General features: G+C 72.6%; 74 protein-coding genes and 3 riboswitches. Of the genes, 39 read left to right on the top strand and 35 right to left on the bottom strand.

What is annotated here, in order from left to right:
• Window positions 1-264 precede the first annotated feature (264 nt).
• Window positions 265-930 carry a hypothetical protein gene (locus D6B71_RS03055; protein WP_121251788.1) on the top strand — a complete coding sequence of 222 codons (666 nt, stop codon included), beginning with the start codon at window positions 265-267 and terminating at the stop codon, window positions 928-930.
• 91 nt (window positions 931-1021) lie between these two features.
• On the opposite strand, the gene murD is transcribed toward D6B71_RS03055, so the two are convergent.
• Together murD and D6B71_RS22590 are read right to left on the bottom strand one after the other, a co-directional pair.
• Complete coding sequence (gene murD / locus D6B71_RS03050; RefSeq protein WP_164519515.1) at window positions 1022-2314, bottom strand: UDP-N-acetylmuramoyl-L-alanine--D-glutamate ligase; 1293 nt, start codon at window positions 2312-2314, stop codon at window positions 1022-1024.
• Window positions 2311-3639 (bottom strand): MurL-like N-terminal domain-containing, encoded by a 1329-nt coding sequence (locus D6B71_RS22590; protein WP_164519514.1) that lies wholly within the window; start codon window positions 3637-3639, stop codon window positions 2311-2313. Before D6B71_RS22590 ends, murD begins: the two co-directional genes overlap by 4 nt.
• Before the next feature lie 284 nt (window positions 3640-3923).
• On the opposite strand from D6B71_RS22590, the gene D6B71_RS03040 reads away from it, so the two are divergent.
• The 8 genes from D6B71_RS03040 (at window position 3924) to D6B71_RS03005 (ending at window position 11214) form a co-directional block, all read left to right on the top strand.
• On the top strand, window positions 3924-6194 hold the full coding sequence (locus D6B71_RS03040) for a response regulator (RefSeq protein WP_164519513.1): 2271 nt from the start codon (window positions 3924-3926) through the stop codon (window positions 6192-6194).
• An 80-nt stretch (window positions 6195-6274) separates the two neighbouring features.
• The gene (locus tag D6B71_RS03035) at window positions 6275-6895 is read left to right on the top strand and encodes an IclR family transcriptional regulator (protein ID WP_121251780.1); all 621 of its coding nucleotides are present in this window, start codon (window positions 6275-6277) and stop codon (window positions 6893-6895) included.
• Between the two features lie 117 nt (window positions 6896-7012).
• Entirely contained in the window at window positions 7013-8467 is a 1455-nt protein-coding gene (locus tag D6B71_RS03030; RefSeq protein ID WP_121251778.1) for an aldehyde dehydrogenase, read from the top strand.
• Window positions 8468-8487: 20 nt separating this feature from the next.
• The gene (locus D6B71_RS03025; RefSeq protein WP_121251945.1) at window positions 8488-8838 is read left to right on the top strand and encodes a 2Fe-2S iron-sulfur cluster-binding protein; all 351 of its coding nucleotides are present in this window, start codon (window positions 8488-8490) and stop codon (window positions 8836-8838) included.
• A 3-nt stretch (window positions 8839-8841) separates the two neighbouring features.
• A complete protein-coding gene (locus D6B71_RS03020; RefSeq protein ID WP_121251776.1) occupies window positions 8842-9771 on the top strand; it encodes a catechol 2,3-dioxygenase in 930 nt (309 codons plus the stop codon).
• Window positions 9768-10226, top strand: a complete 459-nt coding sequence (locus D6B71_RS03015; protein ID WP_240641015.1) for a GlcG/HbpS family heme-binding protein — start codon at window positions 9768-9770, stop codon at window positions 10224-10226. The genes D6B71_RS03020 and D6B71_RS03015 overlap by 4 nt, the downstream gene beginning before the upstream one ends.
• Window positions 10223-11014 (top strand): 2-keto-4-pentenoate hydratase, encoded by a 792-nt coding sequence (locus D6B71_RS03010; RefSeq protein ID WP_121251774.1) that lies wholly within the window; start codon window positions 10223-10225, stop codon window positions 11012-11014. The genes D6B71_RS03015 and D6B71_RS03010 overlap by 4 nt, the downstream gene beginning before the upstream one ends.
• Entirely contained in the window at window positions 11014-11214 is a 201-nt protein-coding gene (locus tag D6B71_RS03005) for a 2-hydroxymuconate tautomerase family protein (protein ID WP_121251773.1), read from the top strand. Before D6B71_RS03010 ends, D6B71_RS03005 begins: the two co-directional genes overlap by 1 nt.
• Window positions 11215-11289: 75 nt before the next feature.
• Here the strand turns inward: D6B71_RS03005 and dmpG are convergent, their stop codons facing one another.
• The 3 genes from dmpG to D6B71_RS02990 are packed head-to-tail and all read right to left on the bottom strand — an operon-like array spanning window position 11290 to window position 14123.
• Window positions 11290-12330: a 4-hydroxy-2-oxovalerate aldolase gene (gene dmpG / locus D6B71_RS03000; RefSeq protein WP_121251771.1), complete on the bottom strand. Its 1041-nt coding sequence runs from the start codon at window positions 12328-12330 to the stop codon at window positions 11290-11292.
• Window positions 12327-13307 (bottom strand): acetaldehyde dehydrogenase (acetylating), encoded by a 981-nt coding sequence (locus D6B71_RS02995; protein WP_164519512.1) that lies wholly within the window; start codon window positions 13305-13307, stop codon window positions 12327-12329. Before D6B71_RS02995 ends, dmpG begins: the two co-directional genes overlap by 4 nt.
• Entirely contained in the window at window positions 13308-14123 is an 816-nt protein-coding gene (locus tag D6B71_RS02990) for a 2-keto-4-pentenoate hydratase (RefSeq protein WP_121251769.1), read from the bottom strand.
• A gap of 78 nt (window positions 14124-14201) precedes the next feature.
• On the opposite strand from D6B71_RS02990, the gene D6B71_RS02985 reads away from it, so the two are divergent.
• From D6B71_RS02985 to D6B71_RS02960, 6 genes are all read left to right on the top strand, one after another.
• Complete coding sequence (locus D6B71_RS02985; RefSeq protein WP_121251767.1) at window positions 14202-14972, top strand: IclR family transcriptional regulator; 771 nt, start codon at window positions 14202-14204, stop codon at window positions 14970-14972.
• 180 nt (window positions 14973-15152) lie between these two features.
• Window positions 15153-16436, top strand: coding sequence for an ABC transporter substrate-binding protein (locus D6B71_RS02980; RefSeq protein WP_121251765.1), 1284 nt, complete (start codon window positions 15153-15155; stop codon window positions 16434-16436).
• Window positions 16437-16634: 198 nt separating this feature from the next.
• Window positions 16635-17522, top strand: a complete 888-nt coding sequence (locus D6B71_RS02975; RefSeq protein ID WP_121251763.1) for a carbohydrate ABC transporter permease — start codon at window positions 16635-16637, stop codon at window positions 17520-17522.
• Complete coding sequence (locus D6B71_RS02970) at window positions 17519-18349, top strand: carbohydrate ABC transporter permease (protein ID WP_121251761.1); 831 nt, start codon at window positions 17519-17521, stop codon at window positions 18347-18349. The genes D6B71_RS02975 and D6B71_RS02970 overlap by 4 nt, the downstream gene beginning before the upstream one ends.
• Complete coding sequence (locus D6B71_RS02965; protein WP_121251760.1) at window positions 18346-19785, top strand: glycoside hydrolase family 1 protein; 1440 nt, start codon at window positions 18346-18348, stop codon at window positions 19783-19785. Before D6B71_RS02970 ends, D6B71_RS02965 begins: the two co-directional genes overlap by 4 nt.
• A 5-nt stretch (window positions 19786-19790) precedes the next feature.
• A complete protein-coding gene (locus tag D6B71_RS02960) occupies window positions 19791-20816 on the top strand; it encodes a LacI family DNA-binding transcriptional regulator (RefSeq protein WP_121251758.1) in 1026 nt (341 codons plus the stop codon).
• A gap of 14 nt (window positions 20817-20830) precedes the next feature.
• Here the strand turns inward: D6B71_RS02960 and D6B71_RS02955 are convergent, their stop codons facing one another.
• Together D6B71_RS02955 and D6B71_RS02950 are read right to left on the bottom strand one after the other, a co-directional pair.
• Window positions 20831-22462: an AMP-binding protein gene (locus D6B71_RS02955; RefSeq protein WP_121251756.1), complete on the bottom strand. Its 1632-nt coding sequence runs from the start codon at window positions 22460-22462 to the stop codon at window positions 20831-20833.
• Between the two features lie 190 nt (window positions 22463-22652).
• Entirely contained in the window at window positions 22653-24338 is a 1686-nt protein-coding gene (locus D6B71_RS02950) for a ribonuclease J (protein WP_121251755.1), read from the bottom strand.
• A gap of 37 nt (window positions 24339-24375) precedes the next feature.
• Window positions 24376-24567, top strand: a riboswitch (cobalamin riboswitch).
• A gap of 60 nt (window positions 24568-24627) precedes the next feature.
• Here D6B71_RS02950 and D6B71_RS02945 point away from each other — a divergent pair.
• From D6B71_RS02945 to bluB, 5 genes are read left to right on the top strand one after another with little or no spacing between them, the layout of a single operon-like run.
• Window positions 24628-25473 (top strand): nitrite reductase, encoded by an 846-nt coding sequence (locus D6B71_RS02945; protein ID WP_206051518.1) that lies wholly within the window; start codon window positions 24628-24630, stop codon window positions 25471-25473.
• Window positions 25470-26174, top strand: a complete 705-nt coding sequence (locus D6B71_RS02940) for a precorrin-8X methylmutase (protein WP_121251751.1) — start codon at window positions 25470-25472, stop codon at window positions 26172-26174. Before D6B71_RS02945 ends, D6B71_RS02940 begins: the two co-directional genes overlap by 4 nt.
• Window positions 26171-27697 (top strand): precorrin-2 C(20)-methyltransferase, encoded by a 1527-nt coding sequence (locus tag D6B71_RS02935; RefSeq protein ID WP_121251749.1) that lies wholly within the window; start codon window positions 26171-26173, stop codon window positions 27695-27697. The genes D6B71_RS02940 and D6B71_RS02935 overlap by 4 nt, the downstream gene beginning before the upstream one ends.
• Entirely contained in the window at window positions 27694-28455 is a 762-nt protein-coding gene (locus D6B71_RS02930; RefSeq protein WP_121251748.1) for a cobalt-precorrin-4/precorrin-4 C(11)-methyltransferase, read from the top strand. The genes D6B71_RS02935 and D6B71_RS02930 overlap by 4 nt, the downstream gene beginning before the upstream one ends.
• On the top strand, window positions 28452-29102 hold the full coding sequence (bluB, locus tag D6B71_RS02925; protein ID WP_240641014.1) for a 5,6-dimethylbenzimidazole synthase: 651 nt from the start codon (window positions 28452-28454) through the stop codon (window positions 29100-29102). The genes D6B71_RS02930 and bluB overlap by 4 nt, the downstream gene beginning before the upstream one ends.
• A gap of 17 nt (window positions 29103-29119) precedes the next feature.
• On the opposite strand, the gene cbiE is transcribed toward bluB, so the two are convergent.
• On the bottom strand, window positions 29120-30355 hold the full coding sequence (gene cbiE / locus D6B71_RS02920; protein ID WP_240641013.1) for a precorrin-6y C5,15-methyltransferase (decarboxylating) subunit CbiE: 1236 nt from the start codon (window positions 30353-30355) through the stop codon (window positions 29120-29122).
• A gap of 42 nt (window positions 30356-30397) precedes the next feature.
• Window positions 30398-30545, top strand: a riboswitch (cobalamin riboswitch).
• Window positions 30546-30567: 22 nt separating this feature from the next.
• Between cbiE and D6B71_RS02915 the strand changes: the two genes are divergently transcribed.
• From D6B71_RS02915 to D6B71_RS02890, 6 genes are all read left to right on the top strand, one after another.
• Window positions 30568-32628 (top strand): VWA domain-containing protein, encoded by a 2061-nt coding sequence (locus D6B71_RS02915; protein ID WP_240641012.1) that lies wholly within the window; start codon window positions 30568-30570, stop codon window positions 32626-32628.
• Entirely contained in the window at window positions 32628-33404 is a 777-nt protein-coding gene (gene cobA, locus D6B71_RS02910) for a uroporphyrinogen-III C-methyltransferase (RefSeq protein ID WP_121251746.1), read from the top strand. The genes D6B71_RS02915 and cobA overlap by 1 nt, the downstream gene beginning before the upstream one ends.
• A complete protein-coding gene (gene cobO, locus D6B71_RS02905; RefSeq protein ID WP_121251744.1) occupies window positions 33404-34018 on the top strand; it encodes a cob(I)yrinic acid a,c-diamide adenosyltransferase in 615 nt (204 codons plus the stop codon). The genes cobA and cobO overlap by 1 nt, the downstream gene beginning before the upstream one ends.
• Window positions 34012-36456, top strand: coding sequence for a bifunctional hydrogenobyrinic acid a,c-diamide synthase/histidinol phosphate aminotransferase CobBC (locus D6B71_RS02900; protein WP_206051517.1), 2445 nt, complete (start codon window positions 34012-34014; stop codon window positions 36454-36456). Before cobO ends, D6B71_RS02900 begins: the two co-directional genes overlap by 7 nt.
• Entirely contained in the window at window positions 36453-37379 is a 927-nt protein-coding gene (locus tag D6B71_RS02895) for a cobalamin biosynthesis protein (RefSeq protein ID WP_121251742.1), read from the top strand. The genes D6B71_RS02900 and D6B71_RS02895 overlap by 4 nt, the downstream gene beginning before the upstream one ends.
• 215 nt (window positions 37380-37594) lie before the next feature.
• Entirely contained in the window at window positions 37595-38992 is a 1398-nt protein-coding gene (locus D6B71_RS02890) for a DUF222 domain-containing protein (RefSeq protein ID WP_121251740.1), read from the top strand.
• A gap of 15 nt (window positions 38993-39007) precedes the next feature.
• On the opposite strand, the gene D6B71_RS23715 is transcribed toward D6B71_RS02890, so the two are convergent.
• Entirely contained in the window at window positions 39008-39697 is a 690-nt protein-coding gene (locus D6B71_RS23715; protein WP_121251738.1) for a (2Fe-2S) ferredoxin domain-containing protein, read from the bottom strand.
• Between the two features lie 350 nt (window positions 39698-40047).
• Here D6B71_RS23715 and D6B71_RS02880 point away from each other — a divergent pair, with 350 nt between their 5' ends.
• The gene (locus D6B71_RS02880; protein ID WP_121251736.1) at window positions 40048-40275 is read left to right on the top strand and encodes a CbtB domain-containing protein; all 228 of its coding nucleotides are present in this window, start codon (window positions 40048-40050) and stop codon (window positions 40273-40275) included.
• 13 nt (window positions 40276-40288) lie between these two features.
• Complete coding sequence (locus tag D6B71_RS02875) at window positions 40289-41065, top strand: CbtA family protein (protein ID WP_121251734.1); 777 nt, start codon at window positions 40289-40291, stop codon at window positions 41063-41065.
• Here the strand turns inward: D6B71_RS02875 and D6B71_RS02870 are convergent.
• The 5 genes from D6B71_RS02870 to D6B71_RS02850 form a co-directional block, all read right to left on the bottom strand.
• Window positions 41016-41777 (bottom strand): cobalt-precorrin-6A reductase, encoded by a 762-nt coding sequence (locus D6B71_RS02870; RefSeq protein ID WP_121251732.1) that lies wholly within the window; start codon window positions 41775-41777, stop codon window positions 41016-41018. The genes D6B71_RS02875 and D6B71_RS02870 overlap by 50 nt on opposite strands.
• On the bottom strand, window positions 41774-43255 hold the full coding sequence (locus D6B71_RS02865; protein ID WP_121251730.1) for a cobyric acid synthase: 1482 nt from the start codon (window positions 43253-43255) through the stop codon (window positions 41774-41776). Before D6B71_RS02865 ends, D6B71_RS02870 begins: the two co-directional genes overlap by 4 nt.
• Window positions 43252-44001, bottom strand: coding sequence for a precorrin-6A synthase (deacetylating) (gene cobF / locus D6B71_RS02860; RefSeq protein ID WP_121251728.1), 750 nt, complete (start codon window positions 43999-44001; stop codon window positions 43252-43254). Before cobF ends, D6B71_RS02865 begins: the two co-directional genes overlap by 4 nt.
• Window positions 43998-47618 (bottom strand): cobaltochelatase subunit CobN, encoded by a 3621-nt coding sequence (locus D6B71_RS02855; protein WP_121251726.1) that lies wholly within the window; start codon window positions 47616-47618, stop codon window positions 43998-44000. The genes cobF and D6B71_RS02855 overlap by 4 nt, the downstream gene beginning before the upstream one ends.
• Window positions 47619-47654: 36 nt before the next feature.
• A riboswitch (cobalamin riboswitch) is annotated at window positions 47655-47786 on the bottom strand.
• Window positions 47777-48301 (bottom strand): bifunctional adenosylcobinamide kinase/adenosylcobinamide-phosphate guanylyltransferase, encoded by a 525-nt coding sequence (locus D6B71_RS02850; RefSeq protein WP_121251724.1) that lies wholly within the window; start codon window positions 48299-48301, stop codon window positions 47777-47779. (Overlaps the previous riboswitch by 10 nt.)
• Between D6B71_RS02850 and D6B71_RS02845 the strand changes: the two genes are divergently transcribed.
• Complete coding sequence (locus D6B71_RS02845) at window positions 48254-48862, top strand: GNAT family N-acetyltransferase (RefSeq protein ID WP_121251931.1); 609 nt, start codon at window positions 48254-48256, stop codon at window positions 48860-48862. The two genes, D6B71_RS02850 and D6B71_RS02845, sit on opposite strands and share 48 nt — an antisense overlap.
• On the opposite strand, the gene D6B71_RS02840 is transcribed toward D6B71_RS02845, so the two are convergent.
• The 6 genes from D6B71_RS02840 to D6B71_RS02815 all read right to left on the bottom strand — a co-directional run bounded on the left by D6B71_RS02840 (window position 48843) and on the right by D6B71_RS02815 (window position 55360).
• Window positions 48843-49136 carry a hypothetical protein gene (locus tag D6B71_RS02840; protein ID WP_121251722.1) on the bottom strand — a complete coding sequence of 98 codons (294 nt, stop codon included), beginning with the start codon at window positions 49134-49136 and terminating at the stop codon, window positions 48843-48845. The genes D6B71_RS02845 and D6B71_RS02840 overlap by 20 nt on opposite strands.
• A complete protein-coding gene (locus D6B71_RS02835) occupies window positions 49133-49963 on the bottom strand; it encodes a slipin family protein (RefSeq protein ID WP_121251720.1) in 831 nt (276 codons plus the stop codon). Before D6B71_RS02835 ends, D6B71_RS02840 begins: the two co-directional genes overlap by 4 nt.
• Window positions 49960-50601 (bottom strand): hypothetical protein, encoded by a 642-nt coding sequence (locus D6B71_RS02830; protein ID WP_121251718.1) that lies wholly within the window; start codon window positions 50599-50601, stop codon window positions 49960-49962. The genes D6B71_RS02835 and D6B71_RS02830 overlap by 4 nt, the downstream gene beginning before the upstream one ends.
• A complete protein-coding gene (locus D6B71_RS02825; RefSeq protein WP_121251716.1) occupies window positions 50598-52985 on the bottom strand; it encodes a nitric-oxide reductase large subunit in 2388 nt (795 codons plus the stop codon). Before D6B71_RS02825 ends, D6B71_RS02830 begins: the two co-directional genes overlap by 4 nt.
• A gap of 50 nt (window positions 52986-53035) precedes the next feature.
• Entirely contained in the window at window positions 53036-53947 is a 912-nt protein-coding gene (locus tag D6B71_RS02820) for a tyrosine-type recombinase/integrase (RefSeq protein WP_164519511.1), read from the bottom strand.
• Window positions 53948-54061: 114 nt separating this feature from the next.
• Entirely contained in the window at window positions 54062-55360 is a 1299-nt protein-coding gene (locus D6B71_RS02815; protein WP_121251713.1) for an endo-1,4-beta-xylanase, read from the bottom strand.
• A 161-nt stretch (window positions 55361-55521) separates the two neighbouring features.
• On the opposite strand from D6B71_RS02815, the gene D6B71_RS02810 reads away from it, so the two are divergent.
• From D6B71_RS02810 to D6B71_RS02785, 6 genes are read left to right on the top strand one after another with little or no spacing between them, the layout of a single operon-like run.
• On the top strand, window positions 55522-56823 hold the full coding sequence (locus tag D6B71_RS02810) for an ABC transporter substrate-binding protein (RefSeq protein ID WP_121251712.1): 1302 nt from the start codon (window positions 55522-55524) through the stop codon (window positions 56821-56823).
• Between the two features lie 34 nt (window positions 56824-56857).
• Window positions 56858-57817 carry a carbohydrate ABC transporter permease gene (locus tag D6B71_RS02805; RefSeq protein ID WP_240641011.1) on the top strand — a complete coding sequence of 320 codons (960 nt, stop codon included), beginning with the start codon at window positions 56858-56860 and terminating at the stop codon, window positions 57815-57817.
• Between the two features lie 10 nt (window positions 57818-57827).
• Entirely contained in the window at window positions 57828-58667 is an 840-nt protein-coding gene (locus D6B71_RS02800) for a carbohydrate ABC transporter permease (protein ID WP_121251710.1), read from the top strand.
• Between the two features lie 25 nt (window positions 58668-58692).
• A complete protein-coding gene (locus D6B71_RS02795; RefSeq protein WP_206051515.1) occupies window positions 58693-59751 on the top strand; it encodes a LacI family DNA-binding transcriptional regulator in 1059 nt (352 codons plus the stop codon).
• Window positions 59748-62036, top strand: coding sequence for a beta-glucosidase family protein (locus D6B71_RS02790; protein WP_121251708.1), 2289 nt, complete (start codon window positions 59748-59750; stop codon window positions 62034-62036). Before D6B71_RS02795 ends, D6B71_RS02790 begins: the two co-directional genes overlap by 4 nt.
• Window positions 62036-63004: an acetylxylan esterase gene (locus D6B71_RS02785; protein WP_121251706.1), complete on the top strand. Its 969-nt coding sequence runs from the start codon at window positions 62036-62038 to the stop codon at window positions 63002-63004. The genes D6B71_RS02790 and D6B71_RS02785 overlap by 1 nt, the downstream gene beginning before the upstream one ends.
• 32 nt (window positions 63005-63036) lie before the next feature.
• Here the strand turns inward: D6B71_RS02785 and D6B71_RS02780 are convergent, their stop codons facing one another.
• Genes D6B71_RS02780 through xylA form a run of 3 tightly spaced genes read right to left on the bottom strand, consistent with a single transcriptional unit; the run spans window position 63037 to window position 66531 of the window.
• Window positions 63037-63954: an aldose 1-epimerase family protein gene (locus D6B71_RS02780; RefSeq protein ID WP_240641010.1), complete on the bottom strand. Its 918-nt coding sequence runs from the start codon at window positions 63952-63954 to the stop codon at window positions 63037-63039.
• The gene (gene xylB / locus D6B71_RS02775; RefSeq protein WP_121251704.1) at window positions 63948-65351 is read right to left on the bottom strand and encodes a xylulokinase; all 1404 of its coding nucleotides are present in this window, start codon (window positions 65349-65351) and stop codon (window positions 63948-63950) included. The genes D6B71_RS02780 and xylB overlap by 7 nt, the downstream gene beginning before the upstream one ends.
• 4 nt (window positions 65352-65355) lie before the next feature.
• Entirely contained in the window at window positions 65356-66531 is a 1176-nt protein-coding gene (xylA, locus tag D6B71_RS02770; protein ID WP_121251702.1) for a xylose isomerase, read from the bottom strand.
• Between the two features lie 77 nt (window positions 66532-66608).
• Here xylA and D6B71_RS02765 point away from each other — a divergent pair, with 77 nt between their 5' ends.
• Together D6B71_RS02765 and D6B71_RS23310 are read left to right on the top strand one after the other, a co-directional pair.
• On the top strand, window positions 66609-67808 hold the full coding sequence (locus tag D6B71_RS02765) for an ROK family transcriptional regulator (RefSeq protein WP_121251700.1): 1200 nt from the start codon (window positions 66609-66611) through the stop codon (window positions 67806-67808).
• Between the two features lie 121 nt (window positions 67809-67929).
• Window positions 67930-68862 (top strand): M23 family metallopeptidase, encoded by a 933-nt coding sequence (locus tag D6B71_RS23310; RefSeq protein ID WP_240641009.1) that lies wholly within the window; start codon window positions 67930-67932, stop codon window positions 68860-68862.
• A 403-nt stretch (window positions 68863-69265) separates the two neighbouring features.
• Here the strand turns inward: D6B71_RS23310 and D6B71_RS02755 are convergent, their stop codons facing one another.
• The gene (locus tag D6B71_RS02755) at window positions 69266-70492 is read right to left on the bottom strand and encodes a cytochrome P450 (protein WP_206051514.1); all 1227 of its coding nucleotides are present in this window, start codon (window positions 70490-70492) and stop codon (window positions 69266-69268) included.
• A gap of 182 nt (window positions 70493-70674) precedes the next feature.
• Here D6B71_RS02755 and D6B71_RS02750 point away from each other — a divergent pair, with 182 nt between their 5' ends.
• On the top strand, window positions 70675-71235 hold the full coding sequence (locus D6B71_RS02750; protein WP_164519510.1) for a TetR/AcrR family transcriptional regulator: 561 nt from the start codon (window positions 70675-70677) through the stop codon (window positions 71233-71235).
• Window positions 71236-71482: 247 nt separating this feature from the next.
• Here the strand turns inward: D6B71_RS02750 and D6B71_RS22585 are convergent, their stop codons facing one another.
• The 10 genes from D6B71_RS22585 to D6B71_RS22580 all read right to left on the bottom strand — a co-directional run bounded on the left by D6B71_RS22585 (window position 71483) and on the right by D6B71_RS22580 (window position 81954).
• A complete protein-coding gene (locus D6B71_RS22585) occupies window positions 71483-71632 on the bottom strand; it encodes a hypothetical protein (RefSeq protein ID WP_164519509.1) in 150 nt (49 codons plus the stop codon).
• 37 nt (window positions 71633-71669) lie between these two features.
• Window positions 71670-72947: a hypothetical protein gene (locus D6B71_RS02745; RefSeq protein WP_126688180.1), complete on the bottom strand. Its 1278-nt coding sequence runs from the start codon at window positions 72945-72947 to the stop codon at window positions 71670-71672.
• A gap of 177 nt (window positions 72948-73124) precedes the next feature.
• Complete coding sequence (locus tag D6B71_RS02740) at window positions 73125-74750, bottom strand: NAD(P)-binding protein (RefSeq protein ID WP_206051513.1); 1626 nt, start codon at window positions 74748-74750, stop codon at window positions 73125-73127.
• Complete coding sequence (locus D6B71_RS02735) at window positions 74750-75751, bottom strand: thiamine pyrophosphate-dependent enzyme (RefSeq protein WP_121251693.1); 1002 nt, start codon at window positions 75749-75751, stop codon at window positions 74750-74752. Before D6B71_RS02735 ends, D6B71_RS02740 begins: the two co-directional genes overlap by 1 nt.
• A gap of 8 nt (window positions 75752-75759) precedes the next feature.
• Entirely contained in the window at window positions 75760-77001 is a 1242-nt protein-coding gene (locus D6B71_RS02730; protein WP_121251691.1) for a transketolase C-terminal domain-containing protein, read from the bottom strand.
• Window positions 76994-77584 (bottom strand): 2-oxoacid:acceptor oxidoreductase family protein, encoded by a 591-nt coding sequence (locus D6B71_RS02725; RefSeq protein WP_121251689.1) that lies wholly within the window; start codon window positions 77582-77584, stop codon window positions 76994-76996. Before D6B71_RS02725 ends, D6B71_RS02730 begins: the two co-directional genes overlap by 8 nt.
• A gap of 133 nt (window positions 77585-77717) precedes the next feature.
• Window positions 77718-78542 (bottom strand): polyphosphate kinase 2, encoded by an 825-nt coding sequence (gene ppk2, locus D6B71_RS02720; RefSeq protein WP_121251687.1) that lies wholly within the window; start codon window positions 78540-78542, stop codon window positions 77718-77720.
• On the bottom strand, window positions 78539-80569 hold the full coding sequence (locus D6B71_RS02715; RefSeq protein ID WP_121251685.1) for a dehydrogenase: 2031 nt from the start codon (window positions 80567-80569) through the stop codon (window positions 78539-78541). The genes ppk2 and D6B71_RS02715 overlap by 4 nt, the downstream gene beginning before the upstream one ends.
• Window positions 80570-80606: 37 nt before the next feature.
• Window positions 80607-81683, bottom strand: a complete 1077-nt coding sequence (locus D6B71_RS02710) for an SDR family oxidoreductase (protein WP_206051512.1) — start codon at window positions 81681-81683, stop codon at window positions 80607-80609.
• A 100-nt stretch (window positions 81684-81783) separates the two neighbouring features.
• Window positions 81784-81954, bottom strand: a complete 171-nt coding sequence (locus D6B71_RS22580; RefSeq protein ID WP_164519508.1) for a hypothetical protein — start codon at window positions 81952-81954, stop codon at window positions 81784-81786.
• Between the two features lie 253 nt (window positions 81955-82207).
• Here D6B71_RS22580 and D6B71_RS02705 point away from each other — a divergent pair, with 253 nt between their 5' ends.
• A complete protein-coding gene (locus tag D6B71_RS02705; RefSeq protein ID WP_121251681.1) occupies window positions 82208-84073 on the top strand; it encodes a bifunctional metallophosphatase/5'-nucleotidase in 1866 nt (621 codons plus the stop codon).
• Between the two features lie 70 nt (window positions 84074-84143).
• Here the strand turns inward: D6B71_RS02705 and D6B71_RS02700 are convergent, their stop codons facing one another.
• Window positions 84144-84914, bottom strand: coding sequence for an LppM family (lipo)protein (locus D6B71_RS02700; RefSeq protein ID WP_121251679.1), 771 nt, complete (start codon window positions 84912-84914; stop codon window positions 84144-84146).

Raw genomic sequence — 84914 nt, 5'->3', positions numbered from 1 at the left:
CGCCCGCCGCCCACCCCGTCAACGCCGCCCAGATGGCGCCTTGTTCAGCGGTCTCCTAGGCGTTCGCGTCCACGGTTGGCCAAGGTCGGGTGATCGGTGGTGGTCCTCCGGGTCGTCGACGGCGGCGCGCTCGGCATTGCGCCGAAGACCTGGCTATCGTCGGTTCGTCATCTGCAGCTGGCTATCTCGGCACCGACTGGAAGTTGAGGGATCGACATCGCTGTCGCGGCCGTCTTCGCCATCACGGCAGTCGTATGGCTGGTCATGTCCGTCCGTTCGCCGCGTCTGCGAGCGACGCTGTATGCCATCCCGATCCCGATCACGATCGCGCTCGTCGCCGGGTCGTCGGGTGAGTCGAGTGGGCAGTACCTCGGCGTGATCCTGCTGGTCGGCTTCATGTACGCCGTCGCAGCGTTGCAGCAGGCAGTCGGTCGGATGCTCGCTGTGGCTGGGGCGCTGCTCGGATACCTCGGGATCGCCGCGGCGCTTCACCAATGGGCTGACATGCCGTCCTGGATGGCGTTCAGCCTCGCGGTCGTAGCCCTGGCCGCGCTGCGAGTCTGGAACCGAAGGCACGCCCGGGCGGACGGGGACGCACCCGACCACCGGCCGCCCGGCCTGGTCGAGTACGCGGTCGTCCCGATCGCCACCTCCGGCACCTGGGCGTTGGGCACTGCGCTCGGTCCGTTCCTCGTGACCTTCCCCTACTCGGGCGTGCCGACCGCCCTCTCGATCCGATCGGGACGACTGGAGTTCGCTGTCAGCTTCGCTGGCCGGGCGTGGCTGTTGCTCGGGTTTCTGGGTGCGTTCCATGTCGGCCGAGAACAGATGTCGTTCTGGCCCTCGCTCGGCGTGGCCTGGGTCCTATTTGCAGCTGCCGCGCTGGGCACGCATCGAGGCTGGACCGGCCGCCGTGCGTCGGCACCCTGAGACAGGCCGTGACGCCCGCTGACGGGACGGGTGGTGACGGTGGCGCGAGACTCGTCGGAGTCGAACCGGAGCCCCACCAGCAGGAGAGTGCTCATGCCAGGCCCCTCATCGCCTCGACGAAGACGGCCGCGCGCTCGGCGTAGTCCTTGAAGACCCCGAAGCTCGGCGCCGCCGGGGAGAGCAGCACGACCCCGTCCGGGGCGGCCCAGGCGTACGCCGCTGCGACGGCTGCCTGCAAGTCGGGCATCTCGCGTACGGCGACCCTCGGAGCATGCTGGCGAAGAGTGGCGGCGATGCGGGGGCCGTTGTCAGGCAGCGTCAGCACGAGCACCTCGGGTGCGCGGCCGTCGAGGCCGGCGGCGAGCGGGCGATAGTCGATCCCGCGGTCCTGCCCCCCGACGAGCAGCGCCACCCGGCGGGCCGGGAACGAGTCCACCGCGGCCAGGGTCGGCAGCGTGTTGGTGCTCAGGCTGTCGTCGATGAAGTCGACGCCGGCGACCTGGCCCACTGGGGTCAGCCGGCTCCGGAGCGGTTGATAGGTCGCCGCCGCCCCGGCGAGAGCGGTGTCGTCCTCGGCCCCGGGAACGCCGAGGGCGCGGATCACGGCGCCGGCCAGTGACGCGTTGCGAAGGTTGTGCCGGCCGATCAGGTGCAGCGCCTCGGTCCAGGGGGCCAGCTCTTCAGGCACGTAGCGGACGTGCGGGCCCAGCGCATCGGCGTGCCGTCCGAGCTCGGGGTCGCCGACCGGGGCGAGGACGACTTCGACACCAGGCCGCGTGCACAAGGAGAGCTTGTCGGCGACGTAGTTCGGATAGCCGCGGTGCCAGGTCAGGTGGTCTTGGCTCAGCGAGGTCACCGCGACGACGCGAGGGCCGCTGTGGATCGCCTGGGCCTGGTAGCTCGACGTCTCGATCAGGTACCAGTCGTGCTCGCCGGCCTGGGGGTCCCAGGGCGCGTTGCCCAGGTTCCCGCCCGTGAAGACGTCCGCACCCAGCCCCCGGGCGAGCGCCCCGGCGATCGCGGTCGTGGTCGACTTCCCCTTGGTTCCGGTGATGCACGCGACCCGCTCGCGCGGCGCGGAGTCCAGCCACAGGCTGAGGCCGCTGGTGATCCGGGTGCCGGCGTCGGCCAGGGCGAGAGCCGGTGCGTCGTACGGGCTGATCCCCGGGCTCTTGATGACCACGTCGCAGGCGCGCAGGCGGTCCAGGCCACCGTCGTCCAGGCCGAGGACGGGCTGTCCCTCGACCTCGACGCCGGACTCCCGGTCCACCACGACGCTGGGGACGATGCCGTCGGCCGCGAGCCTGCGCAGGCTCGCTGAGCCCTCCACCCCGACGCCCCAGACGCCGACCCTGACGTGGGCGAGGTCCGACCAAGAGGTCAAGGCTGGAGATCCGGAACGAAATGGTGGCCGATCGGCGCGAGCAGTTCCGTCTCGGTCGGCACGTCCTTGCCCAAGTCGTCGACGTACGCCGTCAGCCGCGCCAGCAGCTCGTTCCCCACGCGATCGGGGCGCCCGGCCGCGAGTCGCAGGGCGGTGCGGCATTCGGCCTCGTCGCCCACGCACTCCAAGGGCTTGTCGAGACCCGGGTGGCCGAGGAGGGACTGGAACACCGGCTCCAGCTCGGGGTTGGCGAGTGGCTCATTGCCCTTGAAGATCGCCTCGAGTCGCTCTCGCTCGAGGTAGGGCGAGAGGATGAGGTCGATGAAGGCACACTTGTCACAGGTTCCGCACCAGGTGCTCAGTCGGCTCGCATCGTCGACGTAGAACGCCCTGTTGCAGCTGCGGAACGCGTGGTGGTAGTCGGGGAGGTCGGCGAAGCGCCGCGCCACCCAGAGCTCGCTGAACGGGCGCAGCTCGGAGTAGTAGTCGATGCCGCGGACGCCCTCGGCGAGCAGGTCGCGGAAGCGGGACTCGAACTCCTCACCCTTGCTCCACTGGTGGTTGACGGACACCCCGTTGGCGCGCAGCCGGGTCGGTTCGCTGGCTGAGTGCTCGTTCGACATCACCACCCGGTCGTGTCCGTGGGCCGCCGCCGTCACCACCGCGGCGGCGGAGATGATCGCGGTGACCGGGACGTGCCCGTTCAGATAGCCGCGCGCCCGCGACTCGAGGACCTTGGGGTCCAGGTGCCTGCGGACGCGGCGTACCGGGAGCTCGGTGATCGCGGCCGTCTTCTCGATCGGCTCGAAGTCGACGTCGGAGGTGTTCGCGATGAACAGCGCGGCGTCGGGGCGCGTCTTGCGGATCTCCTCGACGACCACGACCGAGTCGATGCCGCCACCGAAGGGAACCAGCGGGCCCGAGGTCGGCACGTGAGTCGGGGTGTCGGGCACCGGGCGTTCGGCGGCTTCGATCCGCAGACCTGTGATGTCCGCGCCGCTGTCGCGATAGGAGAACTCCGCGAGGCCGTTGAGGTGGTAGGCCAGGAGGAAGTCCCGTTCCAGGGGGGTCAGGCCGTCGGCAGGCCCGAGGATCAACGGCGGCGCCCCGGTCTTGTAGTACGAGATCCCGGCCAGCAGGAACAGCACGCGGGCGGCGGCCTGGACGGCCGGACTGAGGAAGTCCGCGCCGTCGTCGGTGAACTCGAACCGCTCGGTGAAGCGCTCGTCGTCGAGGGTGTACTCGCAGGTCAGCACACCGTCCGCGGTGATGGAGAAGCCTTGATAGGCAAAGACCTTGCCGCGCGGGCGCCGTGTCGAACTCACCGCCAAAGGATAGCGGTGGGACGAGTGCCCGCTTGGTCCGCGTGAGCCTGCCGGTGGGCCCTCACGCGGGGCGCCTGGCCACCCCACCGATCTGTGACGCGGGCTTCGCCGCGTATCGGTGATTTGGGCTAAGTCGGCCGGCCGGGTGGACGATCATGCTGACGGGGATGGGCCTTGCAGACCCAAGGGCACTGCGCCGGCGAACACCCGACCGGTCCGGGCCGTGGACGGCAGGGGACGGTCGAAGGGAAGACATGCGGATCTGGCCGGCGAGGCGAGACGTCGTGACACCGGCGTCGTCCACGCCCCTGCGCGTCCTGGCGGGACTGTTGACGGCGCTGGCCATCGTGGGCGCGACCTATGCAGGCGTCTCGGCGCTGCGCGGCGACGCGCGCGCGGCGGAGGAGGCCGCGACCCGGTTGGTCGCGCTGCGTCTCGACATGTTCCGGATGCTCGACATCCCGTGGGGAGCCTCACCGGCCGAGACCGACAGGCCACAGCGGGTCGTCAGCGAGCTCCTCGGCGCGGAGCAGACCGTCCGGGCCGAGGTCGACGACCTGACGCGGTCCCCAGGGCTCCCGGAGCGCGAGGAGTTCCTCGAGCACTTCGACCGGTCGGTGGAGACCCTCGAGGTGGTCCTGGCAGCCGTGGCGGCGCAGGACGACGACGCGGGCGGCAACGCCGGCACCGTCGCGGCGCGCCAGATGTACCGGGCCGACGCCGTCCTCCGGCAGGCCGCTCGCCGGTTCCAGGCCGAGGCCGATCGGTCGGCCAGGCAGGAGGCCGTCGGATCGATGGTCCTGATCGGCGTCCTGTTCCTGGCCTTCGCCGCCTACTACGTCCGTTCGGTGCGGTCGCGGGCCGCGCTCGCGGGGGCGGCGACCGAGCTGGCGGAGGCGCGCGACGCCGCCCTCGACGCCGCGTCGTACAAGTCCGCCTTCCTGGCCACGATGAGCCACGAGATCCGCACCCCGCTGGGTGGACTGATCGGGCTCAACGAGCTGCTCCTGCGCACACCCCTTGACCCCTACCAGCAGCAGTTGGCCACCGGCGCCGACGCCTCCGGGCGGACCCTGCTGCGCCTGGTCAACGACGTCTTGGACCTCTCGAAGATCGAGGCCGGGCGGCTGGTGCTCGAGAGCATCGACTTCGACCTGCGCACGGTGCTCGACGAGGTAGCGGTCGTGCTCGGCATCCAGGCGCGGAGCAAGGGCATCGAGCTCGTCGTCTCCTGCGCCCCCGACGTGCCCGAGCGGCTGCGCGGAGACCCCACCCGTCTCGGGCAGGTGGTCTTCAACCTCACCTCGAACGCCCTGAAGTTCACCTCGGCCGGGGAGGTCTCCGTCAGGGCGCTCGCCTACGACCAGGTCACCCGCACGGCGGTGCTGCGGGTCGACGTGAGCGACTCCGGCCCGGGCGTTGCGCCGGACGAGCGCGAGGTCATCTTCGAGCCCTACGCCCAAGGCGATGCGTCCACGACACGCAAGCACGGGGGCACCGGCCTCGGGTTGGCGATCGCCCGGCAGATCGTCGAGGCCATGGGCGGGACGATCGGCGTGGACGACGCGCCGGGCGGGGGAGCGCTGTTCTGGTTCACCGTTCCGCTCGTGCCGGCCGCGGGACCTTCCCCGATGGACGCCGACGAGTCCGGGTCGGGGGCCGGGTCGCTGGCCGGGCGCCGGATCCTCGTGGTCGACGACAATGCGACCAGCCGGATGGTGCTGTGCGAGCAGCTCGAGCAGTGGCAGGCGACCACCGCCGCCGCGCCGGGCGGACCGGAGGCGCTCGCGCTGCTGGCGGCCTCGGCCGAGGCGGGTGAGCCCTTCGACGCCGTCCTGGTCGACCGCGCGATGCCCGAGATGGACGGCCCGGAGCTGATCGGCCGGATCCGGGCCGGCGAGGCGCTGGCCGACCTCTCGATCCTCCTGCTCAGCTCCGCGCCGGACCCCCGAGCGGAGGGAGTCGTTCCCGGCGTGGCGACGATCCTGACCAAGCCCGTCCCCGCACACATGCTGCGGGACGCCGTGTCGAAGCTGTTCGCGCCGCGTGCCGTGGCGCGACCGGCCGCTCCGAACGAGGTCGGGGCGCCAGGAGCCGACCCGCGCGACGCCGTCGGCGGCGAGCCGCGCGTCCTCGTCGTGGACGACGACGAGGTGAACCGACTGGTCGCCGGAGCCCTCCTCACGTCGATGGGCTACCGGCCGGTCGAGGCGGCCGACGGGGAGGAGGCCGTCGAAGCGTTCCAGGGTGCCGCGGCCGGACCGTTCGCGGCTGTGCTGATGGACGTCCACATGCCTCGACTCGACGGCCACGCCGCCACCCGCGCCATCCGCGACCTGGAGGGCGGGCGGTCTCGGGTGCCGATCCTGGCCCTCACGGCCACCGCGGTCGACACCGAGCGAGCGGACTGCCTCGACGTGGGCATGGACGACCTGCTGACCAAGCCGTTGGGCCGTGAGGAGCTCCGGGCAGCCCTCGACACCTGGGTCCGCCGCGACGCTTCGGATTCGTCCGCGCCGCACGGCTCCGGAGAGTCGCGGCACGTGCGAGAGTGACGTCGTGACGGGCACGGTGCACTCGGCCGGCATCGCACTCGACGTGCTCGAGTGCTTCGCCGACGACGAGGAGCCGGGCGTTGACGACCCTGGTGTCCCGCGGCCTCGTCTCGCGCAGCGCAGAGACGGCCCGCTACCGGCTCGGCATGCGGCTCTACGAGCTCGGCCAGCTGGCCATGACCCGCAACCACCTGCGCACGATGGCCCTGCCTACCCTGGTCCAGCTGCGCCACGCCTCCGGGCTCACCGTCCAGCTCGCGATCCCCGACGGCGCGGACGTCGTGTACGCCGAGCGGCTGGAGACCAACCTCGGCGTCGCGCTGCTGCGACGCACCGGCCGCCGGCTGCCCGCCCACACGACCAGCAGCGGCAAGGCCATCGCGGCGTTCAACCCCAGCTTCGCCGAGGCCCGCCGGGCGGCCGGCTTCCCGGCCCGGACCGCGTTCACGCTCACCACCGTCGAGCAGTGGGAGGAGCGGCTCGCCGAGACGCGGCGCCAGCACGGCGCCATCTCGTTCGACGAGGCCACCGTCGGCGTCGGCTCCTGCGCCGCGCCGCTGCACGGACCGTCGGGTGAGGCGATCGCCGGCGTCAGCCTGGTCGGACCCACCGAGAGCTTCCGCGCCCAGGGCGGCCACCTGCTGAGCCTGGTCGTCGCCGCGGCGGCCAAGCTCTCCCGGTCCGCGCCGCCCTCACCCTGACGTTCCGCCCTCGGGAACGTTCGTCGGCGGGCGGGTCGCCGCCTCCTAACGTGCCGCTATGACCACCGTCACATCCGCCGGCGTGATCGTCCGGACCGCCTCGGAGGAGGCACGCGCATGAGCGACCTGCAGTTCTTCGGCCACGTCATCGACGGCGAGGAGGTCGAGTCCCTGTCGGGCAAGCGGTTCGACACCGTCAACCCCTACACCCAGGAGGTCTTCGGCGAGGTGGCCGAGGCCCAGGAGGAGGACGCCCAGCGGGCGATCACCGCGGCCCGCCGGGCCTTCGACGAGGGGCCCTGGCCGCGGATGGGCCGGCGGGAGCGGGCCGCCCACATCCACGCCCTCGCCGACCTGATGGAGGAGCGGACCGACGACCTGGCCACCCTGGACGCCCTCGACATGGGCAAGCCGCTGGTCCAGGCCCGCCACGACGTCGCCCGGTCGGTGCACAACTTCCGCTTCTTCGCCGACCACCAGCGCGACGCGACTGGCGAGACCTACCCGATGGACACCGGCCACCACAGCTACTCGGAGTACGGCCCGGCCGGCGTGGTCGCCGCGATCAGCCCGTGGAACTTCCCGCTGATGATGGCCACCTGGAAGATCGCCCCCGCGATCGCCTGGGGCAACACCGTGGTCGCCAAGCCCTCGGAGGACACCCCGGCCTCGGTGACCATGCTGGGCCGCCTCGCGGTCGAGGCCGGGCTGCCGAACGGGGTGATCAACACGATCAACGGCTTCGGCGTCCCCGCCGGCTCGACGCTGACCGCCGACCCGCGCGTCGACCGGGTCACGTTCACCGGCGACTCGAAGACCGGCAAGGTGATCATGGCCTCCGCTGCCACCCACCTCGCCCCGGTCTCGCTGGAGCTCGGCGGCAAGGGCGCCAACCTCGTCTTCGACGACGCCGACCTCGACAACGCCGTCCACTGGGCCGTCGAGGCGATCTTCCGCAACGCCGGGCAGATCTGCCTCGCCGGGTCGCGGCTGTTCGTGCAGTCGGGCATCTACGACGCGTTCATGGAGCGGTTCCGGGCTGCCGCCGAGGCGCTGGTGATCGGTGACCCGTTCGACCCGCGCACCCAGTTCTCCTCGCTGGCCTCGAGGCGGCACTTCGACAAGGTCAAGGGGTACGTCGACTCGGTCGAGGCCGAGGGCGGCACCGTGCTGACCGGGGGCACCGACCCCGACGGTCGCTGGCTGGTGCGGCCGACGATCATCACCGACCTGCCGCTGACCGCCTCGCACTACTGCCAGGAGATCTTCGGCCCCGTCGTCGTGGTCAACCGCTTCGAGGACGAGGAGGAGGTCGTCCACCTGGCCAACGACACCCGCTACGGCCTCAACGCGATGCTGTTCACCGAGAACCTCTCCCGGGCGCACCGGGTGGCCTCGCGGCTGCGCGCCGGCACCGTCTGGGTGAACTGCTTCTTCATCCGCGACCTGCGCACGCCCTTCGGCGGGGTCGGTGACTCCGGGGTCGGCCGCGAGGGCGGCACGTTCAGCCGCGAGTTCTTCACCGAGCCGAAGGCGATCGTGATGCAGATCGACCGCGGGCCCCGAGGGTGAGCCGGGGCGAGGCGAGCGTCGTGCCGACCGTGCGCATCGAGCCCAGTGGCTTCGTCGCCCGCCTGCAGCCGGGCGAGCCGGTGCTGGCCGGGCTGCACCGGTGCGGCTTCACCGTCCGCCAGGTCGGCTGCCGCCGCGGAGGCTGCGGCATCTGCAAGCTCGAGCTGGTCCAGGGAGAGGTGACCTACGAGAAGGCGGTCGCCGGCACCGTGCTCACCTCCGACGAGCGAGCCTCGGGCACCTGCCTGACCTGCCGCGCCGTACCGGCCGGCGACATCACCCTGCACATCGACATCGAGGACGTGAGCGCCGCGCCCACGGGCCTGCTGAAGTACCTCAACATCGCCGCCACCGGCCCTGACAAGGAGTAAGCAATGGGAGTCATGAGGATGGGCTACGCCCATGTCCGGGTCACGGACATGGCGGAGGCCAAGGACCACTACGCCACGACGATGGGTCTCTACGAGACGCGCTCCGACGTCAGCGCCGACGGCAACCAGCGGGTGTTCTACAAGGGCTGGGACGAGTGGGACCACCACTCGGTCGTGCTCGAGGAGGGCGGGGTCGGCGTCGTCAAGTACGGCTGGAAGGTCGAGTACGAGTCCGACATCGACGACATCGAGCGGAAGGCCCGCGACTTCGGCCTCACCGTCGAGCGGATGAGCGCCGGCGAGAACCCCGAGATCGGCGACGGCATCCGCTTCACCACCCCCTCCGAGCACGTCTTCGAGGTCTACCACCAGGCCACCGCCATCGGCACCGAGGTGGGCACCCACAACCCCGACGCGTTCCCCCGGCACCTGGTCGGCGTCGGCGTCCCGGCGCTGGACCACTCGCTGATCACCTGCGAGGACCCCGCACTGATGCAGTCGATGCTCGAGCGGGTCTTCGGCTTCTACGCCACCGAGCGGGTGCAGACCTCCCTCGACGACGACGCCCACCTGATCGCCACCTGGATGACCAGCAACAACCAGATCCACCAGCTCGCCTGCCTCGAGGGCCCGCAGGCCAAGCTGCACCACTTCGCGTTCCGCCTGGGCGACTGGAACGAGGTGGGCCGCGCCGCCGACCTGATGGCGATGGACGACGTGCCGATCGACGTCGGCCCGACCCGGCACGGCATCACCCGCGGCCAGACGGTCTACTTCTTCGACCCCTCGGGCAGCCGCAACGAGGTCTTCGCCGGCGGCTACCTCGCCTACCGTGACCGGCCGGTCTCGGTGTGGACCCCCGAGCAGCTCGGCAAGGGCATCTTCTACCACGCCCGTGAGCTCAACGACCGCTTCACCACCGTCCTGACGTGAGCCACCTGCGACCGGCCCTCGCCCTGACCCACGTCGGGGCGAGGGCCGCTCTCGACGCCGCCCTCGCGTACGCCGCGTCGCTGGGCGTGCCGGTCAACGTCGCCGTGACCGACGCCGGCGGGGCGCTGCTCGCCTTCGCCCGGATGGACGGCGCCTTCGCGGCCTCGGCCGACATCGCGATCGACAAGGCGCGCACCGTCGCGGGCTTCGGCGGCGCGCCCACCGACGAGCTCTACGCCGCCATCGAGTCCGAGCCCGCGGTGCGGGACGGGATCGCCGGCCGCCCGGGCGTGGCCGCCTTCGGCGGTGGCGTCCCCGTCGTCGTCGACGGCGAGCCGGTCGGCGCGATCGGGGTCTCCGGGGGCAGTGCCGCCCAGGACCGGGCCGTCGCCGAGGCGGGAGCGCGCGCCGTGGCACCCACACCGAACCCGACCCCTCGAGAGGACACCACATGACCACCTGGACCGCCGACGCCGTCGCGACCGAGCTGCTCGCCTGCGAGGCGGAGCGTCGGGACCGCACGAAGTTCACCGACGAGTGGCCCGACCTCGACGTGGCCACCGGCTACCAGATCCAGGCCGAGACGCTGCGTCGCCGCCTGGCCCGAGGCGAGCGGGTCACCGGGGTCAAGCTGGGCCTGACCAGCAAGGCCAAGCAGGAGCGGATGGGCGTGAGCACCCCGCTGGTGGCCTGGTTGACCGACGCCATGGTCCTCGAGGACGGGCAGCCCGTGCCCCAGCAGGCGCTCATCCACCCCCGGATCGAGCCCGAGATCGTCTTCGTCATGCGCGAGCGGCTGGAGGGCCCCGGCGTCACGGCGGCGCAGGCGCTGGCCGCGGTCGGGGAGGTGCGCGCCGGCGCCGAGGTGATCGACAGCCGCTACCGGGAGTTCAGGTTCACCGCCGCCGACGTCGTGGCCGACAACGCCTCCTCGGGGGCCTACCTGCTGGGCGCGGTGGCGCTCGCCCCGGGCGACCTCGACCTCGCCGCCGAGGCAGTGGAGGTGGTGGTCGACGGGCAGGTCGTGCACCGGGCCACCGGGGCCGACGTGCTGGGCCACCCGGCGGAGGCCCTGGCGCTGGCGGTCAACGACCTCGCCGGGCGGGGCATCGCCGTCGAGCCGGGCTGGGTCGTGCTCACCGGCGGCATGTCGGACGCCGTGCCGGCCACGCCGGGCTCGACCGTGACCTGCCGCTTCGCCACGCTGGGCGACGTCACGCTCTCCTGCGGTCCGGCCCACTGATGCCGTTCATCGACGTCACGCTGGTGGAGGGCCGCACCCCCGAGCAGCTGCGGGCGCTGGTCACGGCGCTGACCGAGGCGGCGGCGACCGCGATCGACGCGCCCCGGGAGAGCGTGCGCGTCGTGCTCCGCGAGGTGCCGGCGACCCACTGGGCGGCGGGCGACGTGACGATCGCCGAGCGCCGGGCTCCGGACGCCTGAGGCGCGACCACGGACGGCAACGCCCGGTGACCCCGCGGGGTCACCGGGCGTTCGCGTCGTCCGCGGCGCTGGAGGTCAGGCCGGGGCGGCCTCACGGTCGCGGAGCAGGTCGAGGGCGATGTCGATGATCATGTCCTCCTGGCCGCCGACGAGGCGGCGCTTGCCGACCTCGACGAGCAGGTCGCGGGCCTCGACGCCGTACTCCGCCGCGGCGTTCTCGGCGTGCCGCAGGAACGAGGAGTAGACGCCGGCGTAGCCCAGCGTCAGCGTCTCCCTGTCGACGCGGACCGGTCGGTCCTGCAGGGGGCGGACGAGGTCGTCGGCGGCGTCCTGGAGCTTGAAGACGTCGCAGCCGTGCTGCCAGCCCATCAGGTCGGCCACCGCGATGAACGGCTCGATGGGGGCGTTGCCGGCTCCCGCGCCCTGGCCCGCGAGCGAGGCGTCGACCCGGGTGACGCCCTCCTCGACGGCGACGACCGAGTTCGCCACCGACAGCGAGAGGTTCTCGTGGGCGTGGATGCCGAGCTGGGTCTCCGGCTTCAGCACGTCGCGGTAGGCGCGGAAGCGCTCACGCACCCCGTCCATGGTGAGCCGGCCGCCGGAGTCGGTGACGTAGACGCAGTGGGCGCCGTAGGACTCCATCAGCTTGGCCTGCTGGGCCAGCTCCTTGGGCCCCGACATGTGCGACATCATCAGGAAGCCCGAGACGTCCATGCCGATCTCGCGGGCGGTCTCGATGTGCTGCTTGGCGACGTCGGCCTCGGTGCAGTGGGTGGCGATGCGCACCGAGCGCACGCCCAGGGCGTAGGCCTCCTTGAGGTGCTCCGCGGTGCCGATGCCGGGCACGAGCAGCGAGGTCAGCTTGGCGTTCTTGATGACCGACGCGGCGGCCTCGATCCACTCCCAGTCGGTGTTGGAGCCAGGGCCGTAGTTGATCGACCCGCCGCCGAGACCGTCACCGTGGGTGACCTCGATCGCGTCGACGCCGGCATCGTCGAGCGCGGCGACGATGCGCTTGAGGTCCTCGGGGTCGATCCGGTGCCGGATCGCGTGCATGCCGTCACGGAGCGTGACGTCCTGGATGTAGAGGCGGTCGACGACCTGGGGCTGGCTCATGCGGGGACTCCTTCGGTGCGGGTGGCGGCCAGTTGCTGGGCGATCGCCTCGCCGGTGCGCAGGGCTGCGGAGGTCATGATGTCGAGGTTGCCGGCGTAGGCCGGCAGGTAGTGCGCGGCGCCCTCGACCTCGAGGAACACCGCGACCTTGTGGCTCACGGCGACCTCGCCGACGCCCTTGCCGAGCATCGTGTGCACCGGCTCGCCGTCGGGCACGCGGGTGAACTGCACGGCCTGCTTGAGGCGGTAGCCGGGGACGTACTCGGCGACCCTGGCCACCATGTCCTCGACGGCTCGCCGGATCGCGTCCTGCTGCTGACCCTCGGGGTCGTTGATCAGGCAGAACACGGTGTCGCGCATGATCAGCGGCGGCTCGGCGGGGTTGAGGATGATGATCGCCTTGCCGGTCCAGGCTCCGCCGACGGCCTCGATCGCGTGCGAGGTGGTCTCGGTGAACTCGTCGATGTTGGCTCGGGTGCCCGGGCCGGCCGACTTCGAGGCGATCGAGGCCACGATCTCGGCGTAGGGCACCTCGGTGACGCTCGACACCGCCGCCACGATCGGAATGGTGGCCTGGCCGCCGCAGGTGACCATGTTCAGGTTGTCGAGGCCGATGTGCTGCTCGAGGTTGACGGCCGGCACGACGAAGGGGCCGATCGCGGCGGGCGTGAGGTCGACGAGCTTCTTGCCGTACGCCGAGAGCTTGGCCGCGTTGGCGCGGTGCGCGCCGGCGGAGGTGGCGTCGAAGACGATGTCGATCTCGTCGAAGTGCTCCATCGCGATCAGGCCGTCGACCCCCTCGTGGGTGGTCGGCACCTTGAGCCGGGCGGCGCGGGCGAGCCCGTCGGAGGCGGGGTCGATGCCGACCATCGCCCCCATCTCGAGGGTCTCGGAGGTGCGCAGCACCTTGATCATCAGGTCGGTGCCGATGTTGCCGGACCCGATGATGGCCACCTTGGTCGACGCGTGCTCACTCATTCACTGCTCCTTGGAGAAGGTCGCGGTCACCGAGCCGAGGCCGGTGATGTCGGCGCGCACGACGGCGCCGGGGGACAGGGGGTGCACGGGGCCCAGGGCCCCGGAGAGGATCACCTGGCCGGCGCGCAGCGGCTCGCCGTAGTCCAGGGCGGCGGCGGCGAGCCAGGCGAGCGCGTTCAGCGGGTCGCCGAGGCAGGCGGCACCGGTGCCGGTCGAGACCTCCTCGCCGTCGCAGGTCATCACCATCTCGACGTCGACCGGCTCGAAGTCGTCGAGCGTGCGGCGCTCGGCGCCGAGAACGTAGAGGCCGCTGGAGGCGTTGTCGGCGACCGTGTCACCGAGCCGGATGTCCCAGTCGGTGATGCGCGAGTCGACGATCTCGATGGCGGCGCGCGCGTGGTCCACGGCGCCCCGCACCGACTGTGCGGTGAACGGGCCCTCGGTCAGGTCGGCGGAGAGCACGAAGGCGATCTCGGCCTCGGCACGCGGCTGCAGCAGTCGGCCCATCGGCACGGTGTCGTGCTCGGCGTACTCCATGTCGTCGACGAGCACACCGAAGTCGGGGGTGTCGACGCCGAGCCACTGCTGCACGGCGGGGGAGGTGAGGCCGATCTTGCGGCCCACGACCCGGGCGCCGGAGGCCAGCCGGTCGGCGATGATCAGGGACTGGACGGCGTAGGCCGCGGCGACGTCGTCGCTGCCGATGAGGTCGCGCACTGGCGCGCACGGGACGCCGGAGGCGGCCGCCTGCTGCAGCCGCTCGGCCGCGGCGCGGACGTCGTCGCCGGCGACGGCGTCGGATGGTGTCGTGGTCATGGCACGATCGTGGGGGCGAGTGACCGTGGGTGCGAGGGTTGAGTTCCGGTGAGCGGAACCCTGGAGCAGAATGGCGTCATGACCGAGCCGGCCCTCGACCCCGCCAGCGTGCTGGGCAAGGCGATGCGGGTGCTGGAGGCCTTCGCCCCCGACGACACCGGCGTCGGCTTCGCCGAGCTGCAGCGCCGGACCGGGCTGCCCAAGGCCACCCTGCACCGGGTGGCGGGCGACCTGGTGGCCTCGCGGCTGCTGACCCGCATCGACGGCGACTACCACCTGGGATCGCACCTGTTCGAGCTCGGCATGCGCGCGTCGGTGGAGCGCACCCTGCTCGAGGTGGCCACCCCGTTCCTGGAGGACCTCTACGAGCGCACCCACGAGACCGTCCACCTGGGCCTGCGGGAGGGCGCCGAGGTGGTCTACGTGGCGAAGTTCGGCGGCCACCGCCAGGTCTCCTCGCCGTCGCGCATCGGTGGCCGGATGCCGGTCCACGCCACCGCGATCGGCAAGGCGCTGCTCGCGTGGGCCGATGAGTCGGAGCGGATCGCTGTGCTGTCGGGGCCGCTGCCGCGCCGCACCCCGCGGACCATCACCGCGCCGGGCCGGCTGCGCCAGCAGCTCGACCGGGTCCGGGAACAGGGGGTCGCCTTCGAGCACGAGGAGGGGGCGGCCGGGCTCGTGTGCGTCGCCGCGCCCGTGCTCGACAGCCGGGACCGACCGGTGGCGGCGATCAGCGTGGCCGGTGCGGTCACCCGGTTCCGGCCGGCGGACCACGTCGCCTCGGTGCGGGCCGCCGCGGCCGGGATCGCCGCGACGCTGGCTCGTCGGGAGGCACTAGGACCGGCCTGAGCCGGCTGTCCAGGCACGGTGGCGCCGGCGGTGGAGTGGGAGCGGTTCCAGCCACGAATTGCACAGACTTCTGGACGAAGTCCGCTGGCCGTTGACACGCGATGTGACCCCCGTCATAGTCCTGTGCCCAATAGGAGTGGAAACGGTTCCACCACCGGTCGAGGTCAGGAGCGTCCAACCATGCGCAAGCTCACCATCCGACGAGGAGGGGCGGTCGGGTCCGCGGTGGCCCTCGTGGCCGCGACGGCCGCCGCGTGCGGCGGCGGCGAGTCCGAGGCCACCCAGTCCGAGCTCGGCAAGGACGACGTCCTCACGATCACCACGTTCAGCGACTTCGGCTACGACAAGCTGATCGACGAATGGAACGCCGATCCCGACCGGCCGTTCACCGTCAAGATGACCAAGATCGCCGACTGGGACCCCTGGAAGAAGACGCTGACCCAGGACCTGCAGGCCGGTCACGGGCTCACCGACATCGTCGCGGTCGAGGGCGATGCGATGCCGGCGTTCCTCGCCGACGGGGCCTCCGACCAGTTCGCCGACCTGTCCGACCCCGAGCTCGAGGACCGGTGGGTCGACTACGCCTACCAGGCCGCGCAGACCGCCGACGGCAAGCAGATCGGCTACCCGACCGACGCCGGCCCCGAGGCGTTCTGCTACCGCGCCGACCTGTTCGAGAAGGCCGGGCTGCCCAGCGACCGTGAGGCGGTGAAGCCGATCTTCGAGAGCTGGGACTCCTACTTCGCCGCCGGCGAGGAGTTCGTCGCCAAGGTCCCCGGCAGCAAGTGGTACGACTCCAGCGGCTCGATCGCCCAGGCGATGCTGAACCAGGCCGAGTTCCCGTTCCAGACCGAGGACAACACCGTCGACGTCGAGAACCCCGAGCTCGAAGAGGTGTGGAACACCGTCACCGAGTACTCGGAGACGCTCTCCCCCCAGGTCGTGCAGTGGGGTGAGGACTGGACCGCCAACTTCCGCAACGACGGCTTCGCCACCATGCCGTGCCCCGGATGGATGTTCTCCAACATCAAGTCCTCGGCCCCGAAGGTCGAGGGCTGGGACATCGTCGACGCGTTCCCGGGCGGTGGCGGCAATTGGGGCGGCTCCTACCTCGCCGTCCCGATGCAGTCCGAGCACCAGGAGGAGGCCCAGGAGTTCGCCGCCTGGCTGACCGCCGCCGACCAGGAGGTCGCCGCGTTCGACGCGGCCGGCAACTACCCGGCCAACCTCGAGGCCCAGCAGGTGCTGGCCGACCGCAACGAGACCGACGCGTACTTCAACGACGCGCCGACCGCCGAGATCCTGGCCTCCCGCGCCGCCGCCGTCGAGCCGGGCCGTCCCTACAAGGGGGACAAGTACTCCGACATCCTCGGCCTCTTCCAGACCGCCATCCAGCGCGTCGACGAGGGATCCTCCCCGGACGACTCGTGGGAGACGTTCGTGCAGGCCGTCGGCAGCCTCTGAGCCCGCCCACTCCCTGACCCAGCACCGGCGTCGCCGCCGGGGAGGTCGCAGCGACCTCCCCGGCCCGGCGCCGGCCCGACGACCGAGAGGCGGAGTGCGTTGGCGACCGACCAGGCAGTCAAGACCGCTGACCCCGAGACACCGACCCGCAGGCCACCACCGAGACTCACCTGGCGGCAGCGGCGCGCCCGATGGGACATGCGCCTCTCGCCCTACCTCTACGTCGTTCCGTTCTTCGCGGTGTTCCTCGTCGTCGGGGTCTACCCGATGGTCTACTCGGGCTACCTCTCGTTCTTCTCCTGGCCCCGCTACGGCCCCCATCACGGAGACCCGGTGGGGTTCGCCAACTACGCCCACGTGCTCCAGGACCCGGTCTTCCACAAGGCGTTCTGGAACACCATCGGCATCTTCCTGCTCTCCTCGGTGCCGCAGGTGATCCTCGCGACCGTGATCGCCGCGATGCTCGACACCCAGTTGCGCGGGCGCACCTGGTGGCGGATGAGCGTGCTGCTCCCGTTCGTGGTCTCGCCCGCCGCGACCGCGCTGATCTTCGGCAGCCTGTTCGCCGACAAGACCGGCCTGGTCAACGAGGTGATCCACGCGGTGGGCCTGCCCAAGGTCGGGTGGCACTCCGACCGGCTCGCCAGCTGGACCGCCATCGCGTCGATGGTCAACTACCGCTGGACCGGCTACAACACGCTGATCATCCTCGCCGCCCTCCAGGCGGTCTCCAGCCATCTCTACGAAGCGGCGGCGATCGACGGAGCCGGCCGGGTGAAGCAGTTCTTCCACGTCGCACTGCCGTCGATCCGGCCGACCATGCTCTTCGTCATCGTCACCTCGACGATCGGCGGCCTCCAGATCTTCACCGAGCCCCGCCTGTTCGACACCAACCTGCAGTTCCAAGGCGGTGCCGACTACCAGTACCAGACGCTCACGATGTACGTCTTCAACACCTCCAACAGCGCCACCGACCCGTATCCACGCGCGGCCGCCGCCACCTGGATCATCGTCTTGATCATCATCACGATCGCGCTGCTCAACTTCGCCGTCACCCGGATGATCCAGAGGAGGTCGGAGAGGTGAACCGACGACCCGGATTCCTCGTCTACGGACTGCTGTCGGCCTTCGTGCTCGGCTCGGTCTTCCCCCTCTACTGGTCCTTCGTGATCGGCTCGGTCACCAAGGAGCGCGCGATCCACAGCCCGCCGCCGCTCTACCCCGGCGGCCACTTCTTCGACAACGCGAGGCGCGTCTTCGACCAGATCGACTTCTGGTCCGCGCTCGCCAACTCGATCATCATCTCCGGGGTCTCCGCGGCGTCGGTGGTGTTCTTCTCCACGCTGGCCGGCTACTCCTTCGCCAAGCTGAGGTTCCGCGGCAGCAACGTCGGGATGGCGTTCGTGATCGCGACGATGGCCATCCCGACCCAGCTCGCGCTGATGCCGCTGCTGAAGGAGTTCAGCAACATCGGTCTCGCCGGCACCCGCACCGCCGTGGTGCTGCCCTGGCTGGTCACCGCGTTCGGGGTCTTCTTCATGCGGCAGTTCCTGGTCGACGCGATCCCCGACGAGCTGATCGAGGCGGCCCGGGTCGACGGGTGCTCGCAGATCCGCACGTTCTGGACCGTCGCGGTCCCCGCGGCCCGGCCGGCGATGGCGATCCTCGCCCTGTTCACGTTCATGCACACCTGGACCGACTTCATGTGGCCGCTGCTGATCCTCCAGGGGTCCGACGTGCAGACGCTGCAGACGGCGCTGGAGCAGCTCAAGATCGCGCCGGCCGGTGGGATCGCAGACATCGCGCTGCTCCAGGCCGGAACCCTGCTCGCCACGATCCCGCTGCTCATCCTGTTCATCGCGACCGGCCGCCAGCTCGTGGCCGGCATCATGCAAGGAGCCGTCAAAGGATGACGACCCGAGAGTTCCCGCCCGGCTTCCTCTGGGGGGCGGCCGCGGCGGCCTACCAGATCGAGGGCGCCGTCGACGCCGACGGGCGCACCCCCTCCATCTGGGACACCTTCGTCACCGTGCCCGGCGCGATCCTGCACGGCGACAATGCCGATCAGGCCTGCCAGCACTACGAGCGGATGCCCCAGGACGTCGCGCTGATGAAGCAGCTGGGCCTCCCGGCGTACCGCTTCTCGGTGGCCTGGCCGCGGATCCGCCCCGACGGGGGGCCGGTCAACCGGCGCGGTCTGGACTTCTACGACCGGCTGACCGACGAGCTGCTCGCCGCCGGCATCACCCCGTGGCTGACCCTCTATCACTGGGACCTCCCGCAGGCCCTCGAGGACGCCGGCGGCTGGACCAACCGCGACACCGCGCACCGGTTCCTCGACTACGCGATGACCGTCCACGACGCACTCGGTGACCGCGTCCACGCGTGGACCACCCACAACGAGCCGTGGTGCGCGGCGTTCATGGGCTACACCAACGGCGGTCACGCACCGGGTCGCCAGGAGGGTGTCGCCGGGGTCGTCGCGGCGCACCACCTGCTGCTCGCGCACGGCCTCTTCGTCGACGAGGTACGCCGCCGGGGCGGCACCGCCGAGAACGGCGGGTCCGTGGGCATCACGCTCAACCTGACGGTGGCCGACCCCTTCGACCCGACGCGCGCGGCCGACGTCGAGGCGGCGCGACGCCTCGACGGCTTCCACAACCGGGTGTTTCTCGACCCGCTGTTCCGCGGCCGCTACGCCGACGACCTGGCCGCCGACACCGAGGGCATGCTCTTCGAGGGCCGGCGCTGGCAGGAGTTCGTCCACGACGGCGACCTCGAGCTGATCGGCGCGCCGATCGACTTCCTCGGGGTGAACTTCTACCACGGCGATGTCCCGGCGGCGCTGCCCTTCGACGTCGAGCCCGACCAGCTCCTCGGGAGCCGGATCGAGCACGCGCCGCGGCCGCGCCAGTCGCCGTACCCCGGCGGCGGCTTCGTCTTCCCGCGGACCGGCCTGCCGACGACCGCCCGCGACTGGGAGATCGACCCGGGGGCGCTGACCAGGCTGCTGGTCCGGGTGAAGGAGGAGTACACCGCGCTGCCCGTCTTCATCACCGAGAACGGCGCGATGGCCGACGACGTGGTCGAGGACGGTGCGGTCCACGACGACGGCCGGCGCGACTACATCGAGCAGCACCTGCACGCGGTGCTGGACGCGATCGACAAGGGTGTCGACGTCGCCGGCTACTTCGTGTGGTCGTTCATGGACAACTTCGAGTGGAGCTACGGCCACGCCCACCGCTTCGGCCTGGTCCACGTCGACTTCGACACCCAGACGCGCACCCCCAAGGACAGCGCCCGTTGGTTCTCGAAGTTGTCCGCTCAGAACCGGCTGCCAGTAGTTTGAGGCCGATGACACTGAACGGGGGAGCGCCCACGCTCGACGAGGTGGCCAAGCTGGCCGGGGTCAGCAAGGCGACGGCCTCGCGCGCCATCAACGGCGGCTCGAAGGTGAGCGCCCGCGCGCAGACGGCGGTCGACAACGCGGTGCGCGAGCTCGGCTACACCCCGAACGCGGCGGCCCGGTCCCTGGTCACGAGACGCACTGGCTCGGTCGCGCTGATCGTGCCCGAGTCCGACGAGCGGATCTTCAGCGACCCGTTCTTCGCCCGGATGCTGCACCTGGTCGCCCGCACCCTGCGCGAGCACGACCTGCAGCTGGTGCTGCTGATCGCCCAGCCGGGAGACGAGGCGGAGCGGCTGCTGCGCTACCTGCGCGGCCGCTACGTCGACGGCGCGATCGTCGCCTCGCACCACCGGGAGGACCGGCTCGCCGAGCACCTCTCGGACCTCGGCCTGCCGTGTGTGTTCATCGGACGCCCCTGGATCGGGGCCGAGCGGGTCGCCTACGTCGACAGCGACAATGCCGGCGCCGCAGCGCAGGCGGTGCGGGTGCTGCTCGAGGGCGGCCGGCGCCGGATCGCCACCATCGCGGGCCCGCCCGACATGCGCGCCGGCCACGACCGGCTGCGGGGCTGGCGCGACGAGCTGGCCGCCGCGGGGCTCGAGACCGGCCTGGTTGCCCACGGCGACTTCACCGAGGACAGCGGCGTCCAGGCCTGCGCGGCCCTGCTCGACGCCGCCGGGCCCGGTGGGATCGACGGCATCTTCGCCGCCTCCGACCTGATGGCGCAGGGAGCCATCCGTGAGCTCGCCCGACGTGGCCTCCGGGTGCCCGAGGACGTCGCGCTCGTCGGCTACGACGACCTCGGCGTCGCCGAGCGCACCGACCCGCCGTTGACCACGCTGCGCAACCCGATCGCCTCGATGGTCGTCGAGGCGATCAGGCTGCTCACGGAGTCGATCGACCAGGGTGGCGGGGGCGGCCCCCGCCGGGTGGTCTTCGTGCCCGAGCTGGTGCGGCGCGCGTCCGCCTGACCTGGGCGGCTCGCTCAGCCGACCGGGTCCGGGTGGGGGAGCGAGTGCTCCCGAGCGACCTGCTTGGCCCACTTGTAGTCGGCCTTGCCGGCGGGGGTGCGCTTGACCTCCGGGACGACGACCAGCTCGCGCGGCACCTTGTAGCCGGCGAGGGCGGCCCGGGCGTGGGTCTGGATCTCCTCGAGCGTCGGCTCGCGCCCGTCGCGTGGGGAGACCACCGCCGCGACCTTCTCGCCGAGCCGCTCGTCGGGCACCGCGACGACGAGCACGTCGGCGACGGCCGGGTGTCCGTGCAGCACGTTCTCGACCTCCTCGACGTAGACCTTCTCGCCGCCGGTGTTGATGCACTGCGAGCCGCGCCCGAGGAACACGATCGAGCCGTCGTGGTCGCGGTAGCCCATGTCACCCAGCACCGAGCAGCGGCGACCGTCGGGCAGCGTGCGGAACGTGCGCGCGGTCTTCTCGTCGTCCTTGTAGTAGCCCTGCGGCACCGGCCCGAGCCGGGCGATGAAGCCGACGTTCTCGGGTCCGGCCGGGATCTCGGCGAGCGTGTCGTCGACGACGAGCATCTTGTCGGTCGCCGGCACCCGCAGGTTGCCGGACTCGTCGAGGGTGATCTCGCCGTCGTTGCCGGACTCCGAGGCCCCGAAGTTGTCACGCTGCATGGCGTTCGGTGCCAGGGCGCGGAACCGGTCGCGGCAGGCCTGTGACCAGATCGCCCCGCCGGAGGTGACCATGAACAGCGCCGAGTAGTCGACCTCGTCCTTGCGGCGCTCCATCTCGTCGGCCAGGGGCATGCCCATCGCGTCGCCGACGATCAGCAGGCTCTGCAGCCCGTCGTGGGCGATGCCGTCGACGATCTTCTCCGGGTCGAAGTCGCGGAGCATCACCAGCCGGCCGCCGAAGATGAAGTAGAAGAACATCGCGTAGGACGCGGCGCCGTGCATCAGCGGCGCCGCGATCAGGAACGAGATCGGTGGCATCGCCTGGGCGGCGGCCGCGAGCGACTCGAGGTCGGGGTGCGCGTCCCCGTAGGGGTTGCCGCCGGAGAGCGGCTTGTGGAACAGGTCGTCGTGGGTCCACACCACGCCCTTGGGGTAGCCGGTGGTGCCGCCGGTGTAGAGGATGTAGTGCTCCTCGCCGGTGCGGGGGGCGAAGTCGCGCTCGGTGGACTGGTCCCGCCAGCCTGAGAAGTCGATCAGGGGTAGTCCGCGGTCGGAGGCCGCCGCCCGCAGCTCGGGGTCGACCTCGCCGAGCACGAAGACGGTACGCAGCAGCGGCAGCCGCGCCAGGATCCGCGCCAGCGACCGCTGGTGGGCGGCCTCCTCGACGACGACGGCGATCGAGTCGGAGTTGACGAAGAGGTACTCCAGCTCGGCGTCGGTGTAGCGGTAGTTGACGTTGATCGGCACCGCGCGCACCTTCAGCAGGCCCACCATCGCGGTGACGTGCTCGACGCAGTTCTTCAGGAACAGCGCGACGTGATCGCCGGCCGCGACGCCCGAGGCGGCCAGCAGGTGGCCGACCTGGGTCGCCTCGCGGTCGAACTCGGCGTAGCTGAGGCTGCGACCCTCGTAGGTGAGAGCGACCCGGTCGGGGACGGCGTCGGCGACGGTCTCGAACACGGTGGCGAGGTTGAACTTCACGGCGCGGCTCCTCTGCCCGTGCCCCGGGGCCCCCGATGACCGGCCGTGGCGCGTGCGGGTGTCTGTGGTCCGGACGATCCGACCGTCGGGTGCGGACGGTCGAGTGGTCGGCACAGTAGTGCGCGTCTGTGAGCTACGCCACGTCTCGTCCCACTGAGCTGTGCTGAGTCGCGCCGGCGCTGCCGGACGGTCAGGCGTCGACGACGATCGTGATGATCAGCGGGCTGCGCCGGAACTTCTTGTGCGCCCAGCGTCCGATCTCGCGGGTCAGCATCTGCTCGAGCTGGTGCGCCTCGCCGATGCCCTCGCGCGCGGCCCGGGCCAGGGTCTTCTCGACCACGGGGATCGCCGTCTCGAACGCCGCCTTGTCGTGGACGAAGCCGCGGATGAGGAAGTCCGGCGGCTCGGCCAGCTCCCCGGTGTCGGCGTGCACGATGGCCAGCACCGTCACCACGCCCTCCTGCGCGAGCGTGCGCCGGTCCCGCAGCGAGTTCTCGGTGGCGCCGCCGACGGTCTGCGCGTCGACGTAGACGTTGCCGGCGGGCACCTTGCCGGTGATCTTGGCGCGCCCCTTGACCAGGTCGACCACCACGCCGTCCTCGGCGATCAGGACCCGGTCGGGAGCGACCCCGGTGCGGATGGCCAGGTCGGCGTTGGCCTGCAGGTGGCGCCACTCGCCGTGGATCGGCATCACGTTGGTGGGCTGGACGATGTTGTAGCAGTAGACCAGCTCGCCCGCGCTCGCGTGGCCCGAGACGTGCACCTTCGCGTTGCCCTTGTGCACGACCTTGGCGCCCCACCGGGTGAGCCCGTTGATCACCGAGGAGATCGCGTTCTCGTTGCCGGGGATGACCGAGCTGGCCATCAGCACCGTGTCGCCGGCGCCGATGCGGATCTTGTGGTCGCGGTTGGCCATCCGCGACAGCGCGGCGAGCGGCTCGCCCTGGGAGCCGGTGCACACGATCGCCACCTTGGCCGGCGGCATCCGCTCCAGCTGCTCGAACGGCACCACCAGGCCCTCGGGGTAGCGCAGGTAGCCCAGCTCGCGGGCGACGCCCATGTTGCGCACCATCGACCGCCCGACGAAGGCGACCTTGCGACCGTGTGCCTGGGCGGCGTCGAGCACCTGCTGGATGCGGTGCACGTGGCTGGCGAAGCTGGAGACGATGACGCGCCGCGGGGCGGTGCGGAAGACCGTCTCGATCGCCGGGGTCAGCTCGCGCTCGGAGAGCGTGAACCCCGGGACCTCGGCGTTGGTGGAGTCGGTCAGGAACAGGTCGACGCCCTCCTCGCCGAGCCGGGCGAAGCCGCGCAGGTCGGTGATCCGGTCGTCGAGCGGGAACTGGTCCATCTTGAAGTCGCCGGTGTGCAGCACCAGGCCGGCCTGGGTGCGGATCGCCACCGCGAGACCGTCGGGGATGGAGTGGTTGACCGCGAGGAACTCCAGGTCGAACGGGCCGAAGTCGACCCGGTCGCCCTCCTTGACGTGCCTGGTCCTCGGGACGATGCGGTGCTCCTTGAGCTTCGCCTCGATCAGCGCCAGCGTCAGCGTGGAGCCGACGACCGGGATGTCGGGGCGCTCGCGCAGCAGGTAGGGGACGCCACCGATGTGGTCCTCGTGGCCGTGGGTGAGCACCACCGCCACCACCTGGTCGAGCCGGTCGCGGATCCAGGTGAAGTCGGGCAGGATCACGTCGATGCCCGGCTGGTGCTCCTCGGGGAACAGCACGCCGCAGTCGACGATCAGCAGCTTGCCCTCGTGCTCGAAGACCGTCATGTTGCGGCCGATCTCGCCGAGCCCGCCGAGCCCGACGATCCGCAGGCCCCCTCGCGGCAGCTTGGGGGGAGAGGGCAGCTCGGGATGGGGATGGCTCACTCCCGGACGGTATCGGACGACCTCGCGGCGCCGTGGAGTAGTCTCCGGCGCAGCCAGTCGCACTCCGTGAAGGAGTCAGGGAATCCGGTGTGAATCCGGAGCTGACGCGCAGCGGTGAGGGGACGGGAAGGACACGCCGGCAACGGCAGCCACTGGGGCACCAGCCCTGGGAAGGCGTCCTCTCCCGGATGATCCGAGTCCGAAGACCTGCTGGCCCTGACGACACCCGTCGTCGGGTCGTGGCGGGTCCCGCGTTCGGACCCCGACTCCGAGCAAGGTGACTCTCCCGGTGAACCGGTTTCGACCAGACCGCTGTCCTGGCGCCCTGCGTCCCTGGCCCGCCGCCGACGGCCTCCTCGTCCGGCTCCGGCTGCCCGGCGGCCGGCTCGGCTCCTCCGCCCTGCGCGGACTCCTCGGCGTCGCCGAGCGGTACGGCGACGGGCGGGTGCACGTCACCGGCCGCGCCAACCTCCAGGTGCGGGGGATGCCGGCGGAGCGCGCGGAGCCCCGGTTGCCCGCCGAGGTGCTGGCTGCCCTCGAGGCGACCGGGCTGCTGCCGAGCCGCAGCCACGACGTGAGCCGCAACCTGATGGCCTCGCCGCAGACCGGCCTCGCCGGCGGTCGCGCCGACCTGCGCACGGTGCTCGCCGCGCTCGACCGGGCGCTCCTGGCCGACCCGGTGCTCGCGGGGCTGCCCGGACGGTTCCTGTTCGTGCTCGACGACGGCCGCGGCGACCTGCTCGACCACCGCTGCGACCTCGGGCTCGTCGCGCTCGACCGTGAGGTGGGGCAGCTGCGGGTGGGTGAGGGGTGGGGGGACGTCGTGCCGCTCTCGTCGTCGGCGCAGCGACTGGCCGCTCTGGCCCGTGCCTTCCTCGGGGCCCGCGGCGCCGGTCCCGCCGCCCCCTGGCACGTGCGCGAGCTCGGCCGCGACCTCGCGACCCGGCGCACGCCCGACCCGCGGCTCCCGGAGCCCGCACCGCCCCCGGCGTACGGCGAGATCCCCGGCGGCTGCCACGTGCCGGTCCCTCCCGAGGGCCTGGACCGGACCGCCGTCGAGCGCCTCTGCGCCGCCGCCCCAGAGCTGGTCGTCACGCCCTGGCGTGGCGTGCTGATCCCCGAGGAGACCCGATGACCCCGCCTGCCGCCCCGCCCACCGCCCCGCCCACCGCCCGGGGCCCGCGCCGCCCCGGCCGGCGCTACCCGTACCTCGACCAGGGGGCCGCGATCTACCGCGACTCCTTCGCCACCATCCGCCGCGAGGCCGACCTGTCGCGGGTGCCCGCCGACGCCGAGCGGCTGGCCGTCCGGATGATCCACGGCAGCGGCCAGGTCGACCTCACCCGCGACCTCGACGTGCATCCTGCGCTGGTGGCGACCGCCCGCGCCGCCCTCGAGGCGGGCGCGCCGATCCTCTGCGACGCCACGATGGTGGCCCGCGGCGTCACCCGCAGCCGGCTCCCCGCCGACAACGACGTGGTCTGCACCCTCGACGACCCGCGGGTGCCCGACCTGGCCGAGCAGTGGGGGACCACCCGCACCGCGGCGGCGGTCTCGTTGTGGGAGCCGCAGCTCGAAGGCGCGGTGGTCGCGGTCGGCAACGCCCCGACCGCGCTGTTCCACCTGCTCGAGCTGCTCCTCGACGGTGCGCCGCACCCCGCCGCGATCGTCGGCTGCCCGGTCGGGTTCATCGGCGCCGCGGAGTCCAAGCAGGCGCTGGCCGACCTCTCTCGCGACCACGGGATCGAGATCCCCTACGTCACCGTCCACGGCCGCCGGGGCGGGTCGGCCATGGCGTCGTCCGCGCTCAACGCCCTGGCCCAGGAGGCGGAGTGAGCAGGCCCGGCCGCTTCGCCGGCGTCGGCGTCGGGCCCGGCGACCCCGAGCTGATCACGCTCAAGGCCGCCCGGCTGATCGCCCGGGCCGACGTGGTCGCCTACCACGCCGCCCGCGGCAAGGAGTCCAACGCCCGCCGGATCGCCGCCGAGCTGATCCCCGGGTCCGTGGTCGAGGAGCGGCTGACCTACCCGGTGACGACGGGCACGACCGACCACCCCGGCGGGTACGCCGGCGCGATCGCGGAGTTCTACGAGAAGTCCGCGGGCCGGCTGGCCGCCCACCTCGACGCCGGACGCGACGTCGTCCTGCTCGCCGAGGGCGACCCGCTCTTCTACGGCTCCTACATGTACATGCACGACCGGCTCTCGGCCCGCTACGACACCGAGATCGTCGCCGGCGTGCCCGCGTTCCTCGCGGCCGCCGCCACCGTGGCCAGCCCGTTGGTGCGCCAGACCGACGTGCTCACGGTGCTGCCCGGCACCCTCCCGGAGCCGGAGCTGGCCCGCCGCCTGGCCGACACCGACGGCGCGATCATCATGAAGCTCGGCCGCACCTTCCCGGCGGTACGCCGGGCGCTCGCGGCGGCCGGCCGGCTCGAGCAGGCCCTCTACGTCGAGCGCGCCTCGATGCCCGAGGAGCGCTGGCTGCCGGTCGCCGACGTCGACGAGGCACGGGTTCCCTACTTCTCGCTCGTGGTGGTCACCGGCGACAGCCGCAACGGCCGCCGCTCCCGGGAGCCAGACGAGGGGCCGGTGACCGCGTCGGCGTCGTCGGGCGCCGACCGCCGTGCATCGGCCGAGCTGCTGGTCGTCGGCATCGGCCCCGGTCCCGACGCCTGGCAGACCCCCGAAGTGAGCGCGGCGTTGGCCGAGGTCGACCACGTGGTCGGCTATGCGCCCTACCTCGCCCGGGTGCCGCAGCGCCCGGGGCTGACCCGGCACGCGTCGGGCAACACCGTCGAGGTGGATCGTGCCCGGTGTGCACTGGACCTGGCGCTGAGCGGGGAGCGGGTCGCGGTGGTCTCGGGTGGTGACGCCGGTGTCTTCGGGATGGCCGCCGCGGTCTTCGAGGCGGCCGAGGACCCGGCGTACGCCGACGTCGCGGTGCGGGTGCTGCCCGGCCTCAGCGCCGTCCAGGCTGTCGCCGCCCGGGCGGGGGCGCCGGTCGGCGCGGACTTCGCGGTGCTCAGCCTCTCGGACCGACTCAAGCCGTGGGCGGTGGTCGAGCGGCGGCTGCGGGCCGTGGCCGAGGCGGACCTGGTGCTCGCGGTCTACAACCCCGCCTCGCGCAGTCGCACCGAGCAGGTCGCCGTCGCCCGTGAGGTGCTGCTGGAGCATCGCAGCCCCGAGACCGTGGTCGTGGTCGGCCGCGACGTGGGCCGTGCGGAGGAGTCGCTGACGGTGACCACGCTCGGCGAGCTGGACCCGGACTCCATCGACATGAAGTGCCTGCTGATCGTCGGGGCGTCTGCCACCCGGGTGTCGCCGGCGGGTGTGTGGACCCCGAGGTACGTGCGATGAGCGTGGACTTCGTCGGTGCCGGCCCCGGAGCCGCCGACCTGCTGACCGTGCGTGCGGTCCGGCTGCTGGCCGCGGCCGACGTGGTGCTCTACCCGGGCACCTACCTCGACCCCGAGGTGCTCGCCCACTGCGGCCCGCGGGCCCGGCTGCTCGACACCCAGGACCTCGACCTCGACGCGATCACCGCCCACCTGGTCGACGCGGTCCGGGCCGGTGACCGGGTGGTGCGGCTGACCTCGGGCGACCCCTCGCTCTACTCCGCGCTGCACGAGCAGACCCGGCGGCTCGACGCCGCCGGCGTGGGCTGGCAGGTGACGCCGGGCGTGCCGGCGTACGCCGCCGCGGCCGCCGTCGTGGGCCGGGAGCTGACCGTGCCACGGGTCGCGCAGTCGGTGGTGCTCACCCGCACCCGGGCGCGGTCGACGCCGATGGGCGCGGGGGAGCGGCTGGTCGACTTCGCGGCCACCGGCGCCACGCTCGTGCTGCACCTGGCGATCGCCCGCACCCGCGAGCTGATGGCCGAGCTGACGCCGGTGGTCGGCGGCGACTGCCCGGCGATCGTCGTGCACCTGGCCAGCCAGCCGCGGCAGCTGGTGCTGCGGGGCACCGTGGCCGACCTCGCCGACCGGGTCGAGGCCGCGGGCCTGCGACAGGCTGCGGTGATCCTCGTCGGCCGGGCCCTGACCGACGAGCACGCCGATGCCGGTGCCGACACGGAGTCGTTCCTCTACAGCCCCGACCGACAGCGGAGGAGATGAGCGAGGAGATGAGCGAGGAGATGAGCATGGACCTCTACGACGCGATCGCCCGCCGCCGCGACACCCGCGCGGAGTTCACCGGCCGCCCGCCCGCCGACGAGGTGCTGGAGCGGATCCTGGGCGCCGCCCACCGGGCCCCGAGCGTGGGGATGTCGCAGCCGTGGGTGTTCGTGACGGTGCGCGACCCCGGCACGCTGGCAGCGTTCCGCGACCATGTTCACGCCGAGCGGGAGGTCTTCGCCGCCGGGCTCACCGGCGAGCGGGCCGAGACGTTCTCGCGGATCAAGGTCGAGGGGATCGCCGAGTCCGGCCTCGGCGTGGTTGTCGGCTACGACCCGACCACCGCGGGCGAGCAGGTGCTGGGCCGGCACGCCATCTCCGACACCGGGCTCTACTCGGTGTGCCTGGCGATCCAGAACCTGTGGCTCGCCGCCACCGCCGAAAGGATCGGCGTGGGCTGGGTCAGCTTCTACCGCGAGGAGTTCCTGCGCGACCTGGTCGGACTCCCCGAGCACGTGCGGCCCGTGGCCTGGCTGTGCGTCGGTGAGGTGGCCGGGCTGCCCGACGTACCCGACCTGGAGCGGCTGGGCTGGCGCGGCCGCAGCCCGCTGGCCTCGGTGCTACACCAGGAGCGCTACCGCGGCTGACGGCCCCGGGCCCGGGCTCAGCGCTCCAGGCACCACTGGGTGACGGTGCGCGCTGGTGTCCACCCGGTGAAGCCACCGACGGGGGCGGCGGACTCGACCGCGATTCGGGTCAGCTCGCCGCCGTGGGTGCGGTGTGCCTCGGCGAGGAGCTGCTCGGTCTCCAGGGTCACGCCGTGCACCACCAGCCGCCCGCCGGGGCCGACCGCGGCCAGGCAGGTGTCGAGCACGCCGGGCCGGGTGGCGCCACCACCGACGAAGACCGCATCCGGCGCGGACAGGTGCGCCAGCGCGGCGGGTGCGCGGCCCTCGACGACGGTGAGGTCGGGGACGCCGAGCCGGGCGGCGTTCCGGCGGATCCGGCCGACACGCTCGGGGTCGGCCTCGACGGCCGTGGTGCGGCACGCCGGGTGCGCGCGCATCCACTCGATGCCCACCGAGCCGGCCCCGGCGCCGACGTCCCACAGGTGCTGGCCGGGCGCCGGCCGGAGGCGGGCGAGCGCCGAGGCGCGCAGGTCGCGCTTGGTCAGCTGGCCGTCGTGCTCGAAGGCGTCGTCGGGCAGCCCGGCGGCCCACGAGGTGTGCCACCCGGCGTACGACGCGGGGATCTCGACGGCGAGCACGTGCAGGGCCGGCACCTCCCGCGGCGGCGGGCCGACCCAGTCGCGGGCGGCGCGGCTCACCAGCGTCTCCCGGTCGCTGCCGAGGTCGCCGAGCAGGGTGACCTGCGCGTCCCCGCAGCCAGCGTCGGTGAGCAGATCGGCGACCACGGCGGGCGTCTGCGGACCCGAGGTGAGCAGCAGGATCCGGCGCCCGGGGGCGACCTCGCGCAGCAGCCGTGCCTCGTGCCGTCCGACGAGGGTGACGACGACTGACTCCTCGGCCGACCAGCCCATCCGGGCCCGGGCCAGCGCGATCGACGAGACGGCTGGGACGACTCGCATCGCGTCCGGGCCCAGGGCCCGGACGAGGGTGCCGCCGATGCCCGAGACCAGCGGGTCACCCGATGCGAGGGCGACGACGCGGCGTCCCCGGAGCCGCTCCAGCAACGGGGGCAGGCCTTCGGCCAGCGGAGAGGGCCACGCGATCCGCTCCTGCCCGGCGACGGCCGGCAGCAGCTCGTCGACGGCGGCGAGGTGGCGGCGGCCCCCGAGCAGCACCTCGGCGTCGCGGACCAGCGCGGTGCCGGCCTCGTCGAGGCGACCGTCGGCACCGACGCCGAGCACGGTCAGCCAGGGGTCGGTCGCGGGAGGCACGGCCGGGACGCTATCGTCCGTCGCACGTGAGGTGCCCCTGCGGCCCAACCATCGCCACGCGGTGGGGAAGGTCAACGGGGAGAATCTGGGAAGCCGGTGAGAGTCCGGCACAGGCCCGCTGCGGTGAACCGAGCACTCCGTGAGGAGTGACCCGGCAAGTCCGAAGACCGGCCTCGCGTCGCCATCCATGGCCTAGCGAGCGGGAGCCTCACGTGCCAACGAACTACCCCTTCTCTGCCGTCGTCGGCTGCGGTCTCGGGTCCGAGCCCGACACCGGTCTGGACTCCGGGCTGGATCCGATGGGCCTCGCGCTGGTGCTGACCTCGATCAGCCCGCAGATCGGCGGGGTCCTGGTGCGCGGTCACAAGGGGACCGCGAAGTCCACCGCCGTGCGCGGTCTCGCCGAGGTGCTGCCCTGGATCGAGACCCACGAGGGCGACCGCTACTCCGCCGACCCGCACGACCCCGGGGCCGTCTCGCCCGACGGCCCGTTCGACCCCGCCGCCCCCACGGTGGTACGGCCGGTGCGGCTCGTGGAGCTGCCGGTCGGGGCGTCGGAGGACCGGCTGCTCGGCTCGATCCACTTGGAGCGCGCGCTGACCGCCGGCGCCGTCGAGTTCGAGCCCGGGCTGCTGGCCCGCGCCCACCGCGGGGTGCTCTACGTCGACGAGGTCAACCTGCTCCACGACCACCTCGTCGACCTGCTGCTCGACGCCGCCGCCACCGGCACCGTCACCGTCGAGCGCGACGGCGTCTCGCTCGGCCACGCCGCCCGGTTCGTGCTGATCGGCACGATGAACCCCGAGGAGGGCGAGCTGCGGCCGCAGCTGCTCGACCGGTTCGGGCTGACCGTCGAGGTCGCCGCCCCTCGCGACCCGGCGCTGCGCACCGAGGTGGTCCGACGGCGGCTCGCCTTCGACGAGGACCCCGAGGGGTTCGCGGCCGGGTACGCCGAGCGGCAGCAGGAGCTGACCCGGCGGATCGCCGCGGCCCGCGGGCGGCTCGGGTCGGTCAAGGTCTCCGACGCGGCGCTGCTCAAGATCGCCCAGGTCTGCGCGGGGTTCGAGGTCGAGGGGCTTCGCGCCGACATCGTCACCACCCGCACCGCCGCCGCCCACGCCGCCTGGGTCGGGCGGGATCGGGTCACGCTGGCCGACATCCGTGCTGCGGCCCTGCTCGCCCTGCCGCACCGGCGGCGCCGCGACCCCTTCGACGCCCCCGGCCTCGACGAGGACCTGCTCGACCGGCTGCTTGGCGACGACGAGCTGCCCGAGCCCGACCCCGAGCCTGACCCCGGGCCCGGGCCCGAGCCACCTGGCGGAACGGACGAGGAGCCCGGCGACCACGAGGAGCCCGGCGACGCACCGGAGGGGGAGACGACGTCCGAATGCCCGGAGGCGGCGGAGCCCGACCAGGCGTCCGCCGCCACCGCGGGCGGCGGCGACCCGGAGACGGCGCGCGCCGGCGCGGCGTACCGGCCCCGGCTGTTCACCGTCGACGGCGTCGGTGAGGGCAGCCCCGGTCGGCGCAGCCGCGCACGCGGCGCGACCGGCCGGAGGGTCGGCAGCGGAACCGGCCCCGGGCAGCTACACCTGCTCGGCACGCTGCACGCCGCAGCCGAGCGCGCCGTCCGCGACGCCGCCGGCCATGGCGGTGGGCGGGTGCTGCTGCGGCCCGAGGACCTGCGCAGCGCGGTCCGCGAGGGGCGCGAGTCGAACCTGCTGCTCTTCTGCGTCGACGCGTCCGGGTCGATGGCCGCGCGGCGGCGGATGGCGCACGTGAAGACCGCGGTGCTGTCGCTGCTCACCGACGCCTACCGGCGTCGCGACAAGGTGGCGATGGTCGGCTTCCGCGGCCGGGAGGCCTCCCTGCTGCTGCCCCCGACGGGGTCGGTCGAGGTGGCCGCGGCACTGCTGGACGACCTGCCCTCGGGCGGTCGCACCCCGCTCGCCGAGGGTCTCCTCGAGGCAGGGCGGGTGCTGCGTCGGGAGCGGCTGCGCGACCCGCGGGTGCGCCCGCTGCTGGTCGTGGTCACCGACGGGAGGGCTACTGCCGGCGTCGACCCGGTGGAGCGCTCGAGGCTGGCCGCCGGGCACGTCGCCGCGCTCGGGGTGCCGAGCGTCGTCGTCGACTGTGAGCAGGGACCGCTGCGGTTCGGGCTGGCCCGGGTGCTGGCCGCCCGGCTGCGGGCCGAGCACGTGCCGATGGAGCGGGTCAGCGCCGCCGCCCTGGTCGGTGTCGTGGCCGGCCGCACTCCCGGCCGCGCCGCCTGATGGGCACCCTGCAGCCCCTGCGCCCCGGCACCGTCACGCTGGTCGCGGGAGGACCGGGCGACCCCGGCCTGATGACGGTGGCCGGCCGCGCCGCCGTCGAGCAGGCCGACGTGCTGCTGGTCGACCACCTCGCACCCCAGGGCGCCCTCGCCTGGACCCGTGCCGAGGCCGAGGTGGTCGACGTGGCCAAGTTGCCCCGGGGCAGGACGACGCCGCAGGAGCGGATCAACGAGCTGCTGGTCGGTCACGCCCGGGCCGGCCGACGGGTGGTGCGGCTCAAGGGCGGCGACGGGTTCGTCTTCGGCCGCGGCATGGAGGAGCTGCTCGCCTGCACCGAGGCCGGCGTCGACGTGCGGGTGCTGCCCGGGGTCAGCTCGGCCGTTGCGGTGCCGGCGCTGGCCGGGATCCCGGTGACCCACCGGGGGCTGGTGCACGGGTTCAGCGTGATCTCCGGCCACGTGCCTCCCGGCCACCCCGGCTGCACGCTCGACTACGCGGCGCTGGCCCGCTCGGGCACCACGCTGGTGGTGCTGATGGGGGTGGCCAACCTCGCCGCGATCGCCAACGCCCTGCTCAGCCACGGGCTGGCGTCCGGCACTCCGGCCGCCGTGGTCGCCCGCGGCGGCCACCCCGACCAGCAGGTGCGCACCGCCCCGCTGGCCGGCATCGCGGCGGCCGCGCAAGACCTCGCACCACCGGCGGTGACGGTGATCGGTGAGGTCGCCGCGTTCGCCGGCACAGCCGCACCCCTCGACATACTCCAGGAGACCCGCTGATGCCCCAGGGACAGCCCCTGACCGTGCCCGACGACGGGCTCACCACCCGGCAGCGCCGCAACCGGCCGCTGCTGATGGTGCACACCGGCGACGGCAAGGGGAAGTCGACGGCCGCGTTCGGGCTCGCGCTCCGGGGCTGGAACCAGGGCTGGCGGGTGGGGGTGTTCCAGTTCGTGAAGTCGGCGAAGTGGCGCATCGGTGAGCAGACCGTGCTCGAGCGGCTCGGTGAGCTGCACGAGCAGTCCGGCGAGGGCGGCCCGGTGGAGTGGCACAAGATGGGGTCGGGCTGGTCGTGGTCGAAGAAGCAGGGCGAGGCCGCCGACCACGCCCGGGCGGCCGCCGAGGGCTGGGCCGAGATCAAGCGCCGGCTGGCCGCCGAGGCCCACGACCTCTACGTGCTCGACGAGTTCACCTATCCGATCGCGTGGGGCTGGGTCGACCTGGACGACGTGGTGGCGACGCTGCGCGACCGGCCCGGGCGGCAGCATGTCGTGGTCACCGGCCGCCGCGCCGCACCCGAGCTGCTCGAGGTCGCCGACCTGGTGACCGAGATGACCAAGCAAAAGCACCCGATGGACGCGGGCCAGAAGGGTCAGCGAGGCATCGAATGGTGACCGACCAGTCACGGCTGCCACGGCTCATGGTCGCGGCGCCCGCGACCGGCCAGGGCAAGACCACGATCGCGACCGGGCTGATGGCCGCGCTCCGGGCGCGCGGCGTGGAGGTGTCCGGCCACAAGGTCGGCCCCGACTACATCGACCCGGGCTACCACGCGGTCGCGACCGGGCGCCCGGGGCGCAACCTCGACCCGCACCTGATGGGCGAGGAGCGGGTCGCGCCGCTGCTGCTGCACGGCGCCCGGGGTGCCGACGTCGCCATCGTCGAGGGTGTGATGGGCCTGCACGACGGGCGGATGGGCACGGACGGGTTCGCCTCCACCGCGCACGTCGCCCGGCTCACCCGCACCCCGGTGGTGCTGGTGGTCGACATCTCGCGGATGTCCCGCTCGGTGGGTGCGCTGGTGGCCGGGATGGCGGTCTTCGACCCGGGCGTCGAGGTGGTCGGGGTGGTGCTGAACCGGGCGGGGTCGCCGCGCAACGTCGCGGAGGTACGCCGCTCACTCGACGTACCCGTGCTGGGGGTGGTGCCGCGCGACGACGCGGTCACCACGCCGTCGCGCCACCTCGGGCTGGTGCCGGCCGCGGAGCGCGACGGCGTCGCGGAGCTGGTGTCCCGGCTCGGCGAGCTCGTCGCCCGGCACGTCGACCTGGACGCCGTGCTGGAGGTGGCGCGGTCCGCTCCGGCTCTCCACGCCGAGCCGTGGGACCCGGCCGCCGAGGTGACCGCGGTCGCCGGCGCGCCGGTGGTGGCGGTGGCGGCGGGGCGGGCGTTCACCTTCTCCTACGCCGAGACCGAGGAGCTGCTGCGGGCGGCCGGGTGCCGGGTGGTGCGCTTCGACCCGCTGCGCGACCCGGCGCTGCCCGCGGGCACGCGGGCGCTGTTGCTCGGCGGCGGGTTCCCGGAGGTGCACGTGCACCGGCTGGCCCGCAACGCGCCGCTGCTGGCGCAGGTGCGGACCGCGGTCGACGCGGGGCTGCCGACGGTGGCGGAGTGCGCGGGGCTGCTCTACCTGCTGGAGGCGCTCGACGACGTGCCGATGGTGGGGGTGATCGGAGCCCGGGCGGCGATGACCGAGCGGCTGACGCTGCGCTATCCGGTGGCGAGGGCGGTGGGCGACAGCCTGCTGACCCGGGCGGGGGAGGAGGTGCGCGGTCACGAGTTCCACCGCACCGCGCTGCTGCGGGCGGCGCGGGGCTGGACGCCGGCCTGGGACGTCGACGGTGAGCTGATCGGGGTCGCCTCGGCGACGCTGCACGCGTCGTACCTGCACCTGCACTGGGTGGGTCATCCGGCGATGGCGCAGCGGTTCGCCGAGGCGGCGGCCGGGACGGAGCCGGTGGCGGTGCCTTCGGACGCGAGGTCGGTGGGCTCTGTGGGTTCGGCGGGGTCGGGGGTGGCGGTGGCGGATCCGGAGGTGGTCGACCCGCTGCGGCACCACGGCGACCGGGAGACCGGGCCGGGGCTGTTGGACCTGGCGGTCAACGTGCACCCGGAGCGGCGTCCGGCCTGGCTGGAGCAGGCGCTGGCCGAGGGGCTGCGCGAGTCGGTGAGCTATCCGGACCCGAGCGCGGCCCGGGCGGCGATCGCCGAGCTGCACCGTCGGCGTCCCGACGAGGTGCTGGTGACGGCGGGGGCGGCGGAGGCGTTCGAGCTGGTGGCGCGGTGGAAGCAGTGGCGTCATGTGGTGGTGGTGCACCCGCAGTTCACCGAGCCGCATGCGGCCCTGGCGCGGGCGGGGCACGAGGTGAGCGTGGTGCACTGCCGGCCCGAGGACGGGTTCCGGCTGGACCCGTCGGCGGTGCCGGAGGACGCGGACCTGGTGGTGCTGGGCAACCCGACGAACCCGACGGGGGTGCTGCACCCGGCGGCGGACATCCTGCGACTGCGGCGGCCGAAGCGGATCGTGATGGTCGACGAGGCGTTCATCGACACCGTCGAGGGCGAGCGGGAGACGCTGGCGCGGGACCGTCGGCGGGGGCTGCTGGTGGTGCGCAGCCTGACCAAGCACTGGTCGATCCCGGGGATCCGGGCGGGCTACCTGTTGGGCAGCGAGCGGAGCATCGCGGCGCTGGAGGCGCGCCAGGTGCCGTGGTCGGTGTCGACGCCGGCGGTGCACGCGGCGATCGCCTGCACGGGGCCGGCGGCGCTGGCCGAGGCCGGGCGACGGGCGGCGCGGATCGCGGAGTGGCGGGCGCACCTGGTGGCCTGCCTGGAGGAGCGCGGGGTCGAGGTGGTGCCCTCGCAGGCGTCGTTCGTGTTGGCGCGCCTGGGTTCCGGTGCGCGGTCGGCGCTGCGGGAGCGGGGGGTGGCGGTGCGGCGGGCGGACACGTTCCCGGGGCTGGACGGGGAGTGGGTGCGGATCGCGGTGCGGCCGCCGGCGGTGGTGGCGCGGCTGATGAGGGAGCTGGACGCGTTGTCGGTGCGGGTGTGAGCCGCTCCCGGGCGGTCGGGCTGCTGGTCGGCTTCGCCGCGGACCGGCTGCTGGGGGACCCGCGGCGCGGGCACCCGGTGGCGCTGTTCGGGTCGTTGGCGCACCGGTTGGAGGGGTGGTGGTACGCCGACTCGCGGCGGCGCGGCGCGCTGCATGCGGCGGTGCTGGTGGGCGGGGTCGCCGGTCTCGGGGCGGGGGTGGAGCTGGCGGCGCGCCGCCGGCCGGTGTGGCACGCGGTGGTGACGGCGCTGGCGACGTGGACGGTGCTGGGCGGCCGGACGTTGGAGCGCGAAGCGCTGGCGGTGCATGCGCTGCTGGAGGCGGGGGACCTGCCGGGGGCGCGGCAGCGGCTGACGCACCTGGTCGGGCGTGACCCGTCCGGCTTGTCGGCGGACGAGGTGGCGCGGGCGGTGGTGGAGTCGGTCGCGGAGAACACCTCGGACGCGGTGACCGCGCCGCTGGTGTGGGGTGCCGCCGCCGGGGTGCCGGGGCTGCTCGCCCATCGGGCGGCGAACACGCTGGACGCGATGGTCGGGCACCGCAGCGCGCGCTACGAGCGCTTCGGCTGGGCCTCGGCCCGGTTGGACGACCTGCTGAACCTGCCGGGGTCGCGGTATTCGGGGCTGTGTGTGCTGGCTGCTGCACCGGGGCGTGCTCCTGCAGCGTGGCGGGCCTGGCGCCGGGACGCTCGTCGGCATCCCAGCCCGAACGCCGGGGTGGTCGAAGCGGCTTTCGCCGGGGCGCTGGGGGTGCGGCTGGGTGGGCTCAACCGCTACGGCGACCGGCTCGAGGAGCGGGCGGTGATGGGGGAGGGGCGGGCTGTTGTGGCGGCTGATGTGCCTCGGGCGGTGGTGCTCGCGCGGCGGGTGGGGTGGGTGGCTGTCGGCGGGGTGGTCGCTGCGGTTGCTGTTCGTCGGCGGTGACGGGCGGAGTCGGGACGATGGGCTGAGGCGAGGAGTGGGAGACGCCCAGTTCGCCGCCTATGTGCCCGCGGATGTGGCTCTGCCTTCGCCCCGTGCTCCCAACGGAGGGTGGCTCGGGCGTCGCACGCGATCACTAACGGCATCGAACATGCGCTCTACACAGGCGACCGGCGCACACTGAGACCACTGTCGGTGGCCTCTGTTTCACTAGCTCTATGACCGAGACCACGACTCCGCAGCCCCCCGATCGGGTGCTGGTGGACCCTGCCGATGCGACGTGGGTCTTCGAGGAGTGGACGCTGGCGGGCGACCCGGCGCGGGTCGAGCTGGAGGCGATGCTGGAGCAGCTGGCCAACATGGCCGACGTCCCCGAGCAGACCAAGGCCGCGGACGCGACTCGGGTCGACCAGCTGGCGTTGTTGGAGCGGATCAAGGGCGCCGCCGCGGGCCTGCAGGCGCGGATCACCCGCGGGTTCGAGGCCTCCCAGCTGGCCCAGCAGGAAGCGGCCGGGGTGCCGGCCCGCCGCCTGGGCCGCGGGATCGGCGACCAGGTCGCCCTCGCCCGCGGCTGCCCCACCCGTCAAGGGGGTCGGTGGCTGGGGTTCGCCCACGCCCTGGTCGAGATGCCCCACACCGGCTCTCTGCTCGCCGGTGGGCTGATCAGCGAGTGGACCGCGACCATCCTGGTCCGCGAGACCGCCTGCCTCACCCGCGAGGACCGCGGCATCGTCGACGCCCGCCTCGCTGCCACGACCGTCGACCCCGTCACCGGGGAGATCACCGACCCCTTCATCCTCGGCCTCACGCCCAGGCGGGTCGAGGCCGCCGCGCAGGCGCTGGCCGCCGAGCTCGACGCCGAAGCCGTCGTACGTCGCGCCGCGAAGGCTGCGAGAGACCGCCGGGTGACCACCCGGCCCACGCCGGACACGATGGTCCACGTCACCGGCACCGTCCCGGTGGCTCAAGGGGTGGCGTGCAAGGCCAGCCTGAGCGCCGCCGCGAAGGCCATCAAGGCCGCCGGTGATGAGCGGAGCGTGGCGCAGATCGAGGCCGACGTGTTCGTGCAGCGGCTCACCGGCCAGGCCGCTGCGGACGCGGTGCCGGTCGAGGTGGGGCTGGTGATGACCCCCGAGACCCTCCTCGGCGCTGGTCTCGCACCTGACCGGCCGGCCCGGACCGCCGACGGGAGCGTGGTCCCCGCCCAGACGGTCCGCGATCTCATCCACACCGCCGGCGCGCCGGTGTGGCTGCGGCGGATCTTCACCGACCCCGCCACCGGTGTCGTCACCGCCAGCGACCCCACCCGGCGCTTCTACAACACCGCCGACCTCGGGTTCATCCGGTGGCGCGACCAGCACTGCCGCAGCCCGTTCTGCGACGCCCGGATCGACGAGGGCGACCACGCCGAACGGTTCGCCGACGGCGGCCAAACCACCCGGGAGAACGCCCAAGGAGCCTGCAAGCCCCACAACCTGGTCAAAGAGACCCCCGGCTGGCGAACAAGGGTCACCGACCCCCGCCCCAGCCACCACACCATCGAGACCACCACCCCCACCGGCCACACCTACCGCAGTCAGGCACCACCAGCCCTCCCACCACCCGCCCGCGAGTAGCGGGGGAGCGCAGCCTCACCCGTCCCGTGGTTCCCGACGCAACCGGAGCCGCGCCACCGGAGCGCCCCCCACCAGGTGCTCCGCGACGACCTCCGCGGTCGCGGCCTCGTCCACACGGGAGTACCAGACGTCATCGGGCTGCACCGAGACCACCGGCGCCCGGTTGCACGGGAACAAGCAACCCGTCTGCGTCACCAACACGTCGTCATCACCCAAGCCCGCCGCCATCAACGCCAACACCAGCGCCCGCCACGTCCCGGCCGACCCCGCCGCCGTACACCGCGGCCCCCGGCAGACCAACACCTGATGCCGATGCGCCGGCGGCTCCTCCCACACCGGCGACCTCAACCCCGGCCCACCGTCGGTGATCGGACGGGCCCGCGCCACGAGACCAGCCCACTCCGCCTCGTCCACCAGGAACGACGACGCGGTCGCCACCACCGGTGCCCCCTCACCAAACCCACGCCACCAGTCCGCCGCCACCCGCCGCAACCACGACACCCCCGGCCCCGACACATCACCCACCCCGACCAGCACCACGCGCTCCACGCCGGAAGCAGCCAGCCGGTCCAACACCTCCGACAACCCCGGCGACGCCAGCTGCAGGAACGCCAGCTCCGCCCCCACCCGCCCAGCCAACGCCACCAACTCACCCCGACGCGCCGCATCCGCCGGAGACGTGCCGACCACCACCTGAACCGTCACCACAACAACCGCCCACGGGCTCGCAGAACGCAACCGCCGCAGCCGGATCCTGGCTCACCCCCCGGCGCTCCCTGCAGATCAGCAGGCACCCAGGACGCTCACAGTGGCGACGGCCGCGCCGGCCTCGAACCGGCTTCCCGCTTGCCACGGCGCCGGCAACGTACCAGCCGGCGAGCCACAGATGCGGCCCCGCCGCCCGACCCGTAGGCTGCGGCCAGCGAATGCCAATGGAAGCCGGTGAGAATCCGGCACAGTCGCGCTGCTGTGACACCGCCTCGGCGGTGAAGTCAGACCCGGGCACTCGTTCTCATCCCACCACCAGGGCGCATCACCCTGAGGAGAACACTCACATGTCGCACACTGCTGCGGCGCCGCTCACCGGCGCCCCGACGCTCCCCGACGTCCCCACCGTCGACCTCCGCGAGCTCGCCCCCTGGGCGCTCTTCGTCGGCCTGCTCAGCCTCCTGGTCCTCTTCTTCGTCAGCGCCGACCAAGGCGCGATCTCGATCCCCGCCGGGACCGCGATCCACGAATGGGTCCACGACGGCCGGCACCTGCTCGGCTACCCCTGCCACTGACGGCGGCCGCACCATGACCGCCCGCAGCTTCCTCGTCCGCGGCCTGCTCGCCGGCCTCATCGCCGGCGCCTTCGCCTTCGTCGTCGGCTACACCGTCGGCGAACCACCCATCGACGACGCCATCGCCCTCGAGGCCACCGCGGCACCCGCCGCAGCACCCGACCCAACAGCCGGCCACACGCACGACCACGCCGGCACAGCCCACAGCCACGGCGACGACGCCGGAGGCGGCATCAGCCGCACCACCCAGAAGACCTGGGGGCTGGCCACCGCCACCATCGCCGTCGGCGTCGCCCTCGGCGGCATCGTCGCGCTCGTCGCGGCCGGCGTCGCCGGCCGCCTCGGCCGGCTCTCGCTGGTCGGCTCCACCGCGCTGGTCACCGCACTCGGCTTCGTCGCCTACTCGCTGCTGCCGTTCCTGAAGTACCCCGCCGCCCCACCCGCGGTCGGCAGCGCCAACACCATCGGCTCGCGCACCGCGTCCTACTTCGCCTTCGTGCTGATCTCGGTCGTCGCGATGGTCGCCGTGGTCGCACTCGCCGGAGCCCTCGCCCCGCGCCTCGGCGGCCACCAGGCCGTCGTCGCCGCCGGGACGGCGTACGTCGCCGTGGTCGCCGTCGCCGCCCTCGCGATGCCGACCGTCAACGAGATCGGTGCCTTCCCCGCCGACGTGCTCTGGGAGTTCCGCCTCTCCGCGCTGCTCACCCAGACCGCCCTGTGGGCGGCCCTCGGCGTCGCCCTCACCTGGCTGCTCGGCCGCCTCGAGTCCCGGTCTCGCGCGACTGCCTGAGCACCCACTCCAGGGCCGGGCCCGCGGCGTCGACCACCGACGTCCGCGGGTCCGGCTCCGGCCGCGCCACCACGACCACCGGTACGCCGAGCAGCGCCGCCGCCTCCAGCTTCGGCCGCGTCAGCGCACCGCCCGAGTCCTTCGTCACCAGCACGTCCGCGCCATGCCCGCGCATCACCGCCAGGTCGCCCTCCACCGTGTAGGGCCCCCGGCTCGGCAGCAGCCGCCACGCCGCCGGCACCTCGATCTCCGGTGCGTCGACCACCCGGGCCAGCACCGCCAGCCCACCCAGCTCCGGCACGAACGTCGCCAGCTCCTGCCGGCCCACCGTCAGGAACGGCCGTCGCCCCAGCTCACCGGCCCGCACCGCCGCCTCCGCATGCGACGCCACCCGGTGCCATGCCGGGTCCGGATCCCAGCCCGGCCGCTCCAGCCGCAGCAGCGGCACCGACTCCTCCGCGCACGCCTCGACCGCATGCGCGCTGATCGTCGCCGCGAACGGGTGCGTCGCGTCGACCACCACGTCGTACGCCGCCAGCGCCGCGCGCAGCCCCGGCACGCCCCCGAACCCACCGATCCGCACCGGCCCCACCGGCAGCCGCGGCCGCGCCACCCGCCCCGCCAGCGACGAGGTCACCTCGACCCCCGCCTCGACCAGCAGCGCCGCCAGATCCCGCGCCTCCCCGGTGCCGCCCAGCAGCAGCACCCTCACCGCTGCAGCCCCAGCGTGAGCGTCGGCAGCCCCGCCGGAGCACCCTCGCGCGCCAACGCCAGCAGCGCGCCGACGTCGAGGTGCTCCTCGACCAGGTCGCCCAGCAGGTCCAGCCGCCGCTCCCGCGCCGCCCCGAACCGCACCCCCGACGGCCCCAGCCCGGCCACCTCGGCCAGGAACGCCGCCCGGAACGCGTCGCCCTCCAGGCTGCCGTGCCACATCGTCCCGAACACCAGGCCCGCCCGGGCCCCACCGAGGAACTCCTCGGTCCCGTCCGCCCGCTCCACCCGGCCGTGGTGGATCTCGTAGCCGCCCGCCGGCGCCCCCAGCGCCGCCCCCGACGGCAGCCGCAGCACCTTCTCGGCCGCGAACGTCGTGCGCACGTCCAGCAGGCCCAAACCCGGCGCCGACGCCCCGACCGGCCCCTCCACCCCGTCCGGGTCGCACACCTCGACCCCCAGCATCTGGAAGCCACCGCAGATGCCCAGCAGCGGCCGCCCCGCCCGCACGTGCGCCGCGATCGCGGCGTCCAGGCCCCGCGAGCGCAGCCACTCCAGGTCGGCCAGCGTCGCCCGGGTACCCGGCAGCACCACCAGGTGGGCGTCGGCCAGGTCGCGCGGGCTCGAGGCGAAGACGACGTCCAGCTCCGGCTCCAGACCCAGGGCGTCGACGTCGGTGAAGTTGCTGATCCGCGGCAGCCGCACCACCGCCACCCGCACCGGCGCCCCGGTCCGGCCGCGCCGCCCCTCCAGGTCGAGTGCGTCCTCGGAGTCCAGCCACAGGTCCGGGTGCCACGGCAGCACGCCGTGCACCGGCCGCCCGGTCAGCTCGCCGAGCCGCTCCAGCCCCGGCCGCAGCAGCCCCAGATCGCCGCGGAACCGGTTCACCACGAACCCCGCCACCAGCGCCTGGTCGGCCGGCTCCAGCAGCGCCACCGTGCCGACCAGCGATGCGAACAGCCCGCCCCGGTCGATGTCGCCCACCACCACGACCGGCAGGTCGGCGTGCCGCGCCAGCCCCAGGTTCACGTAGTCGCCGGCCCGCAGGTTGATCTCCGCCGGGCTGCCGGCCCCCTCTGCGACCACCACCTCGAAGCGCGCCGCCAGGTCGTCGTACGCCGCGTGCGCGGCCGCCGCGAGATGTCGCCGGCCGGTCGCGAAGTCGGTCGCCGACACCTCCCCGGCGGGCTGCCCCATGACCACGACGTGGCTGCGACGGTCAGAGCCCGGCTTGAGCAGCACCGGGTTCATCGCCGGCTCCGGCGCCACCCGCGCCGCGAGCGCCTGCACCCACTGGGCGCGCCCGATCTCGCCAGGCTCGTCGCCGGGGGAGTGGCACACCATCGAGTTGTTCGACATGTTCTGCGCCTTGAACGGCGCCACCCGCACACCCCGCCGCGCGAACGCCCGGCACAGGCCGGTGGTCACCACCGACTTACCGGCGTCCGAGGTGGTGCCGGCCACCAGCAGCCCGCTCACGCCACCGCCTCGCCCGCCGAGGGAGCCCGCAGCAGGTAGGCGTCCATCACCCAGCCGGCCGCCGCCCGCGCCGCCGCCCGCGCCGTCCGCACCTCGCCCAGCACCTCGCTGACCCGGCCGGCCACCAGCCGCTCACCGGCCGCCCCGAGGTTCGCCCCCCACCAGATCGACCAGTCCGCCAGCGCCTCGAGCGCCCCCAGGCTGCCCTCGGAGCCGAGCATCACCAGCACGTTCCTCTGCCCGCACGCCAGCGCCTCGGGCAGCCGCCGCGCCGTGGTCAGGTGCACCGGCTGGCCCACCTCGTGCAGCACCACCCGGTGCCGCGCGGCCAGCACCTGCGGCGCACTGATGCCCGGCACCACGTCCCAGGTGAGCGGCACGCGGTCGGCCACCTGCTCCAGCACCCGCAGCGTCGAGTCGTAGAGCGACGGGTCGCCCCACACCAGGAACGCCGCCGTGCCGCCCCGCGCCCCCAGCTCCGCGGCGTACGCAGCCACCCGCGCCGCGTGCCAGTCGCGCACCGCCGCGGGGTAGTCGGCCGCCTGGTCACGGTCCCGCTCGGGGTCGGCCACCTCCACCAGCGTCACGCCGTGGTCGGCGCAGACCGCGCGGCGCACCTCCAGCAGCTCGTCGACGTCGCCCTTGCGGGCCGCCAGCACGTAGTCGGCGGCCCGGAGCGCCGCGGCGCCCTCGACGGTCAGGTGCTGGGGCCCCATGCCGAGGCCCACTACGTGCACGTGCGTCATGCCCCATTCCCAGCGCCGTCCTCGAGGTCGCCCTCGACCTCCAGGTAGACCTTCTGCATCGAGGCGAGCGTCTCGGGGTCCGGTTCGGCCCACAACCCCCGCTCGGCCGCCTCGTGCAGCCGCTCGACGATGCCGCGCAGGGCCCACGGGTTCGAGCGCCTGAGGAACTCCTGGTTGGTCTCGTCGAGCACATAGGAGCCGGCCAGCGACTCATACATCCAGTCGTGCACGACCCCAGCGGTGGCGTCGAACCCGAACAGGTAGTCCACCGTCGCGGCCAGCTCGAACGCGCCCTTGTAGCCGTGCCGCTGCATCGCCGCGATCCAGCGCGGGTTCACCACCCGCGCCCGGAACACCCGGTTCGTCTCCTCCTGGAGCGTCCGGGTGCGCACGGCGTCCGGCGACGTCGAGTCACCGACGTACGCCTTCGGGTCCGCGCCGGTCAGCGCCCGTACCGTCGCGATCATCCCGCCGTGGTACTGGAAGTAGTCGTCGGAGTCGGCGATGTCGTGCTCGGTGCTGTCGACGTTCTTCGCCGCCACCTTGATCCGCCGGTACGCCGCCCGCATGTCGTCCGCGGCCGGCGCACCGTCGAGTCCCCGGCCGTAGGCGAAGCCGCCCCATGCCGTGTAGACCTCGGCGAGGTCGGCGTCGTCGCGCCAGGACCCCGACTCCACCGCCTGCAGGATGCCGGCGCCGTAGGAGCCCGGCTTCGAGCCGAAGATCCGGGTCGTCGCCCGCCGGGCGTCGCCGTGCTCGGTCAGCGCGGCGCGGGCGTGGGCGCGCACGAAGTTCAGCTCGTCGGGCTCGTCGAGGTCGGCGACCAGCCGGACCGCGTCGTCGAGCATCGCCACCACGTGCGGGAACGCGTCGCGGAAGAACCCGGAGATCCGAACCGTCACGTCGATGCGCGGCCGGCCGAGCTCCTCGAGGTCGATCACCGCCAGCTCGCCCACCCGCCGCGACACCTCGTCCCACACCGGCCGGACGCCCAGCAGCGCCAGCACCTCGGCCACGTCGTCGCCGGAGGTGCGCATCGCGCTGGTGCCCCACACCGACAGGCCCACCGACGTGGGGTGCTCGCCGGTCTCGTCGAGGTAGCGCCGCACCAGCGACTCGGCCATCGCCTGCCCGGTCTGCCAGGCCAGCCGCGACGGCACCGCCCGCGGGTCGACGGTGTAGAAGTTGCGACCGGTGGGGAGCACGTTGACCAGGCCGCGCAGCGGCGAACCCGACGGGCCAGCCGGCACGAACCCGCCGTCGAGGGCGTGCAGCAGCCGATCCAGCTCGTCGGTGGTCGCTGCCAGCCGGGGCACCACCTCCGACGCCGCGAACCGCAACGCCGCCCGGACCGCCGGGTCCTCGTGCAGACCGTCCACCGCGGCCGGGTCCCAGCCTGACTCGGCGAGTGCGGTGACCAGCTCCCGCGCCCGGGCCTCGAACGCGTCGACCTCGACGGTGTTCGCTCCCTCGCGTAGACCAAGCGCGGCCCGCAGTCCCGGCACCGCATTGCCGACTCCGCCCCAGACCTGCGCCGCGCGCAGCACTGCGAGCACCAGGTTGACCAGCGCCTCGCCGGTCGGCGGCTGACCCAGCACGTGCAGGCCGTCGCGGATCTGGACGTCCTTGATCTCGCACAGCCAGCCGTCGACGTGCAGCAGGAAGTCGTCGAACTCCTCGTCGTCGGGCCGCTCGTCGAGGCCGAGGTCGCGGTGCATCTCCGCGGCCCGCATCAGCGCCCAGATCTCGCCGCGGATCGCCGGCAGCTTGGCCGGGTCCATCGCCGCGATGTTGCCGTGCTCGTCGAGCAGCTGCTCGAGCCGGGCCACGTCGCCGTAGGTCTCCGCCCGCGCCATCGGCGGCACCAGGTGGTCGACGATCGTGGCGTGGGCCCGCCGCTTGGCCTGCGCCCCCTCGCCGGGGTCGTTCACCAGGAATGGGTAGAACAGCGGCAGGCTGCCCAGCACGGCGTCGGTGCCGCACGCCGCCGACAGCCCGGCGTTCTTGCCGGGCAGCCACTCCAGCGAGCCGTGCTTGCCGACGTGCACGACCGCGTGCGCGCCGAACCCGCCGTCGTCCTCCGGCGCCTCCAGCCAGCGGTACGCCGCGAGGTAGTGGTGGGTGGGCGCCAGGTCGGGGTCGTGGTAGATCGCGACCGGGTTCTCCCCGAACCCGCGCGGCGGCTGGATCATCAGCACCACGTTGCCGGCCACCAGCGTCGCCAGCACGAGCTCGCCGGCGTCGTTGACGAACAGGCTGCCCGGGGCCGCGCCCCACGCCTCCTCCATCGACTCCCGCAGCGCCGCCGGCAGGTCCCCGGTCCACCGGACGTAGCGCTCGGCGGGGATCCGCACGTGCGCGTCGGTGAGCTGCCCGGAGGTCAGCCACTCCTCGTCCTGTCCGCCGGCCGCGATCATCGCGTGGATCAGCGCGTCGCCAGCCTCGGTGTCATCGGCGAGGTACAGCCCGGGCACCGACCTGGGTGCCCCGAGGTCGTAGCCCGCCTCGCGCAGTCGTCGCAGCAGCCGGACCACCGACACCGGGGTGTCGAGGCCGACCGCGTTGCCGATCCGGGCGTGCTTGGTCGGATAGGCCGAGAGCACGATCGCCACTCGCTTCTCGGCGTTCGGCAGGTGCCGCAGCCGGGCGTGGTTGACCGCGATCTCGGCGACCCGGCGGCAGCGCTCGGGGTCGGCGACGTAGCGGGGCAGGCCGTCGTCGCCGGTCTCCTTGAACGAGAACGGCACGGTGATGATCCGGGCGTCGAACTCGGGGATCGCGACCTGGTTGGCGGAGTCGAGCGGGGAGACGCCGTCGTCGCTGGCCTCCCACTCGGCCCGGCTGCTGGTCAGGCAGAGGCCCTGGAGCACGGGGATGTCGAGGGCGGCGATCCGCTCCACGTCCCAGGTCTCGTCGTCGCCGCCGGCGCCCGCCGAGGCGGGCACGCTGCCGCCGGCCGCGAGCACCGTGACCACCAGTGCGTCCAGGTCGCCGAGTGCCTCGAAGAGGTCGTCGGGGGCACTGCGCAGCGAGCCGGCGAAGATAGGCACCGCGACCGCCTCGCCGGTCGCGTCGACGGCGTCGGCCAGGGCGTGGGCGAAGCCGGTGTTCCCGCTGGCCTGGTGGGCCCGGTAGTAGAGGATCCCGACCCGGGGCAGCGAGTCGTCGGCCGGCCCGGGCCGCTCGGCGTACCCCCAGGCCGGGATGGCGAGCGGTGGCTCGAAGCCCTCCCCGGTGAGCAGCACGGTGTCGGAGAGGAAGGCGTGCAGCTGGGCCAGGTTGGCGGGTCCGCCCTCCGCCAGGTAGCGGTGCGCCTGGGCGGCGACCCCGATCGGCACGCTGGACAGCTCCATCAGCTCCGCGCTGGGCTGCTGCTCGCCGCCCAGGACGACCGCGGGGGTGCCCGCGGTGCGGAGCCCGGCGAGGCCGGGCCACAGGTCGTCGGGGGAGCCGAGCTGCCGGACCACGACCAGGTCGGCGTCCGCGACGCAGGCCTCGAGCTCGGCTTCGGTGCTGCGGGCGGGGTTGGCCAGGACGTACGTCGCGCCGCTGGCCCGGGCGGACAGCAGGTCGGTGTCGGACGTCGAGAGCAGGCAGATGCGTGTGGACGCGGCCATCGGCCGGTTCCTCCTCCGGGGTTCTCGCCCCGTGTAGCGGTCGGACCACCCTGGGCGAGTATCTGGCTGCCGGCCGAAGCCGGGTCACAGTGGCGGAACCGCCCCGGAGTCGCACCGGGTTCCTGCACCGAAGGATGTGTGGGCCGAACCCTACGCGGTCACAGCCGCAGCACGCGGCCGGCCACGACCAGGTGGACCTCCTCGACCGCCGCGCCGATGCGCTGGTTCACCAGGCCCAGAAGGTCGCGGAAGAGCCGGCCGGAGCGGTGCGCAGGGACGACGCCGAGGCCTACCTCGTTGGTGACGAGCACGACGTCGTCGCGCCCCTGGATCGCCGCAGCCACCTCCTCGGCCAGGTCGGCGAGCAGTGCGGTCACCTCGTCAGCCGGCCTCTCCCAGAGGCCGCGATCGTCGAGCACCCCGGTGACCCAGGTGCCCAGGCAGTCGACGAGAACGGGCGTCCGTGCGGTCAGTGCCCCCGCGAGGTCACGGGTCTCGACCGTCGTCCAGCCGCCTGGGCGCCGGGCCCGGTGCCCGGCGACGCGGGCCGCCCAGTCGTGGTCGGCCGCGGCGTCGGGAACCGGACCGGGCGCCACGTAGGTCACCGCCGACGCCTCGGACAGCAGTGCCTCGGCATGACGGGACTTGCCCGACCGTACGCCGCCGGTCACCAGCACCCTCATCGCCCGCCAGTCCTCCCGCTCGTCGTGGGTCAGCCGCGCGCCGAGGCTAGCGAAAGGCGCCGAAACACCGGCGAAACCTCAGCCGGCCAGGATGACGCCGTGCAGCTGACCATCGAGCCCGCCGACCTCGCCGCCCGCGACCTGGCCGACTTCATCCAGGCGCACCTCGACGAGATGGCGCCCACGGCCCCGCCCGAGAGCCGACACGCTCTCGACCTCGACGGCCTGCGGCGGTCCGGCATCCGGATGTGGGTGGTCCGCGCCGAGGACCGGATCGTCGCCACCGGGGCCCTCGCGCCGCTCACCGGCGGCCACGAGGAGCTGAAGAGCATGCGCACCGACCCGTCCTGCCGGGGTCGGGGGATCGGCGGCCGGCTGCTGCGGCACCTCCTCGAGGACGCGCGCGACCGCGGCGTCTCCCGGCTCTCGCTCGAGACCGGCAGCATGGAGTTCTTCGCCGCGGCGCGGGCGCTCTACGCCAGCGCCGGGTTCGCGCCCTGTGGTCCGTTCGGGAGCTACGTGGAGGACCCGAACAGCGTCTTCATGACCCGGACGCTGTGACGTCGCGGCGGTCGCGCAGCATCCGGCGCACGCCGAGCAGCAGCATCGCGACCCCGAGCCCGCCGACCACGATGCCGAGGAACAGGTAGAGGTAGATCGCGTCGAGGTCGGCGTCGTCGTCGATGCCGATCATGCTGCCGACCAGGAATCCGAAGAGCGGTCCGAGCGCGGCGATCACGGCACCGCCGATGATCAGCCACAGCCCCGGCCGCATCGGCTCGAGCGTGATCTGACGCCCGGCGGCGGGCTCGTGCAGATCGGGATCGGTGGTCATCGGGCGTCCTCTCCATGGGGGCGTGACGGGGTAGGCACGGGGCCGCGGCCGTTGACGCTCGGGGGCTCTTCCTTCGACGAGCGGACCGCGTCGAGGAACGGGCTGACGATGTCGATCGGGATGGGGAAGACCACGGTGGAGTTCTGGTCGGCGCCGAGCTCCAGCAGCGTCTGGAGGTAGCGCAGCTGGAGGCTGGCCGGGCTCTCGCTCAGAGTGGCCGCCGCGTCGCGCAGCTCCTTGGAGGCCTGGAGCTCACCGCGCGCGCTGATCACCTTGGCCCGCCGCTCCCGCTCGGCCTCGGCCTCGCGGGCCATCGCCCGCTGCATCGCCTCGGGGATCTCGACGTCCTTGATCTCGACCACGTCGACCTCCACCCCCCACGGGCCGGTCTGTGCCGCGATCGACTGCGCGAGGTCCTCGTTGAGGTCGGCCCGGTGGGCCAGGAGGGTGTCGAGGTCGGCGCGGCCCACCACCGAGCGGAGGGTGGTCTGGGCGATCTGGGAGGTGGCGACCGCGTGGTTCTCGACCGCCATCACCGACTGGACCGGGTCGACCACCCGGAACAGCACGACCGCGTTGACCCGGGCCGGCACGTTGTCGCGGGTGATCACCTCCTGGGGCGGGATCGTCAGCGCGACGACACGGAGGTCGACGCGCAGCATCTTGTCGAGTCCGGGCAGCACCAGGCACGGGCCGGGCCCCAGTGCGCCGCGGAGCCGACCGAGCCGGAAGGCGACCCCGCGCTCGTACTCCTTGAGAATCCGGATCGAGGAGACGGCCAGCACCAGCACGGCGAGGCCCACCAGTGCGGCGATCAGCCAGGTCACGAGGCCACCTCCCGGTCGCCGCGGTCGGAACGGTAGACCGAGCGCCGCGCCTGCCACGACGCCGCGTGCTGCTCGCGCTCGAGCAGCGTGGCGTCGAGGGTGCGGTGGGCCATGCCCTCGGGCAGGAACACCGGTGAGCGCCGCAGGTGCGACCACAGCGGCCAGCTGAGCAGCAGGGCGAGGACCACGGACCCGCCCAGCACCGCCAGCCCCGCGGGCGGAGGCCCGGTGGCGACCATCGCCACCGGCCACACCAACCCCATCAGGACGACCGAGCAGGCGATGCCCCGGTGGAACCGGGCGGCCTCGGACGCCGGCCAGGTGTCCACCGCGCGCTGCATCTCGCGGCCCGAGGAGGAGGTGGTGCAGGTGTCCTTGACCGGGCAGGCGTTGCAGACGCTCGGGGTGCCCCGGTAGCGCATCACCCGGTTCTCGGGGTCGAAGGACTGCGGCCACAGCCACTGGTCCTGCGGGCACCGCCAGGCGTCGTGGTCGGCGTGGTAGCTGAAGCCGAACGCGGCGCCACCCTCGGCGGTCGAGGCGGCGCGTCGGGCGAGCATGTCGATGACGTGCCCGAGTCCGACCAGGGCGATGCAGTAGCCCCCGGCCAGCCAGATCTCCACGCCCACGCCGCTCACGGGCTCGCCTCGTCCTCGCGCCGGTCGGAGGCGTATCGGGGACCGCCGACACCGCCGGGTCGGCCGGTGCGGTCCTCGGCCGCCTCGGGGTGTTCCTCGACGTAGAGGGTCTCCGGCGGCAGCGTGGTCGCGGTCGCCTTGATGCCGTGCCGCACCCCCAGCCAGGTGATCCACAGGAACGGCAGGACGCCGCCGATCAGGAAGATCACGTCGCCGGGCATCCGCATCCACTCGAGCACCGCGTTGCCGGGCTCGGTGAGGTAGCCCAGGGTGCGGGCCTCGTAGTAGCCGTCGTTGACCGAGTGCCACAGTTGGACCACGCCGAGCGGCAGCAGCGTCACGAAGACCATCCAGGCCAGGCCGATGTTGAGCGACCAGAACGAGACCTTGGCCATCCGGTCGGGCCACTTGGCGGCCGGGACGATGTAGCGCAGCGCGAAGAGCGCGAGGCCGACGGCCATCATCCCGTAGACGCCCATCATCGCGCCGTGCGCGTGGTTGGCGGTCAGCGCGGTGCCGATCTGGTAGTAGGACACGATCGGCAGGTTGATCAGGAAGCCGAAGACGCCGGCGCCGACGAAGTTCCAGAAGCCGACGGCCACCAGGAACATCACCGCCCACCGGTGTGGGAACGGGGCACTGCTGCGGGTCTGCTGCCGGGAGCCGAGCTGGAGGAAGGTCCAGGCCTCCACGGTCAGGAACGTCAACGGGATGACCTCGAGTGCGGAGAAGAACGCGCCCAGCGCCATGTGCTCCACGGGGGTGCCCGAGAAGTAGAGATGGTGCATCGTGCCGAGCACGCCGCCGGCGGAGTAGAGGATCACGTCGAGGAAGATGATCTGGATCGCGATCTTGCGGCGCACCACCCCCAGCATCACGAAGATGTAGGCGACCATCACCGTCGTGAACAGCTCGAGGAAGTCCTCGACCCACAGGTGGACCACCCAGAACCGCCAGAACTCCGCGACGGTCAGGTGCGAGTCGGTGCGCGCGATCATGCCGACGGCGTAGAACGCGGGGATCGCCAGGCCGGCGTAGAAGAACAGCCACGGCATGTTCAGTCGGTGCTCGGTCTGGAGCCGGGCCCGGATCGCGCGGTAGATGATCGCGATCCACAAGAACAGGCCGACGACCAGCAGCGCCTGCCAGAACCGTGGCAGGTCGAGGTACTCCCACTGCTGGTCGAAGAAGATCGACCCCTTCGCCCAGTCGGCGCCGAAGATGCTGACCGCCTCGCCGGCCAGGGAGCCGAACACCACGATCGCGACGGCCACGAGCAGGCCCCAGGTCAGCAGATGCTGGTTGCGGGGCTCGCGGCCGGAGATGATCGGGGCGAGGAAGACGCCCGCCGCCAGGAACGAGGCCGCCGTCCAGAACAGCGACAGCTGGACGTGCCAGGTGCGCGCCAGGTTGAACGGCAGCACCTGCGCCAGGTCGATGCCGAAGAAGCTGGCCAGGTCGGCTCGGTAGTGCTCGATCGCGGCCCCCAGCAGCGTCTGGCCGAGGAAGAGCACGGCGACGACGAAGAAGAACCAGGCGGTGACCTTCTGGGCCTTGGTGATCTCGACGTCGCCGGGCTGTCGGAAGGCCAGCGCCGGCTGTTCGGTGGCATGCCAGCCGATCTGTCGGCTCCACCTGCCGTAGAGGGCGAAGAGGCCGCCGAGTCCGGCCAGCAGCGCGATGAGGGAGAGACCGGACCACACGACGATGTCGGCGGTCGGCCCGTTGTCGACGCGGGGCTCGGAGGGCCAGTTGTTCGTGTAGGAGTAGCTGTGGCCCGGGCGCTCCGCGGCTGCGGCCCAGGCGGTCCAGGAGAAGAACGCGGTGAGCTCGTGGATCTCCTGCTCGTCGGTGATCACCTTGGGGATCAGGCCGTACTTGGTGCTGTCCTCGCCGAAGATCTCGGCGTAGTGCGCCCGTACGGCCTCGAACGCCGCCACCTGCTCGGGCGTGAACACCAGTTCACCGGAGTCCTCGTCGTAGCGGTTCTCGCGGAGCATGTCGCGGGTGGCCCGGCTGGGCTCCTGGGCGCCGGACTCCGCGATCGCGGCCTCGATCTCCTCGGCCGACAGACGGAGGTACTCGGCGGTGTAGTCCGGGCCGAGGTAGCCGCCGTGCCCCATCACCGAGCCGTACTGCTGCAGGCCGCGGCGCAGGAAGATCTGCTGGCCGGCGGTGATCTCGTCGCCGGTGTAGACGGTCTCGCCGTCCTCGCCCACCACCCGCTCGGGCTGCGGCATCGAGTCGGTGTAGGTGCGGACCGCAAGCATCCCCATCACGAAGAACCCGAAGATCATCACCAGGGCGATGCCTTGGACCCATCCCTTGGAGAGGTTGAGCTCCGAGCGGTCCGCGCGGTCGGCTTCGCGTGCGTGCAAGGTCATGTCAGCGGCTCCCGATGCCTCGACGGATGGCCCGGCCAACGTAGCGAAGGTCACACGCCTTGTGAACCGTCCGGGACGGACGGAGATGACCGGAGCGGGCCCGCGGTGCGCGGCAGCGGCTCGAACCCGGGGCTGCCGGCCAGCGCCGTGTTCGCTTCGGCCACGGCCCGGGCGTGGGCGCGGCGCACCCCGGTCGGGCGCAGCGGCAGCCCGGGTGGCCGGCGCACCCCCGTCCCGTCGTGGTTCGCGCGCAGCGAGACCCACAGCGAGCGGGTGCGGGGGGCCTGGGCCACCAGCTCGGCCCGGACCTCGAGCCAGCGGCGCAGCAGCTCGCAGGCGCGGTGCGACAGCGGCACCTGCACGCGAGGTGGTGGCGTCCTCGTCGCGGGCGGCCGGGGCTGGTAGTCCAGCGTGCGGGCGGCCAGGTCGACGTCCTCGGGCGTGAGTGCCGCCAGCTCGCCGCTGCGCAGGCCCGCCTCGTGCACGAGGACCGCCATCGCGGCGGCCCGCACCTGGCCGGGCCGCGCTCCGGCGGGCGAGGCACGTCCGGCCCACAGCGCGAGCGCGATCCTGGCCGGTGTGTCGGCGACCCGCTCTCGAGGCACCGGCAGCGACACGGTGTCGGTCACCGGGTCGGCGCAGCCGGCCGCCTGGGCGAACAGCCGCAGGCAGGCACGGCGCACCCGCCGGGTCGCGTCGGGAGAGGGGCGTGCCGGCGCGCCTCGGGTGCGCAGCGCACCGGCGTCGGCCGCCGCGAGGTACGCCGCGACCAGGGTCGCGTCGAGCCAGCCGGCGGGCGCGTGGGGGAGGAGAGCGCCGTCGGTGGCCCCGCGGGCGAACCGCGCCAGCTCCCCGGCCACCCAGCGCAGCTGCCGCGCCCGGCTGCTGCTGACCCCGCCGTCGCGGTGCACGGCGGTGGCGACGAGCTCGGCCAGAGAGTCGGGCAGTGCCTCGCTGGTCACGCACCCCTCCTCGATCGGATCGTCTGAGATAACAGGCCCACACGCCGATTCAAGCATGGCGGCGCCGGGCGGGACGCGGGCTCCGCCCGCGGGCAGCTACGAGAACGACCCCCGCTAACTCCGGCCGAGGCGCGCCTCGACAGCCGGCTGCGCGGGATCGAGCGAGAAGCCGGTGCTCGCGCCGGAGGCCCGGACAAGGTAGTCCCCGGCCCAGCCCCGGACGGTGAGGCGGCCCTCGGCGTCGGTGCGCCAGGTGGTGGGGGAGAGCCACCACTCGTCCTTCACCAGACCGCGCAGGGCGTGGTACGCCGGCTTGGGCGTGCCGTCGGCGCGCACGAGCCCGGCGGGTGCCCCCAGCCACGACCCTCGGTCGGTCAGGCCCCAGTAGTTGATCACCTCGACCGCCGGGTGCGAGAGCAGGGTCGTGTAGTGCCGCACCACCTCGTCGGCCTGCCTCGCCTCGCCCTCCGGCGTCGACGGCCACGAGGGCACCTGGTAGTCGTTGAGGTCCTCGATGTGAGCCGGCATCAGGTCGCCGGACAGCAGCGTGGTCTCGGTGAGGTGGAGGGGCAGCCCGTAGCGGGCGAACCGGTCCAGCGTCGCGAGGGTCCGCTCCTCGCCCCAGTAGCCCTGGTGCATGTGGGTCTGCAGGCCGATGGCGTCGACGGCGATCCCCGCCTCGAGCACCCCCTCGATCAGGCACTCGTAGGCCGTCGAGAGGTCGAAGTCGTTGAGCACCAGTCGCACCGACGGGTTCGCCTCACGGGCGGTCTCGAAGGCCAGTCGCACCATCGGGATCCGGCCGATGTCGCGGCAGAGACGGGTGACGGCGTTGGTGGCCTGCTCGTTGTCGAAGACCGGCATGATCACGACTTCGTTGATCGGGTCCCAGGTGTCGACGAGGCCCGCGAAGTCCGAGACCTCCCGGGTGACCCGGGCTCGGAGGGTGGTCTCGACCTCGGCGTCGGAGAGTCCGGCCAACCAGTCGGGCGCCAGGGTGTGCCAGACCAGCGGGTGGCCCTTCAGGTCGACACCCCGGTCGCGGAACCAGCGGGCGGTCCGGAGCAGCCGTCGGGTGTCCGGGTGGCCGGGCATCGGCTCGAACCCGGCCCAGTAGAACGGCAGCGTCGCGGTGTTGAAGACGTCGAGCCACAGGTCGACCAGGCCCGCGGCCTCCTGTGGCTCGGCCCCACCGAAGACGTTGTGGTCGGGGGCGCTGGTCTCGTTCGCGAGGCCGACGAAGTCGAAGCCGATGTTGCCGAACGCGAACGCGTGCCGCACCTGCTCGAGTCCCACCTCGGCGTCGGCCAGCGGCTCCCCGCCGGGGCCGCGAACGGTGAGCGTGGCCTCGTGCCAGCGGTGCTCGAGGCCGCGCCTCGAGCCGGTGGTGGCGGTGCTGCTGGCGGTGGGCATGCCGGTTCTCCCGTCTGATCGACCGCCTGGCGCAAAAGCGAGCCAGGTCACTTGGAAAACGATATCGACAACGATTGACACGCGCTAGCGTCATCAGCAAGGGTGCTCACGTGTGGTCCACGTCACTCCAAAGGCGTGGCTGACTGAAGGGACACAAGGGGATGCGTAGGAACACTCGAGGACGGGCGGTCGTCGGCGCGCTCTGTGCCGGGGTCCTGCTGACCGTGGCTGCCTGCGGCAGCGACGACGGCGACGAGGGATCGAACGAAGGCGGGGAGACCACCATCACGTGGTGGCACAACTCCAACAACGAGCCCGGCAAGGGCTACTACGAGCAGGTCGCCAAGGACTTCGAAGCCGAGCACGAGGGCGTCAACGTCGAGATCAGCGCCATGGCGCATGAGGACATGGTCGACAAGCTCGACGCCGCCTTCCAGAGCGGCGACCTGCCCGACATCTACATGGAGCGTGGTGGCGGCGAGGGTGCCGACCACGTCGAGGCCGGCCTCGTGCGCGACCTCACCGATGACGCCGCCGACGAGATCGCCAAGCTCGGTGGCTCCGTCGCCGGTTGGACCGTCGACGACCAGACCTACGCCCTGCCGTTCTCCGTCGGGGTCGTCGGCTTCTGGTACAACACCGACCTGTTCGACAAGGCCGGCATCGACGCCCCGCCGACCACGATGACCGAGCTCTACGACGTCATCGACAAGCTCAAGGCCGCCGACATCACCCCGATCTCCGTGGGCGCCGGCGACCAGTGGCCGGCCGCGCACTACTGGTACTACACCGCGCTGCGCTCCTGCTCCGAGGACGTGCTGAAGGAGGCGGTGACCAGCCTCGACTTCGGTGACGCCTGCTTCGTCCAGGCGGGCGAGGAGCTGGCCGAGCTGATCGACACCGAGCCGTTCAACGCCGGCTTCCTCACCACCCCGGCCCAGGAGGGCGCGACCTCCGCCTCCGGCCTGCTCGCCACCGAGAAGGTCGCCATGGAGCTCGCCGGCCACTGGGAGCCCGGTGTCATGCAGGGCCTCACCGACGACGGCGAGGGCCTGGGCGAGAAGACCGGCTGGTTCCCGTTCCCCGCGGTCGAGGGTGGCGCCGGTGACCCGTCCGCCCAGCTCGGCGGCGGTGACGCCTGGGCGGTCTCCCAGGAGGCCCCCGACCTTGCCGTGGATCTGGTGAAGTACCTCCTCTCCGACGAGGTGCAGATCGGCTTCGCCGAGAACGACATGGGTCTGCCGACCAACCCGGCCGCGAGCGGCTCGGTGTCCGACCCGGCCCTGGCCGAGCTGCTGAAGGTGCGTGACGAGGCCCCGTTCGTCCAGCTCTACTTCGACACCGCGTTCGGCACCTCCGTGGGTGGCGCCATGAACGAGGCGATCGCGCTGCTGTTCGCCGACAAGGCCTCCCCGGAGGACATCGTCGACGCCACGCAGCAGGCCGCCGACATGGAGATGTGAGCGAACTGTGACCCCTGAGCGTGGCGCCACGGCGGTGGCACCCGTTCCCAGCGAGACGGTCACCCGGCGCGAGTCCACCTCGCGCCGGGTGACCGGCCCCCGGCCGGGCACGGGCTGGCGGCAGCGACTGGAGATCGTCGTCTTCGTGACGCCGGCCCTGGCGCTGATGGCCACGTTCGTGCTCTGGCCGGTGATCTCGGCGGCGCGGATGTCGTTCTACTCCTGGCGCGGATTCGGACCGATGGACAAGTTCGTCGGTTGGCGCAACTACGAGCTGGTGCTGGGCGACGACGTGTTCACCGGCGCGGTGATGCACAACTTCATCATCGTGTTCGCCTCGCTGGCGGTGCAGCTGCCCCTCGGGCTCGGCATCGCGCTCCTGCTGAACCGCAAGATCCGCTTCCGCGGGCTGCTGCGGACGATCGTGTTCGTGCCGTACGTCGTCGCCGAGGTGATCGCCGGCGTCGTCTGGTTCCAGCTGCTCCAGCCGGAGTACGGCGTGATCGACGGCCTGATCAAGGCAGTTGGCCTCACCCCTCCGGAGCAGGGCTTCCTCGGCACTCCGGACCTCACGCTGGCGACGCTCTTCGTCGTGCTGACCTGGAAGTACCTCGGCATGGCGGTGCTGCTGTTCATGGCCGGGCTGCAGAGCGTGCCCGACGACCTCTACGAAGCGGCCCAGATCGACGGCGCCTCGTGGTGGCAGGTGCAGCGCCGCATCGCGATCCCGATGCTGGGGCCCACGATCCGCACGTGGATGTTCCTGTCGATGATCGGCTCCCTGCAGCTCTTCGACATGGTCTGGGTGCTCACCCACGGTGGGCCGGCCAACGCCACGACCACGATGGCGACCTACCTGATCAACCAGGGCACCGGACGTGGCAACTACGGCATCGCGGGTGCCGCCTCGGTGATCCTCTTCGTCATCGCGTTCGTGATGGCGCTGGTCTACCAGGTGTTCGTGCTGCGCCGTGACACCAAGGAAGCGCGATGAGGAGGGCCCGATGAGCCGGCAGAAGATGAGGACCTTCGGCGGGGGCGGGCCGCTGGTCTACGCCCTGGCCGCGGTCGTGGTGGCGCTCACCCTGGGGCCGGTCCTCTACGGTGCCCTGGGTGGCTTCCGGAGCAACGAGCAGTTGGCCCGGGACCCGGCCGGCTTGCCGGATCCGTGGGTGACCTCCAACTACACGAACGTGCTCAGCAACGAGGCGTTCTGGCGCTACGCGCTCAACTCCTCGGTGATCGCGGTGGTCACCACGGTGATCGCGGTGCTGGCCGGGGTGATGGCGGCCTACCCGCTGGCGCGCTACCAGTTCAAGCTGCGCGAGCCGCTGTTCATGGTGTTCGTGCTCGGCCTGCTGTTCCCGGCGGCGGTGGCGATCATCCCGCTGTTCATCCTGGTCACTCGCAACCTCGAGCTGGGCAACTCCTGGTGGGGCGTGGCGCTGCCGCAGGCGGCGTTCGCGCTGCCGATCACCGTGGTGATCCTGCGTCCTTTCCTGATGGCCCTGCCCAAGGAACTGGAGGAGGCCGCGATGATCGACGGTGCCTCCCGCGTCGGGGTGTTCTGGCGGATCGCGCTGCCGCTGTCGACGCCTGGGCTGATCACCGTGGGTGTCCTCGCGTTCGTCGGGTCGTGGAACGCCTACCTGCTGCCGCTGCTGCTGCTGCGCGAGGACATGCGTACGCTGCCGCTCGGAGTGGCCGACTACTCGACCGAGCACTCGGCCGACACCGCGGGCGTGCTGGCGTTCACCAGCCTCGCGATGATCCCCGCCCTGATCCTGTTCCTCGCGCTCCAGAAGCGCATCGTCAACGGGCTCCAGGGCGCGGTCAAGGGCTGACCGCCCGCTTTCGGGAAGGACACAGATGAAGACGAGCACGCCGGCGGTCAACGGCCGGCCGGAGCGCCCGCGCCCCAGCGGCCGGGTGACCATGCAGCAGGTCGCCGCGGAGGCGGGTGTCTCGGTCTCGACGGTGTCGAAGGTGATCAACGGCCGCTACGGCGTGGCGAGCGAGACGTTCGACCACGTCACCTCGGTCATCGAGCGGCTCGGCTACGAGGCGAGCCTGGTGGCCCGGAGCCTGCGCAACACCCGCACCGACGTGATCGGCGTGCTGGTGGCCGACTTCGAACCGTTCAGCACCGAGGTGCTCAAGGGTGCCGCGGACGCGGTCCACGGCACCGGCTACGAGCTCGTCGCCTACTCCGCCGGTGGCCGGGTCGACGAGCACGTCGGCTGGGAGCGGCGCTACCTCTCCCGGGTGATGGGCACGTTGGTCGACGGCGCCGTGCTGGTCACCCCGACGGTCACCGACGTCCACTACGACGGCCCCGTCGTGGCGGTCGACCCGCACACCGGCTCCTCGAGCCTGGCCACGGTGACCGCGCACAACCTCCAGGGTGGGCGGTTGGCCGTCGAGCACCTGCTGGAGCTGGGCCACCGCAGGATCGGCATGGTCACCGGCCGCCCGGACCTGCTCTCGGCCCATCTCCGGGAGCAGGGCTACCGCCAGGCCCTCGCCGCCGCGGGGCTCGCGGTGGACGAGACCCTCCTGCAACCGGGTGCGTTCGAGCCGGAGCCGGCCAGGGCGGCTGCCCGGGCCCTGCTGACCGTGTCCGACCCGCCGACGGCGATCTTCGCCGCCAACGACCTCTCGGCGCTGGCCACGCTCGAGGCGGCCGCCGAGCTGGGCATCAAGGTGCCCGGACAGCTCTCGGTCGTGGGTTTCGACAACATCCCGGAGTCGGCGCTGGCCCAGCCGGCCCTGACCACGGTCGAGCAGCCGATCCGCCAGATGGGGCGCGAGGCGACGCGGATGCTGATCGCCCAGATCCGCGGCGAGGAGCTGCCGCAGATCCACCTCACCCTGGACACCACACTCGTGGTGCGCCAGTCCACCGCCGTACGAGGAGACCGCCGATGACCGAGACCTGGCGGGACCCCTCCGCCTCCGTGGCGAGCCGTGTCGCCGACCTGATCCCGCGGATGACGCTGGCGGAGAAGGTCGCCCAGCTCTCCGGGGTGTGGGGGGTCGACCCCGAGCGCGGGGAGATGGCTCCGATGCTCCGCGACGCGATGGGGCCCGCCCGTCCGTGGGACGAGGTCATCGCCGACGGGCTGGGCCAGCTCACCCGCCCGTTCGGGACCGAACCGGTCGAGCCCGCCGATGGCCTGCGCGCCCTCGCCGAGCGGCAGCGCCAGGTCCAGTCGGCGAACCGGTTCGGCATCCCGGCCCAGGTGCACGAGGAGTGCCTCACCGGCCTCGCCGCGTGGCGCGCCACGGTCTACCCCAGCCCCCTGTGCTGGGCCGCCTCGTTCGACCCCGACCTGGTGGAGCAGATGGGTCGCCGGATCGGCGCGAGCATGCGCCGTCTCGGGGTGCACCAGGGACTGGCACCGGTGCTCGACGTGGTGCGCGACCTGCGGTGGGGCCGCGTCGAGGAGACCATGGGTGAGGACCCCTTCCTGGTCGGTCTCACCGGCAGTGCCTACGTCCGTGGCCTCGAGTCCAGTGGCGTGGTCGCCACCCTGAAGCACTTCGCCGGCTACGCCTCGTCGCGGGCGGCGCGCAACCTGGCTCCAGTGGGCATGGGCCCCAGGGAGCTGGCCGACGTGGTGCTGCCTCCGTTCGAGATGGCGCTTCGCGCCGGGGCCCGATCGGTCATGAACTCCTACACCGACACCGACGGGGTGCCCGCCGCGGCCGACCCCTCGCTGCTCACCACCCTCCTGCGCGAGACGCTGGGCTTCGACGGCACGGTGGTCGCCGACTACTTCTCGATCGCCTTTCTGCGCACGCTGCACAAGGTCGCCGAGACCAACGAGGACGCCGCGCGGCTGGCCCTGAGCGCCGGAATCGACGTCGAGCTCCCCTCGCCGAACGTCTACACCGAGCCGCTGCTGGCGGCCGTGGCCGCCGGCACCCTCGACGAGAAGCTGGTGGACCGGGCACTGGAGCGGGTGCTGCGGCAGAAGTGCGAGCTGGGCCTCCTCGACCCCGACTGGGCGCCGGCAGAGGCTGCCGACGTCGAGCTGGACGAGCCCGAGTCGCGGGCCCTCGCGCTCGAGCTGGCCCGCCGCTCGGTGGTGCTGCTGGCCAACGACGGCACCCTGCCGCTGGCGAGCCGGGCCCGGCTCGCCGTGGTCGGCCCTCGCGCCGACACCTTCCAGGCGATGCTCGGGTGCTACTCGTTCCCGATGCACGTGCTGGTCCACTACGACGGCATCGAGCGCGGAGTCGAGATCCGGACCCTGCGCGAGGCCCTCTCGGACACCCACGAGGTCAGCTATGCGGCCGGTGGCTCGGTGGTCACCGCAGACGATGCGGACATCGCCGAGGCCGTGGCGGCAGCCGCCGGTGCCGACGTGTGCGTCGCGGTGCTGGGCGACCAGGCGGGGCTGTTCGGCAACGGGACCTCCGGTGAGGGCTGCGACGTCGCCGACCTGCGGCTGCCCGGACGCCAGGAGGAGCTGCTCGAGGCGCTGCTGGCGACCGGCACCCCCGTGGTCGCGGTGCTGCTGGTCGGGCGCCCCTACGACCTGAGCCGTCAGGTGTCGCGGCTGGCCGGGCTGGTCTGCGGGTTCTTCCCCGGCGAGGAGGGCGCCCAGGCGCTCGCCGACGTGCTGACCGGGCGGGTCAACCCCGGCGGCCGGCTGCCGGTGAGCTTCCCTGGAGCGGGCTCCACGCAGCCGTCGACCTACCTCGCCTCGGCCCTCGGTCAACGCAGCGAGGTCACCGTCGTCGACCCCACCCCGCTGTTCCCGTTCGGCCACGGTCTCGGCTATGCGTCGGCGACCTGGGGCGAGGTCGTCTCGACCACCGGCGCGCAGTGGCCCACCGACGGCTGCACCGAGCTGACCGTCGAGCTCCGCAACGACGCGGACCGGTCGGTCTCGGAGGTCGTCCAGGTCTACCTGCACGACGTCGCCGGATCGGTGGTGCGACCGGTGCAGCAGCTGGTCGCGGCGGCCCGCGTCGACCTGGCCCCCGGCGAGCGGCGGCGGGTCGGGTTCACCCTGCACGCCGACCTCACCTCGTTCACCGGACGTGACCTGGTCCGGCTGGTCGAGCCGGGGGCCGTAGAGCTGCGGGTGGGCGCCTCGAGTGCCGACATCCGTGCCACGCTGGAGCTGGAGCTGGTCGGCGCCGTGCGCGAGCCTGGCGCCGAACGGGAGCTGGTGCCGACGGTCGTCGTCGAGAGCCCCTGATGCAGTACGACTGGCCGCTGGAGCAGGCTCGTGCCTACCACCCGGACCTGCCGGTTCCCGACGATCTCGAGCAGTTCTGGCAGGCCACGCTGGCCCAGGGAGGCGGACCGGTCGAGCTGACCGAGGTGGACAACGGACTGCTCGCCGTCGAGACCTTCGACGTCACCTTCGGCGGGTTCGCCGGCCACCCGGTCCGGGCCTGGCTGCACCTGCCGGCCGCCGCGCTCCGCTCCGGCACCCTGGCGGGCGTGGTGCAGTTCCAGGGCTACAACGGCGGCCGTGGACTCCCGCACGAGCACGTCTTCTGGGCCACGGCCGGCTACGCCCATCTGGTCGTCGACACCCGCGGGCAGGGGAGCGGCTGGACGGTCGGGGCGACCGGCGACCCGTCCGGAACCGGCGGTCCGGCCCAGCCCGGCTTCCTCACCCGAGGCCTGGAGGACCCCCGCGCCTTCTACTACCGGCGAGCCTTTGCCGACGCCGTGCACGCCGTCGCGGCGTTGAGCGAGCACGACCTGGTGGACCGACGGCGGGTCGTCGTCTCCGGGGTCAGCCAGGGCGGCGGGCTCGCCCTGGCCGCCGCTGCGCTCGCTCCGACGCCGGTGGCCGCGGTGCTCTGCGACGTACCGTTCCTGTGCGACTTCCCCCGGGCGGCACGGATCGCCCAGAGCGACCCCTACCTCGAGCTGAGTCGCTATCTGGCCGCGCACCGCGACCGGGTCGACCAGGCATTCGCGACGCTGGCCTACTTCGACGGCGCCGTGCTCGCCCGACGGGCCACCGCCCCGGCGCTGTTCTCGGTCGCGCTGATGGACCGCATCTGCCCGCCGACGACGGTGTTCGCCGCCTACAACTCCTACGCCGGACCCAAGGACATCGAGGTCTACGAGTTCAACGACCACGAGGGCGGAGAGGCGTTCCAGCGCGACCGTCAGCTGGCGTGGCTGCGTCGCAAGCTCACCTCCTGACCTTCAGGGGACGGTGAGAGCCGGTCCTGCCCTCAGGGCAGGACCGGCGCGATGACCCACCACGCGCTGTGTCGCTCGCCGGGCCGCAGGACCACGAGGTCCTCGCCGGAGGACAGGGCGTCCGGTGGGCAGCTCATCGGCTCCAGCGCGAGCCCGGTGCGGTTCAGCGCCGGCTCGGGGCGATCGGCGGTGTGCACCTGGACCCAGGGGAGCTCGGGGCCCCACTCCATGGCCACGCCGCTCCCGTCGTGCGTGAGCAGGGTGGCACGGGCCCGGCCGCGGCTGTCCCGCTCGAGGTCGGTGAAGGCGTGGTCGGCGAAGATCGGGCCGAGCACTCGCGGCTCGGTGAAGTCCAGACCCAGCTCGCCCGCCGGGCGTCGGCCCGTGGGCAGCAGCCGCTCCGGGTCGACGTCGAGCACGGTGGCGGCCGGCAGGTGCAGGGTCCAGTCGTCGACGGTCCCGGGGCCGGCCACCAGGTAGGGGTGGATCGAGCAGCCGTACGGCGCCGCGTCGGCGCCGACGTTGGTGGCGGCCAGATCGAGCCGCAGGCCCTGCTCGCCCAGGGTGTAGGTGGCCTCGAGGTCCAGCCGGAACGGATAGCCCGGCCGGGGGAACAACCGGTGTCCCCACGTCACCGAGCAGGTGGAGCGGTCGAGCAGCGACCAGGCCTCCCACAGGACCAGCCCGTGCAGCGCGGTATGGCGCTCGGGCTCGCTGAGGGCGAGCTGGTGCTCGCGCCCCGCGAACCGGTAGCGGCCGTCGCGCACCCGGTTGGGCCAGGGCGCGAGCACCGCGCCGCTGAAGGCCGGTGCGATCTCGTCGGCGCCGAAGCCACGCACCAGGTCGTGGCCGCGGTGCTGCAGCCGGCGCAGCGACGCGCCGACCTCGGTGAGGGTGGCGCTCAGCTCGCCGTAGGCCAGCTCGACCTGCTCACCCGTCGGACTCAGCACCGGTCGAGCACCGCCTCGCGTGCCTCCGCGTAGCGGGCCCGGATCCGGGGCACCGGGTCCGCGGCGTAGCGCTCCGGCTCGCCCAGCTCCCACGCGGGGGGCTCGGCCGCACCCGAGAGCGCCCAGGCCGCCTGCCGGGCCGCGCCGTCGGCGACAGCCTCCGACTCCGGAGGCACGAGCACGTCACAGCCGAGCACCTGGGGTGCGGACTCGCGGAGCGCCCGCGACTTGGCGCCGCCGCCGACCAGGAGCACCCGGCGTACCTCGACCCCCTGGCCACGCAGGGCGTCCAGGCCGTCGGCGAGGCCGCACAGCACGCCCTCGACGGCCGCGCGGGCCAGGTGGGCGGGGGAGAGGTTGGTGAGCGTGATGCCGTGCAGGGAGCCGGCCGCATCCGGCCGGTTCGGCGTGCGCTCGCCCTCGAGGTAGGGCACCATCACCAGTCCGTCGGCCCCCGGAGCCGTGCGTGCGGCAAGGTCCGACAGCGCCTGGTGGTCCACGCCCAGCATCGAGCCGGTGGCGTCGAGCACCCGCGCGGCGTTCAGCATCGCCACCAGCGGGAGGTAGCGGCCGGTCGCGTCGGCGAACCCGGCCACGGTGCCCGTGGGGTCGTTGGCGGCGGTCTCGGACACCGCACACGCGACGCCGGACGTGCCGACACTGAGCACCACGTCGCCGACCCCGGCGGAGAGGCCGAGGGCGGAGGCCGCGTTGTCCCCGGCGCCGGCCGCCACCAAGGCCCCGGGCGCGATGGTGGTCGCGGTACCGGCGGACTCGGAGGGCGCCAGCACCCGTGGGAGCACCAGGTCGTGGCCGATGCCGCGACGCACCAGCTCCGGCAGGTAGGTGACCGTCTGCGGGTCGAACCAGCCGGTGCCGCTGGCGTCGCTGCGGTCCGTGGTGAGCGCGGTCAGGTCGCCGCCTCCGCGCAGCCGCCAGGTGAGCCAGTCGTGCGGCAGGCAGACCGCGGCGGTGCGAGCGGCGTTCTCGGGCTCGTGCTCGGCGACCCAGCGGGCCTTGGTGATGGTGAACGACGCCACCGGCACCAGCCCGGTGGACCTGGCCCACTCCTCGGCCCCCAGCTCGTCGACGAGGTCGCGCGCCTGGGGGGCGGAGCGGGTGTCGTTCCACAGCAGCGCAGGGCGGACCACCTCGCCACGCTCGTCGAGCGAGACGTAGCCGTGCTGCTGCCCACCCACCGCGATCGCGGCGACGTCGTCGAGGCCGCCGGCGGCCGCGACGGCCTCGTAGAGCGCGGCCTCCCAGGCGCGGGGGTCGACCTCGGACCCGGCGGGGTGCGGGGCGCGGCCGTGGCGCACCAGCGCCCCGGTGACCGCGTCGCGGACCACCACCGTGCATGACTGGGTCGAGGAGTCGACCCCGGCGACGAGCGGCATCGGATCAGCGGGCGCCGAGCAGGTGCTCGATCGCGAGCTGCTCGAGCCGGACCGCCCCCACCGACCGCGCGCCGGCCGTCTCGGTGTCGTAGTCCTCGAAGGCGGCGCGGTCGGCGGCCAGGTCTCGCCAGGACTCGCCGGCGGCGAGGGTCGGCTGGGCCAGCTCCGGCACCTGGGCGGCCTCGAGGGCCTCGACCACCTCGGGGTCGGCGCGGAACGCGGCGGCCCGCTCCTTGAGCAGCAGGTAGGTGCGCATGTTGGCAGCGGCGCTGCGCCAGACACCGTCGTAGCTCTCGGTGCGCAGCGGCTTGTAGTCGAAGTGGCGGGGGCCCTGGTAGCCGCCGCTCTCGAGCAGGTCGACGAGGAAGAACGCGTTGATCAGGTCGCCGTGGCCGAAGATCAGGTCCTGGTCGTACTTGATGCCGCGCTGACCGTTGAGGTCGATGTGGAACAGCTTGCCCTGCCACAGCGCCTGGGCGATGCCGTGCACGAAGTTCAGGCCCGCCATCTGCTCGTGACCGACCTCGGGGTTCAGGCCGACCCGGTCGGCGTGCTCGAGGGTGTTGATGAAGGCGAGCGCGTGGCCGACGGTCGGGAGCAGGATGTCGCCGCGGGGCTCGTTGGGCTTCGGCTCGAGGGCGAAGCGGATGTCGTAGCCGTTGTCGAGGCAGTACTGCTGGAGGGTGTCGAGGCCCTCGCGCATCCGGTCCAGCGCAGCCGCGACGTCCTTGGTGGTCTCGGTCTCCGAGCCCTCGCGTCCGCCCCAGAAGACGTAGGTGTGGGCGCCCAGCTCGGCGGCGAGGTCGAGGTTGCGCATCACCTTGCGCATCGCGAACCGGCGCACGCCGCGGTCGTTGGCGGTGAGCGCACCCTCCTTGAACATCGGGTGCGTGAACAGGTTGGTGGTCATCATCGGGACCTTGAGCCCGGTGCCGTCGAGCGCCTCGCGGAACGCGGTGATGCGCCGCTGCCGCTCGGCGTCGTCGCTGCCGAAGGGGATCAGGTCGTCGTCGTGGAAGGTGATGCCGTAGGCGCCCAGCTCGGCCAGCTTGTGGACGGCCTCGACGGCGTCGAGCGGGGCCCGGGTGGCCTCACCGAAGGGGTCGCGGGCGGTCCAGCCCACGGTCCACAGACCGAAGGTGAAGTGGTCCGCGGGAGTCGGCGTCAGGTGCTCGGACATGGAAGGCCTCCAACTGGTTAGTCCACGACTTAGACGAACCTCAACCTAGCACGCGAATCTGCCGTACGCTGCCGATCGTGGGCAGGATTCAGGGCTCGGGTTCGCTGCGCGAGGCGAACACCCGGCTGGTGGTCGAGCAGCTGCGTCACAGCGGCCCCACGACCCGGCCGGCACTGGCCCGCAGCACCGGCCTCGCCAAGCAGACCGTGTCGACGATCGTCGCCCGGCTGATGACCGACGGGATCGCCCGGGAGGCCGGTATCCAGCCCGCCGAGCGCAGCGGCGGCCGCCCCGCCGTGCTCGTCGAGTACGCCGCGGACCGGGCCTACGTCGCGGGCCTCGAGATCGGCGTCGGCCGGACTCGGATTATGCTGGCCGATCTGCTCGGCAACGCCGTGGTGGTGCAGGAGGTGCACCCGGAGGGCCGCTCCGCGCGCCGGCCCGCGGAGAAGCTGGTCGCCGGCCTGGTCGGCGAGCTCGAGCGGCTGCTGGCCGAGCGTGGGGGCCTCGAGCGACTGCACGCCGTCGGGGTGAGCGTCACCGGTCTGGTGCATCCGGCGAGCGGCTCCTGCGTGCTGGCCCCGAACCTGGGCTGGCGAGACGTTCCCGTCGCCGGGCTCGTGTCCGCCGCGATCGGATCGGACGCCCAGGTGCCGGTGATCGTGCGAGGTGCCGCCCAGGCGTCCCTCATCGCCGAGCACCGCGAGGGTGCCGCCGTCGGCGAGCCCGACGTGGTGCTGGTCTTCGAGGACGAGGGCGTCGGCGCCGCCGTGGTCGAGGCCGACCACCTGGTGGAGGGGGTCGACGGCACGGCCGGCGAGCTCGGTCACTGCGCCTGGCCAGGAGCCGAGCGGCGATGCGGCTGCGGCCGGCGCGGCTGCGTCGAGACGCTGACCTCCGGTCCGGCCGTGCGCCGTGAGATCGAGGCGCGCACCGGGCGGCGGCTGCCGCGCCGACCGGGCACACCGACCTACGCCCTGCTCGCGGAGCAGGCCGACGAGCCCGCCGTCGCCGAGGCGGTGCGGGACGCCGGGCGGGTGCTGGGCACCGCGGTGTCGTGGGTGACCGCGATCACCGCGCCGCGACTGGTGGTGCTGTCCGGCTCGTTGATCGCCGCCCCGGACCAGCTGCGCGCCGGGATCGTCGCCTCGTTGCGGCAGCGGGCCCTGCACGGCGGCCCGGCCCGGGTCGTGCCCGGGGCGCTCGGCGCCGACGCCGCGCTCCGCGGCGTCGTACTGCTGGCGCTGGACCGGGCCCGGGAGTCGACCGCCCGCTGACGGTCAACCCGCCGAACCCGTCAGGTGCCGGCGCTCGGAGCCGATAGAGAGCGCGAAGCCAGCTCACTCGATCCGAGGACCGCCAGTGTCGTCTCCGCACCCGTCGACGGGTCAGCCCCCCGTGGGGCCTCCGCCGCCGAGCCTGCCTCCGTTCTGGGCCAGCTGGTGGGTCGGTGCCGCGATCGTCGCCGTGCTCTGCGGCGTCCTGGCGCTGAGCTGGCTGCAGTACGACGCGCTCGACGCGCCCGACCCCACGACTGTCGCGGATGCGAACGCGGCCGAGGCGCCCGTCCTCGCGGTGCCGGCGGAGCAGCCCGGTGCGTCCGGCGTGCGGTCGCCCGCGACGACGAGGTCCAGGGGCTCCGTGGACCGGACCGAGGACAAGCCACGCCCGGAGCGGCCGGATGTGTCCGCCGCGAAGCCGGCCGGCAACCCCGGCCGGCCGTCCCCGGCTGCCGGGGCAGAGAAGGCGCAGGCGACGCCCCGTGGCTCGGCTCCGGTCGCCGCACCGAGCCGGACCCGGTTCGAGGGCTCGCCGGCGATGCAGGGCGACGCCCCGCTGAGCGCCCAGGAGCGGGCGGTGACGCGGTCGGTGATGCAGTCGGCTCGGGTCATGTTGGTGACCCCACCCACGAGCCCGCCCCCGGGCATCGCGGCCCCGTGGGTGCTGCCGGTGACCGACTACCGGCTCACCGCCGTCTTCGGCCAGACCGGCGAGTACTGGGCCACGTCGCACACCGGTCTCGACTTCGCCGCCCCCACCGGCACGCCGGTGGTCACGGTGGACGCCGGCACGGTCACCTTCGCGGGCACCGCCGGCGCCTACGGGCTCAAGATCGAGGTGACCCACCCCGACGGCAGCGAGACCTGGTACAGCCACCTCTCGCGCCTCGACGTCTCCGACGGCGACCTGCTCCAGCGAGGCCAGCAGATCGGTGCCGTGGGCGCCACCGGCAACGTGACCGGACCCCACCTGCACCTCGAGGTGCGCACGCCCGCCGGCGAGGCGATCGACCCGGCGACGGCGCTCGCCGAGCGCGGCGCGCAGGTCTGAGCATCGGCTCAACCCACATGCCCTCGGGCGATCGGGTGGCGTTTCGAGGGCACTCGTCCCAGTGCAGGGCGGCGGTCTGCCGAGACGCGGTCAGATCGGAGACGAGGGTGCCGGGGACTTCTCGCGCCTCGAAAGCTGGGAGCGAACCAGCGTGCGCACCATCAGGAACAGCCCGTCTGCCGACAGCAACGCTCCGATGACTCGGAGCGACCACGGACACGCATTGCCGGGCGCCCGTGGGCGCGCGATGCCGAGGTCATATGCGGACCCTTCGTGGAACTCGTCCACCAGAGCCCGCTCATGCCGCGACCCGAGCGTGCGCCGTCATGCCGAGATCCGGTTGGCGGTGATCGTCAGGTCAACCCGCTGCCAAGCGGATACTGCTCGCGGTCGAGTGCGGGCGCTACTTGTTGAAGGTCAGTGGCAGCGACTCTGCTCGCCGGACCACGACGCTCTTCACCCAGACGGGCGGTGTGTTGGGGTTGAGCGCGAAGGTGTTGGTGTTGGACAGGAGTGTGCGGACTGCCGCGGTGGCCTCCAGGCGTGCGAGTGATGAGCCGACGCAGAAGTGGGTGCCCTTGCCGAAAGCGAGGTGTTGGCGGATCCCTGGGCGAGCGAGGTCGATGCGGTCGGGGTTGTCGTAGCGGGTGGCGTCGCGGTTCGCGGAGGACCACAGTAGGAGCAGGTGGCTGCCGATCGGGATGGTGACTCCGCCGAGTTCGGTGTCGGAGGTGGCGACCCGGTAGTGGCCGCGCAGCGGTGGGTCGAGTCGCAGGCATTCCTCGAGGAACGGGTCGATGAGGGCGGCGTCTGCACGCAAGGCGTCCTGGAGTCCTGGATCCTGGGCGAGGTACCGGGCGGCGGTGCCGATGAGTCCGGCGGTGGTCTCGGCACCGGCTCCGACCAGCTGCATCAGGATCATCGTGGCGGTGCCGAGCTCGATGTCGCCGCGGTCGAGCGCTGTGGCGAGGACGCCGAAGAGTCCGTCGGCGCCGGGGTCGGTCGCGTTCAGGGTGCGTTCGAGGTAGTCGTGGAGTCCGAAGGTGGCACTGACAAGCTGCTCCATGCGCTGCGGTGTTGCGAGTCCACCAAGGAGCTCGACGCTCTCGTAGGCGGCCGTGAGGAGCTGGGGAACCTCCTCGTCGGGCATTCCGAGGAGCTTGGCGAGGATGGCTGGTGGGAGGCGGTTGGCGACGGCTGCGCCCCAGTCGATCCTGCCCTCATGTGCGTGGTCGGCCCACAGTTGCGCGGCGATCTCGTCTGCGGCGGTCTCGAGGACGCGGATGCGTTTTGCCAAGGCATGGAGGACGAACTTGCGATGCGCCCTGTGAGCGCTGCCATCGGCCGTGGCCAGGACCTGCTCGATGGCTCCGCCGAGGTCCATCGCGAACCGGCCAGGCCGGCCGTCGGGACCGAGCACCAAGATGGCGCGCAGGTTCGATGAGAAGTCGTCGGTGCGCCCCACCGCCTCCTCGACCAGGTCCGCGGTCGAGACCAGGTAGAACGTCGTGCCTGGCACCTGGTGGATCGGGGCGTGCTCGCGCAACCGGGAGTACAGCGGGTACGGGTCCGCGATGGCGTCGGAGGCGAAGAGATCCAGGTTCGGGGCCGATGCCATCGGAGTGCTCACCCGGGAATCGTTCAGCCCTGACAACCTTGGGGCAAGGGGTGTGCCGAGGGTGAGACACAGTGCGTTCGCGTCCGTCACCGTACTGTCTCACCAGCCCCCGACCGGGTTCGTGGAATCAGCGACAGAGAAGCCCCGACTGTCCTACTGTGAGACAAGATCGGTACAGCGTCTCAGGGGGTGTGGTGGGAACCGGGTTCGACTGGCTCGCTGGCGGCGACCGGCGTGAAGCGGCGACGAGGGCGATCTACGCCGCGGCGCGTGAACAGCTCCTCGAGCGCGGGCCGGGCAAGTTCACGGCTGAGGCAGTCGCGCGGCGTGCCGGCTGCTCGCGAGCCACGCTGTACCGGGTCGTGGGCGGCAAGACGGCCCTCCTCGACGCGGTGATGACTGACGCAGCGGCCGCACTCGGCCGCCGGATCGAGACCGGCGTTGCTGGGCTCGAGGGCGCCGAACGAATCAGCGAAGCCATCCTCATCGGACTGAGCGAGCTCCGCGCCGACGAGTCCGTTCACCGGTGGGTACGCCAGACCGTCCGGAGCAGCGACTTCCTGCAAGGCTCGTCACCTCTGATCAACGTGGCCGCCAGCTGGCTCGGGGGCGCACCCCCCGACGGGCGAGACGCCCGACTGGCCGGTGAGTGGATCGTCCGCGTGTACCTCTCCTTCATCGCCTGGCCAGCACCAGATGAAGTGACCGAAGCCCGACTCGTCCGCGAGTTCGTCGCGCCAGCCTTCGCCGGGTGACCAGTCGCTGAACCCAGGAGTAGCCGTGCACGTTCACCCCGCACACCAACCTGGATGACAGCGCGTCGCAGACCTCCTTGCTCAGCCCCCGGGCCGCTGCCCGCTGGTATCTCGACGGAGGAAAGTCAAACCACGCGGTGTTGTCGAGGCGCGGACTCGACTCGCTGGAGCACTTCACTCCGTCCGTCTACGAACGCATCTGCCGCGACCCGCGCGTTTCGGGGGAACGGCATACCGCCTTCTTGCCTCAGGCTGCGGGGTCGTAGTCGCTCTGGACCCCCTCGCTGCCGGCGCTCTGGGTGCTCACCGCAGTTGCGGTGGCGGCCGTCGTCCTTGGCGCGACCGAGTTCCGGGCGACCAGCTGGTGGCTGAGCACCGCGCTGTGGGTCTTCGTCACCGCGTCGGTCTGGCTCCGCAGACGCAGGCGTTAGCCCTCACGCGGCGTTGGTGTTGGGGAGTCGGCGGCTGCCGGTGTGGTCGACGAGGTAGTGGCCGCCGTGGGGGTCGCGCCAGAGGTAGATGCCGGGGAAGGGTTGTTTGACGTCCCAGTTGGCGTGGGTCTTGAGGCGGTGGTGGAAGGCGGTCAGGGGGCCGTAGTTCCCGATCCGGCTCTGACCGGGTGGACCGTCTGGTTGCCAGGGTTCGGTGTGGTCGATCTGTTTGCGTCGGCTGGTGTTCGAGCCCCAGGGGAAGACATCGGCGGGGGTCATCAGGTGCACGGCTTGGCGGTGGCGCTCGGGGATCTCGTAGGCATCGACCGGGGCCTGTCCGGCCAGGTCGAGGACGGGTTGGATGCGGAACCGGGCTCGGGGGCCGAGCAGGTCACGGACCCAGGCCTCGGAGACTGGTCCGTGGCCCTCGACCCGGGCGATGCCTTCGCCTTCGCGGCCGCCGTAGCAGTGGATGTGGAGCTGGACCGCGGGGAGGAGGTCACTGACCTCGGTCTGGGCGTCGGTGTCGGGGTCGGCACCGATCGCGAGGGCGAGGACGGCGTGGACGCGTCGGTCGTCGTCGGTCTTGAGGAGCGGGTCGTCGGGGCGGGCCTCGGCGAGCTTGTCGGCGCGGGCGGTGATGGCGGCGTCGATGGCGTTGATGGTCGCGATGTCGGCGCGGATGAGGAAGGAGGCCATCCCGTGGGCCTCGCTGCGGGTCTTCTTCGCGAACCGGGCCGTCGCCGCTTTCCGTTCCTTCTCCGCCGCGGCGGCAGGCGCGGCTTGGGCGACCTTGCCCTCGACCAGGGCCTCGAAGCGGGACCAGGGGATCCGGCCGTCGGCGGACTCGGCGACACCGGCGTCGACGAACGCGGCCTCCTCGGGCTCCAGCTCGCGAGTCTTGGTCACGACGTGGCGGGCGTAGGAGGCGCGGACCTCTCCGGCCTGGACCCGGGTCCAGAGTTGGGGGTGGCGGTGCTGGAGGTCGAGGGCGTCGGCGATCAGCTGGGCGCCGGCGTAGGAGGACCGGCCGATCCGGGCCCCGAACGTGGCGGCGGCGAAGTCGCTCACCATGGGGGTGCCCTTGCCGCCGAACAGCTTGCCCTTCTCCCGGCCCGGCAGCGCCGACTGTTTGGGGTTGAGGCGGTCGGGGTGGTGGAGCACGGCCCATTGGTGGGCGAGCTCGAGGAGGTCGGTCTCGGCGTCGCGGATCGCGGTCGCGCGGGCGGTGGCGGCGTCGAGGACCTCGTCCATCGACATCTCGTCCACTGCTTCGATCATGGGTCTAGTAGATCAGTGACCACCGACAGCCGAACGCCTGTTCGCATCGGTCTCGGCGTTTCCGGTGGTCACGGAATGGTCACGATCTCCTGCCACAGGGCAGGGCGCCGGGGGCGGGAGGGTCTCGGCAGGATCGAGCACCGAGGCCGACCGGGTGGGAGGCCCAGGACGCTCGGGTCAGACCTCCTCGGGCACCATCCGGATCGCGCCGGCGGGGCACTCGGCGGCGCACAGGCCGCACCCCTTGCAGTAGTCGAGGTCGATCACATACGGCTCGCCGTCCGTGCCCGGCTTCAGCACCGCGTTGTCGGGGCAGACCGCGAAGCAGTTGTCGCACTCGAAGCAGTTGCCGCACGACATGCAGCGCCGCGCCTCGTAGAGCGCGGTCGACTCGTCGAGCCCCTGCACGACCTCGTCGAACGTCGACTCGCGACGGGCCCGGTCGAGCAGGTCCCGGTGGGTGCGCGGGGCGTCTGAGTAGTACCAGGTGTTCAGGGCCTCGAAGGAGGCCGGCTCGGGCCGGTTGTTCGGCGGAGCGACGGTGCCCTTCAACCAGGCGTCGATGTGCCGGGCGGCGGCCTTGCCGTGGCCGATCGCGTCGGTGACCGAGCGCCCCATGGTCAGGTCGCCGCCGGCGAAGACGCCGGGCAGACCGGTCATCCGGTCAGGGCCGATCGCGACCTGGCCGTCGTCGGTGATCAGCCCGTCGACACCCTCGAGCAGCGAGAGGTCCGACTCCTGGCCGAGCGCGAGCACCAGCGAGTCGGCGGCGAGCTCTTCGACCTCGCCGGTGGGCTGGGGGAAGCCGTTCGCGTCGAGCTCCATCCGCTCGACGAGCAGCCGGTCGGCCTCGACCTGCTTGACGGTGCTCAGCCACTTGAACCTCACACCCTCGTCGCGGGCCTCCTGCAGCTCGGATTCGTGCGCGGGCATCCGGTCGCGGGTACGCCGATAGACGACGACCGCCTCCGAGGCGCCGAGCCGGCGCGCCGTGCGGGCGGCGTCCAGGGCGGTGTTTCCGCCGCCGTAGACCGCGACGCGCCGTCCGAGGACCGGCGTGCCACCGGTCTCGACGTCGCGCAGCAGCGCCAGCGCGTCGAGCACCCTGGCCGCGGAGCCCGCGGGGATGTAGGCGTTCTTGGCGATCGGGGCGCCGACGGCGAGGAAGACCGCGTCGAAGCGGTGACGCTCGGCCACCAGGTCGTCGACGGGCGTCTCCAGCTCCAGCTTGACCCCGAGGTCGAGGATCCGCTGGATCTCGGCGTCGAGGACCTCGCGGTCGAGGCGGTAGCGGGGGATCGCGTAGCGCATCAGGCCGCCCGGCTGCGGGCCGGCGTCCTTGATCGTCACGTGGTGGCCCCGGCGGGCCAGGTGATAGGCGGCGGACAGCCCGGACGGACCGGCGCCGACCACGAGCACGTGCATGCCGCTGGACGGCACGTCGACGCTGACCTTCCAGCCCTGCCGGATCGCCTCGTCGCCGAGGAACCGTTCGACGGAGTTGATGCCCACCGCGTCGTCGAGACGCACCCGGTTGCACGCGGTCTGACAGGGGTGGTAGCAGACCCGGCCCATCACCGCGGGGAACGGGTTGTCCTCCATCATCACCCGCCAGGCGCGCTCGTAGCCCGCACCGCCGGACTCGGCCTCGAACAGCCAGGCCTGGATGTTCTCTCCAGCCGGGCACTCGTTGTTGCACGGCGGCATCCGATGGGTGTACTCCGGGCGCTCGGTGCGCCAGGCGCCGGTGTGGTTGGCCTTGCTGGACCCGACGTCCAGCGTGATGGCGAAGGGCTTGTCCATCACCGGTCTCCTTCCGAGAGCAGCCCGAACCGGGCGATGGTGCGGTCGGCTCTGGCCTGCAGCCGCTCGACGATGTCGGGGCGGCCGGGGTCGCCGAAGAGGTGGGCGTAGCGCTTCTGGGGGCGGAGGTACTCCGTCACGGGCACCTGCCGCCGGAGCTTCGACACCGCGGTGACGTCGCCCTGCTCGGCCTCGAACACGGGGAAGATGCCGGACTCCTTCGCGAGCCGGGCGAGACGGATCGTCTCCGAGGAGTCGGCGCCCCAGCCGAGCGGACACGGCACCAGCACGTGCAGGTAGCGCGCCCCGCGCATCCCCATCGCCGTCTCGACCTTGGCCTCCAGGTCGTGCAGGTCGGCGACGGTCGCGGTGGCGACATAAGGGATCTCGTGCGCCATCGCGATCAACGGCGCGAACTTGCCCTGCCCGAACACGTTGCCGGGCTCGGCGCCCAGGGCCTTGGTGTTCGCGGTCCGGGCCGCCGGGGGAGTGGCCCCCGAGCGCTGCACGCCGGTGTTCATGTAGCCCTGGTTGTCGTAGCAGACGAACAGCACGTCGTCGTTGCGCTCGAACATGCCCGAGAGCGTGCCGAAGCCGATGTCGACCGTGCCCCCGTCACCGGCCTGGGCCACCACCCGGATGTCCTCGCGGCCCTTGGCCTTCAACGCGGCGGCCACCCCGGACGCGACGGCGGGGCCGTTGCCGAACAGTGAGTGCAACCACGGCAGCTGCCACGACGACTCGGGATAGGGAGTGGTGAAGACCTCCAGGCACCCGGTCGAGTTCACCGCGACCATCGAGCCCTTCGTGACCCGCATCGCCGCGTCGAGGACATAGCGGGCGCCGAGCGCCTCGCCGCAGCCGCGGCAGGCACGGTGGCCCGAGGTCAGGGTGTTCGAGCGGCCGGTGCGGGCCTGCACGGTGCGCTGCGCGGGGTCGAGCAGCCGGTTCCCGGCGACGAAGGTGCCGGTCTGGTAGAGCTTGATCTCCTGGAAGGCCATCGCTGGTCCTACCTCCCGGACTCGCGGGTCAGGTGGTCGACGTGCGGCCCGGGCGGGACACCGGTGCCGGGCCGGCGCAGCTCGCGCTGCACGACCTGGGTGTCGAGGTCGAGGAAGTGCAGGGTGTTCGCGGGCATCCGGCCCTCGCGGACGTCGGCGATCAGGCGGCGCAGCGACTCGCGGGTGACGGGGCGCCCGCCGAGGCCGGCGGCCACCTCGAAGACCTCGGCAGCGAGACCGTTCAGCGAGAGCCGCACGTCGCGGGAGACGATGCCGCCCACGCCGGGCGCGAAGGAGCGCTCCACCACGAGGACCTGCCGGGCGGAGGCGAGCGCCGCGCGCACCTCCTCCTCCGGCCAGGGGCGGAAGCACCCGATGCCGAGCACGCCGATCGGCACCCCCTCCTCGCGAAGGGTGTCCACCACGTCCTGGATGGTCCCGAGGATCGAGCCCAGCGCCACGACCACGATCTCGGCACCGTCGAGGCGGTAGGGGCGCACCAGGCCGCCCGAGGAGCGGCCGAAGCGCTCCTCGAACTCGCTGGCCAGCGTCGGGATGATGTCCAGCGCCGCGGCCTGCTTGGCGTGCATCAGGTAGCGGACCTCGGTGAACGCCTCCGGCCCGACCATCGCGCCGATCGTCATCGGCTCCTCGGGGTCGAGCGCCTGTCGCGGCACCCGAGGCGGGAGGTAGGCGTCGACGTCGGCCTGCTCGGGCAGGTCGACCGGCTCGAAGGCGTGGGTGAGGACGAACCCGTCCATGCACACCATCACCGGGAGCTCGAGCTGCTCGGCGAGCCGGAAGGCCTGGAGGTGGAGGTCGGCAGCCTCCTGGTTCGACTCGGCGTACAGCTGGATCCACCCGGAGTCACGCATCGCCATGGTGTCGGAGTGGTCGTTCCAGATGTTGATCGGTGCGCCGATGGCCCGGTTCGCCACGGTCATCACCGTCGGCAGCCCCAGGCCGGAGGCGTTGAACAGTGCCTCCGCCATGAACAGCAGCCCCTGGCTGGAGGTGGCGGTGTAGGTCCGCGTCCCGGCCGCCGCCGCGCCGATGCAGGCCGACATCGCGCCGAACTCCGACTCGACCATGAGGTACTCGCAGCCCTCGAGGTCACCGGTGCGCACCAGGTCGGAGAGGGACTCGACGATGTGGGTCTGTGGGGAGATGGGGTACGCCGCGATCACCTGCGGACGACAGCGCGCGATGGCCTGCGCCACCGCTTGGGAACCCTCGATCTGACTACGCATCGGCCGGCCTTCCGAGTGTGGTGAGGACCTGTTCGTGCGCCGCCTCGGCGGTGGCCACGTTGCCGGCGGCCACCGCCCCGGCGAACCGGCCGCGGATCGCATCGCTCACCGAGGCCAGGGAGACCTGCCCGGTGAGCGCGGCGAACGCGCCCAGCAGGCCGGCGTTCGGTAGCGGACGGCCCAGGTGGGTGCGGGCCAGCTCGGTGCCGGCCACGGTCACGGTGTGACCCGCGGGCAGCTCGGCGGCAGGGCCGGCGAGGCCGTGCTCCAGCAGCTCCTCGAGCGTCCTCGAGGTGTTCAGGAGGAGGAAGCCGCGCGGGCTCAGGCCGGCGAAGATGCTCGTCTGGTGCAGCAGCGTGAGGTCCTGCACGATCAGCGCGTCGGGATGCTCGATCGGCTCGCGCAGCCGGATCGGCCGGTCGTCGATGCGGCAGTAGGCCACCACCGGCGCTCCCGTGCGCTCGGACCCGAAGGTCGGGAACGCCTGGGCGTAGCGGCCCTCGTCGAAGGCTGCCACCGAGAGCAGCTCGGCGGCGGTGACCGTGCCCTGACCGCCGCGACCGTGGATGCGTACCGAGAACATGGGATCCTCCTTGCGCTCGACGCTACGGTCCCCTCAGGGGGATGACGTAGGGACCTTGTTCCCCCAAGGGCAGGGCGCAGGGCAGTGCTGCTCCGGGCAGGTGGCGCGTGATCGGCGCGAGCTCCGCCGGTGGCTACTCGACGGCGACGAGGCCGGCGCAGTGGTCGGGCACGTACGTCGCGTGGTCGCGCGGCGGCCGCTCGTAGCCGGTGGGCTTCGGCCGCGCCGGGAGCTCGAGGATCTTCGGCGGGACGTCGCCGTAGGGGATCGTCGAGAGCAGGTGCGCCATCATGTTCAGCCGGGCGTTGCGCTTGACGTCGCCCTCGACGACGAACCACGGGGCCTCGGGGATGTCGGTGTGCACCATCATCTCGTCCTTGGCCCGGGAGTAGTCCTCCCACCGGGAGATGGACTCCAGGTCCATCGTGGAGAGCTTCCACTGGCGCATGGGGTCCTGCAGCCGGGACTTGAACCGCCGCTGCTGCTCCTTGTCGCTGACCGAGAACCAGTACTTGCGCAGCAGCACGCCGTCCTCGACCAGCATCCGTTCGAAGATCGGGCACTGGTGCAGGAAGCGCCGGTGCTCGGTCGGCGTGCAGAAGCCCATCACCTTCTCGACGCCGGCGCGGTTGTACCAGGAGCGGTCGAACAGCACCATCTCGCCGCCTGCCGGGAGCCGGCTGACGTAGCGCTGGAAGTACCACTCGGTGCGCTCGCGCTCGGTGGGTGCGGGCAGCGCCTCGATCCGGGCGACCCGGGGGCTGAGGTACTGGGTGATCCGCTTGATCGCGCCGCCCTTGCCGGCGGCGTCGCGTCCCTCGAAGACCACGACGATGCGCTGCCGTTCGGCCTTGACCCACTCCTGGACCTTCACGAACTCGGCCTGCAGGCGGCGCAGCTCGGCCTCGTAGACGGAGGTGGGCAGCTTGCGGGTCGACGGCGACGCGGCCTCGGTCATGGCACGAGGGTAGGCCGCTCACCGCGTCGTTCGAGGGCGAGCTCGCGGATCCGGGCGATGTCGTCGGCGGTGAACACGCCGTTGACGCCGGAGATGGTGGCCAGCCGCATCCCGTGCTTGAGACCGAGCCGGTAGATCTCCTTGACCTTCTCCCACTCGATGTTGCGGCCCACCGTGAACGTCTCGTAGCGGCCTTCGAGGGCCAGCACCACGGTCTCGGCCAGGCAGGCGTAGACGACGCCCGGGGGGAGTCCGATGTCGCGCATGTGGACGTCGCCGGGAAGCTCGATCTCACCCGACTCGACGACCAGCACGTCGGGCCGCTTCGCGACGTCCTCGGCGGAGAGGTCGAGCGGGCGCGCCACGTCGGTGATCACGCAGCCCGGCTTCACCGCCATGATGTCGAGGACCCGCTTGCCCGCTCCCGAGGTCGCGGTCACGATCACGTCCATCTCGGGGAGGTGCTCGTCGGGCGTGGCCGCGACGTGGACCGTGGCCCGGGGAGACTCGAGCTCGATCTCGTGCTTGAGGGCCAGCAGCTTGGCGGTCTCCGGCGAGACCAGCCACAGCTCGTCGCTGGCCAGCGCCAGCAGCCGGGCGCAGACCGAGCCGATCGCACCGGTCGCCCCGACCACCATCGCGTTCCCGCGGATCCGTCCCTGCTCGTCGACCTCGGCCAGGCCGAGCTGCTCGACCGCCTCGTGGGCGGCCCACAGCGCGCCGGACGCGCTGTAGCTGTTGCCGGTGGTGATCGGCAGCGACGCCTTCTTCGACACGGTGAGACCGGCGTCGCCGACCACCTTGGTGAAGGCGCCGAGGCCCATCACCTGCGCACCCAGCTTGCGGGCGATGTCGGCGGCCGCGAGCAGCTTGGCGTAGGTGAACTCCGGGTCGTGCGCCATCAGCTCCTTGGGCGTGCCCCCGACACTGATCAGCCAGCCCTCCGCCTCCGCACCGGTGGGGGAGACGATGCCGGTGACGTGGCTGTAGGTGAACGGCGGGGAGTAGGCGACGGCCTTCTCGACCAGGTCCAGCACCGGCGACGGGGCGACCTTCATGATCGTGCCCAGTGGCTCGACGTTGCTGAAGAAGCTGCGCGAGAGCGGGTGGATGACGAACGCGAACCGGCTCTTGCGGCGAGGACCGTTGGGATGCAGCAGCCTCGGGGCGAGCCCGGCGGACTCGATCATCTCGAGCAGGTCGTCGCTGGTGAGCGGACCGTTGCCCGCGACCGCGGCGTGCATCATCGCCTCGAGGGTGGCGGCCGAGACGGTGACGGGGAACGGCTGTGGCGTGGTGTCGACGACCAGGTCGACCCCGCGGGAGGCCAGGTCGGCCAGCTCGCTGTCGGTGATCGCCGAGGTGATCAGCGTCTTGCCGGCGAGGTCGCCCAGGTCGAAGCCGTCGAGCTCCGCGTAGCTGGCCAGCACCACGTCGCAGTCGCGGGCGGCGCGGCGGGCCAACGCGGCGCTCAGCTCCACACCCGGTGCCTGCACCCGCTCCAGGATCGCGTCGGGCACCAGCCGGCCCGGCCACATCGCGGCCTGCGCCGCCAGCCCCAGGACCGGCGTGGAGAACAGGCGGCCGGGGAGGTCCAGCCGGCGGGCCGGGTCGGCGTACTCGATGTTCTCGGTGGACTCGCGCAGCACCCGGACTGCGCGATCGTGCTCGGCGCCGCCCAGGACGACCGTGCGCGCGTTGTCGAAGTAGCCCGGCATCTCGGTGCGCACATGGCGGATCGCCCACTCCTGGAGCACGTCGTGCAGGGCCCGGCCGTGGGTGAGCGGAGTCGAGCCGGCCGCGGCGCGCAGCTTCTCCAGTGCCCGGCGCACACCGCCGCCCAGCCCGCTCACGGCGATCGTGTCGGCCTCGTCGGCCCACGTCTCGACCAGGTCCAGCGCCGTGCGGAGGTCCCCGTCGGCGCTGACCTTGACCAGCCGGAACTCCCGTCCCAGGAAGCCGACCCGCTCGTCGTGCTCGGGCGCGGACCCCGAGAGGTCGACCTCGACTACGAGGACTGGTGACATGGCGGCTCCCTGATTGGTGCGGCGGTGGGTGCGGTCCTCAGACCATGGCTTTCGCGTCGACCTCGGGGTGCGAGGTCATGAAGTCGAGGAGCGGGCCGGCGTAGTCGGCGAACGACGGGCAGACCAGGCCGGTGCCCTCGAGGTCGGTGCTGGTGTTCGTCGTCGAGTACGACGTGGGGGAGGCGAAGTAGTCCAGTGCCTCGGCCGGCAGTCCCAGAGCGCGCTCCATCAGCGGGACGTGGCCGACGAGGAGCCGGGTCGGCCAGAGCGGCAGCGGCAACCACACGACCCGCCTGCCCAGGTGGGCGGCGAAGGTCTCGACGAGCTCGCGAGCGGTCGGAGGCTGGGGGTCGGTCAGGGCGTAGGTGCGGCCGAGCGAGCGGTCCAGCACCGAGAGCCGGTCCATCGCGTCGATGACGAAGTCGCGGGGCACCAGGCACACCCGGACCGTGTCGAGGTCCCCCACAGCCGGAACCACGGCGACCGGGAGCTGGCGGCGCAGGAAGGTGGCCAGGAAGTAGGGCCCGTCGTACTTCTGGGTCTCGCCCGTGGTCGAGTCGCCGACCACGATGCCGGGACGGTAGATGGTCGCCGGCAGCCCTCGCTCCATGGCCTCGCGCACCAGCACCTCGGCCGCGTGCTTGGTGGACTCGTAGTGGTTGCGGAAGGCCTGGCCGGCCTCGAGCACGTCCTCGGCGAACTCGCCGTTGTAGCGTCCGCTCACGTAGCAGGTGCTGACGTAGTGGAGCCGGCGAAGCTCGGGATGGGAGGCGCAGAAGTCCAGGACGTGCTGGGTGCCCTCGACGTTGACCCGGTGGGCGATCGGCTGCGGCGTGGCCAGGTCGTAGACCGCCGCTAGGTGCCACACCTCCTCGACCTCGGCCACCGTGTCGGTGTCCGCCTGTTCGATGCCGAGGCCCGGCGCGGTGATGTCACCGACCACGAGCCGCACCCGGTCGCGCAGCACGGGGTGCTCGTCGGTGAGCTGCCGCAGACGCTCCCTGGCGGTGTCGAGGTAGCGGTCCTGCACCAGGCAGGTCGCGGTGGCTCCGGCGCGGCGCTCCAGGAGGCGCGGGAGCAGGGCGGAGCCGAGGAAGCCGGGAAAGCCGGTCATGAGGAGGACCACGGTCTCAACCTAGGAGCGGGGGGCGGCCCCCGCACGGGGCCAAGTGCTCGGGGCCCCGGGCCCTACGGCCCCCTTCGTTCCGGCGCCATCACTGCGGCGGTGACGCGTGCCCGCCGCCGGCGCCGCGATCCGCCCGGCGCTCGTGCGCGAGCAGGCGCAGGATCCGCGCGGCGGCCAGGTCGGCGTCGACCGGGTCACACAGCGGGCCGGTTCCCGGTGGCGGGTCCCCGTCGGGGTGCACGTGCAGGGTGCCGGTCATCCGTGACCACCTTCTCGCAGGTTCTGCGCCGGCCGGTGCGGATCTCGCTCCGTCGGGCCCGATCCCCAGGCACCCGTCCGTGGGCGCCGCCGCTCTTACCCCTTCCATCGGTCGATGCGGGCCGGCCTTGAGCCGGGTGGGTCGGGTCGGGCCGCTCTCCACCCGGGTGGGGGGTTCCGGGCGGATGATCCCCGCGATCGCACGGGCAGCCACTAGGTTCAAGCCCGGCCCACCCCTCCCACCAGGAGTTCCTATGCATCTCGACCCCCGGCGGGTCAGCGCGCTCTCCGTAGCCGCCCTGACCTCGCTCGTCCTGGGCGCCACCGCCCTGGGCAGTTCGATGGCCGCCACCGCGGACCCCGCCCCGGAGCCCGGCAAGCGCGTCTACGAGCGCCTGACCGACGCCGCCAAGCCGAAGGACTACATCAAGCTCGACCTGCTCGCGCTCAACGACTTCCACGGCCAGCTGGAGGCGCTCCCCGCCACCAGCTCCAGCGGCAGGGTGAACACCACGCCGGCGGGAGGTGCGGCCTTCCTCGCCCGGCTGCTCAAGGACGAGCGCGCGGCCTCCCGCGCGGCTGGCGCCCGCCCGATCACGGTCGCCGCCGGCGACCTGATCGGCGCGACGCCGCTGCTCTCGGCCGCCTTCCACGACGAGCCGACCATCGAGGCGATGAACCAGCTCGGCCTGCAGGTCGCCTCGGTCGGCAACCACGAGTTCGACGAGGGCTGGCGAGAGCTCAAGCGGATGCAGAAGGGCGGCTGCCTCGACGACGGCGACGGCAAGGACGGCCAGGACTCCTGCCCCGGCGGCAAGGACTTCGCCGGCGCCGACTTCACCTATCTCGGCGCGAACGCGAAGTGGGAGGACACCGCGGGCAAGAAGCGCGAGTCGGTCTTCCCGGCCACCAAGATCATGAAGGTGCGCGGCGTCAAGGTCGGCTTCATCGGCATGACGCTCGAGAACACCGGCGGCATCGTCTCGCAGGCCGGCATCGAGGGCATCGAGTTCACCGACGAGATCGAGACCGCCAACGCACTCGTGCCCAAGCTGCGCAAGCGCGGCGTGAAGTCGATCGTCGTGCTGATGCACGAGGGCGCGTCCCCGGCCACGCCCCCGGCCAGCTACGCCTACAACGACTGCCCGGACGTCACCGGCCCGGCCATGGACATCGCTCGAGGACTCTCGCCGGCCATCGACGCGGTCGTCTCCGGCCACACCCACCAGCCCTACAACTGCGTGGTCGCCGATCCCAAGGGCCAGCCGCGCCTGCTGACCAGCGCGTTCTCGGTCGGCCGGATGGTGACCAAGCTGCACCTGCTGATCGACCCGAAGACCCGCGACATCGTGCGCCCGGCCGCCTACGCGCGCAACCTCATCGTCGAGAACGGCGAGTCGGTCGCGCCCGTGCCGAGCGTTCTCGGCCTGATCGCGCGCTACCAGACGCTGATCGAGCCGATCGCCAACCAGGTGCTCGGCCACATCGAGCCGGGCGACAGCGTCGTGCGGACACCGGACACCGACGGTGGCGACTCGCCGCTCGGCAACCTGATCGCCGACGGCATGCGGGCCGACCCCTCGGTGGTCGACGCTGAGGGCGACGCCCCGGCGGTCGCCCTGATGAACCCCGGCGGCATCCGCGCCGACCTGGTCGAGAACGAGGCCGGTGAGGTCACCTACGGTGCCGCGTTCACCGTCCAGCCGTTCAACAACTACGTGGTCTCCATGGACCTCACCGGAGCGCAGCTCAAGACGGTTCTCAACCAGCAGTGGAACGGCACGAACGAGGGTGGCAGCAAGGTTCTCCAGGTCTCCGGGCTGAACTACACCTGGGACAGGTCGCTGGCGGCCGAGGCGGACGCCGACGCCCTGGTCGGCGACGTGCTGGTCGACCACGACGGTGACGCGGCGACCGCGATGGTGCCGCTGGAGGACGAGACGACCTACCGGGTGGTCACGAACAGCTACCTCTCCGAGGGCAACGACGGCTTCCCCGAGTTCGTGAGCGGCCGGGCCAAGCTGATCGGGGGCCTGGACGTCGACTCGTTGCGCCTGTTCCTCGAAGGCAACGACCCGGTGGCTGCGAGCCCGACCGACCGGATCTCCTCGGTCGACTGACCCACGCGGACCGCACAGCGCTCGGCCCCCGATCCGACGGATCGGGGGCCGAGCGCTGATGTGGGACCGGTCAGGTGAGGGGCTGGGACGGCGGTGCCGTCGTGCCGGGAGCCGGGGGACCGGCCGGCGGCGGACCCGAGGGCCCGGGCGGGCTCGGCGGCGTGGACCGCCGGCGCAGGAGCACCACGACCAGGACCGCGACCGCCGCGAGCAGGACCAGCCCGCCGACGACCAGACCGACCACCAGGCCACTGCCACCCGAGCCGCCGCCCTCGGCCTCGGCCACCGCGGTGAGCTCGGTGGACTCGCCGGGCTCCGGGGTCCAGGTGACGGTGTTGCCGTCCACCTCGCCGTTGGACTCGGTGACCTCGCCCGGGAAGCTCAACCGCACCCGGATCTCGGCGTCGGCCATCATGTCGGCGGCGCCGAACATCTCCGCCTCCTCCTCGGACATGTCCATGTCGAAGACGCCCGAGACCCGGAAGACATCGCCGTCGCGTTCGATGCTGAGCTGGCCGCTCTCGTCCTCGGACGTGGTCTGGGCGAACTCGTCGAGGGAGACGTCGTCGAAGGTGATCCGCTGGCCGACGAAACCGTCCTCCTCGTAGTCCTCGGCGGAGGCGCCCTCGGGCAGGTCCCCCGTGTCGAACATCTCGGACATGTCCATCTCGCCCTCGCCCATGGCGCCGAACATGTCCATGACGGACTTCTCCATGGCGACGACCATGGTGCCGCCGACCGTGTCGTCCTCGTGGACCTCCATGTCCATGTCGAGCTTGAAGCAGCCGCTCAGGACGAACAGGAGGACGCCGACGAGGCCGACCCAGGTGAGCCTCCGCAT

Origin of the sequence: Nocardioides ferulae, from assembly GCF_003660455.1 — a bacterium.
In the GTDB taxonomy this organism is placed as follows: domain Bacteria; phylum Actinomycetota; class Actinomycetes; order Propionibacteriales; family Nocardioidaceae; genus Nocardioides; species Nocardioides ferulae.
This window is presented reverse-complemented; position numbering and strand designations above follow the sequence as displayed.

Excerpts from the sequence above, each read along its gene's own strand:
- D6B71_RS03055 (WP_121251788.1), top strand. The coding sequence starts at position 265 with ATGTCCGTCCGTTCGCCGCGTCTGCGAGCGACGCTGTATGCCATCCCG.
- D6B71_RS03030 (WP_121251778.1), top strand. The coding sequence starts at position 7,013 with ATGAGCGACCTGCAGTTCTTCGGCCACGTCATCGACGGCGAGGAGGTC.
- D6B71_RS03020 (WP_121251776.1), top strand. The coding sequence starts at position 8,842 with ATGGGAGTCATGAGGATGGGCTACGCCCATGTCCGGGTCACGGACATG.
- D6B71_RS03010 (WP_121251774.1), top strand. The coding sequence starts at position 10,223 with ATGACCACCTGGACCGCCGACGCCGTCGCGACCGAGCTGCTCGCCTGC.
- D6B71_RS03005 (WP_121251773.1), top strand. The coding sequence starts at position 11,014 with ATGCCGTTCATCGACGTCACGCTGGTGGAGGGCCGCACCCCCGAGCAG.
- dmpG (WP_121251771.1), bottom strand. The coding sequence starts at position 12,330 with ATGAGCCAGCCCCAGGTCGTCGACCGCCTCTACATCCAGGACGTCACG.
- D6B71_RS02995 (WP_164519512.1), bottom strand. The coding sequence starts at position 13,307 with ATGAGTGAGCACGCGTCGACCAAGGTGGCCATCATCGGGTCCGGCAAC.
- D6B71_RS02990 (WP_121251769.1), bottom strand. The coding sequence starts at position 14,123 with ATGACCACGACACCATCCGACGCCGTCGCCGGCGACGACGTCCGCGCC.
- D6B71_RS02985 (WP_121251767.1), top strand. The coding sequence starts at position 14,202 with ATGACCGAGCCGGCCCTCGACCCCGCCAGCGTGCTGGGCAAGGCGATG.
- D6B71_RS02980 (WP_121251765.1), top strand. The coding sequence starts at position 15,153 with ATGCGCAAGCTCACCATCCGACGAGGAGGGGCGGTCGGGTCCGCGGTG.
- D6B71_RS02975 (WP_121251763.1), top strand. The coding sequence starts at position 16,635 with ATGCGCCTCTCGCCCTACCTCTACGTCGTTCCGTTCTTCGCGGTGTTC.
- D6B71_RS02965 (WP_121251760.1), top strand. The coding sequence starts at position 18,346 with ATGACGACCCGAGAGTTCCCGCCCGGCTTCCTCTGGGGGGCGGCCGCG.
- D6B71_RS02960 (WP_121251758.1), top strand. The coding sequence starts at position 19,791 with ATGACACTGAACGGGGGAGCGCCCACGCTCGACGAGGTGGCCAAGCTG.
- D6B71_RS02940 (WP_121251751.1), top strand. The coding sequence starts at position 25,470 with ATGACCCCGCCTGCCGCCCCGCCCACCGCCCCGCCCACCGCCCGGGGC.
- D6B71_RS02930 (WP_121251748.1), top strand. The coding sequence starts at position 27,694 with ATGAGCGTGGACTTCGTCGGTGCCGGCCCCGGAGCCGCCGACCTGCTG.
- bluB (WP_240641014.1), top strand. The coding sequence starts at position 28,452 with ATGAGCGAGGAGATGAGCGAGGAGATGAGCATGGACCTCTACGACGCG.
- cobA (WP_121251746.1), top strand. The coding sequence starts at position 32,628 with ATGGGCACCCTGCAGCCCCTGCGCCCCGGCACCGTCACGCTGGTCGCG.
- cobO (WP_121251744.1), top strand. The coding sequence starts at position 33,404 with ATGCCCCAGGGACAGCCCCTGACCGTGCCCGACGACGGGCTCACCACC.
- D6B71_RS02900 (WP_206051517.1), top strand. The coding sequence starts at position 34,012 with ATGGTGACCGACCAGTCACGGCTGCCACGGCTCATGGTCGCGGCGCCC.
- D6B71_RS02890 (WP_121251740.1), top strand. The coding sequence starts at position 37,595 with ATGACCGAGACCACGACTCCGCAGCCCCCCGATCGGGTGCTGGTGGAC.
- D6B71_RS02880 (WP_121251736.1), top strand. The coding sequence starts at position 40,048 with ATGTCGCACACTGCTGCGGCGCCGCTCACCGGCGCCCCGACGCTCCCC.
- D6B71_RS02875 (WP_121251734.1), top strand. The coding sequence starts at position 40,289 with ATGACCGCCCGCAGCTTCCTCGTCCGCGGCCTGCTCGCCGGCCTCATC.
- cobF (WP_121251728.1), bottom strand. The coding sequence starts at position 44,001 with ATGACGCACGTGCACGTAGTGGGCCTCGGCATGGGGCCCCAGCACCTG.
- D6B71_RS02855 (WP_121251726.1), bottom strand. The coding sequence starts at position 47,618 with ATGGCCGCGTCCACACGCATCTGCCTGCTCTCGACGTCCGACACCGAC.
- D6B71_RS02845 (WP_121251931.1), top strand. The coding sequence starts at position 48,254 with ATGACGGGACTTGCCCGACCGTACGCCGCCGGTCACCAGCACCCTCAT.
- D6B71_RS02850 (WP_121251724.1), bottom strand. The coding sequence starts at position 48,301 with ATGAGGGTGCTGGTGACCGGCGGCGTACGGTCGGGCAAGTCCCGTCAT.
- D6B71_RS02840 (WP_121251722.1), bottom strand. The coding sequence starts at position 49,136 with ATGACCACCGATCCCGATCTGCACGAGCCCGCCGCCGGGCGTCAGATC.
- D6B71_RS02825 (WP_121251716.1), bottom strand. The coding sequence starts at position 52,985 with ATGACCTTGCACGCACGCGAAGCCGACCGCGCGGACCGCTCGGAGCTC.
- D6B71_RS02815 (WP_121251713.1), bottom strand. The coding sequence starts at position 55,360 with ATGCCCACCGCCAGCAGCACCGCCACCACCGGCTCGAGGCGCGGCCTC.
- D6B71_RS02810 (WP_121251712.1), top strand. The coding sequence starts at position 55,522 with ATGCGTAGGAACACTCGAGGACGGGCGGTCGTCGGCGCGCTCTGTGCC.
- D6B71_RS02800 (WP_121251710.1), top strand. The coding sequence starts at position 57,828 with ATGAGCCGGCAGAAGATGAGGACCTTCGGCGGGGGCGGGCCGCTGGTC.
- D6B71_RS02795 (WP_206051515.1), top strand. The coding sequence starts at position 58,693 with ATGAAGACGAGCACGCCGGCGGTCAACGGCCGGCCGGAGCGCCCGCGC.
- D6B71_RS02790 (WP_121251708.1), top strand. The coding sequence starts at position 59,748 with ATGACCGAGACCTGGCGGGACCCCTCCGCCTCCGTGGCGAGCCGTGTC.
- D6B71_RS02785 (WP_121251706.1), top strand. The coding sequence starts at position 62,036 with ATGCAGTACGACTGGCCGCTGGAGCAGGCTCGTGCCTACCACCCGGAC.
- xylB (WP_121251704.1), bottom strand. The coding sequence starts at position 65,351 with ATGCCGCTCGTCGCCGGGGTCGACTCCTCGACCCAGTCATGCACGGTG.
- xylA (WP_121251702.1), bottom strand. The coding sequence starts at position 66,531 with ATGTCCGAGCACCTGACGCCGACTCCCGCGGACCACTTCACCTTCGGT.
- D6B71_RS02745 (WP_126688180.1), bottom strand. The coding sequence starts at position 72,947 with ATGATCGAAGCAGTGGACGAGATGTCGATGGACGAGGTCCTCGACGCC.
- D6B71_RS02740 (WP_206051513.1), bottom strand. The coding sequence starts at position 74,750 with ATGGACAAGCCCTTCGCCATCACGCTGGACGTCGGGTCCAGCAAGGCC.
- D6B71_RS02735 (WP_121251693.1), bottom strand. The coding sequence starts at position 75,751 with ATGGCCTTCCAGGAGATCAAGCTCTACCAGACCGGCACCTTCGTCGCC.
- D6B71_RS02730 (WP_121251691.1), bottom strand. The coding sequence starts at position 77,001 with ATGCGTAGTCAGATCGAGGGTTCCCAAGCGGTGGCGCAGGCCATCGCG.
- D6B71_RS02725 (WP_121251689.1), bottom strand. The coding sequence starts at position 77,584 with ATGTTCTCGGTACGCATCCACGGTCGCGGCGGTCAGGGCACGGTCACC.
- ppk2 (WP_121251687.1), bottom strand. The coding sequence starts at position 78,542 with ATGACCGAGGCCGCGTCGCCGTCGACCCGCAAGCTGCCCACCTCCGTC.
- D6B71_RS02715 (WP_121251685.1), bottom strand. The coding sequence starts at position 80,569 with ATGTCACCAGTCCTCGTAGTCGAGGTCGACCTCTCGGGGTCCGCGCCC.
- D6B71_RS02710 (WP_206051512.1), bottom strand. The coding sequence starts at position 81,683 with ATGACCGGCTTTCCCGGCTTCCTCGGCTCCGCCCTGCTCCCGCGCCTC.
- D6B71_RS22580 (WP_164519508.1), bottom strand. The coding sequence starts at position 81,954 with ATGACCGGCACCCTGCACGTGCACCCCGACGGGGACCCGCCACCGGGA.
- D6B71_RS02705 (WP_121251681.1), top strand. The coding sequence starts at position 82,208 with ATGCATCTCGACCCCCGGCGGGTCAGCGCGCTCTCCGTAGCCGCCCTG.
- D6B71_RS02700 (WP_121251679.1), bottom strand. The coding sequence starts at position 84,914 with ATGCGGAGGCTCACCTGGGTCGGCCTCGTCGGCGTCCTCCTGTTCGTC.